The 110,655-nt window shown below is 66.6% G+C and carries 109 protein-coding genes, 7 tRNA genes and 1 pseudogene (2 of these 117 running past the window's edge); 40 read left to right on the forward strand and 77 right to left on the reverse strand.

Annotation, left to right across the window (positions count from 1 at the left end):
* Nucleotides 1–122, reverse strand: the 5' portion of a protein-coding gene (gene efp, locus ACZ75I_RS13240; protein WP_005410381.1) for an elongation factor P. The gene continues 445 nt to the left of window position 1, outside the view; 122 of the gene's 567 nt are visible here — the first part of the coding sequence; its start codon is at nt 120–122; its stop codon lies beyond the left edge, outside the window.
* A gap of 120 nt (nt 123–242) precedes the next feature.
* Between efp and epmB the strand changes: the two genes are divergently transcribed.
* A complete protein-coding gene (gene epmB / locus ACZ75I_RS13245; RefSeq protein ID WP_231352213.1) occupies nt 243–1,259 on the forward strand; it encodes an EF-P beta-lysylation protein EpmB in 1,017 nt (338 codons plus the stop codon).
* A 67-nt stretch (nt 1,260–1,326) separates the two neighbouring features.
* Here epmB and ACZ75I_RS13250 read toward each other — a convergent pair whose 3' ends face one another.
* The 3 genes from ACZ75I_RS13250 to ACZ75I_RS13260 all read right to left on the reverse strand — a co-directional run bounded on the left by ACZ75I_RS13250 (nt 1,327) and on the right by ACZ75I_RS13260 (nt 5,199).
* On the reverse strand, nt 1,327–3,453 hold the full coding sequence (locus ACZ75I_RS13250; protein ID WP_134969067.1) for a putative bifunctional diguanylate cyclase/phosphodiesterase: 2,127 nt from the start codon (nt 3,451–3,453) through the stop codon (nt 1,327–1,329).
* Nucleotides 3,450–4,325 carry a phosphate/phosphite/phosphonate ABC transporter substrate-binding protein gene (locus ACZ75I_RS13255; protein ID WP_229298570.1) on the reverse strand — a complete coding sequence of 292 codons (876 nt, stop codon included), beginning with the start codon at nt 4,323–4,325 and terminating at the stop codon, nt 3,450–3,452. The genes ACZ75I_RS13250 and ACZ75I_RS13255 overlap by 4 nt, the downstream gene beginning before the upstream one ends.
* Before the next feature lie 103 nt (nt 4,326–4,428).
* Nucleotides 4,429–5,199 carry an RNA methyltransferase gene (locus tag ACZ75I_RS13260; protein ID WP_061478056.1) on the reverse strand — a complete coding sequence of 257 codons (771 nt, stop codon included), beginning with the start codon at nt 5,197–5,199 and terminating at the stop codon, nt 4,429–4,431.
* A gap of 120 nt (nt 5,200–5,319) precedes the next feature.
* Here ACZ75I_RS13260 and ACZ75I_RS13265 point away from each other — a divergent pair, with 120 nt between their 5' ends.
* Nucleotides 5,320–6,147 (forward strand): inositol monophosphatase family protein, encoded by an 828-nt coding sequence (locus ACZ75I_RS13265; protein WP_005417749.1) that lies wholly within the window; start codon nt 5,320–5,322, stop codon nt 6,145–6,147.
* 669 nt (nt 6,148–6,816) lie between these two features.
* Here ACZ75I_RS13265 and htpX read toward each other — a convergent pair.
* Complete coding sequence (htpX, locus tag ACZ75I_RS13270; protein ID WP_061478057.1) at nt 6,817–7,683, reverse strand: protease HtpX; 867 nt, start codon at nt 7,681–7,683, stop codon at nt 6,817–6,819.
* A gap of 93 nt (nt 7,684–7,776) precedes the next feature.
* On the opposite strand from htpX, the gene gluQRS reads away from it, so the two are divergent.
* The 3 genes from gluQRS (at nt 7,777) to phaR (ending at nt 10,177) form a co-directional block, all read left to right on the forward strand.
* Nucleotides 7,777–8,697 (forward strand): tRNA glutamyl-Q(34) synthetase GluQRS, encoded by a 921-nt coding sequence (gene gluQRS, locus ACZ75I_RS13275; protein ID WP_472958070.1) that lies wholly within the window; start codon nt 7,777–7,779, stop codon nt 8,695–8,697.
* Nucleotides 8,698–8,714: 17 nt separating this feature from the next.
* Complete coding sequence (phbB, locus tag ACZ75I_RS13280) at nt 8,715–9,455, forward strand: acetoacetyl-CoA reductase (RefSeq protein WP_061478059.1); 741 nt, start codon at nt 8,715–8,717, stop codon at nt 9,453–9,455.
* A 182-nt stretch (nt 9,456–9,637) separates the two neighbouring features.
* Complete coding sequence (gene phaR / locus ACZ75I_RS13285; protein ID WP_154351745.1) at nt 9,638–10,177, forward strand: polyhydroxyalkanoate synthesis repressor PhaR; 540 nt, start codon at nt 9,638–9,640, stop codon at nt 10,175–10,177.
* A gap of 74 nt (nt 10,178–10,251) precedes the next feature.
* Here the strand turns inward: phaR and ACZ75I_RS13290 are convergent, their stop codons facing one another.
* The 6 genes from ACZ75I_RS13290 to ACZ75I_RS13315 form a co-directional block, all read right to left on the reverse strand.
* On the reverse strand, nt 10,252–11,214 hold the full coding sequence (locus ACZ75I_RS13290; protein ID WP_154351144.1) for a TraB/GumN family protein: 963 nt from the start codon (nt 11,212–11,214) through the stop codon (nt 10,252–10,254).
* Between the two features lie 2 nt (nt 11,215–11,216).
* Entirely contained in the window at nt 11,217–12,146 is a 930-nt protein-coding gene (locus tag ACZ75I_RS13295) for a DUF1684 domain-containing protein (protein WP_134969527.1), read from the reverse strand.
* Nucleotides 12,147–12,157: 11 nt separating this feature from the next.
* Nucleotides 12,158–14,059 (reverse strand): DNA mismatch repair endonuclease MutL, encoded by a 1,902-nt coding sequence (gene mutL, locus ACZ75I_RS13300; RefSeq protein WP_346476877.1) that lies wholly within the window; start codon nt 14,057–14,059, stop codon nt 12,158–12,160.
* A gap of 121 nt (nt 14,060–14,180) precedes the next feature.
* Nucleotides 14,181–15,749 (reverse strand): N-acetylmuramoyl-L-alanine amidase, encoded by a 1,569-nt coding sequence (locus tag ACZ75I_RS13305; RefSeq protein ID WP_180868295.1) that lies wholly within the window; start codon nt 15,747–15,749, stop codon nt 14,181–14,183.
* 82 nt (nt 15,750–15,831) lie between these two features.
* Complete coding sequence (tsaE, locus tag ACZ75I_RS13310) at nt 15,832–16,314, reverse strand: tRNA (adenosine(37)-N6)-threonylcarbamoyltransferase complex ATPase subunit type 1 TsaE (protein WP_180868293.1); 483 nt, start codon at nt 16,312–16,314, stop codon at nt 15,832–15,834.
* A complete protein-coding gene (locus ACZ75I_RS13315; RefSeq protein WP_154351148.1) occupies nt 16,311–17,795 on the reverse strand; it encodes an NAD(P)H-hydrate dehydratase in 1,485 nt (494 codons plus the stop codon). The genes tsaE and ACZ75I_RS13315 overlap by 4 nt, the downstream gene beginning before the upstream one ends.
* 23 nt (nt 17,796–17,818) lie before the next feature.
* On the opposite strand from ACZ75I_RS13315, the gene queG reads away from it, so the two are divergent.
* Nucleotides 17,819–18,889, forward strand: a complete 1,071-nt coding sequence (queG, locus tag ACZ75I_RS13320; protein WP_061478065.1) for a tRNA epoxyqueuosine(34) reductase QueG — start codon at nt 17,819–17,821, stop codon at nt 18,887–18,889.
* 44 nt (nt 18,890–18,933) lie between these two features.
* Nucleotides 18,934–20,265: an exodeoxyribonuclease VII large subunit gene (gene xseA / locus ACZ75I_RS13325; protein ID WP_180868283.1), complete on the forward strand. Its 1,332-nt coding sequence runs from the start codon at nt 18,934–18,936 to the stop codon at nt 20,263–20,265.
* A 525-nt stretch (nt 20,266–20,790) separates the two neighbouring features.
* Here xseA and ACZ75I_RS13330 read toward each other — a convergent pair.
* Both ACZ75I_RS13330 and ACZ75I_RS13335 read right to left on the reverse strand, forming a co-directional pair.
* Complete coding sequence (locus ACZ75I_RS13330) at nt 20,791–21,687, reverse strand: M48 family metallopeptidase (RefSeq protein ID WP_472958071.1); 897 nt, start codon at nt 21,685–21,687, stop codon at nt 20,791–20,793.
* 88 nt (nt 21,688–21,775) lie between these two features.
* Nucleotides 21,776–23,668: a formylglycine-generating enzyme family protein gene (locus ACZ75I_RS13335; protein WP_346476878.1), complete on the reverse strand. Its 1,893-nt coding sequence runs from the start codon at nt 23,666–23,668 to the stop codon at nt 21,776–21,778.
* A gap of 84 nt (nt 23,669–23,752) precedes the next feature.
* On the opposite strand from ACZ75I_RS13335, the gene rnd reads away from it, so the two are divergent.
* Entirely contained in the window at nt 23,753–24,832 is a 1,080-nt protein-coding gene (rnd, locus tag ACZ75I_RS13340; protein WP_346476879.1) for a ribonuclease D, read from the forward strand.
* A gap of 132 nt (nt 24,833–24,964) precedes the next feature.
* Here rnd and ACZ75I_RS13345 read toward each other — a convergent pair whose 3' ends face one another.
* A complete protein-coding gene (locus ACZ75I_RS13345; protein ID WP_061478069.1) occupies nt 24,965–27,295 on the reverse strand; it encodes a TonB-dependent receptor in 2,331 nt (776 codons plus the stop codon).
* A 497-nt stretch (nt 27,296–27,792) separates the two neighbouring features.
* Between ACZ75I_RS13345 and ACZ75I_RS13350 the strand changes: the two genes are divergently transcribed.
* Nucleotides 27,793–27,868, forward strand: a tRNA-Ala gene (locus ACZ75I_RS13350).
* 60 nt (nt 27,869–27,928) lie between these two features.
* Here ACZ75I_RS13350 and ACZ75I_RS13355 read toward each other — a convergent pair.
* Nucleotides 27,929–28,099, reverse strand: coding sequence for a hypothetical protein (locus ACZ75I_RS13355; RefSeq protein WP_472958073.1), 171 nt, complete (start codon nt 28,097–28,099; stop codon nt 27,929–27,931).
* Nucleotides 28,100–28,263: 164 nt separating this feature from the next.
* On the opposite strand from ACZ75I_RS13355, the gene ACZ75I_RS13360 reads away from it, so the two are divergent.
* Nucleotides 28,264–28,749 (forward strand): hypothetical protein, encoded by a 486-nt coding sequence (locus tag ACZ75I_RS13360; RefSeq protein WP_472958074.1) that lies wholly within the window; start codon nt 28,264–28,266, stop codon nt 28,747–28,749.
* Nucleotides 28,750–28,755: 6 nt separating this feature from the next.
* On the opposite strand, the gene ACZ75I_RS13365 is transcribed toward ACZ75I_RS13360, so the two are convergent.
* Nucleotides 28,756–29,517, reverse strand: a complete 762-nt coding sequence (locus ACZ75I_RS13365) for an SDR family oxidoreductase (RefSeq protein WP_072169139.1) — start codon at nt 29,515–29,517, stop codon at nt 28,756–28,758.
* A 132-nt stretch (nt 29,518–29,649) separates the two neighbouring features.
* On the opposite strand from ACZ75I_RS13365, the gene ACZ75I_RS13370 reads away from it, so the two are divergent.
* On the forward strand, nt 29,650–30,492 hold the full coding sequence (locus ACZ75I_RS13370) for a bifunctional transcriptional activator/DNA repair enzyme AdaA (protein ID WP_180868261.1): 843 nt from the start codon (nt 29,650–29,652) through the stop codon (nt 30,490–30,492).
* A gap of 44 nt (nt 30,493–30,536) precedes the next feature.
* Here the strand turns inward: ACZ75I_RS13370 and ACZ75I_RS13375 are convergent, their stop codons facing one another.
* Entirely contained in the window at nt 30,537–31,562 is a 1,026-nt protein-coding gene (locus tag ACZ75I_RS13375; RefSeq protein ID WP_472958075.1) for an NADP-dependent oxidoreductase, read from the reverse strand.
* Between the two features lie 364 nt (nt 31,563–31,926).
* Between ACZ75I_RS13375 and ACZ75I_RS13380 the strand changes: the two genes are divergently transcribed.
* The 7 genes from ACZ75I_RS13380 to dxs all read left to right on the forward strand — a co-directional run bounded on the left by ACZ75I_RS13380 (nt 31,927) and on the right by dxs (nt 38,408).
* Nucleotides 31,927–32,002, forward strand: a tRNA-Phe gene (locus tag ACZ75I_RS13380).
* Between the two features lie 71 nt (nt 32,003–32,073).
* Nucleotides 32,074–32,149 (forward strand) — tRNA-Phe (locus ACZ75I_RS13385).
* Between the two features lie 159 nt (nt 32,150–32,308).
* Entirely contained in the window at nt 32,309–32,860 is a 552-nt protein-coding gene (locus tag ACZ75I_RS13390; protein WP_005417806.1) for a lipocalin family protein, read from the forward strand.
* 142 nt (nt 32,861–33,002) lie between these two features.
* Entirely contained in the window at nt 33,003–33,479 is a 477-nt protein-coding gene (locus ACZ75I_RS13395; protein WP_061478074.1) for an LEA/WHy family protein, read from the forward strand.
* A 64-nt stretch (nt 33,480–33,543) separates the two neighbouring features.
* Nucleotides 33,544–35,334, forward strand: a complete 1,791-nt coding sequence (locus ACZ75I_RS13400) for an acyl-CoA dehydrogenase C-terminal domain-containing protein (RefSeq protein ID WP_061478075.1) — start codon at nt 33,544–33,546, stop codon at nt 35,332–35,334.
* A 395-nt stretch (nt 35,335–35,729) separates the two neighbouring features.
* On the forward strand, nt 35,730–36,395 hold the full coding sequence (locus ACZ75I_RS13405) for an HNH endonuclease (RefSeq protein WP_032954353.1): 666 nt from the start codon (nt 35,730–35,732) through the stop codon (nt 36,393–36,395).
* A 105-nt stretch (nt 36,396–36,500) separates the two neighbouring features.
* Nucleotides 36,501–38,408, forward strand: a complete 1,908-nt coding sequence (gene dxs / locus ACZ75I_RS13410) for a 1-deoxy-D-xylulose-5-phosphate synthase (protein ID WP_061478102.1) — start codon at nt 36,501–36,503, stop codon at nt 38,406–38,408.
* Between the two features lie 132 nt (nt 38,409–38,540).
* Here the strand turns inward: dxs and ACZ75I_RS13415 are convergent, their stop codons facing one another.
* The 3 genes from ACZ75I_RS13415 to ACZ75I_RS13425 all read right to left on the reverse strand — a co-directional run bounded on the left by ACZ75I_RS13415 (nt 38,541) and on the right by ACZ75I_RS13425 (nt 40,282).
* On the reverse strand, nt 38,541–38,744 hold the full coding sequence (locus tag ACZ75I_RS13415) for a hypothetical protein (protein ID WP_005417823.1): 204 nt from the start codon (nt 38,742–38,744) through the stop codon (nt 38,541–38,543).
* A gap of 174 nt (nt 38,745–38,918) precedes the next feature.
* Nucleotides 38,919–39,482: a DUF3011 domain-containing protein gene (locus ACZ75I_RS13420; RefSeq protein ID WP_099494817.1), complete on the reverse strand. Its 564-nt coding sequence runs from the start codon at nt 39,480–39,482 to the stop codon at nt 38,919–38,921.
* 128 nt (nt 39,483–39,610) lie between these two features.
* Nucleotides 39,611–40,282, reverse strand: a complete 672-nt coding sequence (locus ACZ75I_RS13425; RefSeq protein ID WP_049413639.1) for a response regulator — start codon at nt 40,280–40,282, stop codon at nt 39,611–39,613.
* A 250-nt stretch (nt 40,283–40,532) separates the two neighbouring features.
* On the opposite strand from ACZ75I_RS13425, the gene ACZ75I_RS13430 reads away from it, so the two are divergent.
* From ACZ75I_RS13430 to ACZ75I_RS13460, 7 genes are all read left to right on the forward strand, one after another.
* On the forward strand, nt 40,533–41,240 hold the full coding sequence (locus ACZ75I_RS13430; protein WP_472958076.1) for a hypothetical protein: 708 nt from the start codon (nt 40,533–40,535) through the stop codon (nt 41,238–41,240).
* Nucleotides 41,237–41,788 (forward strand): GTP-binding protein, encoded by a 552-nt coding sequence (locus ACZ75I_RS13435; protein ID WP_049413642.1) that lies wholly within the window; start codon nt 41,237–41,239, stop codon nt 41,786–41,788. Before ACZ75I_RS13430 ends, ACZ75I_RS13435 begins: the two co-directional genes overlap by 4 nt.
* A complete protein-coding gene (locus ACZ75I_RS13440) occupies nt 41,781–42,152 on the forward strand; it encodes a roadblock/LC7 domain-containing protein (RefSeq protein WP_472958077.1) in 372 nt (123 codons plus the stop codon). The genes ACZ75I_RS13435 and ACZ75I_RS13440 overlap by 8 nt, the downstream gene beginning before the upstream one ends.
* Before the next feature lie 62 nt (nt 42,153–42,214).
* On the forward strand, nt 42,215–42,577 hold the full coding sequence (locus ACZ75I_RS13445; RefSeq protein WP_049413645.1) for a hypothetical protein: 363 nt from the start codon (nt 42,215–42,217) through the stop codon (nt 42,575–42,577).
* A 109-nt stretch (nt 42,578–42,686) separates the two neighbouring features.
* Complete coding sequence (locus ACZ75I_RS13450; protein WP_061478079.1) at nt 42,687–43,133, forward strand: pilin; 447 nt, start codon at nt 42,687–42,689, stop codon at nt 43,131–43,133.
* 153 nt (nt 43,134–43,286) lie between these two features.
* Entirely contained in the window at nt 43,287–43,742 is a 456-nt protein-coding gene (locus ACZ75I_RS13455) for a pilin (RefSeq protein ID WP_472958078.1), read from the forward strand.
* A 66-nt stretch (nt 43,743–43,808) separates the two neighbouring features.
* Nucleotides 43,809–44,285, forward strand: a complete 477-nt coding sequence (locus tag ACZ75I_RS13460) for a type IV pilin protein (RefSeq protein ID WP_472958079.1) — start codon at nt 43,809–43,811, stop codon at nt 44,283–44,285.
* A 45-nt stretch (nt 44,286–44,330) separates the two neighbouring features.
* On the opposite strand, the gene ACZ75I_RS13465 is transcribed toward ACZ75I_RS13460, so the two are convergent.
* Together ACZ75I_RS13465 and ACZ75I_RS13470 are read right to left on the reverse strand one after the other, a co-directional pair.
* The gene (locus tag ACZ75I_RS13465) at nt 44,331–44,675 is read right to left on the reverse strand and encodes a hypothetical protein (protein ID WP_235643213.1); all 345 of its coding nucleotides are present in this window, start codon (nt 44,673–44,675) and stop codon (nt 44,331–44,333) included.
* Between the two features lie 76 nt (nt 44,676–44,751).
* Nucleotides 44,752–45,009, reverse strand: coding sequence for a hypothetical protein (locus ACZ75I_RS13470; protein ID WP_061478083.1), 258 nt, complete (start codon nt 45,007–45,009; stop codon nt 44,752–44,754).
* Nucleotides 45,010–45,403: 394 nt separating this feature from the next.
* On the opposite strand from ACZ75I_RS13470, the gene ACZ75I_RS13475 reads away from it, so the two are divergent.
* The 3 genes from ACZ75I_RS13475 to ACZ75I_RS13485 are packed head-to-tail and all read left to right on the forward strand — an operon-like array spanning nt 45,404 to nt 46,300.
* Nucleotides 45,404–45,688 (forward strand): hypothetical protein, encoded by a 285-nt coding sequence (locus ACZ75I_RS13475; RefSeq protein WP_134968473.1) that lies wholly within the window; start codon nt 45,404–45,406, stop codon nt 45,686–45,688.
* A gap of 12 nt (nt 45,689–45,700) precedes the next feature.
* Nucleotides 45,701–45,934 carry a DUF1653 domain-containing protein gene (locus ACZ75I_RS13480; protein WP_472958080.1) on the forward strand — a complete coding sequence of 78 codons (234 nt, stop codon included), beginning with the start codon at nt 45,701–45,703 and terminating at the stop codon, nt 45,932–45,934.
* Nucleotides 45,935–45,967: 33 nt separating this feature from the next.
* The gene (locus ACZ75I_RS13485) at nt 45,968–46,300 is read left to right on the forward strand and encodes an SMR family transporter (RefSeq protein ID WP_053499229.1); all 333 of its coding nucleotides are present in this window, start codon (nt 45,968–45,970) and stop codon (nt 46,298–46,300) included.
* A gap of 22 nt (nt 46,301–46,322) precedes the next feature.
* On the opposite strand, the gene ACZ75I_RS13490 is transcribed toward ACZ75I_RS13485, so the two are convergent.
* From ACZ75I_RS13490 to ACZ75I_RS13510, 5 genes are all read right to left on the reverse strand, one after another.
* Nucleotides 46,323–46,496 carry a DUF1328 domain-containing protein gene (locus ACZ75I_RS13490; RefSeq protein ID WP_005417836.1) on the reverse strand — a complete coding sequence of 58 codons (174 nt, stop codon included), beginning with the start codon at nt 46,494–46,496 and terminating at the stop codon, nt 46,323–46,325.
* Nucleotides 46,497–46,590: 94 nt separating this feature from the next.
* Entirely contained in the window at nt 46,591–47,232 is a 642-nt protein-coding gene (locus ACZ75I_RS13495) for a LysE family translocator (protein ID WP_472958082.1), read from the reverse strand.
* 99 nt (nt 47,233–47,331) lie between these two features.
* A complete protein-coding gene (locus ACZ75I_RS13500; RefSeq protein ID WP_053499231.1) occupies nt 47,332–47,940 on the reverse strand; it encodes an ATP-dependent Clp protease proteolytic subunit in 609 nt (202 codons plus the stop codon).
* A 37-nt stretch (nt 47,941–47,977) separates the two neighbouring features.
* Complete coding sequence (locus ACZ75I_RS13505) at nt 47,978–48,328, reverse strand: SRPBCC family protein (protein ID WP_472958083.1); 351 nt, start codon at nt 48,326–48,328, stop codon at nt 47,978–47,980.
* Nucleotides 48,328–48,639, reverse strand: coding sequence for an ArsR/SmtB family transcription factor (locus ACZ75I_RS13510; RefSeq protein WP_072169128.1), 312 nt, complete (start codon nt 48,637–48,639; stop codon nt 48,328–48,330). The genes ACZ75I_RS13505 and ACZ75I_RS13510 overlap by 1 nt, the downstream gene beginning before the upstream one ends.
* Nucleotides 48,640–48,725: 86 nt before the next feature.
* On the opposite strand from ACZ75I_RS13510, the gene ACZ75I_RS13515 reads away from it, so the two are divergent.
* Nucleotides 48,726–49,418 (forward strand): aspartate/glutamate racemase family protein, encoded by a 693-nt coding sequence (locus tag ACZ75I_RS13515; RefSeq protein ID WP_180868241.1) that lies wholly within the window; start codon nt 48,726–48,728, stop codon nt 49,416–49,418.
* A 12-nt stretch (nt 49,419–49,430) separates the two neighbouring features.
* Here ACZ75I_RS13515 and ACZ75I_RS13520 read toward each other — a convergent pair whose 3' ends face one another.
* A complete protein-coding gene (locus ACZ75I_RS13520; RefSeq protein ID WP_180868239.1) occupies nt 49,431–49,826 on the reverse strand; it encodes a hypothetical protein in 396 nt (131 codons plus the stop codon).
* 242 nt (nt 49,827–50,068) lie between these two features.
* Here ACZ75I_RS13520 and ACZ75I_RS13525 point away from each other — a divergent pair, with 242 nt between their 5' ends.
* Together ACZ75I_RS13525 and ACZ75I_RS13530 are read left to right on the forward strand one after the other, a co-directional pair.
* The gene (locus ACZ75I_RS13525) at nt 50,069–50,584 is read left to right on the forward strand and encodes a DUF3011 domain-containing protein (protein WP_005417847.1); all 516 of its coding nucleotides are present in this window, start codon (nt 50,069–50,071) and stop codon (nt 50,582–50,584) included.
* Between the two features lie 137 nt (nt 50,585–50,721).
* Nucleotides 50,722–50,808: pseudogene (locus ACZ75I_RS13530) on the forward strand (GNAT family N-acetyltransferase); the annotation flags it as partial.
* On the opposite strand, the gene ACZ75I_RS13535 reads toward ACZ75I_RS13530, so the two are convergent.
* Both ACZ75I_RS13535 and ACZ75I_RS13540 read right to left on the reverse strand, forming a co-directional pair.
* The gene (locus ACZ75I_RS13535; protein WP_005417852.1) at nt 50,787–51,128 is read right to left on the reverse strand and encodes a low molecular weight protein tyrosine phosphatase family protein; all 342 of its coding nucleotides are present in this window, start codon (nt 51,126–51,128) and stop codon (nt 50,787–50,789) included. The pseudogene ACZ75I_RS13530 and the gene ACZ75I_RS13535 overlap by 22 nt on opposite strands.
* Nucleotides 51,125–51,325, reverse strand: coding sequence for a hypothetical protein (locus tag ACZ75I_RS13540; protein WP_472958084.1), 201 nt, complete (start codon nt 51,323–51,325; stop codon nt 51,125–51,127). The genes ACZ75I_RS13535 and ACZ75I_RS13540 overlap by 4 nt, the downstream gene beginning before the upstream one ends.
* A gap of 556 nt (nt 51,326–51,881) precedes the next feature.
* Between ACZ75I_RS13540 and ACZ75I_RS13545 the strand changes: the two genes are divergently transcribed.
* Nucleotides 51,882–52,343 (forward strand): carboxymuconolactone decarboxylase family protein, encoded by a 462-nt coding sequence (locus tag ACZ75I_RS13545; RefSeq protein ID WP_069139815.1) that lies wholly within the window; start codon nt 51,882–51,884, stop codon nt 52,341–52,343.
* Nucleotides 52,344–52,458: 115 nt separating this feature from the next.
* Here ACZ75I_RS13545 and ACZ75I_RS13550 read toward each other — a convergent pair whose 3' ends face one another.
* Together ACZ75I_RS13550 and ACZ75I_RS13555 are read right to left on the reverse strand one after the other, a co-directional pair.
* Nucleotides 52,459–52,902 carry a RidA family protein gene (locus tag ACZ75I_RS13550; protein WP_005417857.1) on the reverse strand — a complete coding sequence of 148 codons (444 nt, stop codon included), beginning with the start codon at nt 52,900–52,902 and terminating at the stop codon, nt 52,459–52,461.
* A 70-nt stretch (nt 52,903–52,972) separates the two neighbouring features.
* On the reverse strand, nt 52,973–53,476 hold the full coding sequence (locus tag ACZ75I_RS13555; RefSeq protein WP_180868235.1) for a hypothetical protein: 504 nt from the start codon (nt 53,474–53,476) through the stop codon (nt 52,973–52,975).
* Nucleotides 53,477–53,495: 19 nt separating this feature from the next.
* Between ACZ75I_RS13555 and ACZ75I_RS13560 the strand changes: the two genes are divergently transcribed.
* On the forward strand, nt 53,496–53,969 hold the full coding sequence (locus ACZ75I_RS13560; protein WP_180868232.1) for a tyrosine-type recombinase/integrase: 474 nt from the start codon (nt 53,496–53,498) through the stop codon (nt 53,967–53,969).
* Nucleotides 53,970–54,051: 82 nt separating this feature from the next.
* Here ACZ75I_RS13560 and ACZ75I_RS13565 read toward each other — a convergent pair.
* The 9 genes from ACZ75I_RS13565 to thrS all read right to left on the reverse strand — a co-directional run bounded on the left by ACZ75I_RS13565 (nt 54,052) and on the right by thrS (nt 61,845).
* A tRNA-Pro gene (locus ACZ75I_RS13565) sits at nt 54,052–54,128 on the reverse strand.
* 68 nt (nt 54,129–54,196) lie between these two features.
* A complete protein-coding gene (locus ACZ75I_RS13570; RefSeq protein WP_053518690.1) occupies nt 54,197–54,553 on the reverse strand; it encodes a MerR family transcriptional regulator in 357 nt (118 codons plus the stop codon).
* Nucleotides 54,534–54,833: an integration host factor subunit alpha gene (locus ACZ75I_RS13575; RefSeq protein WP_005410432.1), complete on the reverse strand. Its 300-nt coding sequence runs from the start codon at nt 54,831–54,833 to the stop codon at nt 54,534–54,536. Before ACZ75I_RS13575 ends, ACZ75I_RS13570 begins: the two co-directional genes overlap by 20 nt.
* A 27-nt stretch (nt 54,834–54,860) precedes the next feature.
* Complete coding sequence (gene pheT / locus ACZ75I_RS13580; protein ID WP_472958087.1) at nt 54,861–57,242, reverse strand: phenylalanine--tRNA ligase subunit beta; 2,382 nt, start codon at nt 57,240–57,242, stop codon at nt 54,861–54,863.
* A gap of 87 nt (nt 57,243–57,329) precedes the next feature.
* Complete coding sequence (locus ACZ75I_RS13585; RefSeq protein WP_005417865.1) at nt 57,330–58,325, reverse strand: phenylalanine--tRNA ligase subunit alpha; 996 nt, start codon at nt 58,323–58,325, stop codon at nt 57,330–57,332.
* Nucleotides 58,326–58,518: 193 nt separating this feature from the next.
* Nucleotides 58,519–58,878: a 50S ribosomal protein L20 gene (gene rplT / locus ACZ75I_RS13590; RefSeq protein ID WP_005410435.1), complete on the reverse strand. Its 360-nt coding sequence runs from the start codon at nt 58,876–58,878 to the stop codon at nt 58,519–58,521.
* An 11-nt stretch (nt 58,879–58,889) separates the two neighbouring features.
* Nucleotides 58,890–59,087: a 50S ribosomal protein L35 gene (gene rpmI / locus ACZ75I_RS13595; protein WP_005410436.1), complete on the reverse strand. Its 198-nt coding sequence runs from the start codon at nt 59,085–59,087 to the stop codon at nt 58,890–58,892.
* Nucleotides 59,088–59,352: 265 nt separating this feature from the next.
* Entirely contained in the window at nt 59,353–59,895 is a 543-nt protein-coding gene (infC, locus tag ACZ75I_RS13600) for a translation initiation factor IF-3 (protein ID WP_080104334.1), read from the reverse strand.
* 48 nt (nt 59,896–59,943) lie between these two features.
* Entirely contained in the window at nt 59,944–61,845 is a 1,902-nt protein-coding gene (gene thrS, locus ACZ75I_RS13605; protein ID WP_053499247.1) for a threonine--tRNA ligase, read from the reverse strand.
* A 427-nt stretch (nt 61,846–62,272) separates the two neighbouring features.
* Between thrS and ACZ75I_RS13610 the strand changes: the two genes are divergently transcribed.
* Genes ACZ75I_RS13610 through ACZ75I_RS13620 form a run of 3 tightly spaced genes read left to right on the forward strand, consistent with a single transcriptional unit; the run spans nt 62,273 to nt 64,402 of the window.
* On the forward strand, nt 62,273–62,569 hold the full coding sequence (locus ACZ75I_RS13610) for a hypothetical protein (protein ID WP_005410439.1): 297 nt from the start codon (nt 62,273–62,275) through the stop codon (nt 62,567–62,569).
* Nucleotides 62,569–62,832, forward strand: coding sequence for a hypothetical protein (locus ACZ75I_RS13615; RefSeq protein ID WP_061478092.1), 264 nt, complete (start codon nt 62,569–62,571; stop codon nt 62,830–62,832). The genes ACZ75I_RS13610 and ACZ75I_RS13615 overlap by 1 nt, the downstream gene beginning before the upstream one ends.
* A gap of 10 nt (nt 62,833–62,842) precedes the next feature.
* Nucleotides 62,843–64,402 carry a PepSY-associated TM helix domain-containing protein gene (locus ACZ75I_RS13620; protein WP_472958088.1) on the forward strand — a complete coding sequence of 520 codons (1,560 nt, stop codon included), beginning with the start codon at nt 62,843–62,845 and terminating at the stop codon, nt 64,400–64,402.
* Nucleotides 64,403–64,438: 36 nt separating this feature from the next.
* On the opposite strand, the gene ACZ75I_RS13625 is transcribed toward ACZ75I_RS13620, so the two are convergent.
* The 28 genes from ACZ75I_RS13625 to ACZ75I_RS13760 all read right to left on the reverse strand — a co-directional run bounded on the left by ACZ75I_RS13625 (nt 64,439) and on the right by ACZ75I_RS13760 (nt 93,406).
* Nucleotides 64,439–65,629 carry a glycoside hydrolase family 18 protein gene (locus ACZ75I_RS13625; RefSeq protein ID WP_472958089.1) on the reverse strand — a complete coding sequence of 397 codons (1,191 nt, stop codon included), beginning with the start codon at nt 65,627–65,629 and terminating at the stop codon, nt 64,439–64,441.
* A gap of 280 nt (nt 65,630–65,909) precedes the next feature.
* Entirely contained in the window at nt 65,910–68,018 is a 2,109-nt protein-coding gene (gene pnp, locus ACZ75I_RS13630) for a polyribonucleotide nucleotidyltransferase (RefSeq protein WP_005417884.1), read from the reverse strand.
* Nucleotides 68,019–68,169: 151 nt separating this feature from the next.
* A complete protein-coding gene (gene rpsO / locus ACZ75I_RS13635) occupies nt 68,170–68,430 on the reverse strand; it encodes a 30S ribosomal protein S15 (protein WP_005417886.1) in 261 nt (86 codons plus the stop codon).
* Between the two features lie 173 nt (nt 68,431–68,603).
* The gene (gene truB, locus ACZ75I_RS13640; protein WP_134972535.1) at nt 68,604–69,512 is read right to left on the reverse strand and encodes a tRNA pseudouridine(55) synthase TruB; all 909 of its coding nucleotides are present in this window, start codon (nt 69,510–69,512) and stop codon (nt 68,604–68,606) included.
* A gap of 108 nt (nt 69,513–69,620) precedes the next feature.
* Nucleotides 69,621–70,004 carry a 30S ribosome-binding factor RbfA gene (gene rbfA, locus ACZ75I_RS13645; RefSeq protein ID WP_005410447.1) on the reverse strand — a complete coding sequence of 128 codons (384 nt, stop codon included), beginning with the start codon at nt 70,002–70,004 and terminating at the stop codon, nt 69,621–69,623.
* 92 nt (nt 70,005–70,096) lie between these two features.
* The gene (gene infB / locus ACZ75I_RS13650; RefSeq protein ID WP_472958091.1) at nt 70,097–72,745 is read right to left on the reverse strand and encodes a translation initiation factor IF-2; all 2,649 of its coding nucleotides are present in this window, start codon (nt 72,743–72,745) and stop codon (nt 70,097–70,099) included.
* A gap of 92 nt (nt 72,746–72,837) precedes the next feature.
* Nucleotides 72,838–74,349 (reverse strand): transcription termination factor NusA, encoded by a 1,512-nt coding sequence (gene nusA, locus ACZ75I_RS13655; RefSeq protein ID WP_005417911.1) that lies wholly within the window; start codon nt 74,347–74,349, stop codon nt 72,838–72,840.
* A gap of 4 nt (nt 74,350–74,353) precedes the next feature.
* Entirely contained in the window at nt 74,354–74,944 is a 591-nt protein-coding gene (rimP, locus tag ACZ75I_RS13660) for a ribosome maturation factor RimP (protein WP_049413675.1), read from the reverse strand.
* 380 nt (nt 74,945–75,324) lie between these two features.
* Nucleotides 75,325–75,401, reverse strand: a tRNA-Met gene (locus tag ACZ75I_RS13665).
* 82 nt (nt 75,402–75,483) lie between these two features.
* Nucleotides 75,484–75,560: transfer RNA gene (locus tag ACZ75I_RS13670), tRNA-Met, on the reverse strand.
* Between the two features lie 127 nt (nt 75,561–75,687).
* Nucleotides 75,688–77,148, reverse strand: coding sequence for an NADH-quinone oxidoreductase subunit NuoN (nuoN, locus tag ACZ75I_RS13675; protein WP_472958092.1), 1,461 nt, complete (start codon nt 77,146–77,148; stop codon nt 75,688–75,690).
* A gap of 15 nt (nt 77,149–77,163) precedes the next feature.
* Entirely contained in the window at nt 77,164–78,672 is a 1,509-nt protein-coding gene (locus ACZ75I_RS13680) for an NADH-quinone oxidoreductase subunit M (protein ID WP_005410452.1), read from the reverse strand.
* Nucleotides 78,673–78,695: 23 nt separating this feature from the next.
* Entirely contained in the window at nt 78,696–80,861 is a 2,166-nt protein-coding gene (gene nuoL / locus ACZ75I_RS13685) for an NADH-quinone oxidoreductase subunit L (protein ID WP_472958094.1), read from the reverse strand.
* 7 nt (nt 80,862–80,868) lie between these two features.
* Entirely contained in the window at nt 80,869–81,174 is a 306-nt protein-coding gene (gene nuoK, locus ACZ75I_RS13690; protein WP_005417921.1) for an NADH-quinone oxidoreductase subunit NuoK, read from the reverse strand.
* Nucleotides 81,171–81,827, reverse strand: coding sequence for an NADH-quinone oxidoreductase subunit J (locus ACZ75I_RS13695; protein ID WP_005417923.1), 657 nt, complete (start codon nt 81,825–81,827; stop codon nt 81,171–81,173). The genes nuoK and ACZ75I_RS13695 overlap by 4 nt, the downstream gene beginning before the upstream one ends.
* Nucleotides 81,828–81,836: 9 nt before the next feature.
* Nucleotides 81,837–82,325 carry an NADH-quinone oxidoreductase subunit NuoI gene (gene nuoI / locus ACZ75I_RS13700; protein WP_005417924.1) on the reverse strand — a complete coding sequence of 163 codons (489 nt, stop codon included), beginning with the start codon at nt 82,323–82,325 and terminating at the stop codon, nt 81,837–81,839.
* 3 nt (nt 82,326–82,328) lie between these two features.
* Complete coding sequence (nuoH, locus tag ACZ75I_RS13705) at nt 82,329–83,423, reverse strand: NADH-quinone oxidoreductase subunit NuoH (protein WP_061478097.1); 1,095 nt, start codon at nt 83,421–83,423, stop codon at nt 82,329–82,331.
* Nucleotides 83,420–85,654, reverse strand: coding sequence for an NADH-quinone oxidoreductase subunit NuoG (gene nuoG / locus ACZ75I_RS13710; RefSeq protein ID WP_346476780.1), 2,235 nt, complete (start codon nt 85,652–85,654; stop codon nt 83,420–83,422). The genes nuoH and nuoG overlap by 4 nt, the downstream gene beginning before the upstream one ends.
* On the reverse strand, nt 85,651–86,991 hold the full coding sequence (gene nuoF / locus ACZ75I_RS13715; protein WP_005417934.1) for an NADH-quinone oxidoreductase subunit NuoF: 1,341 nt from the start codon (nt 86,989–86,991) through the stop codon (nt 85,651–85,653). Before nuoF ends, nuoG begins: the two co-directional genes overlap by 4 nt.
* Before the next feature lie 4 nt (nt 86,992–86,995).
* Complete coding sequence (gene nuoE, locus ACZ75I_RS13720) at nt 86,996–87,523, reverse strand: NADH-quinone oxidoreductase subunit NuoE (RefSeq protein ID WP_005410460.1); 528 nt, start codon at nt 87,521–87,523, stop codon at nt 86,996–86,998.
* 97 nt (nt 87,524–87,620) lie between these two features.
* Nucleotides 87,621–88,928 carry an NADH-quinone oxidoreductase subunit D gene (locus tag ACZ75I_RS13725; protein ID WP_005417935.1) on the reverse strand — a complete coding sequence of 436 codons (1,308 nt, stop codon included), beginning with the start codon at nt 88,926–88,928 and terminating at the stop codon, nt 87,621–87,623.
* Nucleotides 88,925–89,674 (reverse strand): NADH-quinone oxidoreductase subunit C, encoded by a 750-nt coding sequence (locus ACZ75I_RS13730; RefSeq protein ID WP_010486428.1) that lies wholly within the window; start codon nt 89,672–89,674, stop codon nt 88,925–88,927. The genes ACZ75I_RS13725 and ACZ75I_RS13730 overlap by 4 nt, the downstream gene beginning before the upstream one ends.
* A 33-nt stretch (nt 89,675–89,707) precedes the next feature.
* On the reverse strand, nt 89,708–90,262 hold the full coding sequence (locus ACZ75I_RS13735; protein ID WP_005417936.1) for a NuoB/complex I 20 kDa subunit family protein: 555 nt from the start codon (nt 90,260–90,262) through the stop codon (nt 89,708–89,710).
* The gene (locus ACZ75I_RS13740) at nt 90,253–90,609 is read right to left on the reverse strand and encodes an NADH-quinone oxidoreductase subunit A (RefSeq protein ID WP_005417937.1); all 357 of its coding nucleotides are present in this window, start codon (nt 90,607–90,609) and stop codon (nt 90,253–90,255) included. Before ACZ75I_RS13740 ends, ACZ75I_RS13735 begins: the two co-directional genes overlap by 10 nt.
* Nucleotides 90,610–90,720: 111 nt before the next feature.
* Nucleotides 90,721–90,805 (reverse strand) — tRNA-Leu (locus ACZ75I_RS13745).
* A 51-nt stretch (nt 90,806–90,856) separates the two neighbouring features.
* Entirely contained in the window at nt 90,857–91,294 is a 438-nt protein-coding gene (gene secG, locus ACZ75I_RS13750; protein WP_049415231.1) for a preprotein translocase subunit SecG, read from the reverse strand.
* A gap of 31 nt (nt 91,295–91,325) precedes the next feature.
* Entirely contained in the window at nt 91,326–92,081 is a 756-nt protein-coding gene (gene tpiA / locus ACZ75I_RS13755) for a triose-phosphate isomerase (protein WP_180868208.1), read from the reverse strand.
* Between the two features lie 347 nt (nt 92,082–92,428).
* Nucleotides 92,429–93,406, reverse strand: coding sequence for an isopenicillin N synthase family dioxygenase (locus tag ACZ75I_RS13760; RefSeq protein WP_049414703.1), 978 nt, complete (start codon nt 93,404–93,406; stop codon nt 92,429–92,431).
* 150 nt (nt 93,407–93,556) lie between these two features.
* On the opposite strand from ACZ75I_RS13760, the gene ACZ75I_RS13765 reads away from it, so the two are divergent.
* Genes ACZ75I_RS13765 through ACZ75I_RS13775 form a run of 3 tightly spaced genes read left to right on the forward strand, consistent with a single transcriptional unit; the run spans nt 93,557 to nt 97,450 of the window.
* A complete protein-coding gene (locus ACZ75I_RS13765) occupies nt 93,557–95,434 on the forward strand; it encodes a sulfatase-like hydrolase/transferase (RefSeq protein WP_472958097.1) in 1,878 nt (625 codons plus the stop codon).
* Between the two features lie 20 nt (nt 95,435–95,454).
* A complete protein-coding gene (locus tag ACZ75I_RS13770; protein WP_346476784.1) occupies nt 95,455–96,600 on the forward strand; it encodes a glycosyltransferase family 4 protein in 1,146 nt (381 codons plus the stop codon).
* Nucleotides 96,593–97,450: a polysaccharide deacetylase family protein gene (locus ACZ75I_RS13775; RefSeq protein WP_061480014.1), complete on the forward strand. Its 858-nt coding sequence runs from the start codon at nt 96,593–96,595 to the stop codon at nt 97,448–97,450. Before ACZ75I_RS13770 ends, ACZ75I_RS13775 begins: the two co-directional genes overlap by 8 nt.
* Nucleotides 97,451–97,531: 81 nt before the next feature.
* Here ACZ75I_RS13775 and glmM read toward each other — a convergent pair whose 3' ends face one another.
* The 5 genes from glmM to trpB all read right to left on the reverse strand — a co-directional run bounded on the left by glmM (nt 97,532) and on the right by trpB (nt 102,698).
* Nucleotides 97,532–98,893, reverse strand: coding sequence for a phosphoglucosamine mutase (glmM, locus tag ACZ75I_RS13780; RefSeq protein ID WP_154351173.1), 1,362 nt, complete (start codon nt 98,891–98,893; stop codon nt 97,532–97,534).
* Nucleotides 98,893–99,768 carry an acetyl-CoA carboxylase, carboxyltransferase subunit beta gene (gene accD / locus ACZ75I_RS13785; protein WP_005417947.1) on the reverse strand — a complete coding sequence of 292 codons (876 nt, stop codon included), beginning with the start codon at nt 99,766–99,768 and terminating at the stop codon, nt 98,893–98,895. Before accD ends, glmM begins: the two co-directional genes overlap by 1 nt.
* A 215-nt stretch (nt 99,769–99,983) precedes the next feature.
* Nucleotides 99,984–100,793 (reverse strand): tryptophan synthase subunit alpha, encoded by an 810-nt coding sequence (trpA, locus tag ACZ75I_RS13790; RefSeq protein ID WP_242892468.1) that lies wholly within the window; start codon nt 100,791–100,793, stop codon nt 99,984–99,986.
* Nucleotide 100,794: 1 nt separating this feature from the next.
* The gene (locus tag ACZ75I_RS13795; RefSeq protein WP_346476786.1) at nt 100,795–101,484 is read right to left on the reverse strand and encodes a hypothetical protein; all 690 of its coding nucleotides are present in this window, start codon (nt 101,482–101,484) and stop codon (nt 100,795–100,797) included.
* Nucleotides 101,481–102,698 (reverse strand): tryptophan synthase subunit beta, encoded by a 1,218-nt coding sequence (gene trpB / locus ACZ75I_RS13800; RefSeq protein WP_005417953.1) that lies wholly within the window; start codon nt 102,696–102,698, stop codon nt 101,481–101,483. The genes ACZ75I_RS13795 and trpB overlap by 4 nt, the downstream gene beginning before the upstream one ends.
* Nucleotides 102,699–102,795: 97 nt before the next feature.
* Between trpB and ACZ75I_RS13805 the strand changes: the two genes are divergently transcribed.
* Nucleotides 102,796–103,683, forward strand: coding sequence for a LysR family transcriptional regulator (locus ACZ75I_RS13805; protein WP_065196988.1), 888 nt, complete (start codon nt 102,796–102,798; stop codon nt 103,681–103,683).
* Nucleotides 103,684–103,754: 71 nt separating this feature from the next.
* Here ACZ75I_RS13805 and ACZ75I_RS13810 read toward each other — a convergent pair whose 3' ends face one another.
* The 3 genes in view from ACZ75I_RS13810 to ACZ75I_RS13820 are tightly spaced (at most 44 nt apart) and all read right to left on the reverse strand, a layout consistent with a single transcriptional unit that may run on beyond the window.
* On the reverse strand, nt 103,755–104,864 hold the full coding sequence (locus tag ACZ75I_RS13810; RefSeq protein ID WP_472958098.1) for a toxic anion resistance protein: 1,110 nt from the start codon (nt 104,862–104,864) through the stop codon (nt 103,755–103,757).
* 44 nt (nt 104,865–104,908) lie between these two features.
* Entirely contained in the window at nt 104,909–105,616 is a 708-nt protein-coding gene (locus ACZ75I_RS13815) for a hypothetical protein (protein WP_164283099.1), read from the reverse strand.
* Nucleotides 105,613–110,655: the 3' portion of a DNA repair ATPase gene (locus ACZ75I_RS13820; RefSeq protein WP_346476788.1), read on the reverse strand. 345 nt of this gene lie beyond the right edge of the window; the window shows 5,043 of its 5,388 coding nt (coding positions 346–5,388); its start codon lies off the right edge, out of view — the gene reads right to left on this strand; its stop codon occupies nt 105,613–105,615. Before ACZ75I_RS13820 ends, ACZ75I_RS13815 begins: the two co-directional genes overlap by 4 nt.

A 110,655-nucleotide genomic window follows, 5' to 3' on the forward strand; every position in this document is an offset into this window, starting at 1 on the left:
ACGCGGGTGAAGGCCTGGCCCTTGCCCGGCTTGACGTATTCGGTGTCGATGATGACGGCCGGTTGGTTGTTGACCAGGATCTTCATCCCGTTCTTGACGTCGTTCATGCCGTAGCTGGCCATGCGTAAACTCCTGAGTGGCAGAAACGCCGCGGGTGCGGCGAGCCGTTAGAATGGAAAGCCCACCGGATGCCGGTGGGCGACTGTTTTTCTGCCCCCATGATAACCGCAGGCCCCCTCTCCATGCAGCTTTCCGCCTTCCCCCGGCCCCAGTCGCCAGGCGCGCCCGCGCGCTGGCAGCAGCTCTGGCGCCAGGCGCTGCGCGACCCGCACGCCCTGCTGGCCCGGCTGCAGCTGGACCCGGCGGCGCTGGGTGTCTCGGAGGCGGCCATGAACCAGTTCGCATTGCGCGTGCCCGAGGGCTTCGTGGCCCGCATGCGCGTGGGCGATGCGGCCGACCCGCTGCTGCGCCAGGTGCTGCCGATCGGCGAGGAAATGCGCCCGGCGCCCGGGTTCAGCTTCGACGCGGTGGGCGATGGTGCCGCCAGGAAGGCTACCGGGGTGATCCAGAAGTACCGTGGCCGTGCCCTGCTGGTCGCCACCGGCAGCTGCGCGATCAACTGCCGCTACTGCTTCCGCCGCCACTTCGACTATGCCGCGGAAAACGCTGCCAAGGGCGGCTGGCAGGAGGCCGTAGCCGCCATCGCGGCCGACCCGGACATCGACGAGGTGATCCTGTCCGGCGGTGACCCGTTGTCACTGGCCACGCACAAGCTGGTCGAGCTGACCGACGCCCTGCGCGCGATTCCGCATATCCGCCGCCTGCGCATCCATACCCGGCTGCCGATCGTGCTGCCGGAACGCGTGGACGATGAACTGGTGTGCTGGCTGGGCAGCCTGCCATGGCCGCTGGCGATCGTGGTCCACGCCAATCACGCCAATGAATTCGACGCCAGCGTGGACGCGGCGATGGCCCGCCTGCGCGGCGTCGGCGCCCAGCTGCTGAACCAGGCGGTACTGCTGCGCGGGGTCAACGACAGCGTGCAGGCCCTTCAGGACCTGAGCGAGCGCAGCTTCGCCGCCGGCGTGCTGCCCTACTACCTGCACCAGCTGGACCGGGTCGAAGGCGTGGCCCATTTCGAAGTGGATGATGCCCAGGCCAAGGCGCTGATTGCCGGCCTGACCGCACGCCTGTCCGGTTATCTGATCCCGAAACTGGTGCGCGAGCTGCCGGGCGACCCGAGCAAGCGCCCGCTGTAATCCGGGGGCGGGGTCAGATCCCTTTTCCTGCGGAAAAGGGATCTGACCCCAGGACAACGGCAGCAGGTCAGAGGCCCGATTCGATCATCCGCACCACTTCGGTGGCCGTCACCGGGTGGCTCAGCCAGTAGCCCTGGCCAAGATCGCAGCCGCGCTGCACCAGCAGTTCGAACTGCGCCTGCTGCTCGATGCCCTCGGCCACCACCGTGATGCCCAGTGCGTGGGCCATGGCGATGATCGCCGTGGTCAGCGCCAGATCGTCGGGATCGCGCTGCATGTCGGCCACGAAGCTCTTGTCGATCTTCACGCCGTCCACCGGCACTTGGCGCAGGTGGCTGAGCCCGGAGAAGCCGGTGCCGAAATCGTCCAGCCAGACCTTCACGCCGGTGCGGTGCAGCTTGTCCAGCAGCTGCGCGGCAACCATTTCGTCGCCGATCACCGCGGTTTCGGTCAACTCCAGGTGCAGGCGCGAAGCCGGCAGCCCGGACTCGTGCAGGCACTGCGCGACCAATGCCGGCAGTTCACCGCCGCGCAGCTGCCGCGGCGACACATTCACCGACACGAACAGATCATCGCCGCCCGCCCCGCGTGGCCACTGCGAGGCTTCCATGCAGGCCGCACGCAGCACCTTCGGGCCGATGAGCTCGATCAGCCCGCTCTGCTCGGCCACTTCGATGAACACCGACGGCGGAATCGTGCCCAGGGTCGGATGCTGCCAGCGCAGCAGCACTTCCACGCCGACCATGCGCCGGTCGCGCATGCGGAAGATCGGCTGGTAGGCCAGGCGCAGCTCGCCGCGCTCCCAGGCCCCGCGCAGCTCCTGCTCCATGTGCACGCGGCGCTCGACCGCGTGGTCCATCGCACGGCTGTAATAGCGGTAGCAGTTCTTGCCGGCCATCTTGGCCTGGTACATGGCGATGTCGCCGTTCTTCAGCAGCGTGGTCGCATCAGCGGCATCGTCCGGGAACAGGGTCACGCCGATCGAAGTGCCCAGGAACAGTTCCCGGCCCTGCACCACCAGCGGCTTGCCCAGCTCGCGCACCAGCACTTCGGCCAGCAGCCGTGCGTTGGCCGCCACGTCGCCATCACCGACCAGGATCACGAACTCGTCGCCGCCAAAGCGGGCCAGCAGGGCTTCATCGCCACCGGCCTCGGCAACCGCACTGCCGATGCGCTGCGCGAACTGCAACAGCGCTTCGTCACCGGCCTCATGGCCCAGGGTGTCGTTGACGCGCTTGAAATCGTCGATGTCGGCAAACAGCAGGCCCAGCCGATGATTGGATGCGCGCGCGGCCATCAGGCGATGGTCCAGCGCTTCCCGGAATGCCAGCCGGTTGGTCAGCCCGGTCAGCGCATCGGTATAGGCCATGCGCCGCACCTCGCGGTCATGCCGGGCGATGGCATCGCGCATTCGGGCGAAGCCGCGCACCAGCTCGCCGACCTCGTCGTCGCGGGTGTTCTCGGCCAGCGGCGCCTGGTAGTCGCCAGCCTCGATGCGGCGCGCCGCAGCGGCCAGGTCCCGGATCGGCGCCACCAGGGTGCGCTGCACGTACAGGATCACCACCACGCCGATCACCACCAGCAGGCCCAGCATCAGCAGCAGCCAGCCCAGGTGGCGGCTGCCGACCTGCTGCAGGCGCTCGCCGAGCGTGGCATTGGCGGCCTGTTCGCGCTGCTGCACCTCGTCCAGCGCCATGCCGACGCGGACGCCGCCGATGCGCTGGTTGCCGACCATGATCGGCATGGTGTTGTCGAGCACCTTGGGCGATTCCTGCACCACCAGTGCCTGCGCCACCGCGGCCTTGGGGGCCAGCGGGTCGGTCATCGGCTGGCCGAAGCCGGACACCTCGATCGAGCCGTCATGCACCAGCCGGCCGCGTTCGTCGAACACCAGCACATAGCGCACGACCGGTTGCCGTGCGGTGTTGCGCACCAGCGCACCGACCTGATCCAGGTCGCGGTAGTACAACGGGTTGGCCAGCGCGTCGGACAGCTCGCGCGCCATTGCTTCGCCGCGGCTGCGCACGCTGCGGTCGAACAGTTCATGGATGACGCCACCACTGAGGTTGCGCACCTCGCCCTGCATCGCCGCCTGCCGCCCCAGCAACACCGCCAGGATCGCCACCACCACGACCATCGCCCCGCCCATCGCCAGCAGGAACCGGGCCTGCATTCCCGAGCCGAGCCACTTCATTCCACTTCCATCCGCACGCGCGTCAATCCTTGTTTCAATTCATCCAGCCGCTGCTGCGCATGCGCATCGACGCGGTGGAAACCGGAAGTGCCGAAAAACCGATGCAGCGCCCCCTGTGCCTGCGGGTCGCTGGCCGCCTGCAGCAGGACGTCCTGCAGCCGGTCACGCACCCGCGGGTCAAGGTCGGCGCGAACCATTTCCACCGCCCGCGGGTAGGGTTCGGTGCGCAGCAGTTCGCGGAAGTCGCGCCGGAATGCCGCAGGCATCCGTCGCTCGTCATTCCAGTCCACGCTGCTCACCGCCCCCACTTCGACCATGCCCTTGTGCACGAACGTGGCGATGTTCAACTCGCTACGTGCGAACACGTACCCCACGCTGTCCCGGCCCGGCACGTCCCACACACCGGCCAGGATCTGCGGCGCCAGCCCTTCCTGCAGCAGCGTCATCACCGGCACCAGGTAGGCACTGGTGGACGCCGTGTTCTGCAGCGCCAGGCGATGCCCGCGCAGGTCCTGGATCCGCTGGATCGGACTGTCGCGACGCACGAAGAACACGGTCTGGTACTCACGCACGCCGTTGCGCTCGGTCAGCAGCAGCGGCCGCGCGCCACTGCGCTGGCCCAGTGCCACCGCCGTACCCGACGTTTCCGTGACCCAGTCGACCCGCCCCCGCCGCAGATAGCTGGCCATCTGCTGCGGGTCGCGTGCCATCAGGATCCGCCCTTCGGTGATGCCGACGTCGTGCATGCGTGCCACTACATAGTCCAGCAACGGTTGCAGCTGCTCGTAATGGGCCTTGGGATCATCGCTGATCCGGCCCAGCACCAGCACCGGGTCCGGTGCTGCATGCACCGTCCCGGCCAGCAGGATCATGACCAGGCTCAGCAGTCCCCTCTGCACTGCCCTTCGCAGACCCGACACAGGCTTCATCCCCCCTGGGTATCCGGACAGACTACCCGAAAAAATGAGAACGTCGTCAGCTGTCCTTGTTGCCCGCCTGTGCCAGCCGCGCCATCCGCTGGGTGTCGGCAAGGATGCCGCGCAACAGGCGCACTTCCTGCTCGCTCGGCTCGCTGCGCAGGAACAGCCGGCGCAGCTTGCGCATCGCCGATTCCGGGGCGCGGCCCTTGTGGAAATCGATCTCGTCCAGCGTGTCACCGAGCTGGGCGAAGAAGCTCTCCATCTGTTCATGGCTTGCTGCCTGTTCGCGGAAGCCGGGCTCGGCATTGGGGGCCGGCTGCGCGCCCAGCAGCTGCATGCGCGTTTCATAGGCCAGCACCTGTACGGCGGCCGCCAGGTTGAGCGAGCTGAACGCCGGGTCTGACGGGATGTGCACTGCGGCGTGGCAGAGCTGCAGCTCCTCGTTGGTCAGGCCAGTGCGCTCACGGCCGAACACCAGCGCCACCTCGGCGCCCTCGCCCGCCTTGGCCACCGCACGAGCGGCGGCATCGGCCGGCAGGTACTCCTCCAGCTGCACGCGGCGGGCACGCGCGGTGCAGCCCAGCACCAGGCGGCAATCGGCCACGGCCTCGGCCAGGGTGGCCACCACCGGGGCGTCCCCCAGCACATCTTCGGCACCGGCCGAGCGGCGGAAGGCCTCCTCGTCCAGCGGTTTCTCGGGGGCGACCAGCACCAGGCGGGCCAGGCCCATGGTCTTCAGGGCACGGGCGGCGGCCCCCATGTTGCCGGGGTGCTGGGTACCGACCAGGACGAATCGGAGGCGGGTGGCGGCGGGAAACTGGGACATGAACAGGGAAAAGGTCGAGCTGGACGATGACCAATGGTAAACTGTGCGGCCGGCCACTGCGCCGGACCCGCTCTTTTCCCCCGCCAGTCCATCTCTTCTGCCTTTCCGGGAGCCCACGCCATGCAGAAACCCGCCGTCACCGTCATGGTCAAGGCCGCCCGCCTCGCCGGCAACGTCCTGTTGCGCAACATCAACAAGCTCGAGGCACTGAACGTGGTGCAGAAGGGCCGGATGGACTACGCCAGCGAAGTGGATGCGGACGCGGAAAAGGTCATCGTCAAGGAACTCAAGCGCGCTTACCCGGACTACGGCATCTTCGGCGAAGAAGGTGGCGTGCAGGGCGAGCGCCGCCAGATGTGGGTCATCGACCCGCTGGACGGCACCAGCAACTACCTGCGTGGCGTGCCGCACTACTGCGTGTCGATCGCGCTGGTCGAGAACGGCGAGCCGACCGACGCGGTCATCTTCGACCCGCTGCGCAATGAACTGTTCACCGCCAGCCGGGGTGCCGGCGCCGTGCTGAACGACCGCCGCATCCGCGTGGCCGACCGCAAGGATCTGGAAGGCACGATGATCCACACCGGTTTCGCCCCGCGCGAGCGCAGCCGCGCCAGCGCCCAGCTGAAGGCGGTCGACGCCCTGCTGGTGCACGGTGAGGACATCCGCCGCACCGGTTCGGCGGCACTGGACCTGGCCTACGTGGCCTGCGGCCGTGCCGATGCCTACTTCGAAGCCGGCGTGAAGGCGTGGGACATCGCTGCCGGCCTGCTGCTGGTCCGCGAGGCGGGCGGCAAGGTCTGTGACTTCAAGGGCGCGACCCTGGGCCGCATGGACAACCGTGGCCCGGAGACCCACCAGATCGTGGCCGGCAACCTGAAGGTGGCCGAGTCGCTGCAGAAGGTGCTGGTGAACACCGGTTACGCGGCGGAGTTTGACGCGAAGTTCTGAGGTTCCGTGTAAAGCGGTTCATGGAGACGGCGCCTGCGAGGGTGCCGTTTTCGTTTGTGCGCACGGAGATTCGTTTCCGCGACCGCGGGGGGTGTCACTTTCTTTGCGCGCAAAGAAAGTAACCAAAGAAACGCTCCGCCAGCCGCGAGCCGTCGCTGCGCGCCGGTGCCCTGCGCTTCTCGGCGAATCAGGGGACGGCGCCGAACTCGCTGCGCTCAGACACCGGCGCCTCTTCGCCCCTGATTCGCCTGCGATGCTCGGCTCGCTCAAGGCGGACTGGAAGATCAAGATCAAGAACAACAGCATCCACCCGTCGCGAAGATGTACTGGGTGCAGCTGTGGCATTTGACCTTGGGTCCGCCTTGAGCGAGCCGAGCACCGCAGGTCCGGCGAGGGCGAAGAGGTGCGGGTGTCTGAGCGCAGCGAGTTCCCGCACCGTCCCTCGACGGGCCGAGGAGCACAGGGTACCGATGCGCAGCATCGGCTCGCGCCCCGGCGGCGTGTTTCTTTGGTTACTTTCTTTGCACGAGCAAAGAAAGTGACACCCCTCCGCGGTCGCGGAAACGACTCTCGCCAGGTCGTACCCGGCGCCACCAATGCATCGGCGCGCAAACAAAAACGCCCGGCGCGAGGCCAGGCGTTCCTGCACTACCGTGGAAACACGGAGGCTTACGCCACCGTCGACGCCCGCAGCGCGGCAATGCGCTCTTCCAGCGGCGGATGGCTCATGAACAGCTTCTTCGCCGTCGAACCGGCAATACCGAACGCGGCGATCTGGGTCGGCAGCGTGCTCTGGCCATGGTTGAGCTGCAGGCGCTCCAGCGCGGCGATCATCTTCTGGCGACCGGCCAGCGCGGCACCGCCGGCATCGGCGCGGAACTCGCGGTGGCGCGAGAACCACATCGAGATCATCGTGGCGAACAGACCGAACACCATCTCCAGCACGAACACGATGATGTAGTAGGCAAAGCCGCGGCCGCCGCCTTCGCGGTTGCCCGACAGCGCGCTGTCGATGATGCCGCCGACCACGCGGGCCAGCACGATCACGAAGGTGTTCAGCACGCCCTGCAGCAGCGCCATGGTGATCATGTCACCGTTGGCGACGTGAGCGATCTCGTGGCCCAGCACGGCTTCAGCCTCGTCTTCGCTCATGTTGTGCAGCAGGCCGGTGGACACCGCCACCAGCGCGTTGTTGCGGTTGGCACCGGTGGCGAAGGCGTTGATCTCCGGGCCGTCATAGACCGCCACTTCCGGCATGCCGATGCCGGCGGCCTTGGCCTGGCGCTCGACCGTGGCCAGCAGCCAGCGCTCGGTCTGGTTGCGCGGCTCGGTGATCACCACCGCACCGGTGGAGCGCTTGGCCATCCACTTGGACAGCAGCAGCGAGATGAAGGAGCCACCGAAACCGAAGATGCCGGCCATCACCAGCAGGCCGCTCATCGAACGCGCGTCCACGCCCAGGATCGACATGACGATGCCGGCCAGGATCAGGACCGCGAGGTTGGTCGCCAGGAACAGGGCAATACGGGTGAACATGGGAAAATCCGGCTCGGAAGGGGTCGATATCCGTCAATTTGCGGTGCGCTCAGCTTGAATTCAAGCGCCAACCTGACCGACGATTCAGCCTGCATGACCGCCATTGTTCCCTGCGGCCGCTTCGCGCCCTCGCCGACCGGCCTGCTCCACCCCGGATCCCTGCTTGCCGCCTTCGGCAGTTGGCTGCTGGCCCGCCACCACGGCGGCCTGTGGCGGCTGCGCATCGAAGACGTTGACCCGCCGCGTACCGTGCCCGGCGCCGCGCAGTCACAGCTGCAGGCACTGGCTGCGTTCGGCCTGGTCCACGACGGCCCGGTCCTGTGGCAGAGCGCTCGAGGCGAGGCCTACCAGGCCGCGCTGGACGTGCTGCTGGCCAGCGACCAGGCCTTCATCTGCCACTGCAGCCGCAGCGAACTGGCTGCCAGCGGCGGCATCCACCACCGCTGCGTTGCGCGGCAACCGCGACCGGACCCCGCCGTCCGCTTCCGCGTGCCACCGGGCAGCGCCGTGCACTTCGACGATGGCCTGCGTGGCCCGCAGCAGCAGGACGTGCATGCCGAAGTCGGCGACTTCGTGCTGCGCCGTGCCGACGGCTGCTGGGCCTACCAGCTGGCGGTGGTGGTCGATGACGCCGCGCAGGGGGTGACCGAAGTGGTGCGCGGCGCCGATCTGCTCGATTCCACCGCGCGGCAGATCCTGCTGCAGCAGGCGCTGGGCCTGGCCGTGCCGCGCTACTGGCACCTGCCGCTGCTGCTCGACGCCCCCGGCCACAAACTGTCCAAGTCGCTGGCGTCGCTGCCGGTGGACAGTACACGGCCGGTGCCGGTACTGCGCGCGCTCTGGCAGCTGCTGGGCCAGGCCCCTGCCGCACTGGGCGGCGCCGATGACCGGGATGCGCTGCTGCACGCTGCGCAACGGGCATTCGACCCGGCTCGACTGCCGCGGACCGACATCCTGTTGCCGGCCGGCGCACTTTCCGCGCCGATGTTGCAGAATCCCCCTTCCCCCATCTGATTCCCGGACAGCACTCCATGACATCTCGCGTCGCACTGGTCACCGGCGGAACCGGCGGCATCGGTACCGCCATCTGCCAACGCCTGGCCGACCAGGGCCACCGGGTCGCCACCAATTACCGCGACGAGGACAAGGCCCGCGCATGGCAGCAGGCGATGACCGAGCGCGGCTACAACGTGTCGATCTTCCCGGGCGATGTGTCCGATCCAGGCAGCGCCGAGGCGCTGGTGCGTGCGGTCGAGGCCGAGCTGGGCCCGGTCGAGATCCTGGTCAACAATGCCGGCATCACCCGCGACACGACGTTCCACCGCATGCGCGCGGACCAGTGGCACGATGTGATCAACACCAACCTCAATTCGGTGTTCAACGTCACCCGTCCGGTCATCGAAGGCATGCGGCGCCGCGGCTGGGGCCGGGTCATCCAGATCAGCTCGATCAACGGCCTGAAGGGCCAGTACGGCCAGGCCAACTACGCCGCGGCCAAGGCCGGCATGCACGGCTTCACCATTTCGCTGGCCCGCGAGAACGCCGGCTTCGGCATCACCGTGAACACCATTTCGCCCGGCTACGTCGCCACCGACATGGTGATGGCGGTTCCGGAGGACGTGCGCGCCAAGATCATCGCCGATATCCCCACCGGGCGCCTCGGCAAGCCGGAGGAAATCGCCTATGGCGTGGCCTTCCTGGTGGCCGAGGAAGCCTCATGGATCACCGGCAGCAACCTGGACATCAACGGCGGCCACCACATGGGCTGGTAAGCCGCGCAGGGGCCGCTGCGGCGTGCGCTGACGGCCCCTGCCGATGGTCATGCTGCGCAGCACGCAAACCCTTGCTGCGCAACATGATCGCTGCTGAAAGCCAAGCCTGGCGGGGGTTGGGGCGGTTGCAACCGCTGCTGCACTGCGCCATGCTGCGCGTCTACTGTGACGAGTACCGCTTCATGGCTGCGACCCGCATCATCAAGAAGTATCCGAACCGCCGTCTCTACGACACCGAGATCTCCAGCTACATCACCATCGAGGACGTGCGCCAGCTGATCCTGGACGGTGAAGACTTCGAAGTCCGCGACGCCAAGAGCGGCGACGACCTCACCCGTTCGGTCCTGCTGCAGATCATCGCCGACCAGGAACAGGACGGCGAACCGATGCTGTCCACCCAGCTGCTGAGCCAGCTGATCCGCTTCTACGGCGATTCCCTGCAGGGCTTCATGGGCAACTACCTGGAGCGCAGCATGCAGGTCTTCCTCGACCAGCAGCAGCAGTTCCGCCAGCAGATGGGCAACCTGCTGGGCCAGACCCCGTGGGCGATGATGAACCAGCTGACCGAGCGCAATCTGGAGCTGTGGCAGGAATTCCAGCGCAGCATGGGCAGCGGCTTCGGCGGCCCGCGCCCGGGCGGCACCGGAACGGGAACCGGCAACAAGCCCGGCGAACCCGGCACCGGTACCGGCACCGGCACCGGCGGCAAGACCCGCCGCTGAGCTGCAGCAACGGCTGATACGAAAACGGCGCGCCCCTGGCGCGCCGTCTTGTTTGGCATCGCGCCAACCGTGCGTCAGCGTTTGGCCTTGCACCCCGTGCACACGCGCTCGACCTTGTAGCCCTTCGCCCTCAGCTTCTCGACCACGCCATCACTGCCCAGCAGGTGCAGCGTGCCGACCACGACCAGCGTACCGCCCTGCCCGGCCTGCAGGTACGGCTGCAGCTTCGGCACCCAGGCATCGTTGCGACCGGTGTTGATGCGCTGGTACAGCTGCGGATACTGCTGGCGCATCTCTGCCGCCATCTTGGTCCACAGCAGGCGCTCGTCGCCGCGACGCCATGCATCATGCAGCAGCCGCGCCTGCTCATCGGCCTTGCCGGCCTGGTCCAGTGCTTCGGCCAGCATCTGCCGCTGTTCCTGCACCGTCATCCCGTCCAGCATGCCGATCTGGGTATCGATATCTTCCAGTCCCGCGGTCTTGCGGCCGGTCTTCTGCGCGCGCTCCATGAAGTGGCGGTCCAGGCCCAGCGCCGGGTCCAGGCCCAGCTTCTGCATCTGCCCGATCGAAATGCTCAGACCGACGAACCAGGGCTTCATGCCCTGCATCTGCGCCAGCGGCAACTGGTTCTGGGCAGCAAAGGCCTGCAGCTTCTGCCAGGTGGCCGCATCCAGATCACGCTTCAGCTCGCTGCCATCGGTGCGGGTCGCAGCCTGCACCATGCGGCTGGCCAGCTGGGGCGATTGCATGTCTTCCGGCGACAGTTCGAACACCACCCGCTGCGAGGCTTCGAACGCCTGCTCGACATCGGGCGACAGCGGGTAGTCCTGTGGCTTCAGCAGATGGAACGATCCCAGCAGGTACACGCGTGCATCGCCCGGGCCGGTGACTTTCCACAACAGGGGTACCGGCGGCTTGGCCGCCGTTGCGGCCGCGGCCGCGGCAGGGCTGGCCTGGCCATCGCGGGCCGTGGCCAGTGGCGCCACTGCGCAGGCCGCCAGCAGCAGCGCGGCACGGAACAGGTGTTTGATCGGCATGGTCAGCCTTCTCCTTCAGGCAGGTGGTAGGCCTTCTCGCCCGCTTCCACGCGCAGGTCCAACCGGTTTTCCGGCGGCGCCAGCGGGCAGGTCGCGTAGGCGGTGAACGCGCACGGTGGGTTGTAGGCATGGTTGAAATCGATGCGCACCGTGCCGTCTGCAGCGGGGGCCTCGGTATCCAGATAGCGCCCGGCCGGATAGCTGCCGCGGCCGCTGGTGCGGTCGGCGAAGATCAGGAACAGTGGCTGCCCGGCCGCACCGATGGCCTCCAGGCGCCAGCTGCGGCCATCACGTTCGAACTCCACCGCACCGGCATTGGGCATCTCGGTGGTCAGGCCAGTGATGTCGACGATCGGCAAGGTCTTCCCCGGCGGATGCGCGATGAAGCGCGCCTGCACCTGCCAGTCCGCGCCGCCAGGCCAGTACTGCAGGCCGGCGAAATCACGCCGCGCCGGTGCCTCGGCATGCTTGACCCGCAGCGCGTCCCGTGGCCCCCGGCGGATGATGCTGAGCTGGCCCTTGCCGCCATCGAAGGCCAGCAGCGTCGGCTGCGCGTCCTTGTCGGTGTCGACGCGGATGCGGCCACGCACCGGCTGGCCGTCGTGGCTGACATCGACACCGGCTTCAGGCGTGAACCACCACTGCGTCCCGTCGCGGCGCAGCAGGCCCAGCCTGTCCGGGCCAACCGTCAGGCGGATGCCGTTGGTGGCGCCGCTGCCAACGAAATGGGATTTGTTCTGCAGCCAGTGCAGGCCGACCAGGGCCGTCCAGCCATCGGGCCGGGTCAGGTCCTGGTAGCGCGCTACACGCCATTGCTGCTGCGCGGCCGCGTAGGCCGGATCTTCAGCGACCGTCGGCGCCGGCGGAGCTGCCGGGCTGCAGGCGGCCAACACCACGGCGGCCAGCAGGCCCGCCACTCCCCGATAACGCATCGATGCTCCCCTCAACGTCCGCGCAGGAACCAGCGGTCGATCTCCGCCAGCGAAAAACGGGCCCAGGTCGGTCGGCCGTGGTTGCACTGGCCGGACCGTTCGGTGATTTCCATGTCGCGCAGCAGCGCGTTCATTTCCGGCACGGTCAGGCGCCGGTTGGCACGCACCGCGCCATGGCAGGCCATGGTCGACAGCAGCTCGTCGCGTGCACTGGCCACGCGGCGGCTCTGGCCATGCTCGCGCAGGTCGGTCAGCACGTCGCGCAGCAGTCCTTCCGGTTCGGCATGCGCCAGCAGTGCCGGAATGCTGCGCACGTGCAGCGACCCGGGGCCGGCCCGGGTCACCTCGAAGCCGAGCGCCGCCAGTGTGTCGGCTTCGCTTTCGGCGGTGTCGGCCTCGCGCTCGCCCACCGCCAGCGTGATCGGCACCAGCAACGGCTGCGACTGCAGGCCGATGCCATCGTGCGCATTCTTCAGGCGCTCGTAGCCGATGCGTTCGTGGGCCGCATGCATGTCGACCACGATCAGGCCTTCAGCGTTCTCGGCCAGGATGTAGATGCCATGCAGCTGCGCGATCGCGTAGCCCAACGGCGGTACACCCGCGTCGGCACTGGTCACCGGCAACCCGTTCTCGCTCGGCATCGGCGGCAACGCCGCTGCGCGTTCGGCACCGGCCGGCGTGGCATACAGCGCGGCGTAGGCGGCCGGTGCATCGGCCACCTGCAGGCCCAGCGGCTGCTGCGGACGCCAGCCTGAAAATCCGCCACCACCACCTCCCGAGCCGGGCGCGGCCCCACGCACCAGCCCGAACCCCGACGCGCCGGCGCTCGATGCCGTCGGGACGGCGGCGGCGTCCGCCGGATGTGCGGGGCCGGCACCGATCTCCTGCGCCGATATGCCGGCACGGGTATCGGCCAGCGCATCCTTCAACGTGCGATAGACGAAATCGTGGACCAGCCGCGAATCGCGGAAGCGCACCTCGTGCTTGGCCGGATGCACGTTGACGTCGACGCGGGTCGGATCCAGTTCGAGGAACAGCACATAGGCCGGCTGGCGGCCGTGATACAGCACGTCGCCGTAGGCCATCTTCACTGCGTGGGCGACGCTGCGGTCACGCACTGAGCGACCGTTGACGTACAGGTACTGCTGGTCGGCGCTCGCGCGCGAATAATGCGGCTGCGCAATCCAGCCATGCAGGCGCAGGCCGGCGCCACTGTGGTCCACGCGCACGGCCTGGTTGGCGAAATCCTCGCCCAGCGTTTCGGCAAGGCGTGCATCGGAATACAGATCGCCTGGCTTGTAGCGCCGCGAGGCCTTGCCGTTGTGCGACACGCGCAGCTCGACATCCGGCCGTGCCAGCGCCAGCGAACGCAGCCACTCTTCGATATGGCCCAGTTCGGTACGCTCGGCGCGCAGGAACTTGCGCCGCGCCGGCACGTTGTAGAACAACTCACGCACTTCCACCGTGGTGCCCGGCGCATGCGCGCGCGGGGTCACCTCGCCGATCTTGCCGCCTTCGATCTGCAGTGCCGAACCGTGCTCGTCGTGCGCGCGCCGCGAGCACAGGGTGAAGCGGCTGACCGACGCGATCGACGGCAGCGCTTCTCCCCGGAAACCGAGCGTGGCCACCGATTCGAGATCGTCAAGATCGGCGATCTTGCTGGTGGCATGGCGCGACACTGCCAGTGGCAACTGCTCGGGCGCGATGCCACTGCCGTTGTCGCGGATGCGGATCAGGCGCACGCCGCCCTCTTCAAGATCGATATCAACTCGGCTGGCGCCGGCGTCGATCGCGTTCTCGACCAGCTCCTTGACCACCGACGCGGGTCGTTCGACCACTTCGCCGGCGGCGATCTGGTTGATCAGGATCTCCGGCAACGGCCGGATCGGGCGCGGATGGGTAGCAGACGTCATGCGGGGATGATAACGGAGCGGCCGAGGGTAGAGTCGAGCCATGCTCGACTGACGGGCTACCGGCAAGGCCCAGTCGAGCGCGGCTCGACTCTGCAGAAAGCAGAAACCCGCCTTCGGCGGGTTATTTGCTGCCGCCGGCCATGGTGGCTGCGGCGTCGATCTCGGCCTGCGCGCGGGCAGCATACAACGTGCCCGGCGGCGGTTGGCGGCTGAAGAAGGTGTGCACACCATCCAGCACAGCGCCAGCGACCTTGCGCTGGTAAGCCGGGTCCGTCAGGCGGCGCTCTTCATCCGGATTGGAGATGAACGCCGTTTCCACCAGCATCGCCGGCATGTCCGACGTGCGCAGCACCGCGAAATTGGCGCGCTCGATGTTCGGCTTGTGGTTGTTGCCGATCCGCTTCAGGCCGCCCAGCACGTGGCCGGCGGCGTCTTCGGACGCCTTCATGTAGCCGCTCTGCGCCAGGTCCAACAGCACATTGGCAAGCGTGCCCTCGGTCTGCTGCAGGCGAACGCCACCGACCAGATCGGCCGCGTTTTCCTTGTCTGCCAGCCAGCGGGCGCGCTGCGAAGAGGCACCCTTGGTCGACAGCACGTACACCGACGAACCCGTGGCCGAGCGGTTCTCGGCCGCGTCGGCATGGATCGAAATGAAGATGTCCGCCTTGTTCGCACGCGCCTTCTGCGCACGCATCGGCAGCGGGATGAACACGTCGCTGTCGCGCGTCAGGTAGGCCTTCAGGCCCGGCGTGGCGTTGACCTGGCGGGCCAGCTCACGCGCCACGGCCAGGGTGACATCCTTCTCGCGCTTGCCGGTCGGGCCGATCGCACCCGGGTCCTGGCCACCATGACCGGGATCGATCGCCACCACAAGATGGCGCATGCCGGGCTGCATGCGGATGCGCGATGCATCGCTGGGCATGGCCGGACGCGGCGGCTCGGCCGGCGTCGGTGCCGGTGTAGGGGCCGTTGCCGGCGGCGTGGTCACCACCGCAGCAGTGCGCTGGCCGGCGAGGATTGCAGCCGGCGAGGATGAAGGCGTGCTGCTGGCCGCGACGCCTGCCGCAGCAACCTGGGCCGGCGCGCTGGTCGGTGCGGGGGTCGGCGTGGCGGGTGCGGCGGCGCTGGCGCTGGCCTGCTGCTGCACCTGTGCGGTCAGCAGGGCGGTGGCCCGCGCAGCATCGGTGCGTGACTGCGCGTTCTCGGCCGGCGTGGGCGCGACTGAGCCCCCCACAGCGGCCGCCTGCGGCTGCACCGCCGGTGGCGTCGCCGGGCGGCTGGTGGCCATGGCAGGGCCATCACCCGGCCATTCGATCACCAGCTTGGATTCATTGCCCTCGCGCTGCATCTGCGGGCGGAACGGCGCCACCGATTCGGCAAGGTCGAACACGACACGGAAAGTGCCCGGGACCGGCTGTCCGGTACGCACCGCCGTGACCACGCCCTGCGCGGCCGGCATCTTCAGGTTGCGTACGGCGCTGGAGTCGGGGAAATCGACCACCAGGCGGTTCGGGCCGGCCAGCGACAGGGTCTTGTAGCCGCCACTGCCGACCAGTGAGATCTCGGCACGGGTGCCGGTCGCGCCGGTGTTCAGCAGCACCTGGCGGACTTCACCCGCCCACGCACTGACGCTCGCCAGACCCAGTCCGACGGAGGCACAGATGGCGATGAGACGGTTCCCCGGGCGCATGGCTCAGAATTCAATCACCGCGCTGAACGGAATGCAACACCTTTTTCCTTAATAATCCGTAACCTGCCGATCTTTGTTCTCGTCAGCCGACAGAAATGGCCTGCAAGTCGCCCCCTTGGGGCAGCCGTTTCAGCCATTCATGTCCAACGTCGCTGCCCGCGGTGAGACTGGCGCGGCGCCCATGTCCTTCGATCTCCAGTGCCACCACCAGGTCGGTCGGCGGCAGCGCGCCGGCGCCCCGTTCCGGCCATTCCACCAGCCACAGCACCGCGCTGCCCTCGTCCAGGCCGAGGAAATCCAGCTCACCGGCCTGGCCGATGCGGTACAGGTCCAGGTGCCACGCCTCACCGCCACTGGCCAGCGGATAGCGCTCGACCAGGGTGTAGGTGGGGCTGCGGATCGCGCCCTGCACGCCCAGCGCCCGCAGCAGCGCGCGGGCCGTGGTGGACTTGCCGGCGCCCAGGTCGCCGCGCAGTTCGATCAGCGCCTGCGGGGGCCGGGTGGCCGCCAGCCACTGCCCGAGCAGTTCGGTGGCGTCGCTGTCGGCAAGGAAGAAATCGGTCATGGGAAGCGTTCCGGGTTGGCCAGTCGCCGCAGCGGCGCCAGCAGATCAGTAGGAAGCAGGCCGCGTGCGCCGTCAGCGGCAGCCGCGTCGCCGGCCAGCGCATGCAGCAGCGCGCCCGCCGCTGCGGCATCGAAGGCGGCCAGGCCCTGCGCACGCAGGCCGGCGATGATGCCGGTGAGCAGGTCGCCCATGCCCCCCACGGCCATGCCGGGATTGCCGGCGGCGATCAACCGGGGCGTTTGCCCGGGCGCCGCCACGATGCTGCCGGCGCCCTTCAACACCACCACCGCATGGAAACGCTCGGCGAGCGTCTGCGCACAGGCGTAGCGATCGGCCTGGATGTCGCTGGTGCTGCAGCCGAGCAGGCGTGCGGCCTCGCCCGGGTGCGGTGTGAGGACGGCGCCGGGCAAGGCACGCGGATCCTGCGTCAGCAGGTTCAGCGCGTCGGCATCGACCACCAGTGGTCTGGCGCTGGCCAGCACCCGCGCAAACAGTGCGCGTGCCCATTCGTCCTGGCCCAGACCGGGCCCGATCGCCACCACCTTGGCCCTGTCAAGCAAGGCCGGCAGCGCTTCGCCGTCTTCCAACGCGTGGGTCATCGCCTCGGGCAGCCGAGCCAGCAGTGGACCGACGTGGTCGCGGCGGGTGCCCAGGCTCAACAGCCCCGCCCCTGCGCGCAAGGCGGCCTCGGCTGCCATGGCGATGGCACCGCCGCTGCCGTGGTTGCCGCCGACGCACAGCACGTGGCCGGATTCACCCTTGTGGGTATTGGCGCGGCGCGGCGGCAACAGGGCCGGCAACCGTGCCTGCGTCCAGTACTCCACGGCAGGCGACACGCTTTGCCATGCGGCCGCGGGCAACTGCAGGGGTGCCAGGGCCTTGTGCCCGCAATGATCCAGCGCGTCGCCGGTGTACAGCCCGCGATGGGCCACGATGAACTGCAGGGTCCGCGCAGCGCGTACTGCCGCGCCGGGTACCGCACCGCGGTCGGCATCGACGCCACTGGGCACATCCAGGGCCAGCACAGGTGCCGCCTGCGCATTGATCGCAACGATCAGCGCCTGCGCCGCGCCCTCCGGCGCGCGATCGAAACCCAGCCCGAACAGGGCATCGACCCAGAGGTCGGCCTCGGGCAGCGCGCCGTCGAACTCGGTGATGGCGCCGCCGTCGGACCTGAACTCCGATGTTGCACGCTGCGCCAGCGCGGTCGATGGCGCCCGGCCCGGCAGGGCGATCACCCTCACCTCGCGCCCGGCCTGCAACGCGTGGCGAGCCAGCACGAGGCCGTCGCCGCCATTGTTGCCCGCACCGACCACCACGCCGATCCGCTGCGCCTGCGGCCAATGCTGCAGCAGGCACTGCCAGGCGGCCTGGCCGGCCTGCGCCATCAGTCCCCAGCCAGCATCCCCCGCCAGGGTGGACGCCTGGGCATCCAGCGCACGCGCGGCAGCGGAATCGAACAGATCGGCGAGGTTGGCCATGCAGGGATTTTATACTGGTGCGCATGTCCCTCGCCCCCTCCCCCGTCGATCCAGCCCAGGCCGTGCAGCGCATCCGCGAACTGGCCCGCGCGCATGGCTTCCAGCGCTGCGGCATCGCCGGTATCGAGCTCGGCGAGGACGAGGCGCACCTGGCCGACTGGCTGGGCCAGGGCCTGTACGGCACGATGGACTGGATGGCGCGCCACGGCACCCTGCGCGCACGACCGGCCGAGCTGTTGCCCGGCACTGTGCGCGTGATCTCGGTGGGCATGGACTACAGCCACAAGGATGACACCGAAGCGTGGGCGACGCTGGCCGACCCGGGCCGCGCCTACGTGGCGCGCTATGCGCTGGGCCGCGACTACCACAAGCTGATGCGCAACCGCCTGCAGAAGCTGGCCACGCAGATCAACGACGAAGTCGCGCCACTGGGCTACCGCGTGTTCGTCGATTCCGCCCCCGTCCTGGAGCGCGCACTGGCCCGCAACGCCGGGCTCGGCTGGATCGGCAAGCACACCTGCCTGATCGACCGCCATGGCGGTTCCTGGTTCTTCATCGGCGAGATCTACATCGACATCCCACTGCCGATCGATACGCCGGCCACGGCGCACTGCGGCACCTGCACGCGCTGCATCGATGTCTGCCCGACCCAGGCCATCACCGGCCCGCAGCGGCTGGACGCGCGGCGCTGCATTTCCTACCTGACCATCGAACACGACGGCGCCATTCCCGAACAGATGCGCCCGCTGATCGGCAACCGCATCTATGGCTGCGACGACTGCCAGCTGGTCTGCCCCTGGAACAAGTTCGCCAAGCGCACCGACGAAGCCGATTTCCGTGCGCGCAACAACCTCGATACCGCGCGCCTGGACCAGCTGTTCGCCTGGGACGAAGCCGAGTTCCTGCGCCGCACTGAAGGCAGCCCGATCAGGCGCAGCGGCCATGAGCGCTGGCTACGCAACATCGCCGTGGCGCTGGGCAATGCGCCGTCCTCGGCCGAAGCGCTGGCTGCGCTGCAGACCCGCATCGACGATCCCTCGCCGCTGGTGCGTGAACACGTGCAGTGGGCACTGGGCCAGCACACAGCGCGCTGACGTGCGATCCTGAGCCCCCGTTCCGCCCGCAGCACGCCGTTTCCATGCAGCCACGCAACAACGACATCCTCACCCCCAGCCAGCTCAACACCCTGGCCCGCGACCTGCTGGAAGGCAGCTTCCCGGCGATCTGGGTCGAGGCCGAACTGGGCAGCGTGGCGCGTCCTGCCTCCGGACACCTCTACTTCACCCTGAAGGACGCGCGCGCGCAGCTGCGTGCGGCGATGTTCCGGATGAAGGCGCAGTACCTGAAGTTCGTGCCGCGCGAAGGCATGCGCGTGCTGGTGCGCGGCAAGGTGACCCTGTACGACGCCCGTGGCGAGTACCAGATGGTGCTGGACCACATGGAGGAAGCCGGCGAAGGCGCGCTGCGCCGCGCCTTCGAGGAGCTGAAGGCACGGCTGGAGGCCGAGGGCCTGTTCGACCCGGCACGCAAGCGGCCGCTGCCGGCGCACGTGCAGCGCCTGGCCGTGATCACCTCGCCCACCGGCGCCGCCGTGCGCGACGTGCTGAGCGTGCTCGGCCGGCGCTTCCCGCTGCTGGAAGTGGACCTGCTGCCAACCCTGGTACAGGGCAGCAGTGCCGCCGCGCAGATCACCCGGCTGCTGCAGGCCGCCGATGCCAGTGGCCGCTACGACGTGATCCTGCTGACCCGCGGTGGTGGTTCGCTGGAAGACCTGTGGGCCTTCAACGATGAAACACTGGCCCGTGCGATCGCCGCCAGCCGCACGCCGGTGGTCTCGGCGGTGGGCCACGAAACCGACTTCAGCCTGAGCGACTTCGCCGCCGACCTGCGTGCACCAACGCCCTCGGTGGCGGCCGAGCTGCTGGTACCCGACCAGCGCGAACTGGCCCTGCGCCTGCGCCGCACGGCCGCCCGCATGGTGCAGCTGCAACGGCATGCGATGCAGCAGGCGATGCAGCGCGCCGACCGCGCCCTGTTGCGCCTGAACGCCCAGAGCCCGCAGGCACGACTGGACCTGCTGCGTCGACGCCAGCTCGATCTGGGCCGGCGCCTGCATGCCGCGTTCAACCAGCAGCAGGAGCGCCGTGCTGCGCGCCTGCGTCACGCGTCTGCGGTACTGCGCGGGCATCATCCACAGCGCCAGCTCGACACGATGCAACGCCGCCTGGCCGCCCTGCGCGGACGACCGCAGGCAGCGATGCAGCGTCTGCTGGAGCGCGATGCACTGCGACTGCGCGGACTGGCGCGTTCACTTGAAGCAGTCAGCCCGCTGGCGACCGTGGCGCGTGGCTACAGCATCCTGACCCGCAGCGATGATGGCACCCTGGTGCGGAAGGTTGATCAGGTACAGCCCGGTGACGCCCTGCGGGCCCGCGTCGGCGACGGCGTGATCGACGTGCAGGTCAAGTAGAGGGGGGTTCGGCAGGGCTGCGCCCTGCACCCGCAGAGGCTTCAAGCAACGGCCGAAGCAACAGCAAAAGCTGGCATTCCGCGGGTTGGCGGGGCGGTGCCGGAGTGCGGGGACGCCGCAAGTACATCCCTGTAGGCTTGGCAGCCGCATCCATGCGGCTGACACCCCGCACTCCGACACCGCCCCACCTCTGACAGTTTTCCGCGATCGTGTAGATCCACGCCATGCTGGATGACTCTCCATCGGAATCGAATATTTCGAATCGAGATCGAAAAGCATCCACGCATCGCATGGATCTACCGTGTCGACCAAGGTCGACACCTACCAACAGCAGCAGAAATCTGTCGAAGGCGGGGTGGGTCCGGTTGCGGGGGCGTGAGCCGCATGGATGCGGCGACCGAGCTTACATGGACGTACTTGCAGCGCCCCCCGCAACCGGACCCACCCCGCCATCCCACGGAATGCACGCTGTTGCTGTTGCTCTGGCTTCGGCAGGTGCAGGGCGCAGCCCTGACGAACAACCCCCTACTTTGCCTGCTCGCAGAACTTCTGCCGGTACTCGAGCGCCTTCGGCATCAGTGCCTGCAGGTTCTGGATGCGGGTGCCCGGGTTCGGGTGGGTGGAGGCGAACTCCGGCGGCGCCTGGCCGCCACTGGCCTGGCCCATGCGCTGCCACAATGGCACTGCCTCGCGGGGATCGAAGCACGCCGCTGCGGCCAGCATCAGCCCCACTTCATCGGCCTGCGTCTCGTGGCTGCGTGCATAGGGCAGCAGATAGCCGTAGCCCATCGCCGACATCATCATCTGTTGCTGCTGCGCATCCATGCCGCTGGCGGCACCGGCCATCTGCCCGATCTGGGTCAGCTTCTGCTGCGCCATCCGCTGCGCACCATGGCGCAGCAGCGCGTGGGCGATCTCATGGCCCATCACCACCGCCATCGCATCACGCGTACGCGCCACCGGCACCAGGCCGGTGTAGACCGCCATCTTGCCGCCCGGCAGGCAGAACGCATTGGCCTGCTCGGACGGGATCACGTTCACTTCCCACTGGAAATCCTGCGCGAAATGCGCCGGCTGCACGCCGTGCTCCTGTGCCAGCGCGGTCTCCACCACATCCACCTTGGCGATCAGGCGCTGCGCGATGTCGCGCACATCGCGCGCGATCGGCGCATTCGGATCCATTGGCCGTTCCTGCGAGAGGATCTGCTGGTAGGCCTGCAGACCGAGCGCGGTCTCCTGGCGCGCATCCAGGCTGCTGTCGATCATCACCTTCTCGCCAGTGTAGGGATCGACGGTGCGATTGGAGAACCAGTAGAACACCGCATAGCCCGCCGCCAGCAGCAGCACCCACCAGCGGATGTTGCCGAACAGGCCGCGTCGCTGCGGGCCTTGGGGCGAGCGGGAAAAGGGATCGTTGCGCATCGGTGGTCTTCCAGCAGACCCCGCCGGCTGGCGGGCACGGCGCAATCTTAGTGCGCGGACGCCAGCAGCGGGTGAAGCCCGATGCCGCTCAGATGCCGCGCACCAGACGGAAGCCGATGCGCGCATTGGTGGTGTCCGAATCCTGCGATTGCCGCCAGGCCGCACGGGTCTGCTCGGGCGCATTGGCCCAATTGCCGCCCCGGATCACCCGTGACCGGCAGCCCGGGTTGAACCAGGCGACACCGTCGGACGGCGCACGCCGGTAGCTGGCGTGCCAGCAGTCGGCCACCCATTCGCTCAGATTCCCGGCCATGTCGTGCAGGCCGAAAGCATTGGCCTGGAAACTGGCCACCGGCGCCGGTCCCCACCAGCCATCGCCATAGCCGATGAAAGCGTTGTGCCAGTGCCGACCCGAAGGCGAGACGTCCTTGCTGCCGGTGAAGTTGCCGCTGCCCGGCGGCGGCGTACCCGCGTCTCCCCAGGGGTAGCGGCCACTGCTCCCGGCGCGCAGCGCATATTCGAATTCGGCCTCGCTCGGCAGCCGGTAGCTGCGTCCGGTCTGCTCGGACAGCCATGCCGCGTAGTTCTCGGCATCCCGCACGCTGACATGCATCACCGGCGAGTTGCCCAGTGCGCGCGCGCCATCGTAATCCGAACGCCAGTCGACGCCGCTGCGGCGGATGAAATTGCCGCTGCGCTCGTCATAGACCACCGAGTGGCCGCGCCGGGTCGCACGTGGTCGTGCATTGGTCGACTTCACATAGCGCTCGAAATCGCCGACGGTAACCTCGGTGATCGCCATCGCGAAGCCGCGGTCAAAGCGAACGTAATGGGAGGGGCGCTCGGCGTCGGTGGAGCCGGGCTCGGCATCACCCGCGCCCATCTGGAAGCCGCCATGCGGCACAACCACCATCTGCGGACCGCGCCCACCATCACGCATCGCGTCGCTGAACACCTGACCCGGGCGGAAGCTGCCGTAATGGGTGGCCAGATCGATGCGTTCGCGCAGCTGGGCCACCACCGCATCCCCCGGCAAGGCGATGCGCAGGGCCTCGGCCAGCTTTTCGCGCGCCGGCTTCAGCCCCTGCGGCGTCGCCAGCTCGCGCAGGCCCTCATCACGCAGCTGCAGCAGCGCGGCGGCGCGGATCTGCTCGATGCGCTCGAAGGCATCGGCAATGGTCGGTGACGAGTCACGGACCTTGCTGGCTTCGGCCAGCCAGGTGCCCGCACTGGCAAAGTCGCGCACGCGCGCGGCGTCCTCGGCCCGGCGGATCAGGCCACTTTCGGCCGCCGCCAGGCCCTGCCGCGCCCGGCTGTTGTGTTCGTCCAGAGCCAGCGCTTCACGGAAGTTGCCGATCGCACCGTCACCGTCCTCACCGATCCGCCCCGACCGCAGGTCTTCCTCGCCAGCACGGTTATAGGCCACCACGCGCTGGGCGAGCTCCACCCGGCCCTGCAGCGCGCGCACCTTCTCATCCTTCGGCGCCAGGGTCAGCAGCACCAGTGCCTGGCGACTCGCCTCGGCCAGCGCCTCGCGCTGCCGCAGTGGCCGAACCAGCAGGGCATCGGCCTGCTGCTGCAGGCGCTGGCGAGCACGCTGCAGGCCGCTGCGGGCGAGGCGGTCATCCGGGTCTTCCTCCTGCACCGCCAGCCACAGCGGAACCGCCGCGTCGGCGTCCTCGTACAGGTGCCCTTCGCTGAACGCCTTCTCGGCTGCGCGGCGCAGCTGGGCGACGCTGCGGCCCTGCCGGTCGACCCGTGGCGGTGTCCACCGCTGCACGTCCTCGGTGGCATCCTCACCGGCAATGGTGACGCTGCCCTGCCCGGCCCCCGGTGTCGGCTCCGCCAGTGAGCCTTCCTGCGGCCGCGCGTCTTCGCCAGCAGCCGGCCCCGGCTCCGGTGTCGCCGAGGGCGACGGTGTGCAACCGGCCGTGGCCACGGCCAGAGCGGTGCACAGCACGGACGACAGCGGAAAACGCAAGCAGGATCTCCTTCGGCACGGACGCGGACCGACGTTAGGCTATTCTCCCCTGCCTGAGCAAACCCGAGTAGTAGGCCCTGACCCGTGGCAACCTGGATCACCACCCCCGCCGAGCTGGATGCGTACTTCCAGCAGCGTCCGGCCCGCATCGGCCTGGACACCGAATTCATCCGTGAACGTACGTTCTGGCCGCAGCTCGCTCTGGTGCAGATGGCGGTCGGGCAGGACATCCTGCTGATCGATCCGCTGATTCCCGGCATGACCGAGGCACTGGCGCCCTGGCTGGCCGATGAATCGATCACCAAGGTGATGCACAGCGCCAGCGAAGACCTGGTTGCCTTCAAGTGGGCCTGCGGCGTGTTGCCGCGACCGCTGTTCGACACCCAGATCGGTGCCTCGCTGGCCGGTATCGGTGGCGGCATGGGTTACCAGAAGCTGGTTGCGGAGATCACCGGGGTGGCGCTGGCCAAGGGCGAAACCCGTTCGGACTGGATGCGCCGTCCGCTCTCGGAATCGCAGCTGCAGTACGCCGCCGACGACGTTGAGCACCTGTTCGCGCTGCATGACGCCATCGATGCCAAGTTGCAGGCGCTGGGCCGCCAGCAGTGGCTGCACGACGACGGCGAGCGCCTGCTGGCCAGCGTCGCCAATGACGAGGACCGCTGGCCGCATCTGGCGATGCGCTCAGCGCAGTTTCTCGATGCTCCCGCGCAGCGCCGCCTGCTGCGCCTGCTGCGCTGGCGTGATGTGCAGGCACGCAGCAGCGACCGCCCGCGAAGCTGGATCCTGGACAACGAACTGGCCGCCACGCTGGCACGCACGCCACCGGCCGATGCCGCCGCGCTGGCCACGCTGTTTGAACAGTTCCCGAAGGCACCGCGCAAACTCGCTGGCGCCGTGTGGCAGGCGCTGGACACACCGCTGGCCGATGAGGCCGAGGCACCGCTGGCATTGCCCGCCAACGACACCAACAAGCAGGCACTGAAGAAGCTGCAGGACGCGGTCGCCGAGCGCAGCCGCGAACTGGGCCTGCCGGATGGCGTGCTGGCCTCGCGCAAGCATCTGGAAAGCTACCTGGAGCGCCGCCAATGGCCGGCCGCACTGGCCGGCTGGCGCCAGCAGGAGCTGGAGTCGCGGCTGCAGGCGCTGCTGCCGGCACGTTGAAGCGCCGAGCACGGCGCCGGATTGCGATCCGGCTACCGTCGAAGGCCATGAAAAAGGGCGACCCGGATCACCGGGCCGCCCTTTGCATTCCAGCAGTTCGATGGCGGGAAGACCCGCCACCGTGGCAACGCCTTACCAGTTCATGTTCAGCGAGACACCGACGGTGCGCGGTTCGTTGTAGACCGCAGCCATGTAGTTCTCGATCACACCCTTGAGGTTCTTCTCGTTGGTGATGTTGCGCGCGAACAGCGCCACTTCGTAGGCACCGTAGTTGCCCGAGTAGCCGATCTTCAGGCCGCCTTCGAAATCACCCTTGGAGTTGAACTCCTTGCTGTCGTACAGCACGAAGCTGGTGTAGCCCTGCTTGTTCCAGTCGGTGGAGACGAACATGGTGCCCGCGTCGCTGACCGGGAAGTCGTAACGGGCGGCCAGGTTGACGTTGTACTTCGGCGCGTTCGGCAGCGGGTTGCCGTCGATCTGCGCGAAGGTGTTGGCACCGACCTTGATGGTCGGGTCATTCACCGTGCACACCACCTGGCCGTTGAGGCCGCAGACCTGCGCGTAGACGCGCTTGTCCTTGATCTCGCTGTGCAGCAGGCTCAGGCCGGCGCTAAGGGTCAGGTTCGGGATCGGGCGCAGCTCCATGTCCGCTTCGAAACCATAGGCCTTGGCCTTGTCGGCGTTGAACAGCACGCCGTTGCCGTCCGAATCGTTGCCGTTGAGCTGGATGTCGTTGACGGTGTAGGTGAACGCGGTGGCGTTCAAGCGCAGGCGGTTGTCCCACAGGCTGCTCTTCACGCCCGCTTCCCAGGACAGGATGGTCTCGGAATCGGCGGTGGTGAAGTCGGCATTGAACACGGCCGAGCGGCCCTGGATGGTCGGGCCGCGGAAGCCGCGGGCGACCTTGGCATAGACGCTCACGTCCGGCGTGATCTGATACATCGCGCTCAGATCCCAGCTCGGGGTGGTGTCGGACATCTTGACGTCGGTGCGGCCCTTGTAGGTGACCACGCCAGCGGCAGTGTCAGCCGTCTTCAGCAGGCGGGTGTGCTTCTCGTCCCGGGTCTGGCGCAGGCCGGCCGTGACGGTGAACTTGTCGGTGAAGGCATAGCTCAGCTGGCCGAAGCCGGCCCACGAGGTGTTCTTGTTGCGCAGGCGCACCCAGTTGTTCGGGTTGCGGGCCGCGCCCTGCAGGAACCAGGCGCGCTGGTAGAAGTCGGTGGTGTCGCTGCCGTTGAAGTAGAAGGCACCGGCCTGCCACTGCAACGCGCTGTCGTCATGGCTGGCCAGGCGGAATTCCTGGGTCCACTGGTCCAGGTCACGGATGCGGCCCATCGACTGGCCGTAGCCGTTCGGCACGCCGTTCACCGGGAAGTTCACCGCGGCGCCACCGTCGGTGTCGCCACGGCTGTAACCGGAGGTGGTCTCGTAGGCGGTGATCGAGGTGAAGTCGATCGCGCCGAAGTCGTAACGCGCCTTCACCGAGCCGCCGTAGGTCTTGTAGGCCTGCGGGTTGTTGTCGGCTTCGTCGTAGGCGACCTGGTCGCGCGGCACGTCGGTCTTGTTCGAACCCTTGGTCAGCGCACCGCGCAGGAACAAGGTCGAGGTGCCTTCGTAGTCACGGGCGTGGGCCGAGGCCAGGATCGAGAACTGGTCGCTCGGGGTCAGCAGCAGCTGCGCGCGTACGTTGCGGTCATCGAAGCCGCCCATCGCGTTCTTCTTCGGGCTGACCGTGCCGTCGGCGCTCGGGCCCTTGTAGGTGTTGTCGACGTAGTCATCGCGGTGCTGGTACAGCGCCGACACGCGGAACGAGGCGATGTCGTTGATCGGGCCGCCGAAGCCGCCGTCGATCGACACGCTGTTGTAGGTCGCGTAGCTGGCGCTGACCCGACCGGTGTAGTCCTGGGTCGGCTTCAGGGTGTCGAACTTGACGATGCCGGCGGTGGTGTTGCGGCCGAACAGCGAGCCCTGCGGGCCACGCAGCACTTCCACCTGGTCCACGTCATAGACCGGGTTGGACTTCAGCACCACGTGCTCCAGCACCACATCGTCCTGGATGATCGACACCGGCTGCGAGGCACCCAGGTAGAAGTCGATATTGCCCAGGCCACGGATATAGAAGCGCGGGAAGATGCGGCCGGTGGTGGTTTCCGCATACAGGCTCGGCACGCGGCCGGACAGTGCCAGCAGGGTGTCGTCGCCGCCGGCGGTGAAGTCGCGCATGCGCTCGCCCTGCACCACGCCCACCGAAACCGGCACTTCCTGCAGGTTCTGCTCACGGTGTTCGGCGGTCACGGTGATCGTGTCCAGGCCGGTCGGGGTCGGCGCGCTGTCCTGCGCGGCGGCACCGAAGCTGCCGACCAGGGCCAGGCCGGCACAGGCCAGAGCCAGCGGATGGCGGCGGAAGGAAGCGAAGGAAGAGGACAGACCCGACAGGCGGCGGGAATCGGAATGGGAGGGCATGGAATGCTCTGAGGAGGCGTCCGTGCGGCCTGCGCGAGCCGGGCGGCAAAAAGGGGGAAAACTGCGCAAGCGGCCATTATCCCCCAAATTGTTACGATTTCGTTGCGCGGCACCCGAACCCGGCGAAACAAGCGGTTTCGGCACAGTCCGCCGGCACCACCTTGGGGTCAGCTCCGTTCTCCCAAGGAAAACGGATCTGACCCCGAAGCTCCTGGCAGCCGGGTCAGCGCGACATCGACCCTCGCAAGTCGCCCGCATGCGCGCTGCGAAACCAGCTCTCGCTTTTACTTCTACGGCGCCACGGCTTCGCGGAACGACTGCTCATTGCTGCCGCCCCCGGCATTGCCTTGCGCAACGCCTGGTCTCTGTCGAATTCGCCCTGCTGCGCCAAGCACTGGCCCGAATCCGGCCGGCACGGCGGTGGATCCAGGCCTTGCGTCGTCCCTGCCCGGTGCTTGGCAAGCCCGGCAGGCAGCGCTACACTGCAGCCTTGCCGTGGGGCCATAGCTCAGCTGGGAGAGCGCGTCGTTCGCAATGACGAGGTCAGGAGTTCGATCCTCCTTGGCTCCACCACTATTCAGAAGAACCCGTAGATCCTGGCGATCTACGGGTTTTTTCTTGTCTGGAATCCGCCTAGCCGGGTTCCTGGCCGCCATCCTTGCGGCGCGGGCTGCGCGAATGCGCATCGCGCACCTGTTGATCGCGCTGCCCCGGCCGCTGCTTGGCCACATCGTCCTGCTTCCTGTCCTGGCGGCTTTCCTGGATACCCTGCTTCGGGTCCTGATCCTTGTCTGGCTCGTTCATCTGATTGCTCCCTCATCGGCATCAGGCCGACGTTCTGCCCCACGCTAGAGGCCGGCGGGTAATCCACAGGTCAGTCCCGCGCCAACAGCGTGTGCACGAACCCACTTGCTGCGACGGTGAACACACGCCCAGAATCCGATGCAGCACGAATTCCGCGGACACCCATGCCCCCGCCCGCCCAGCACGCGGCACCCACCGTGCCGATGAACTTCAATCCAACCGACGGCAGCATCCAGCTCGGCACGCTGCCGAACCTGATCTGTCCCAGCCTCTCACTGCAGGAGGCGCGCATCGCCTTCGCCACGCTGACGCATGGCGAGCGCGATGTCGGCACCGGCTATCACTGGCTCAGCCTGCAGCGGCTCAGCCTGGGCGGTGCGCCCGCTGGCATCAGCCTGGGCTTCCACGGGCAACAGCTCGACATGGTGACGATGGGTGTCGATCTGCCTGATGCGACACTGGAAGACGGCTGGCCGACCCAGGCCGCGATCGATGCCGAAGTCGCTTTCATGCGGCGCATCTTGGCCACGGCACTGGGGCGCAAACTGGCAGGCGGCCACGCCCGCTTCAGCTGGGGCGAGGCCTGGGCCCGGTTCGACCCGAAGGGATTCATGGCCAGCAGCGGCATCCGCTACTCGCCTCGCACGTGACGGCGCTCAGGTTCGGGTGATCGACACGCCGCCTTCAACGCGCATTGCGGTACCGGTAACGAAGCTGCTTTCATCGCTGGCCAGGAACAACGCCGCATTGGCGATCTCTTCCGGCTCGGCCATGCGCTTGAGTGCATGCAGCGAGCGCACGAAATCACGCGCATCACCGGTCGGTGCCGCCTGCCGGCCCATTTCGGTATCGGTGCCACCGGGCAGCAGCACGTTGCTGCGCACGCCGCGCGCGCCGTACTCGGCCGCGATCACCTGGCTCAGGCCGATCAGCCCCGCCTTGCTCGACGCATAGGCCGCCATGCCCGGGAAGCCGACGGTGTGGCCGACGAAGGTGCCGACAAACACCAGCGAGCCACCGCCGCGTGCCAGCAACGCCGGCAACTGGGCGCGTGCGGCGTGGAAGGCGGCATCGAGATTGGTGGCCATCACCTCGCGCCACGCATCCACCGGGAACTCTGCTGCCGGTGCACCGGGCCCGAGCATGCCGGCATTGTTGAGCGCGATGTCCAACCCACCGAATGACTGCTGGGCCAGTTCCACCAGCGCCGGTGCCGTGGCCGGATCAGCCACGTCCGCGGCATGCACCACCACCTCGCCACCGGCGGCGCGGATCTGCTCGGCCAGCACCAGCAGCGGCTGTGGGCGTCGTGCATTGAGCACCAGCTTTGCCCCTTCGGCAGCAAAGCGCAGCGCGCTGGCGCGGCCGATGCCAGCACTGGCACCGGTGATGAGGGCGATCTTGTTGTTCAGGCGCATGAGGGTGGTACCGGTTGTGGAGTGACCGCCACGATGCCGTGCCTCCGGCCCACCAACACTCCGTTTCCGGGCGTCCCGACCCGGTGCAGGAAACGGAGTTTCCGTAGAACCGGCACGTGCCAGAATCCATCCATGGACAGCACCGCCACCACCGCTCCCGATGCCCGCGTCGAACGGGTCTGCCGCCATCTGCAGGCCAGCCTCGACGAGCCCTCGCTGCAGGCGTTGGCCGCCATCGCCGGCTGCAGCCCGACCCGGCTGCATCGCCTGTTCAAGCAGGCGACCGGGTTGACCCCGAAGCAGTACGCTGCAGCGCTGCGCGCCGATCGCCTGCGCAGCGAACTTCAGCAGAAGGAACGCATCACCGACGCCTTCCACGATGCCGGCTTCGGCTCCAGTGGACGCTTCTACGAGAACGCGCCGAAGCTGCTGGGCATGACGCCGAAGCAATGGCGTGCCGGTGGTCGCGGCGAAGTCATCCACTTCGCGCTTGCCGAAAGTTCGTTGGGCAGCGTGCTGGTGGCCAGCAGTGCCACCGGCGTGGTCGCGATCCTGCTCGGCGACGATCCGGACGCGCTGCTGCAGTCACTGCAGCAGCGCTTCCGCCAGGCCGAACTGGTCGGGGCCGACAGCGGCTATGAGCAACTGGTGGCACAGGTGGTGGGCCTGGTCGAGGATCCCTCGCGAGGCGCCACGCTGCCGCTGGACATCCGCGGCACGGCTTTCCAGCAACGTGTATGGCAGGCGCTGCAGCAGATTCCGCGCGGACAGACGGCCTCATATGCCGAAATCGCCGCGCGTATCGGCGCGCCGCGATCAAGCCGCGCGGTGGCACGCGCCTGCGCAAGCAATCCGCTGGCCGTGGCGGTGCCCTGCCACCGGGTGGTGCGCCGCGACGGCGACCTGTCCGGCTATGCCTGGGGCGTGGCACGCAAGCGCGAACTGCTGCGCCGGGAAAAGGTCGCCAACGGCTGACGCGACCCGCAAGCCGCCGACCTTGTCCGGCACCGGCCAAGCCCTCAGTCCAGCTTCACCATCAGCTTGCCGAAGTTGTGCCCCTGCAGCAGCCCGAAGAACGCCTCCGGTGCATTTTCCAGCCCTTCCACCACGTCCTCGCGGTACTGGATGCGGCCCTCACGCAGCCACTGCGCCATCTCGCGCTCGAAGTCCGGCCACAGGTGCTTGAAGTCGTGCGCGATGAAACCGCGCACGGTCAGGCGCTGGCGCAGGATCTGGCTGAACAGCGCCGGCAGGCGGTCCGGGCCAGGCTGCGCGACACCACGATTGTTGTAGGTGGCGATGGTGCCGCACACCGGAATGCGGGCGAAGTCGTTGAGCAACGGCAGCACCGCGTCCAGTACATGGCCCCCGACGTTCTCGAAGTACACGTCGATACCCGCAGGTACCGCCGCGCGCAGCTGCTCGGCAAAATCAGCCGCGCGATGATCCAGCCCCACGTCCACGCCCAGCGTCTGCAGATAGGCACGCTTAGCCTCGCCACCGGCGATGGCTACTACGCGCGCGCCCTGCAGCTTGGCCAACTGCGCCACGGTCGCGCCGACCGGCCCCGTTGCGGCGGCCACCACCAGCGTCTCTCCCGGCTGCAGGCGGGCGATTTCATGAAGGCTGGAATAGGCGGTGAAGCCCGGCATGCCATACACCCCCAGCGCCGTACTCAACGGCAGCCCGGCCAGGTCCAGGCGGCGGCCCAGCGCCTTGGCCGGCAGCACGGCGTGGGTCTGCCACCCGCCCGGCGCCAGCACCCGTTCGCCCACTGCGACCCCCTCGGCCCTGGATTGCACCACCTCGGCCACGGTCTGGCCTTCCATCACAGCCCCCACTGCCACCGGCGCGGCATACGACGGTCCCTCATCCATGCGTCCACGCATGTACGGGTCCAGTGAGAGGTAGCGATTGCGCAGCAGCACCTCGCCGTCGCCCAAGGGCGGCAGCGCGGCCTGCTCCAGGCGGAAATTGGCTGCGGTGGGCGCCCCCTGCGGACGCGACGCCAGCACGATGCGGGTGGTGGTCGATGAGTCGGACATGACGACGGTCTCTGCTGTTGCCAGCATCAGGAAAGGAACGCCGACACTACGCTGCAGCGTTCCCCCATGGCGGTCACGAAAACAGCGTTCCATGTCCGGTATCGGTGCCGTCCACGCGCAGGCCGCGCCTCGCCGCGTTTGTCGATCACCGTGGCCCGCTGAATTCCGCCGCACGCGATGATCACCGCGCCGCCGCGCCCGGTTGAATCGGCATCCAGCGCGCCCCCGCTCCGGGACGGCGGATCAAGTACTTGCGCCTGCGCAGACGGCAATGTGAAGGTTTTTTGCCAAAATGCTTGCCGTAGGCGGCTGACCTCCGTAATATGCGCGTCCTTGGCAGCGACCTCGCTGCAATGAACTACGTGGCCGAGTAGCTCAGTTGGTAGAGCAGGGGATTGAAAATCCCCGTGTCGGCGGTTCGATTCCGTCCTCGGCCACCACGTTCGACAGCCTGCAGAAATGCAGGTCTTTTTTTCGGGAATCGCGGTTGATCGTGATTGCCACACCGTTTGGCCGAGTAGCTCAGTTGGTAGAGCAGGGGATTGAAAATCCCCGTGTCGGCGGTTCGATTCCGTCTTCGGCCACCATCTTTCGAGACCTGCAGAGATGCAGGTCTTTTTTTGTCCGTGCTTCGCGCACTGCACGAGTGGCGGATGCGGCGCCTGCGCACACCCCCGGTTGACGAAACATTTACACCGGCATGCGCGGCGGCACCTACGCTCCAGACTCCTGCCTGGAGCCTGACGATGCCTCTGCGCCCCGCCCTGTTCGCCTGCCTGCTGCTGGCCGCTTTCCCGGTGATCGCCACTGAACCTGTGCGCGCGGTCGAGCGCCTGGACATCGATCGCTACGCCGGCCAGTGGCACGAGATTGCGCATCTTCCGGTCTCGTTCCAGAAGCAGTGCGTGGGCGAGATCACCGCCAACTACGGACTGCGCAGCGATGGCCGCATCAGTGTCACCAACGCCTGCCGCAACGGCGACGGTGAGCGCGTGGTCGCCGAAGGCGTGGCACGCGCGGTGGCCGGCCATCCCGGCCAGTTGCAGGTGCGCTTCGCGCCGGACTGGCTGAGCTGGGTCCCGCTGGTCTGGGCCGACTACTGGGTGCTGGCGCTGGATCCGGACTATCAGTGGGCGCTGGTCGGTGAACCGGACCGGAAGTACCTGTGGATCCTCTCGCGCCTGCCGGAAATGGATCGCGCACGCTTCGAAGCGCTGAAAGAAAAAGCCGAGGCCATGGGCTACGACCTGCGCCCGCTGCGCCTGATGGCCCCGCTTCGCGATACGCCCGCCGATTGAACCGCGTCGCAACCGCGGCGCCGCGCACGCCCGGCCACCATCTTCACGCGCTACCCTCTGCGACGGGTCGCCACAGGCGATCCAAACGACCATACGCCGTAGTATGCTTATTCAAACGCACCCCTCCAGAGGACTTGCGCCCATGCTCCACCGTTTCCGTATCGCCTTGATTGTCCTGTGCACCCTCGCCCTTGTTGCCTGCAACAACGGCATCGTCAAGCGTGTTTCGGAACCGGCGGCCAGCCTGCAGCAGCTCACCGTGCGTGCCGACGGCAACTGGACCGTGGCCCTGCGCCTGCAGAACTTCAGCTCGATGCCGATGACCTTCGATGACGTCTCGCTGGCGCTGACCGTCGGCGACAACGAAGCGGGCACCCTGCAGGCCAAGCCCGGCATCTCCATCGGCGGCACCTCCGCCGACGTCATCAACATCGACCTCGTGCCCAGCTCGGCCGCGCGCCTGGTGGTGGCCGATGCGCTGGCCAGCAACCGCACCCTGGCCTATGGCCTTAAGGGAACGGTGGCGGCCACGCCGCAGGAAAAGAAGCAGCGCAGCTTCGACATCAGCAGCCGCAGCACCCTCAACCAGGCCCCCGGCCTGCCCGGCGTGCTGCGCTGAACCCGCCTTTCGTGGCGGCGCCCGGCGCCGCTCTCCCCTGCCCTGATCAAATCGAGACGTACCGATGAGCAGCTACACCGCCCCGCTTTCCGACCTCCGTTTCGCCCTGCACGACGTGCTCAAGGTCGAACCCCTGTTCGCCCGCCTGGGCTTCACCGACGCCACCGCCGACGTGGTCGATGCCGTGCTGGAGGAAGCCGGCCGCTTCAGCGCCACCGTGCTGGCCCCGCTCAACAGCGTCGGCGACGAGATCGGCTGCGTGCTCGACCAGGCCACCGGTGAAGTGACCACCCCGCCCGGCTTCAAGCAGGCCTACGACCAGTTCGTCGATGGTGGCTGGACCGGCCTGACCGCCTCGCCGGAGCTGGGCGGCCAGGGCCTGCCGCACACCCTGGGCGTGCCGCTGAACGAAATGATCAACGCCGCCAACCTGGCGTGGGGCAACTTCCCGCTGCTCTCGCACGGCGCGATCGAAGCATTGAAGCAGCACGGCGAGGCCTGGCAGCACGAGGCTTTCCTCAAGCCGCTGATCGAGGGCCGCTGGACCGGCACCATGTGCCTGACCGAACCGCACTGCGGTACCGACCTCGGCCTGCTCAAGACCAAGGCCGAGCCGAACGCCGATGGGAGCTATTCGATCACCGGCACCAAGATCTTCATCACCGCCGGCGAGCATGACCTGACCGGGAACATCGTGCACCTGGTGCTGGCCAAGCTGCCCGACGCTCCCCCGGGTGCCAAGGGCATCTCGCTGTTCGTCACCCCGAAGTTCAAGGTCGACCGCGACGGCAACGTCGGCGAGCGCAACGCACTGCGCTGCGGCTCGATCGAGCACAAGATGGGCATCAAGGGGTCGGTCACCTGCGTGATGAACTTCGATGGCGCGCAGGGCTACCTGGTCGGCCAGCCGCACAAGGGCCTGCAGGCGATGTTCACCATGATGAACACCGCGCGCCTGGGGGTCGGCCTGCAGGGCATCGGCCTGTCCGAGCGCGCCTACCAGAACGCGCTGAAGTACAGCCGTGAGCGCCTGCAGTCGCGCGCCCTGAGTGGTGCCAGGTTCCCGGACAAGCCGGCCGACCCGATCCTGGTCCACCCGGATGTGCGTCGCATGCTGCTGACGGTGAAGTCGCTGGTCGAAGGCAGCCGCCTGCTGGCGCTGCACGCCGCAACCCTGATCGACGTCGCCCACCATGCCGAAGATGCGGCCGAGCGCGAGCGCGCCGACACCCTGGTGAGCTTCCTGACCCCGATCTCCAAGGCCTGCCAGACCGAATGGGGCATCGAGAACACCTACAACGCCCTGCAGTGCTTCGGTGGCCACGGCTACATCCGCGAACACGGCATGGAACAGCTGGCCCGCGATGCCCGAATCACCACGCTGTATGAAGGCACCACCGGCATCCAGGCGCTGGACCTGATCGGCCGCAAGACCGCGTCCAGCCAGGGCGCCGGCCTGAAGCTGATGCTGGCCGAGATCGAAGCCTTCGCCAAGGAACACGAGGGCAACGAAGCGCTGGCCGAGTTCATTGGCCCGCTGCGCGCCAAGGCCGCCGAATGGGGCAAGCTGACGATGGACGTGCTCCAGCGCGCGGCCGGCAATCCGGACGAACTGGGCGCGGCCAGCTACGACTACCTGTTCTATTCGGGTTACGTGGTGCTGGCCTACTGGTGGGCCCGCAGCGTGGCCGCCGCCGATGCCAGCGCGCACGGCGCCGCCTTCGCCCAGGGCAAGCGCGAGACTGCGCGGTTCTACTTCGCCCGCGTGCTGCCGCGCACCCTCAGCCACGCCGCCGCGATCCAGTCCGGCGCCGCCCCGCTGATGGCGATGGACGACGAGCGATTCGGCGTCTGAGCCGGGCTGCCGCCCGGCACCCGCGGTAGTGCCGGCCGCTGGCCGGCAACCGCAACAGCAACAGCTGCATCCCGGTGGATGGCGGGGCGGTGTGGCCTGGCAGGACACACCGTAAACCCATCCATGGGGCTCGATGGCGCCATCCATGGCGCCAACGGTCCTGCCACCCCACACCGCCCCGCCTCTGACAGTCCCCCGCGATCTGCCGTAGATCCACGCCACGCGTGGATGAGAACCACCGGAATCCATCTGGAGAAAAGCCCCCCTTTGTTAAGGGGGGCGCACCGACAGGTGCGGGGGATAGGAGGAATGCGCGGACCTGAATGTTGACGATTTGTGTATCGCCTGTCGGCGATACACAAATCGTCAACATTCAGGTATAAGCTGTTCTCCCGATGGAGACAGACACTACACGCTTGGGTCTGATCGAAGCCGGAGCTCCGTTTTCTGCTCCGGGCGCCGAAGCATCGCCCAACGCCACGACGCTGCATCGCCCCGGTTCGGTCCGGCTGCTCTCGCTTGATGCCCACGGACGCGTACTGGACTGGATCACCTGGCAGGATGCGGCCTGCCTCTACGCCCGCGAGGCAGTGGCCTGGACGCTTGGCGATCCCTGCCTGCACATCCACGGTGGCACCAACCGCTTCAGCGGCCTGCAGAGCGGCATGGACCTGCACCCGATCATCGCTGCCCGCGGCCACGCCCGCTCCCGCGCGATCGACCCGACGCCGAACCTGACCAACCAGGCCCTGTTCGCCCGCGACGCCCATCTGTGCATGTACTGCGGCCAGCAGTTCACCCGCCCCACGCTCACCCGCGACCATGTCATGCCGCTGTCCAAAGGTGGCCTGGACTGCTGGGAAAACGTGGTCACCGCGTGCTTCCACTGCAATTCGCGCAAGAGCGACCGCACCCCGCAGCAGGCCGGCATGCCCCTGCTGGCAGTGCCCTACCGGCCCAGCTGGATCGAGCACCTGATCCTGTCCAACCGCAACATCCTGGCCGACCAGATGGCCTTCCTGAAGGCGCAGTTGCCCAAGCGCTCGAAACTGAGCACCTGAACGCCCGAACATGCAACCCTCACCGTCCTGTCACGGACGGCGGCGTTTGCTTGCCCCACCCCCGTTTGAGGGCGAAAATGGGCGTTCAGAAAAAGTGCGAACATGATGATCGACTCTGCCCGCTATCCCCGCCTCGCGCGCATCCAGACACCGGATGACCTGCGCACGTTCGACGAATCCGAATTGAGGGCGGTCGCCGACGAACTGCGCGCCTACCTCATCGAATCGGTGGGCAAGAGCGGAGGCCACTTCGCCGCCGGCCTGGGCGTCATCGAGCTCACCGTGGCCCTGCACTACCTGTACCAGACCCCGGTCGACCAGCTGGTGTGGGACGTCGGCCATCAGACCTACCCGCACAAGATCCTGACCGGCCGCCGCGACGAGATCCATACCGTCAAGCAGAAGGACGGTGTCGCGCCGTTCCCGAAGCGCGAGGAAAGCGAGTACGACACCTTCGGCGTCGGCCACTCCTCCACCTCGATCTCGGCCGCGCTCGGCATGGCCATCGCCCGCCAGTCCGAAGGCGACGACCGCAAGGTCGTGGCGGTGATCGGTGACGGCGCGATGACTGCCGGCATGGCGTTCGAGGCGCTGATGCACGCTGGTGGCATGGAGCCGGAGCCGAACCTGCTGGTGATCCTCAACGACAACAACATGTCGATCTCCGAGGCAGTGGGCGGCCTGACCAAGATGCTGGGCCGAGCGACCGGCAGCCGTACGCTCAACGCGCTGCGCGAAGGTGGCAAGAAGATCCTCGGTGACAAGAAGAACAACCCGGCGCGTTTCGTGAAGCGCTGGGAAGAACACTGGAAGGGCATGTTCGTGCCCTCCACGATGTTCGAGGAGATGGGCTTCCACTACACCGGCCCGATCGACGGCCACGACATGCCGGCGCTGTTGTCCACTCTGAAGACGCTGCGCGCCTCCAAGGGCCCGAAGCTGCTGCATGTGATGACCACCAAGGGCAAGGGCTACGAGCCGGCGGAAGGCGATCAGATCGGTTACCACGCCGTGGGCCCGTTCGATCCGGACAAGGGCCTGGTGGCCAAGGCCGGGGCCAAGAAGCCGACCTATACCGATGTATTCAGCGACTGGCTGTGCGATGCCGCCGCCGCCGAGCCGCGCCTCTACGGCATCACCCCGGCGATGCGCGAAGGCTCCGGCCTGGTGCGCTTCAGCAAGGAGTACCCCCAGCGCTATTTCGACGTGGCGATCGCCGAGCAGCACGCGGTCACCCTCGCCGCCGGCATGGCCACCCAGGGTGGCAAGCCGGTGGTGGCGATCTACTCCACTTTCCTGCAGCGTGCGTACGACCAGCTGGTGCACGACGTGGCGATCCAGGATCTGGACGTGCTGTTTGCGATCGACCGCGCTGGCGTGGTCGGTCCGGACGGCGCGACCCACGCCGGCAACCTCGACCTCAGCTTCCTGCGCTGCGTGCCGAACATGGTGGTGATGGCACCCTCCAATGAAGCCGAGTGCCGGCAGATGCTCAGCACCGGCCTGCAGCACCCGGGTCCGGCTGCCGTGCGCTACCCGCGCGGTACGGGTACCGGCGTTGCGGCCGGCACCGACCTGTCGACCCTGCCGATCGGCAAGGGCGAGCTGCGCCTGCAGGGCAACCGCATCGCCCTGCTTGCCTTCGGCAGCACCGTGCCCGCCGCCGAGCAGGTCGGCCGCGAACTGGGCCTGAGCGTGGTCAACATGCGCTTCATCAAGCCACTGGATCGCGAGCTGGTGCTGGCCATGGCCGCCCAGCACGAGGGCCTGGTCACGATCGAAGACAACGTCGTGGCCGGCGGTGCCGGTTCCGGTGTCGGTGAACTGCTCAATGCCGAAGGCGTGCTGCGTCCGATCCTGCACCTGGGCCTGCCCGACAGCTACCAGCACCACGCCAGCCGCGAGGACCTGCTGGCCGAAGCCGGTATCGATGCGGCCGGCATCCGCGCCGCCGTGCTCAAGCGTTGGCCACAGCTGGCCGCAGGCAGCCCGCCGCTGAGTGCCGCGGGCTGAGGCCGATCAGGAATCCACGCATCACGGGAAGGTGCAGCCGAAGGCTCGCACCTTCCACGGTGGAAGCAGGTGGTTCCACGCCATGCGTGGATGGCCGAACCCCGCAGGCCTGCCCCGGCAGGCGCCCCACGCTCAACCGTAACTGACCGCTTCCACGAACGCCCCGCTGGCCTCCACGCGCACGGCGGCGCGCTGCCCGGTGTCGACGAAGTGCAGGCGGGCCAGGGTCTCGGCAAAGTCATAGGCTCGTGCGCCATCACGGAACTCGATCGGCTCCGGCCTATCCGGGTGCAGCACGCGCCACTGGCGCTGTTCGCATTGCAGGCGGATCAACATGCAGCTCACTCCTTGAGGCAGCGTATCGACGGCGGCGCGATGCTGATGCCGGCTACGGCAATCGACATCACCGGGAATCAGGGCACGCAAGGCGCCCTGCTCACAGACGATACGGCGTTCAAAATGTGAGATGTATCAGATTATTCTGATTTTCACGGGTTGAACCCGTAAAGCTCAGTTCACCTGGAACTGCGCCCTGCAGCCATCGCTCACCCAGATGCCGCGGCGATCCCAGCCCCAGCTCTGGCCTTCGATGCAGGCACTGCGCGAGTCCTGGCGGATCAGGCGCACGCCCCGGCGGATGCGGGCATCGCAGTACTCCTGCCGGTGGCCATTGGAATGGCAGGTGACCACATCGCCACCACCCCATCCACTGCCGTTGCCCCAGCCGCCGCCATTGCCGCCCCAGCCGCCGCCGCGGCGGTATTCACCGACGAATTCGGCACGGCACCCCTGTGTGACCCAGACGCCGTTGCGCGACTGGCCCCAGGTCTCACCTTCCACACAGGGCGAACCGGACAATTGGCGGATCAACCGCGCGCGGCCATCCAGGCGGCACTCATTGCTGCGGTTCTTGACCGACTCGCAGCGCACGATGCCACTGCCATCGCGGCCGCCGTAGCGGTCGTCGTCGTAGCCGTAGCCGTAGCCATAGCTCTGCGCCTGGGCGCCGCCGGCGGCCGCCAGCATCGGCAACAGGGTGCAGGCCAGGGTGCGCCAGGTGAGTGCCTTGCCCATCGAGATCTCCAGATGAATACGATGGCGCAAGCATCCGGGATTCACGGCCCGGCGCACAGAGGGAGGCGCGATGGCAGTTGTTCCCCCATTCAAACAACTCAACCGGACCTGACTGGACCGCCGTGAACTCATGGGCCCCCGTTTGCTGCCCCACTGGCCATGCCACCGGCATTGCCCAGGCGTTCCTCGAACGCATAGGCGAACAGCTCGGCATCATTGCTGATGCCCAGTTTCCTCATCGCCGAAATGCGTTGCCGGCTGATGGTACTGACGGTGCGCCGCAGCTTCCCGGCGATCTCTGTGATCGAAGGTCCCGACACATACAGCCGCAGAACCTCCAGCTCCTTGGGCGACAACACCGAAAGCGATCGCTCACGCCCACCCTCCTGCAGGCAGTGCGCCAACTGGGGGTCCAGGTAGATCCCCCCGCTCAACACGGTATCGACCGCCTTGCGGGTGCCATCCACGCAACTGCACTTCCACACCAGTCCGCGCACACCGGTACGCATTGCCATGTTCAAGGTGGTGGCGTTGGTGACCATCGTGACCAGGATCACCGGCACCTTGGGGTAATTGCGACTCAGCGCCTGCAGCATCGCCTGACCGTCCGAGCGGCCGACATCCGGCATCGAAAAATCAGTCACCACCAGATCCACCGGCTCTTCGGCCAGGATGGCCAGCAGGCTTTCTGCACATCGCGCCTCCGCCACCACGCGATGCTGCCCACCGGCCTCGATCACGATGCGCGTGCCTAGCAAGACCAGTGGATGATCATCCGCAATGGCAATTCGAGTGAGCATGCTGATTACCCGTCAATAGTCACGCCGCAGTGCGCAGTGGAGACGCTAGTAATCATTCCAGGTTACGTCAACTTAATAATCGCTCACTGCAATTGATGTCATTGCAGCAGTAACTTCCGGCCAATTCCATTAATTGCAGAGAGCATCAAAAATACGAATGACACAGCAGTTTTCCCAATAGTTTCATTCCAGAAAGCCAGCGGGGCCGCTTACAAAGTCACCTCCGATCACTCGCCGCACTGGACACCCCATGGTCCGATTCCGTCGTCAATCGTTTGAGGATCTGCAAGAGCCCTTTGAAGCAGAGCCACTGGCGCCGGCCGCATTGCCAACTGCCGCATTGCCGTTCGTACAGCAGTTGCGACTGCATCTGGCGAGCGACAGCACGCCGTCGCGGCGGCCGGCCCATGCCGCGATCATTCACGACGGGGCCACCGTGTGCTGGCTGGACGCCAGGAACGACCGGATGATGACCACCGCACCCGCGCCGATCACGCTGACACTGCTGCAGAGACTACTGGGCGACGCAGACTCTCGACTGAGCCTAGTACCGGTGACACAGGAGGTCTTCGTGCAGCGTGCGACGGTGTGCAGCAATGTTCCGCTGCGCCTGACGCTGTGGAACGTTGCCCTGGTCACGGACGGGCACGGCGTGCCGATCCCGCCCCTGCAAGACTGCACGAAGTTGCGCCTGCGGCGTTGGCCAGACTTCCGCATCCTGGCCCATCGTCCCGATCACTTCCGACTGTGCGCGCTGCTGATCAAGCAGGGCGCGTCCGTGCGCGCATGCTGCGACATCCTGGATCTGCCACGCCAAACCGTGCAGTCGTTCTTCAACGCAGCGTTCCTCACCGCCTATGCCTTTCCCGTCGTGGGCGAGGACGCACCTGTGCGCCCCTCGCCCGCCGACGGCCTCGTCAATCTGTGGCGACAACTTCGCATCCGCTGGAGTGCATGACCGTGCGTGAGCACAAGATCGTAGTGATGGGCCCACTCGGCGCGGGCAAGTCCACCCTCGTGCAGACCCTGACCCAGGGCACGGCGGTGGTGACGGAAGCCCGCAATACCGACCCTTCCGTGGGCAAGCAATACACCACCGTGGCCATGGACTATGGCGACATCGACCTGCCAGGCGGCGACCGCCTGCGCCTGTACGGATCGCCGGGGCAGGAACGTTTCTCCTACATCTGGCCGATCCTGCTGGCCGGTGCAGAAGGTGCCATCGTTCTGATCGATGGCAGCGCCAGCGTGGGCGCCACGCTGGCCGGGCGGCATCTGCGAGCTATCGCCGAAAGCGCACCGGGGCTGCCCGTCGTCATCGGCTTCACCCGATGCGGTAGCACCGATGATCCGGTACAGCCGCACTGGCAGGACTGGTTGCAGGACCATGCGCCACACCTGCCGGCATTGCCGCTGGACCCACGCGACATGGCGCAGGCCATCATGGCGATGGACCTGCTGATGAGTCAGATCGAATGCAATGCCACGGCGGCCGCCCATGAATGACATCGACCGCACATCGGCACTCGACGCGCTGGTACACAATGTCACCGGCATCCAGGCGCTCGTCGTTGCCAGCACTGATGGTTTCGCACTGGCCCAGGCCGGCCCGAAGGGCCATGTCGCCGATCGCCTGGCCGCGATGACCAGCTCGATGCTCGGCCTGGCCAGTGCGCTGGGTCGCGAACTGCACTTTGGTGAACTCGACACACTCATCCTCGATGCCGCCAACGGCAAGGTTTTGATGCTTGCCATTCCCGGAACACAGCCCCGCCTATTGATGACCGCATGCGACCACAGCTGTGTCATCGGCAACGTGCTGTGGCATGCCAAGCAGTGCGTACGGGCCCTGACCGACAACCCGAACTGATGCATGCCCTCTCACTGATCAGACGGCTCTTCAACTCCTCACACCCGCAACGGACCACTGAAATGAACATCGCCATCAACAAATGCCTGGACACGCTCATGCAGATCAACGGCGCACAAGCCGTTGCCCTGGTCGACTACGAAAGCGGCATGCTGCTGGGTGAAGCCGGCTCAGGCGTGGACATGGAACTGGCGGCCGCAGGAAACACCGAGGTGCTGCGCGCCAAGATGAAAGCGGCTGAAGCGCTGAAGCTCAACGACAGCATCGAGGACGTGCTGATCACTCTGGGTCGCGCGTACCACGTGCTGCGCCCGGTGTCGGCCAAGAAGGGCCTGTTCTTCTATGTGGTACTGGATCGGCAGAAGGCCAATCTAGCTCTCGCCCGGCGCATGGTGCTGGACGTGGAAAGCTCGCTGGCGCTGTAGCGCACGACAACGATAGCCAGGGGATGCGAATGCCGGGGCTGCTCTGGGGAGAGCGGCCCCGGCCTGTGGTTGCACCGCGCGCCCTTCTCGACAACGGGAGCCGCCCTCCATGCGCCCTCGATCAACCACACAGGCGGCACCTCGCCGACGCCACTACCGGCCCTGGGCGTCGGTCTGCATCGTCGCCGGACTGACAGCCGTCTACGCGCTACTGTTGTGTGCGCCCTCGGCAGATGACGCTACCGGCCGCACCCGGCCGCGCGACGCGGCCAGCGTGCTGGGCGGCGCCATCGCCGCCGTGGAAAGCAGTTACGCCGAAGGTGATCTCACCGTGACCGACCAGCACCTGGGACTGCCTGCCAGCGCCGCGCATTGCGTGCACCTGCGCGCCTCGCTCCCCGACACCGGCCGCGCGGTGCTGACCTGCGATCTGCGCCAGGACGGCCGCCTGCAATGGTGGCGAACCCCTGCCGGAGAATGGCGATGCAATGCGGGCAAGGCCGATGTGCAGGCAGTGCCTGGGCCATGCCCAACGCAATTGCGGCGCACTTTCTGATTATTCGCAAAACAGTCGCGCGGCCATTCAACACGCTCGACTTTACCAGTTCTTGAATATACCCACTGCCGTGCACGTGATTTCCTATGACTGCGCCACGAATGCTTGTTTCCGGGCCAGACCAATGAAACCACCACGCCACAGAGGATTATCATGAACACCGCAATCGGCCGTACACGCCACGCAGGCAAAAGCGCATCCCGGCAGAAGGGCTTTTCCCTTATTGAACTCATGGTGGTGGTGGCGATCATCGGGATTCTGGGGATGATTGCCCTGCCGCAGTATCAGCGGTTCGCGGCCAAGGCAAAGTTGGCGGGCGCCCTCGCAGAAGTTGCCGGTGGAAAAGTTGGCGTTGAATCACTCCTCGCCGAGGGCAGCGAGGTCACCACGCCGGCATCGATTGGCCTGCCCGAGTCAAGCTCCCGCTGTACCTGGATTACGGTGACAAGCGATGTCACGAATGGAGCTACGAGCATCAACTGCGAGCTCAAGAACGACGCTGCAATCGGCAGTGGCAACCTGACCTTGAATCGCGACTCGCAGGGAGTCTGGCTCTGCAGGAGCGACATTTCAGACCAGAGCCTCCTTCCCCACGGTTGCCAGGGCTGATCGCACGCGCATGCCACTACACAGATTGCCAGGAACGTTGATTTCCTGACGAAGGAACCGATGAAAATGAAAATATCAAAGGCTGGCTGCGCATCGAACCACGCACACCACCAGCGCGGGTTCTCTCTGATCGAACTCATGGTGGTCCTGGCCATCATCATGATTCTCTCGCTGATCGCAGTCCCGCAATACAAGAAGTTCTCTACCAAAGCCAAGCTGGCGGCGGCCCTGGCCGAGCTGGCCAGCGGGAAGGCTGGAGTGGAGGCGTGGCTGGCCGAACGGGGGGATTTCTATGGCTCGGACAACCGCAAGCTGGGAGTACCGGAGAGCAGTGAGCGCTGTGAAACCATCACGGCAAAGTATCGTGCAGATGGCGGCTTCGAGATCGATTGCCTGCTGCGATTCGATGCTGGCTACAACGTGGGGACATGGCGGCGCAATCTGGTGCTGATCATGGACACGCGCAGCCGTGAATGGCGCTGCTGGACTGCCATCCCCTATTACGACCTCCTGCCCAAAGGCTGTGGCTCCGACAATCCATAGCCTGCTATGCAGATACTTCAAGCTGTTCACGCTTTGCCACTCCAGTCAGGCAGTGGCGCCTGCGAAAGCCGGCCGTCCCCCCTCCCCTCCCTCGTCATCGCCGATGCAAACCCCTGGATCCGACGCGAACTGATACGCAGACTCCAGCCCCATCTGGACGGCAGAACCCTCGGCGAAGCGCGTTCGCCCGCAGAGGTTCTGACCCAGATCGCCAGCCCGCGCTGCAACGCACTGATCATCGATCCCTGCATGCCGACTGTGGGCCAGGCTGACGGCATGCCACTGCTGCGCCGCATCTGCTGCCTGCGCAGGGATCTGCTCATCCTCGTGCTGGCCCAACAGCCCTTGCGCGTACTGCAGGATCGCGCCCTGCCGGCACAGATCGGTCATGTCTATGCCAAAACGGTGAATCCATCGTGGCTGTGCCATGTCGTAAGCCAGGCACTGCACGGGGAATCCTCCGGCGTTACGCCACCGGCGCAGGACGCAGGCCGGTAACCGGCCCCGAGGCGGTTGCCATCGCCTCGAAATGCACGGCATCCACGCTGCTACCCAGCGCCTCCACGCGCACCGTGCTGCCCTGGCCGGTCCGGCGATGGTGGGCGCTGGCCAGGCCAACCGCGGCATCGAACGCTGCGGCCCCGGAGTTGAATGCTTCGGCGACGCCTGCGGCCGGATCCAACAGGGACCACTGCGCGGCACTGCACTTGACGGTAATGACCATGGGACGCTCCTTCTGGGAAAGGCGCAGGGGGCACTAGACCCTCTGCTGATGCCGTCACCCTAGCCATGCCATCAGGGTGGTCCCATCAGAAAAGTACGAAAAGTCCGCGCCAGTGCGTCAGAACCCCACCCTCATCACATCCCTGAGTCCGTTTAGCCCGTTCATTCCGTGATCCTTGTCACGGAGTCAGGCTGGCTTCACACTACCGTCATCAACAGGGGCCCCTTCCACATGCGCACCTTCTTCTCGCACCAGCGTTCGACGTTGCTGAAGTTCTACTTCGTGGCCAGCTATCTGATCCTGATCGAAGAGTTGATCCGCGCCGCCGTGCATTGAGCGCTTGCTGACGGGCTATTTGCGACAGAAAATGTCGCTTTACGCACGGAGCTCGCGCATGAAGGTGCTTCTTCTGATTCCAGCGCTGCTGGTTCTGGCCGGCTGTGCCAGCCAGGACACGGCGACCGCGCGCGCTCATGCCGCTGAGGCGTCGCCAGCGACGCCGGTGGTGGGGGGCGACCGTGATGCGCACGGCTGTATCGGCTCGGCCGGCTATCAGTGGTGCGAACACAGCCAGCGCTGCGAGCGCCCTTGGGAGTTGGCACAGGCGCAGGGCCTGGCCAACACGGCCGAGGCCATCGACGCGTACTGCGCCAAGCCCGCCAGCCCGACGCGCAAGTGAGCACGCCCTGCCATGGCTGAGCTGACTCCCCTGCCCGATCTCGCCCGTGGCCGGTATCGCCACTTCAAGGGCGGCGAATACGAGGTGATCGATATCGTCCGCAGCAGCGAGACGTTGGAACCGATGGTGCTTTATCGCGCACGCTATGGCGAAGGCGGCCTGTGGGTACGCCCCTATGCGATGTTCATCGAGCAGGTTCCGGGCGAACACGGCCCGCAGGCGCGCTTCGCTCGCATCGACGATTGATCCGGTGCGACCCGCAGTGACCCGGAGCCCGCGATGAACCCCTATATCTACCTGGCCGCCGCCATCGTGCTGGAAGTGATAGCCACGTCACTGCTGAAAGCCTCGGACGGCATGAGCCGGCTGTGGCCGACAGTGGGCGCGCTGGTTGGCTATGGGCTGTGCTTCTACCTGCTGTCAGTCACCATGAAGTCGGTGCCGACCGGCATCGCCTATGCAATCTGGTCCGGCGTCGGCATCGTGCTGATCTCGCTGATCGGCCTGGTGGTGTTCAAGCAGCGGCTGGATGCACCGGCATTGATCGGGATCGGCCTGATCTGCGCCGGCGTACTGGTGATCAATCTGTTCTCGCGCAGCAGCGCGCACTGAAGACGCTGCTGCGCGACCGGCGCTAGCTGACCTTCTTCGCCACGCTCATGCCGATCAGGAACAGGACCACGGCGATGATGATGCCTGCCCAGAACAGGAACTTGGCGATGCCTACGGCGGCGCCAGCGATGCCGCCGAAGCCCAGCACGCCCGCGATGATGCCGATGATGGCGAAGATGATGGCCCACTTGATCATGTCAGTCCTTTCCCCGCAGGGAATGCAAACGGTGCGATCAGGCTAGGCCGCCACCGATGCGGCGCCCGTGAACGGGCCGCGTGTGCGGCGTGAATCAACGCGGCCGGAAGCGCAACAACGCCACTGCGAAAGCCAGGAACACGCTTCCCACCAGCCGCTCGAACCAGCGCCGTGCGAATGGCTTTGCAAGCCAACGGCGCAGGCCGTGGCCACCGGCCGCATACATCACGTACCAGAACAGTTCGCAGGCCGCGAAGGTCGCCACCAGCACGCTGTACTGCACGGCCTGGCTGCGCGACGGATCGACGAACTGTGGCAGGAACGCTGCGGCGAACAGCAGTAGTTTGGGATTGCTCAGGCCAACCCACAGGCCGCCGCGGAACACCGTTCCTGCGCCATGTACCGGCGCCAGTGTGACCTCTGCAGCATCGACCACTGCGGGTGCGGGCCGGCAACTGTCACGCCAGGCCTTGATGCCGAGCCAGGCCAGGTAGGCCACACCGAGATAGCGCAGCACCTCGAACAGCATCGGCGAGGAATGCAGCAGCGCACTCAGGCCCGCTGCGGAAGTCGCCAGCACCAGCAGCATCGCCAGCAGGCAGCCGGCCATGGCCGGCACACTGCCGCGAAATCCCAGCCCGACGCTGCGCCCAAGGATGTGCAGCATGTTCGGCCCAGGCGTCCCGCACAGCACGAAGACCGTGGCCAGGAACCACCACCAGGTATGCAGGGCCATATCGGGCGTCCACTTTCAGAACATCCAACCAGCATAGAGTGCGCCGGCCTGGCGCGGCACACACAGTGCAGCATGGATGCGGTGGTTACAGAGGCAGGCTCAGGCCGCGAGCGCGTCGCGCCGTACCAGTACCTGGTCGATCAGGCCCCATTCGCATGCCTGCTCGGCGCTCATGAACCGATCGCGGTCCAGGGTCTGTTCGACCTCCTCGAAACTGCGTCCGCAATGCCGCGCATACAGCTGGGTGATGCGATGCTTGGTGCGCTGCATCTCCTCGGCGTGGATGAAGATGTCCGAAGCCTGGCCCTGCACCCCGCCCAGCGGCTGGTGCACATGCAGGCTGGCATTGGCCAGCGCCGCGCGGTGACCCGGCTCGCCGGCCATCAGCAGGAACGAACCCATCGACCGCGCGGTGCCCATGCACAGCGTATGCACCGGGGCCGAGATGTATTGCATCGTGTCATACATCGCCAGGCCGCTGGAGATCACCCCGCCCGGCGAGTTGATGTACAGATGGATCGGCTTCTCCGGATTTTCAGATTCAAGGAACAGCAGTTGCGCGCAGACCAGCGCCGATACGGTGTCATCGACTTCGCCGTTGAGAAAGATGATGCGCTCGCGCAGGAGCCGCGAGTAGATGTCATAGGAGCGCTCACCGCGCTCGCTGCGTTCCACCACCATCGGTACCAGCTGCATTCTGTCCCGCATGTGCCTGCTCCCTGTAGCGTTCGATCCAGGCGCCGGCTCACGCCGCGCGCATCACCGTGCGATGGTCATCGTTGGACGCCGGCGGTATCAGCGCGCGCCGGTCGGTGAGCCGATGCACGATGGTCAGCACCGTTCCCCCATCCTCATCAGCGCGCAGCCGGAAACACACCAGGCTGTGCAGATGTGGGGGCTGTGCATCGCGCAAGCGGAATCCGAGCTCCCGCCCCTCCTCGAACAGGCAGGGCTGTGGATCGGCAAGATCGGCGGCAGGCAACCAGCGCTCACGCAGTGCCGGATCGAACAGTGCGCGCCAGACCCGTTCCGGTGGCGCAGGCAACCGCTGCTCCATCACCAGCGCGGGAGCCGCTTCCTTCAGAACATCGTCCATCAGTCCATCTCCTCCAGCAGGTTCTGCAGTGCGGACATCCGCGCCGGCCAGTAGGCCCGGTACCGCTGCAGCCAGCGACCGATGTGGGCCAGCCCGCGCGGATCGACTTCATAGTGGACGAAACGTCCCTGGCGCTGCTCACGCACCAGCCCTGCATCGCGCAGCACTGCCAGGTGCTGGGACATCGCAGACTGGCTGATCGCAATGCCCTCGCGTAGCGCGCTGGCATGTTGCCCGCCATCGGCCAGCTTTTCGAAGATATGGCGGCGGGTGGGGTCGGCCAGCGCCTTGAACAGGGCGTTCTCGATCATGGCCTACACATTAGCAATCACTAATGTGTCGTGCAAGTCCCGCATCGGTTGTGCTGCAATGACGGCTCCCTGGCATGGAGCTGAGCATGAAGACCCTTGGCCTGATCGGCGGCATGAGCTGGGAAAGCTCGGCGCAGTACTACCGTCTCATCAACGAGGCGGTGCGGAACCGCCTCGGTGGCGCCCATTCGGCGCAACTGCTGCTGTGGTCGGTGGATTTCGCCGGCATCAAGCAGTTGCAGCACGATGGTCGGTGGGATGTGCTGGGCAACCACATGCTCGATGCCGCGCGGCGACTGCAGGCCGGTGGCGCCGAGCTGCTGGTGATCTGCACCAACACCATGCACACGCTGGCCGACCGGATCGAAGCTGAGTGCCGGTTGCCCCTGCTGCATATCGCCGACCCGACCGCCACGGCGATCCTGCAGGCAGGCATCCGCAAGGTGGGACTGCTCGGCACCGCCTTCACCATGGAACAGGCGTTCTACCGCGACCGGCTGCAGGACCGCTTCGGGCTGCAGGTACTGGTTCCGGAGGCTGATGATCGCCGCTGCGTGCACGACATCATCTACCAGGAGCTGATCGCCGGCGTGGTCAGCGAGCACTCACGGCAGGCCTACACCGGCGTGATCGCGCGCCTGGTCGCGCGCGGCGCCGAAGCGATCATCCTCGGCTGCACCGAGATCATGCTGCTGGTGCGCCCCGAAGACAGTGCGGTGCCGTTGTTCGACACCACCACCCTGCACGCGCTTGCGGCGGTGGACGCGGCGCTGGCCTGACCGCGCGCGGCGTCAGCCTTCGCCCTGGACTTCCAGTGCGGTGATCAGCCAGTCGACCACAGCCTTCGAATCACACAGGAAGAAGATGGCATCGCCCGAACGCGCTTCGGTCAGCAGCCGATAGACGGTAATCGCCACCGCCGACTGGTTGGCGATGAACACCTCCGGGCTGCGCGGCCCTTCGCTGTGGCCGGCCACGGCGTGCAACGCCTTGCGCGCAGCCACGGTGGCGGGCGGGTCTGCGCTGCGGGTCAGTTCCGGCCCGCGCAGGCCCCACGCAATGAACACATGCTTGCCCTTGAACGTGGTGTCCAGGACACGCACCTGCCCGGCCTCTGCGCCAGCCGAGCGATGAATGACGGTACTGCTGATCAACGCAACCCCCTGTGGTCGTCGTGGTCCGCGCATCCTCCTCCGCAAGCCGGCTGCACGCCAGTGACGGCAGCCACAGGCTGCGCCGGCATGCGTGGGAGACATGTAAGAAGGTGTAAGCCGATGCGATCGGATGTGCCGCGATGATAAGGGATGTAAGGCCCTGCATGGGCCGGTGCGCACTACTAAATCCCCACTGAGCCAGCGCCGGAACGATCCGTTCCGACGGCCTCGGGCTGGTCCATTCTTGCGGCCCATTCCCCCTGCCGAGGCTCTCCATGACCCATCGCCTGTTGCCGCCCATTGCCACCTCCGCCCTGGCCCTGCTGCTGGTGGCCACCACGGTGGCCGCCCAGGACTACGACAGCGATCACATTCCGCCGCTGCGTTGCGAGTCGCAGTTCAACAAGACCCAGCAGTGCCCGATCGAAGGCCGCATGCGCATGGCCAGGCAGCTGTCGGTCACCCGCTGCGTCGAGGACCAGAACTGGGGCCAGAGCCGCCGCATGCTCTGGGTCACCGAAGGCTGCCGCGCTGAGTTCGTGGCAGACGAACAGGGACGCGGCCGCTGGCCGGGGCGCGGCCGGGATCGTGATCGGGATGACGACGGCGAGCGCCTGGTCTGCGAGTCCTACGAGCAGAAGGACAAGGAATGCCGCATCCGGGTGCGCCATGAAGTGCGCCTGGTCAAGCAGAAGTCGGTGACGCCGTGCGTCGAGGACCGCAACTGGGGCTGGGACCGCCGCGGGGTGTGGGTCAGCGACGGCTGCCGTGCCGAGTTCCGCGTGTATTGACTGCCGACCACACGCTGGCTTTGGCGGATACGCAGACACGGCCGACGTGATCGATGGACTGGGCGCATCCAGTCCAGGAGCCTGCGATGGCACCACCCGATCCTTCCTCGACGATGCTGCATATCCGCGAGGTGATGCCCGCCTCGGGTTTCATCGACAGCGGCATCGGGCATGGATTGGACGAAGGCGATCCGGAGCTGATCTACCGCTTTTCCGGCAGCTGATCGAGATACGTGGTCACCTTTGCGTCCAGCAGGTCCATCAACACCGGATCCATGCAGCGATAGTCGTCGGGGATGTCCAGGCAATGCAGGCGCTTGTGTTCCAGCAGGCGCGCGTATGCGGCCCGCAGGCGATGCTGGTGCTTGGCCTCCATCACGAAGATGACATCGGCCCAGCGGATATCCGCCGGGCCGATGGGGCGTCGTGCATGCGGGCTGGTGCCGGCCGACAGCGCGTTGAAGCCGGGCCGCCGTCGCCACATGGCTTCGGCGGTCGGGCTCCGCAGCTGGTTGCGGCTGCAGACGAACAGCAGGTTGATCATTCCTGTTCCTGCAGTTGCCGGGCGCTGAGGACCGGATAGGCGAAGCCCAGCTGGCGTGCACGCGCGAGCTTGGCATCGCGCGTATACAACAGCTTCCAGCTCTTCTCGGGCTTGTAGCGGTAGGCGGTCGTGGCGCGGTCGCCACCACGATTGCGGGCCTGGCTGCGACGCCAGGCACGGTTTCTTGCAGATTCCATGATGTGTTCTCGTGAGTACCGGGTTCAGCAGCCGCAGTAGTACGAGTGGCGCGCAGCATACACCGCACGCACAAAAAAGCCCACGCATCGCTGCGCGGGCTTCTTGATTCATCACAGTGGTCGGGACGGCCGGATTCGAACCGACGACCCTCTGCCCCCCAGGCATCGTTCCAGATAGGCCCATCCCGTTGATCTGTAAGGGTTTCAGGCCTTCGCAGGGCATCCCAAAAGTGCAAATTGCGCCCCAATCCGATCAATCACTTACGAGCCGATAGGGTGCATATGGCGGCTCTACCCGACGCCATCCGAACGGCGGCGATGCGATCCCCCCTTCAGCCAATCCCCTTCCCTGTCCCGCCAATCGAGGATCTTCTCCGGGTGCTCCCCGCCGCGCCCCGTATCTAGCGCCCCACGGCCAGCATCCCCTTCCTCGGCGAGCGTACATGCAGCGGATCGCGACGAGCCTAGGCAGGTGTCACGAACTGCTGCCCGTCGGCGTCCTTGCTTCGGGTGGGGCGATTCCGGCCCCACAGATACCCGAAAAGGACCCATTAAAATGAATCGAGCGAACTGGTTCGTAGTCTCTCCCGAGGGCGCCAAAGCCGTGGGGCAACTGCATCACTTTGTGACCGCGAACACATCTCTGCCGCCGAAACTGGTGCATCTGGTGTTTTTGCGTGTGTCGCAGCTAAACGGCTGCGCCCACTGCATCGACATTCATACCCGTGATCTGCTTAAGGAAGGCATGCCGTTCGACACAATCGCTCTCCTACCTGTTTGGCACGAGGCCGCCTATCTATTCTCCGAACAAGAGCGCGCCGCACTGGCATGGGCAGAGGAAGTGACGCTCGTGAGCGAAACCCATGCATCTGATGAGGCGTACGAAAAAGTAGCCGCAGTATTCGGCGAGAAAGACCTGGTCGACCTCACGCTCACCATTGCGGCCATGAACGCGATCAACCGGATGGGCGTGAGCTTCAGATTGAAGCCCCGCGCCAAGCCCGCTGCGGAGAAGTAGCGTACGGCACGCCGGAGATCGTCCTGGCTTTGTCCGGGCCGAGGCGCTCGTAGGAACCATCGGTGGCCTACTCACCGCAAGGAACGGGCGGAGCAAGCCCCGCCCACATAGTGCCTTAACCCTGGACTTCCGCCCGGAAGGCAATCTCAATCAGCTGCTCGGGGAAGGCCAACGCCGAGACCCCGATCAGGTTGCTGGCCACCTGCGGCACCGGCTGGCCATACACGGCCGGCCGGACTTTGCTACTGGCCGCGAAAGCGGCCGGAACGTCGATGACGAACAGCGTTTCCTCGACCACGTCCGCGATCGACCCACCCAGCTCTGCCAGCAGCACCTGCGCGTTCTCGTAGGTGCGCCTCATCTGGGCTTCCATGGTATCGAAGTTGGCGGGCTTGCCGTCGGCCCCCAGCTCCGCCGGCGCAACCAGCTCGCCCTGCGGCGTGTGCGAGAGCTGGCCGGACACGAAGATCGTGTTGTTGACGCGGACGGCCTGTACGTACCCGTAGGCCGATTCCCACGGCACTCCGAAGCTGGCGGTCTTTCGATTGGTAGCGTTCATCATTGCTCTCTCTGGTGAAAGGGCAAGTGTGGCAAGCATTTTGAGTCGACCGCCTCCCCTGAACGGGGGATCAGATTCGAGCGCGGGACAGCTGCTCTCTACCTGCCTTGACCCACGCCTTCATCGGATCCCTCGCCCTGGGCTTGGTCTCCTTCGGCGGTCGGCGCGGTTCGAGCGCTGCCTTGATCCGCTCGATTTCCCTCGCGCCGGCCTCGGCCAGACGCCGGGCCTGTTGCTGCTGCTCGCGCGTCGGCGGCAGGCCTGGCAGCGGCGGCTCGGGCTGGATCGGAGTGCTGTCGGTCAGCCGGGCGACCGCCTGGCGCAGGGGAAGATCGGGATACAGCCTGGCCGCGCACCAGCGCTCGGCGTACCGCTTCGCCTGCCGGACGTTGGCCGCGCGCACTTCCTTCACCTGCCACATCTTCTGGCCTTCCATCCATAGCCGGACCCCGGGACCGCCGTCGGGCGTGACGCTGGCCGTCTCCCGGCCGTTGTACCAAAGCGCCCAGCGCTCGCCGGTCTGGACCCAGCCAGAGGGGATTGGGGCGGTGCGGAAGCCGTGGGAAGAACGCATGGCCGGAAGGATACGGCTGGTGACGGTGAAGTTTGCCGACGTGCGCGACGGCCACCTGTGGGTAGTGCCGTCGAAAACCGAGGGCTCGACGAACGTTCGACTACAGATCGCCGTGGCCGGGCCGCTGCTCGACCTGCTGGCCAGGTGCCGCGATGACGTGGTTTCGCCGTTCGTGATCCACCGCCTGCCGGAAAAGGCCAGGCCCAGCGACAAGCGCGCGAAGGACCGAGCGCACCACACGCAGGTGCTGCCCGAGCAGCTGTCGCGTGCGTTCGCAAAGGCACGCGATGCTGCCGGCGTGGGTGGCGAAGCACCGCCAACATTCCATGAGATCCGCAGCCTGGGTGGCGCGCTGCTGCGCGATGCGGGCTGGACCACGGAACAGATTCAAGCGCTGATGGGGCACGGCAACGCATCGATGACCGAGCATTACCTGGGTGGCCACGAAGCGCCGTGGCAGTCCGTTACCACGGGTATCGCGCTGCCGCGATAGTGGTGGAATAGTGGACACGTAGTGACCACAACGAAAAAGGGCCTGCACCGTATGGCGCAAGCCCTTGTTCTATCGCTGCTTTTGGTCGGGACGGCCGGATTCGAACCGACGACCCTCTGCCCCCCAGGCAGATGCGCTACCAGGCTGCGCTACGCCCCGACTGATGCTGCGATGTGCCCGCCAGTGCGGCGGGCCGTGAAGTATAGCGGATTACGATGGAAATAGGATCAGCGGCGCAGCAACTGCAGCACTTCTTCCAGCTCCATGCGCACCTGCTTGATGATCTGGTTGCTCAGCGCCGATTCCTCGCGGGCATCGGGACCCTCCAGGCGCAGGCGTGCACCACCGATGGTGTAGCCCTGTTCGTACAGCAGGCTGCGGATCTGCCGCACCATCAGCACGTCATGGCGCTGGTAGTAGCGGCGGTTGCCTCGGCGCTTGGCCGGCTCAAGGCTGGGAAACTCGGTTTCCCAGTAGCGCAGGACGTGCGGCTTGACGTCGCACAGCTCGCTGACTTCACCGATGGTGAAGTAGCGCTTGGCCGGGATCGGCGGTAGTTCGCGATTACTGCCCGGATCCAGCATAAGCTTCCACCCTCTCCTTGAGCTTCTGGCCCGGACGGAAGGTGACCACCGTACGGGCGGAAATCGGAATTTCCTCGCCGGTCTTGGGGTTGCGACCCGGGCGCTGGTTCTTGCGCCGCAGATCGAAATTACCGAAGCCCGACAGCTTCACCTGACGTCCCTGTTCCAATGCTTCACGCAGCACATCGAAAAACGCGTCGACGAATTCCTTGGCTTCCCGCTTGTTCAGACCGACTTCGTCGAACAGCTTTTCCGCCATCTCCGCCTTGGTCAATGCCATTGCCTGCTACCCCCGAGTGCTGCCCGCTCAGCCGCGGATCCGGGCGTGGTGTTCACGCTCGATGGCAGTGACCGCCTCGGCCACCACCGCATCCACGTCGCGGTCCGTCAGAGTGCGCGACTTGTCCTGCAAAATCAAGCCCATAGCGAGACTCCTGAACCCCGGCTCGACGCCCTGGCCAACATAGCGATCGAACAGGTTCAGGTCGCGCAGCAGCGGGCCGGCGGCCTGGCGGACGGTCGCGGCCAGATCGGCCCAGGCGACCTGTTCAGGCACCAGGAACGCCAGGTCGCGACGCACCGCCGGGAAGCGCGACAGCTCGCCGGCACGGGGCAGGCGACGGGCGGTCAGCGGTTCCAGATCCAGCTCGAAGGCGTAGACATCGGCCTCGATATCCATCGCCTTGGCCAGGCGCGGGTGGATCTGGCCGATCCAGCCGATCGCCACGCCATCGCGGAACACCTCGGCCGACCGCGCCGGGTGGCCGTAGGCACGGGCCGACGGGCGGAACTCCAGTACCGCACCACTGGCAGCCGCCAGCGATTCCAGGTCGCCCTTCAGGTCATGGAAATCGACCTTGCGGGTCGGCAGGCCCCACTGCACCGCCTGCGCCTCACCGCAGACAGCTGCCGCCACGCGCAGGGTTTCCAGCGGTGCCGGTTGGCCATCTCCGGCCTGCTGGGCGAACACGCGGCCGAGCTCGAACAGGCGCACGCGGCCGAGCTGGCGGGCGGCGTTGCGGCCCAGCGTGGCGACCAGGCCCGGCAGCAGCGACGGACGCATCACCGCCAGTTCGGCCGACAGTGGGTTGGCCAGTGGCACCAGGCCGTCGCGCAGCTGCCACTGGGCCAGCAGTGCGTCGTCGACGAAGGCGAAATTGACGGTTTCCTGCAGGTCGCGGGCGATCAGCTGGCGGCGCACGCTCAGCGCGTCCAGCTGGGTCTCGCTCGGCATCGCCACGCGCGAGGCACCGCCCGGCAGCGTGGTCGGGATCTGCTCGTAACCGTGGATGCGGGCCAGCTCTTCGATCAGGTCTTCTTCAATGGCGATGTCGAAGCGGCGGCTCGGCGCGGCGACCTGCCAGCCCTCGGCCGTGGCAACCACGACCATGCCCAGCGCGCGCAGGATGCGCTCGATTTCGGCATCGTCGATGGTGATGCCGAGCACGCGGGCGATGCGTGCGCGGCGCAGCACGATCGTCGCCGGCTGCGGCAGGTCATCGGCGCGCACGGCCTCGGTGACCGGCGCCGGGGTACCGCCGGCCAGGTCCAGCACCAGGCGGGTGGCGTATTCGATGGCGGTGCGCGGCAGTGCCGGATCTACGCCACGCTCGAAGCGGTGGCCGGCATCGGTGTGCAGGCCCAGCTTGCGGCCACGGCCCATGATCGCAGCCGGCGCGAAGTGCGCGGCTTCCAGGAACACGGCGGTGGTTGCGTCGGTGACACGGGTGTCGAAGCCGCCCATCAGGCCAGCCAGGCCAATCGCACGATCGGCGTCGGTGACCACCAGGAAGCTGTCGTCCAGCGCAGCATCGCGGCCGTCCAGCAGCTTCAGCGTCTCGCCCGCGCGCGAACGGCGCACGGCAATGCTGCCCTGCAGGGTGCCGAGGTCGTAGGCATGCATCGGCTGGCCCAGCTCCAGCATCACATACTGGGTGATGTCGACCAGCAGCGAGACCGGACGCACGCCACTGCGGCGCAGGCGCTCGGCCATCCACAACGGGGTTTTGGCGGCAGCATTGACGCCCTCGATGACGCGGCCCAGGTAACGCGGCGCTTCGGCGTCAGCGTCGAGCTGGATGCTCAGCTCCCGGCTGCCGACCGCCGGAATGGCGTCAGCGGCAAAGTCCAGCACTTCGCTGCGGGTGGCGGCGGCGACGTCGTAGGCGATGCCGCGCAGGCTGAAGCAGTCGGCGCGGTTCGGGGTCAGCTTGATCTCGATGCTGGCGTCCGGCAGGCCCAGGTACTCGACCAGGGCCTGGCCGACCGGGGCGTCATCGGGCAGCTCCAGCAGGCCGGAGGCATCGTTGTCCAGGCCCAGCTCCTTGGCCGAGCACAGCATGCCGTTGGACTCCACGCCGCGCAGCTTGGCCGGCTTGATCTTCAGCTCGCCGATCTGCGCACCCACCATGGCCAGCGGCGCGACCAGGCCAGGGCGCGCGTTCGGTGCGCCGCAGACGATCTGCAGCAGTTCGCCCTGCCCGGCATCGACCCTGCACACCTGCAGGCGATCAGCTTCGGGATGGCGCACGGCCTCGACGATGCGCGCCACGACAACGTGATCGAGGCCTTCGCCCAGCGCGGTCACGTCTTCCACTTCCAGGCCGATGGCGGTCAGCACTGCACTCAGTTCATCGCGCGAGGCGCCGGTTGGGACATGGCTGCGCAGCCAGTTTTCGGAGAATTTCATGGTGTCACCCTGGTGGGCCCGGCGCATGCGCCTGGGCCTGCGAATTTAGGAGCAGCCGAGCATGGCTCGGCTCTACATGGTTGCGGCTTACGCGAACTGTTTCAGGAATCGCACGTCGTTCTCGAAGAACGCGCGCAGATCGTTGACGCCGTAACGAAGCATCGCGAAACGCTCCACGCCCATGCCGAACGCGAAGCCGGTGTAGCGCTCCGGATCGATGCCGACGTTGCGCAGCACGTTCGGATGGACCATGCCGCAGCCCAGCACTTCCAGCCAGCGGGTGCTGCCGTCGGGCTGCTGCCAGGCGATGTCCACTTCCGCGCCCGGCTCCACGAACGGGAAGTAGCTGGGGCGGAAACGCATCTCGAAATCGCGCTCGAAGAACGCGCGCACGAACTCGGCCAGCGTGCCCTTCAGGTCGGCGAAGGTCGAATGCTCGTCGACCAGCAGGCCTTCGACCTGGTGGAACATCGGCGAGTGGGTCTGGTCGCTGTCGCTTCGGTACACCTTGCCGGCGGCGATCATGCGCAGTGGCGGCGCGTGGTCGCCCATGTAGCGCACCTGCACGCCGGAGGTGTGCGTGCGCAGCAGGCGGCCGTCGCCGAAGTAGAAGGTGTCGTGCATGGCGCGCGCCGGATGGTGCGGCGGGAAGTTCAGCGCCTCGAAATTGTGCCAGTCGTCCTCGATCTCCGGCCCTTCCGACAGCTCGTAGCCCAGCCGGCCGAAGATGCCGGTGATGCGCTCCAGAGTGCGGGTGATCGGGTGCAGGCCGGCACGGTCGCCGTTGCGGCCCGGCAGGGTGATGTCGATGGCTTCGGCGGCCAGGCGCGCATCCAGCGCCGCGTCTTCCAGCAGCGCCTTGCGCTCACCCAGCGCGCGGGTCAGCGCGTCGCGGGCCTGGTTGATCGCTTCACCAGCGGCCTTGCGCTCGTCCGCCGGCAGGGCGCCGAGCTGCTTGAGCTGCGAGGTGATGCTGCCACTCTTGCCAAGCAGGGCAACGCGCAGCTGTTCCAGCACGTCGGGGCTCTGTGCGGCGGCCACATCGGCCAGCGCCTGGGTGGTGAGGGATTGAATGTCGCTCATGGGGGGCCGGAACTCCAGTCGATCTGCCATCGCGATGCGCGAAGGGCCGACCCCTGTCGCCACCGCCGTCCCCGCGCTGCCGCCATGGCCTCGCCGGAACCCAAAAAAGAATGGGGAAGGACTTGCGCCCTTCCCCATGCATTGCCTTGACCTGACACCGTTCCGAGTGAACGGTTACGGCATCGGGAAGGACTTATGCCGCCAGCGCGCCCTTGGCCTTTTCGGCCAGCGCAGCAAAACCGGCTGCGTCGTGCACGGCGATATCAGCCAGGACCTTGCGATCCAGGGTGATGCCAGCCTTCAGCAGGCCGTTCATGAAGCGGCTGTAGCTCAGGCCGTTGATGCGGGCAGCCGCATTGATACGGGTGATCCACAGCGAACGGAAGTTGCGCTTCTTCTGCTTACGGCCGATGTAGGCGTACTGCTGTGCCTTGATGACCGCCTGCTTGGCGACGCGGAAGACCTTGCGACGGGCGTTGTAATAGCCCTTGGCGAGATCCAGAATCTTCTTGTGGCGGCGACGCGCCTGTACGCCACGCTTAACTCGTGCCATTTTTCAGTTCCTCAGAGGTAAGGGAGCATGCGGTCCAGACGGCCTGCGTCTTCTGCACGGACATGGCCCGTCTGACGCAGATTACGCTTACGCTTGGTCGCTTTCTTCGTGAGGATGTGGCTACGGTTGGCGTGGCCGCACTTGTACTTGCCCGAGGCGGTCTTGCGGAAACGCTTGGCCGCTGCCCGGTTGGTCTTGATCTTGGGCATTGCAATGTCCTTGATGGGATATGACCCTGGTTTCTGACTGATCTGGCGGCGGCCTGGGCCGCTCTTTCCGTCCTGCCATGATCGGCGTACGACCCGTCCTGGGTGGGTCGAGCCGGGCATGATACAGGCAAAACCGCCCTGTCACCAGCCCCTGCAACCCTTTCGCCGGCACTTCACCGGCCTCCTGCAAAAGCAAAGGGACGCCAGCGGCGTCCCCTTACCCTGAACCATTCAGCCAGGCGCCCGGAAGGCGGCCGGTCAGGCCTCAGGTCTTCTTCTTCGGCGCGATCATCATGACCATCTGACGCCCTTCCAGGCGCGGACGGGATTCGATGACGATGTCCTCGCCCAGATCGGCCTCGATCCGGTTGGCCATTTCACGACCCAGTTCCTGGTGGCTCATTTCACGGCCACGGAAGCGGATGTTGACCTTGATCTTGTCGCCTTCTTCAAGGAACCCGCGCATCTTGCGCAGCTTGATCTGGTAGTCGCCCTCGTCCGTGACCGGACGGAACTTCACTTCCTTGATCTCGACCTGCTTGGTCTTCTTCTTGGCCTCGCTGGCCTTCTTCTGCGCTTCGAACTTGAACTTGCCGAAGTCCATGATCTTGCAGACCGGCGGATCGGCCTGCGGCTGGATCTCGACCAGGTCCAGGCCTTCATCTTCGGCCATGGACAGCGCTTCGTCGCGCGACAACACGCCGATCATTTCTCCGTCACTGCCGATCACGCGGACGCGCGGCACACGGATTTCCTGATTCTTGCGGTTCTGTTTGTTGTCAGGGGTGCTGATATTACGTTCTCCCAAGGGTATCGAACCGGTCCGGGTGCCTGTGCGCCCGGACCGGACCTTTGCTTACGCGCCCTCGGCCTGGAGCCGCTCGATGAAGGCCTGCAGGCTCATGCTGCCCAGGTCTTCGCCAGAACGCGTACGCACCGCTACAGCCCCATTCTCCTTCTCGCGGTCACCGATGACCAGCAGGTAGGGCACGCGCTGCAACGTATGCTCGCGGATTTTATAGCCGATCTTCTCGTTACGCAAATCCGAGCTGACGCGGAAGCCTTGCTCCGCAAGGGTTTTGGTCACGCCCGAGACGTAGTCGGCCTGGGCGTCGGTGATGTTGGCCACCACCACCTGGGTCGGCGCCAGCCAGGCCGGGAACTGGCCGGCATGGTGCTCGATCAGGATGCCCAGGAAGCGCTCCATCGAGCCGACGATGGCGCGATGCAGCATGACCGGGTGCTTCTTCTGGCTGTTCTCGTCCACGTACTCGGCGCCGAGGCGACCCGGCATCATGAAGTCGACCTGCATGGTGCCCAGCTGCCAGGTACGGCCGATCGCGTCCTTCAGGTGGTACTCGATCTTCGGGCCGTAGAAGGCACCCTCGCCCGGCAGCTCCTGCCACTCCACGCCACAGGCGGTCAGTGCCGAGCGCAGCGCGCCTTCGGCCTTGTCCCAGGTGGCGTCGTCACCCAGGCGCGATTCCGGACGCAGCGCGATCTTGATCTGGATCTCGTCGAAACCGAAGTGCCGGTATACCGCCAGCGCCTGCTGGTGGAAGGCCGTCACTTCCGACTCGATCTGGTTTTCCGTGCAGAACACGTGGCCGTCGTCCTGGGTGAAGCCACGCACGCGCAGGATGCCGTGCAGCGCGCCGGACGGCTCGTTGCGGTGGCAGGAACCGAACTCACCGTAGCGGATCGGCAGGTCGCGGTAGCTGTGCAGGCCCTGGTTGAACACCTGGATGTGGCCCGGGCAGTTCATCGGCTTGACCGCGTACGTGCGCTTCTCCGATTCGGTGAAGAACATGTTGTCCTGGTAGTTGTCCCAGTGGCCGGACTTCTTCCACAGGCTCACGTCCAGGATCTGCGGGCAGCGCACTTCGCCGTAGCCGCTGTTGCGGTAGACCTTGCGCATGTACTGCTCGACCACCTGCCACAGTGCCCAGCCCTTCGGGTGCCAGAACACCAGGCCCGGGGCTTCTTCCTGCAGGTGGAACAGGTCCTGCTGCTTGCCGATGCGGCGGTGGTCGCGCATCTCGGCTTCCTCGATGCGCTTGATGTACGCCTCGAGCTGCTTCTTGTCGGCCCAGGCGGTGCCGTAGATGCGCTGCAGCTGCTCGTTCTGCGCGTCGCCGCGCCAGTAGGCGCCGGAGATGCGGGTCAGCTTGAAGGCCTTCAGGAAGCGCGTGTTCGGCACGTGCGGGCCGCGGCACATGTCCACGTATTCCTGGTGGTAGTACATGCCCATCGCCTGGATGTCGTCGGACATGTCTTCGATCAGGCGCAGCTTGTAGTCCTCGCCACGGGCCTTGAAGATCTCGATCACCTCGGCGCGCGGCGTCATCTTCTTGATGACGTCGTAGTCCTGGGCGATCAGTTCACCCATGCGCTTCTCGATCGCGGCCATGTCGTCCGGCGTGAACGGGCGCTCGGAATAGATGTCGTAGTAGAAGCCCTCGGCGATCACCGGGCCGATCACCATCTTCACGTCCGGGTACAGCTGCTTGACGGCGTGGCCGACCAGGTGGGCGCAGGAGTGGCGGATGATCTCCACGCCCTCCTCGTCCTTGGCGGTGATGATGCGCAGGCTGGCATCGTGGTCGATGACGTCGCTGGCATCGACCAGCACGCCATCGACGGAACCGGCGATGGTGGCCTTGGCCAGGCCGGCACCGATCGACTGGGCGACGTCCATGACGCTGACGGGATTTTCGAACTCGCGGCGGCTGCCGTCGGGAAGGGTAATGTTGATCATCGCATTGGCTTCGTGCGGGCCCGCGGGGCGGGCTGGAAAGCGTTCCCGGGCCGCGGCCCGGGCAATAAAAAAGCGCCGCGAGGGCGCCTGGAACACAGGGCCTTCGGGGGCAGGTCAACAGTGGGCGGTGGTAGTGCTCATGTCGCACGCTCGGCCGGCGCTGGGCGCGGGCCACCTTGTTCCAGTCAGGAGTCTGCGACGATCTTAAACCAGCGCACCGGAAAGCCCAAGGGCTGCCGTACGGTCCGCTGAATGGCCGGCGCTGGCGGCGTGAAAACGCAATGATTACCATGTCCGCGCAGCCCGCCCCGTGCCAGCCTGCCCGCTTCCCCCAGGACCTCGTGATGCGCCACCCGCTCCGACCGGCTCCCGCCGGCCCCGCCCGTGCCCCGCGTTCGCCGGCCCACTGCCGCGGCGCCCGCCCGCAATGATCACCGTCGGCCTTTCCACTCTGGGCTTCTGCAGCCTGGGCATGCTGGCAGCGATGTTTTCGGCACTGGCCTTCTATGCCGCCTCGCCGCACTGCCGTTGGCCGCGCCTGCGCCGCGCCGGTCGCCTCGGCCGCCAGATCGGCCTGGTCGCCGCGGCTGCCGCATTGTGGCTGTGGATGGCCGAACTCGGCTTCGCTGCCGGTCTGGTGGCGATGCTGTGCACCTGGATGCTCGCCGCGATGCTGCTGCCGGCGCTGGCCGCCTGGCATCGCCCGGGCACGGAATCGCCGTGATGTGGTCGCGCGCCATCGCCGGCATCATCGCTGGCTTCCTGCTTGCGGCCGCCGCGACCGGCCTGCTGGCCTGGCTGCCGCCCGGCCCGTGGCAGCGCGCACTGGTGCCGACCCTGATCGCCTTCATCCCGTTATGGATGCTGGCCGCCCTGTGGGCGTTCAGCTTCCGCAGCGCACTGCGCGCCTGGCTGGTTCTGGGTGGCAGCGCCGCAGCCGGCTTCGCCGTGCTCGGGCTGCTGCGCCTGGCCGGCGCGGTGCAATGAGAGCTCCCCCATGAAGTTCAGTTCGCAGACGCTGCGCACATTCACCACCCTGCACACCTGGGTCGGCCTGGTCGCCGGCTTCGGCCTTTTCGTGGCCTTCTATGCGGGTGCGCTGACCCTGTTCCATCACGACCTGCCGCTGTGGCAGACCCCGGGCGCCGCCACCGCCTTGCCGGCGGGCCTGGACGATGCGCAGTATCTGCTGGAAGACGTACTGGCGACACACCCGGAGGCCCGCCGCCACGTTGGCATGACCTTCCCCGGTACCGAACACCCGCAGCCCCTGGCGTACTGGCAGGCCGACGACGGCAGCTGGCGCTACGCCTGGCCGGGCCAGATCGCCGGCAGCCCCGCGCCGCCGCAGACCGGACTGGCCGAACTGGTCAACGAATTGCACTACAGCCTCGGCCTGCCGGTGGCCGGCATCTATGTGATGGGCGTCGTCAGCCTGCTGTATGGCATGGCGCTGCTGAGCGGCCTGGTGATCCACCTGCCTAGGCTGTTCGGCGACCTGTTCGCGCTGCGCCCGGGTCGCAACCTGAAGCAGCTGTGGCAGGACGCGCACAACGTGATCGGCGTGCTCAGCCTGCCCTTCCACCTGATGTTCGCGGTCACGGGCGCCCTGCTGTGCCTGGCGTTCGTGCAGATGGCCCTGCTCAATCCGCTGATCTACGATGGCAAGGCGCTGCAGGCGGTACCGACCGCGATGGACACTGCGCCGGTGCGCGATGCCAGCGGAATTCCGGCGCCACCGGGCAGCCTGCGCGTGCTGCATGCGCGCGCACTTGAAGTGGCCCGCGCGCAGGGCGTGGCCAACTTTGAACCGGCCTACCTGAAGCTGGCCAATGGCGGCGATGCCAACGCCACGATCGAGATCACCGGCGAGGCCAGTGGCACCCTCGGCCCGCTTGGTGCCGTGGCATTGGACGTGGCCAGCGGCGACCTGCTGGCCTCCCAGCTGCCGGGCCAGCGCGATGCCAACCACGCCACGCTCAGCGCCGCCTACGCGCTGCACTTCGGTGAGTTCGGCAACGGCGTGGTGGTCTGGCTGTACTTCCTGCTCGGCCTCGGCGGTGCGTTCCTGTTCTACTCCGGCAACCTGTTGTGGATCGAGTCGCGGCGCAAGCGTCGCCAGCCGCAACAGCCACGTGCCGGTGTGAACATGGCGCGGGCCACGGTCGGCGTGTGCATCGGCCTGTGCGTGGCGATCTCGATCGCGTTCGTCACCGCACTGGTGCTGGAGCGGCTGGCACCGTCGGCGGTCGACCACGGCATCCGCTGGGCCTGCTTCGGCAGCTGGGCAGCCTGTGCGCTGTGGGCTGCACTGCGCCGTCCCGCGCAGGCCGCGCGCGAACTGCTGTGGGCCGCAGCGATCAGCACTGCACTGGTGCCGGTCCTGCACGGTGCACTCAATGGTGACTGGCTGTGGCGCGCCGCCGGGCGTGGCCAGTGGCCGCTGTTCTGGGTCGATGCCATCGCGCTGGCCATGGCCTTCGGCTTCGCCCGCCTGGCCGTCGCCAGCCAGCGCCGCGCCCGCAACGGCGATCCGAACAGCGTCTGGGCGAACTGAAGCGTCGCCGGGCATGGCCCGGCGCCAGCAGGCGACTCAATCGCCGATACGCGCCTTCTGCCACGGGCCGAGCATGGCGTTTAGCAGGCTGGCCTGCTCGTCGTCGCCGGTCAGCTCCCACATGAACACCCCGGCCAGGCCCTGCTCGCGGGCGAACTGCGCACGCAACCCGATCGAGCGCGGGTCTTCATAGCTGATGAAGACCTTCTGTTCGGCGTTGTACAGCCACGGGCTCTGCGCCTGCGGCTGCCAGTGCCTGGTCCAGCCCGGCTGGTCGAGATAGCGCGCCTTGATCACCCGCCAGTCGCCGGCGTCGGCCGGTGCGCTGTAAGGCTGATACAGGCCATCCGGTGCATCGCCGGTGACCTTGAAGCCGCGCCCGTAGAACGGCACGCCCAGCACCAGCTTGTCGGCCGGCACGCCATGTTCACGGTAGTACTGCACGGCGCCGGCCACGTTGTTCCAGCGGCGCAGCTCCGGCGCCAGCGGATCGGCCGGCACCTCATGCAAGGGAGCATTGAAGGTCGACACCGACGAGAAGCCGGTGCCCATGTCGTAGCTCATCAGGTTGATGAAATCGAACACCCTGGCCAGCGCCGGCAGGTCGTAGCTCGCCGCCGGATCATAGGGGCCATCGGTCTGCAGGCGACCGGCGGCCAACGCGGCGGTCAGCAGCATCGGCTGGCCAACCTTACGACCGCGCGCATCGAGTGCCTGGCGGAAGGCCTGCGCAAGCCGGGTCAGGTTGGCGCGATCCTGCGGGCGGTGTGCCAGCTCCTTCGGCCCACCACTGACCGGGAATTCCCAGTCGATGTCCACACCATCGAAGCTGCCTGCATGGCGCTCGAAGAACAGCGCCATGCATGAGTCGACCAGGCGCTTGCGGCTGGTTTCGGTCAGTGCCGCATCGGAGAAGCCGCCTGCGCCCCAGCCGCCAATGGAGATCAGCGTGCGCAGGTGCGGGTGCGCCTTCTTGAGTTCGGCCAGTGCGGCGAAATTCTTCGGCGCTTCCGCACCGACCGTGCAGCGGCCGTCCTCGATGGTGGAGAACGCGTAGAACAGGTGGGTCAGGCGCTCGGCCGGAATGCTCGACACCGGATAGCGCTCGGCCGATCCACCCGGGTAATAGGCGCCGAAGATCGGCGGCTGCGCGGGCGTTGCGTGCGCGGCAACGGGCACGGCACCGGCAATCAGCACGGCAAGGACGGCCACGGTCTGGCGGAACATGGGATCTCCCGGTTCAAAGGCGCCGCCACGTTAGCAAACCGATGGGGCTGCGGTACGGATGTCGCGGCATGTCGTCCCATGGACAGGCGCGATCCGTGCAACGGTGACAGAACGATGGCTGCGTGGCGGCGATCATGCACTGCAGCAGGACATGCAGCGACCTGGATGAGCGTCTCTTCACAACATCGAGGCAAAGAAAAAGCGGGCCGAAGCCCGCTTTTTCATTTGCGAAAGCGTGAGGACCAACGGTCCTCACCCACCGCACGATCAGCAGTACCGATTATTCGGCGCTGGCGCCTTCGCCTTCTTCGACGGCCTTCATCGACAGGCGGATACGGCCCTGCTTGTCGACTTCCAGCACCTTGACCTTGACCACATCGCCTTCCTTCAGCTTGTCGCCGACCTTCTCGACGCGCTCGCTGGAGATCTGCGACACGTGGACCAGGCCGTCCTTGCCCGGCAGGATGGTGACGAACGCACCGAAGTCCATGATCTTGGCGACCTTGCCTTCGTAGATGCGGCCCGGCTCGACGTCCGAGGTGATCTGCTCGATGCGGGCCTTGGCAGCCTGGGCAGCGATGGCGTTGACCGACGCGATGACGATGGTGCCATCGTCCTGGATGTCGATCTGGGTGCCGGTTTCCTTGGTGATGGCCTGGATGGTCGAGCCCCCCTTGCCGATCACTTCGCGGATCTTGTCCGGGTGGATCTTGATGGTCAGCAGGCGCGGCGCGTAGTCCGACAGCTCCTCACGCGGAGCGGTCAGGCCGTGGGCCATTTCACCCAGGATGTGCAGACGGCCAGCCTTGGCCTGCTGCAGGGCCTGCTTCATGATCTCTTCGGTGATGCCTTCGATCTTGATGTCCATCTGCAGGGCGGAAATGCCCTCAGCGGTGCCGGCCACCTTGAAGTCCATGTCGCCCAGGTGATCTTCGTCACCCAGGATGTCGGACAGGACCACGAAACGGTCGCCTTCCTTGACCAGACCCATGGCGATGCCGGCCACCGGGGCCTTCACCGGCACGCCGGCGTCCATCAGCGCCAGCGACGAGCCGCAGACCGAGGCCATCGACGAGGAACCGTTCGACTCGGTGATTTCCGAAACGACGCGGATGGTGTACGGGAAGGCTTCCAGCGACGGCATGACAGCCAGCACGCCGCGCTTGGCCAGACGACCGTGGCCGATTTCGCGGCGCTTCGGGCCCATCATGCGGCCGCACTCACCCACCGAGAACGGAGGGAAGTTGTAGTGGAACAGGAAGTTTTCCTTGTACTCACCGGCAACGGCGTCGATGACCTGGCCGTCACGGGCGGTGCCCAGCGTGATGGTCACGATGGCCTGGGTTTCGCCACGGGTGAACAGCGAGGAACCGTGGGTACGCGGCAGCACGCCGGTCTTCACGGTGATCGGGCGGACGGTGTCCAGCGCACGGCCGTCGATGCGGACCTTGGTGTCCAGCACCGAGTCACGCATGGTGCGGTATTCCAGTTCGCCGAATTCCTTCGACAGCTCGGCCGGGTTCCAGCCTTCGGCGGCCACACGGCCGGCCAGGGCTTCGAACACGTCCTTCTTGATCGCCGAGATGGCGTCACGGCGCTGCAGCTTGTCACGCACCTGGAAGGCTTCGCCCAGGCGCGGGCCGATGGCTTCCTTCAGGGCGGAGATCAGCGCGTCGTTCTTGGCCGGGGCTTCCCAGGTCGACGGCTTGGTGCCGGCTTCGACGGTCAGCTCGTTGATCGCGTTGATGACCTTCTGCATTTCGCGGTGACCGAAGGTCACGGCGCCCAGCATCACTTCTTCGGACAGCAGCGCGGCTTCGGATTCGACCATCAGCACGGCGTTGGAGGTACCGGCAACGACCAGTTCCAGCTGCGAGTCAGCCAGTTCGCTGACGGTCGGGTTCAGGATGTACTCGCCGTTCTTGTAGCCGACCTTGGCAGCGCCGATCGGGCCCATGAACGGGGTGCCGGCCAGGGCCAGCGCAGCCGAGGCGCCGATCAGGGCCGGGATGTCGCCGTCCACGTCCGGGTTCAGCGACATGACCGTGGCGATGATCTGCACTTCGTTCTTGTAGTCTTCCGGGAACAGCGGACGGATCGGACGGTCGATCAGACGCGAGATCAGCGTTTCCTTCTCGGTTGCACGGCCTTCACGCTTGAAGAAACCACCCGGGATGCGGCCGCCGGCGTAGAACTTTTCCTGATAATCGACGGTCAGCGGGAAGAAGTCCTGGCCTTCGCGCGCGCTCTTGGCGGCGACGGCGGTGACCAGCAGTACGGTGTCGTCCATCTTGACGATGACCGCACCGCTGGCCTGGCGGGCGACTTCGCCGGTCTCAAGCGTGACGGTGTGCTTGCCGTACTGGAAGGTTTTGGTGATTTTTGCCACGGAGGGTGTCCTTGGGGATGCTGTCTGCGAATTTGGACCGTCGGCGACCCTTGCCGCCAGCGGGTGGCCGGATCGTTCCGGCCTGAATCGGGGATTGCGGTGCTACAAAACAAAACCGCGGCGCATCGCTGCGCCGCGGGGGATTCGTTGCTTAGCGACGCAGGCCAAGCTTTTCGATCAGGGCCTTGTAACGCTCGACGTCCTTCTTCTTCAGGTAGTCGAGCAGGCTGCGACGGCGGTTGACCATCTGCAGCAGGCCGCGGCGGCTGTGGTGATCCTTCTTGTGGGTCTTGAAGTGGCCGGTCAGCAGTTCGATGCGGGCGGTCAGCAGGGCAACCTGGACTTCCGGGGAGCCGGTGTCAGCGGCGCTGCGCTTGTTGTCTTCAATGACCTTCTGGGTGTCGATCGACATTTCTTTTTTCTCTGTGATGCGTGGCCGGCAGGAACGCGCTTCGCGCACCGCCAGGCTCGCCGTGGACTACGAGGATGAAACCTGCGGGAGGCAGGTTGCCGGAAAACGGCCGCGAAATTGTAACGGCCAGGGGCTTCCGGGACAAGGACCGGGGCTGAACCACCCTGCCCCGGTCAGAGGTTGAAACGGCGCTGCGGGGCCAGCAGGCCACTGTCGTCGACCTGGCCCAGGCCCTGGACAGCATCGTCCGGACCGAACACGGCCACCAGGCCATGCGGCCAGGACATGTCACGCTGGCGCTGGCCGACGCAGAAACGGTGAGCCTGGGCGGCGTCGAGGTCGACCCGCGGATACTCGGCCAGGCCGGCCGCCAGCGGCAGCAGCAGCGCGTCCATGCCCGCCTCGTCGCCGGCCTCGGCCATCACCCGCAGCTGGTCCAGGGTGACCATCACCGGTTCACGGAACGGCTCGACCCATAGCCGGCGCAGCGCACTGATATGGGCGCCGCAGCCCAGGCGTTCGCCGAGGTCGCGTGCCAGGCTGCGGATGTAGGTGCCGGAGCCACAGGTCACGCGCAGCCGCAGCCGTTCCGGCTGCTGCTCGAGTACCTCGATGGCGTGCACCTGGACCTCGCGCTCCGGGGCCTCGATGGCCTCGCCGCGGCGGGCCTTCACATACAGCGGTTCACCGCCCTGCTTCAGCGCCGAATAGATCGGCGCCCGCTGGCGGATGTTCCCCGTCAGTGGTGCCAGCGCAGCCTGCAGGGCCTCGGCGCTGATCGCCGGCACCGGACGCTGCAGCAGCACCTGGCCCTCGGCATCATCGGTATCCGTGGTCTGGCCGAGCACGATCTCGGCATCGTACGCCTTGGCCGAACCCAGCAGCAGGCCGGCGATCTTGGTCGCCTCGCCGAAGCATAGCGGCAGCAGGCCGGTGGCCAACGGGTCGAGGCTGCCGGTGTGGCCACCCTTCTCGGCACGGAACAGGCGGCGCGCCACCTGCAGGGCGGCGTTGGAGCTCATGCCGGTCGACTTGTCGAGCAGCAGGATGCCATCCAGGCGGCGGAACTGAATTCGGGTCATGACAGATACGGGTAGCGCCGGGCCATGCCCGGCGAGCGCGAAGCGCGGCCAGCGTCCGGCCTCGCACGGTCAGAATGAAAAGACGCCGGGCATGGGCCCGGCGCTAGCTTATTCTTCGTCGCTCTCGCGACGCTTCTCCGCGGCCAGCGTATCGGGCAGGTCGCGCAGGATGTTGTCGATGTGCTCACCACGGTCGACCGAATCGTCGTAGTGGAAATGCAGCTCCGGCACGTGGCGCAGCTTCATCGCACGGGCCAGGTCCATGCGCAGGCGGTAGCCCAGCTCCTTCAGGCCGGCCACGGCTTCAGCCGAGCGTTCCGGCATCAGGGCGGTGACGAACACCTTGGCATGGGCCATGTCGCGGGTGATTTCCACGTCGGACACGCTCACCGAGGGCAACCCGTGCTCGCGCACGGCGTTGTGCACCAGGGTGCCGAGTTCACGGCGCAGCTGGGCGGAGACACGGTCGGTTCGATGGAAAGTCTTGGGCACGAGCAGCTCTTGGTTCAGTTGTCGCCCGACCAACGGTCGGGCACTACAGGTACATGGTAGGGCCCGACCGTTGGTCGGGCCACCTTGCAGCATTACAGGGTGCGCGGCACTTCGATACGCTCGAAGCACTCGATCTGGTCGCCTGGCTTGACGTCGTTGTAGGCCTTCACCGCGATACCGCATTCGGTACCGTTGCGGACTTCCTCGACGTTCTCCTTGAAGCGACGCAGCGATTCCAGCTCGCCCTCGAAGATCACCACGCTGTCGCGCAGCACGCGGATCGGCTTGTTGCGCTTGACCACGCCCTCGATGACCATCGAGCCGGCAACGGCGCCCAGCTTGGAGCTGCGGAAGACGTCGCGGACCTCGGCGATACCGATGATCTCTTCGCGGATCTCCACGCCCAGCAGACCGGATGCCACCTGCTTCACCTGATCGATCACGTCATAGATGATCGAGAAGTAACGCAGGTCGACGCCGTTGGATTCAATGATGCGACGGGCCGAAGCATCCGCACGCACGTTGAAGCCGATGACGGTGGCCTTCGAAGCAGCCGCCGAGTTGGCGTCCGACTCGGTGATGCCGCCGACGCCGGAGTGGATCACGTTGATGCGGATGTCTTCGTTGGACAGCGCGACCAGTGCCTGGCTCAGGGCCTGCACCGAACCCTGCACGTCGGCCTTGATGACCAGGTTGAGCACCTGCTGGCCCTCGCCCTTGCCCAGGGTCGCCATGATGTCTTCCATGCGGCTGCCAGCGGTGGCGACCAGGCGCGACTCACGGCGCTTGGTCTCACGCTGCTGGGCAACATCCTTGGCCAGGCGCTCGTCCTCGACCACCACGAAGTCGTCTCCGGCTTCCGGCACACCGGACAGGCCCAGGACCTGCACCGGGATCGACGGGCCGGCGAACTCCGGCTGCTTGCCGGTTTCGTCGAACAGCGCACGCACGCGGCCGTACTGGATACCGCACACCAGGTAGTCGCCCTTCTTCAGGCGGCCCTGCTGCACCAGCACCGTAGCGACCGGGCCGCGGCCCTTGTCCAGCGACGATTCGATCACCACGCCCGAGGCGCGGCCTTCGTCGACGGCCTTCAGTTCCAGCAGTTCGGCCTGCACCGACACCGCGTCCAGCAGGTCGTCGATGCCCAGGCCGGTCTTGGCCGAGATCTCCACCATCTGGATGTCACCACCGAACTCTTCGGCCACGACCTGCTCGGAGAGCAGCTCGTTCTTGACCCGCATCGGGTCGGCACCGGACTTGTCGATCTTGTTGATCGCCACGATCAGCGGCACACCCGCCGAACGGGCGTGCTGGATCGCTTCCTTGGTCTGCGGCATGACGCCGTCGTCGGCAGCAACCACCAGCACCACGATGTCGGTCAGCTTGGCACCGCGGGCACGCATCGAGGTGAACGCGGCGTGGCCCGGGGTATCCAGGAAGCTGATGACGCCCTTGGGCGTTTCGACGTGATAGGCACCGATATGCTGGGTGATGCCGCCGGCTTCGCCGTGGGCAACCTTGGTGCGGCGGATGTAGTCCAGCAGCGAGGTCTTGCCGTGGTCGACGTGACCCATGATGGTGACCACCGGCGGGCGCTGCACGGCTTCGCCCTGGTTTTCACCGGTCGAAGCAAGCAGCGCGTCTTCGGCATCGTTGTCGTTGGCACGGATCGCCTTGTGGCCGAGTTCTTCGGTCACCAGCGCAGCGGTGTCGTGGTCGATGGACTGGGTGATGGTCGCCATCACGCCCATCTTGAACAGCGCCTTCACCACCTCGCCGCCCTTCAGCGCGAGCTTCTGCGCCAGGTCGGCCACGGTGATGGTCTCGCCGATCGCGACTTCACGCACGACCGGGGCGGTCGGGCGTTCGAACGCGTGCGGACCGGCATTGTTGCCACCACGCGACATGTCGCGACGGCCACCGGACTGGTTGCGGCCACCCGGACGTCCACGCGAATTGCTGTTGTTGCTGCTGCCGCGACGCGCACGGTCGGCGGCCGACAGGTGCATCTGGCCGGCAAAGCGGTCGCCCGGGCCACGCTCGTTGCGCGGCGCGCTGCGGTTGTTGCGCTCGTCGTTGCGCGGCGGCGGCGGCGGAGCACCACGCGGCGCAGCCGGGGCGGCGGCCGGGGCGCGCGGCGGGCGCGGCGCGGTTTCGTCGATCGGAGCACGCTTGGGCTTGCTGGCGGCCAGTGCCTCGGCCGCCTTGGCCGCAGCCGCAGCTTCCTCGGCAGCCTTCTTCTCGGCTTCGGCGCGTTCCTTGGCGGCGGCCTCTTCCTCACGGGCACGGACGATGGCCTCGTCGCGCAGACGATCCTTCTCGGCCAGGGCCTGCTGTTCGGCGAGGTTGCGCGCACGCGACTCTTCCAGCTTGCGCAGGATGTCGGCGCGCTCTTCGTCCGGCGTCATGGCGCGAGCACCATCCTTGACGTAGGTACGCTTCTGGCGCACCTCGACATTCACGGTCGTCTTGCTGCGACCGGAATTGACCGTCACTTCCTGCTGCTTCCGGCGGTTGAGCGTGATCTTCTTCGCAGACTGATCGGTCTCTTCCGGGGCCTGCTCGGGCTTGCCGTGCGAACGACGAAGGAAGCCCAGGAGCTTTACCTTCTCGGAGCTGGTCACGACCTGGTCGGGACCGCTGAACTTCATGCCGGCACCGGCCAGCTGTTCCAGCAGTTTTTCGACCGGCGTGTTGACCAGTTCGGCAAGCTTGCGGATGGTGGTTTGCTGCGACATTCGGATCCTATGATCTTGTGGGCGCCCCCCCGCATCTGGAGGTGGCGCGGATTCTACGCCCTGAGCGGCTCAGGGCCCTGTTCATTGCCGGCTCATTCGCCGCGTTCCAGTCGGGCGATCTCCTCGGCACGGGCGGCCAGGATCAGCGCAGCGGCGCGCGCCTGATCCAGTCCTTCGATGCCGAAGTCCATGACCTCGTCGGCGGCCAGGTCGGACAGGTCCTCGCTGGTACGCACGCCGTGGCCGGCCAGCGCATATGCGGTGGCTTCGTCCATGCCCTTCAGGGACAGCAGGTCCTGCGCCGGCTGGCCGTCTTCAAGGCCTTCCTCGACTGCCAGGGCCTCATTGAGCAGCGCATCGCGGGCACGAGCGCGCAGCTCTTCGACGATGTCCTCGTCGAAACCTTCCACGGCCAGCAGTTCGCCGACCGGGACATATGCGATTTCCTCGACGGTGCCGAAGCCTTCGCTGACCAGGATGCCGGCGATTTCCTCGTCCACTTCCAGCTTGTCCATGAACAGCTGGCGGGCGGCAGCCTGCTCGGCCTCCGACTTGGCAGTGACCTGGTCCTGGGTCATCACGTTGAGCTGCCAGCCGGTCAGGCGGCTGGCCAGGCGCACGTTCTGGCCGCCCTTGCCGATCGCCTGGGCCAGGCGGTCTTCGGCAACGGCCAGGTCCATCGAGTGCTTGTCCTCATCGACGATGATCGACTGCACTTCGGCCGGCGCCATCGCGTTGATGACGAAGTTGGCCGGGTTGTCGTTCCACAGCACGATGTCCACGCGCTCGCCATTGAGCTCGTTGGACACGGCCTGCACGCGCGAACCGCGCATGCCGATGCAGGCACCGATCGGATCGGTGCGCTGGTCGTGGGCCAGCACGGCGATCTTGGCGCGGTCGCCCGGATCGCGGGCGCAGGCCTTGATTTCCACCAGACCCTGGCCGACTTCCGGCACTTCCAGCTTGAACAGCTCGATCATGAACTCCGGCGCGGCGCGGCTGATGAACAGCTGCGGGCCACGCGGCTCCGAGCGCACTTCGGCCAGGTAGCCGCGCACGCGGTCGCCGGCACGCAGCACGTCGCGCGGAATGCCCTTGTCCTTCGGAATGAAGCCTTCGGCATTGCCACCGAGGTCGACGTAGATGTTGCCGCGCTCGGCGCGCTTGACCACACCGGTGATCAGCTCACCCACGCGATCCTTCCATGCATCCACGACCTGCTGGCGCTCGGCTTCGCGCACGCGCTGGACGATGACCTGCTTGGCGGCCTGGGCAGCGATGCGGCCGAAGTCCGGGTTCTCGATCTGCTCTTCGATGTAGTCGCCGACCTCGACGCCTTCGGCCTCGTCGACGGCGTCCATCAGGCGGATCTGGCGATCCGGGGATTCCATGACCACGTCATCAGCCACCACTTCCCAGCGGCGGAAGGTTTCGTAGCTGCCATCCTTGTGGTCGATGACCACGCGGGTCAGCACTTCCTCCTCGGGATAGCGCTTCTTCGCTGCCGAGGCCAGGGCGGCCTCGATGGCATCGAAGATCACTTCGCGCGGCACGCCCTTCTCGTTGGCGACTGCGTCGACTACCAGCAACAGTTCCTTGCTCATTGGCTCACTCCGCGCGCGGCTTCTTTGCCGCCGGCTCGTTGGAAGAAGAATTCGTGTTCGGCTTCGGACGCTTCGGTGCCGGACCGGTCGGCTTGCTCGGGGCCAGCCCCAGCGCCACCCAGTCGGGCATGATCCGTGCCTTGTCGATGTTGTCGGCCGACACGACCACTTCAGCCTTGTCGACGATGAAGGTGACGGTGCCCGCGGCCTCGTCGATCGCTTCGATGCGGCCCTGCAGGCGACGACGGTTGTCCTGCGGCAGCTTCAGCGTGACCTTGGCCGATTCACCCTGGTGGCGGCCGAACTGCTCCAGGTTGAACAGCGGGCGGTCCACGCCCGGCGAGGACACTTCCAGCGTGTAATTGCCGCTGATCGGGTCTTCGACGTCCAGCTGCGCCGAGACTTCGCGGCTGACCCGCTCGCAGTCGTCGACATTGATGATGCGCTCAGGCTGTTCAGCCAGCGGCACGTCGATGTAAAGGCGCAGGGTCGCACCGCCGGGGGCCGGCAGATACTCAACGCCCAGCAGCTCCAGGCCCAGCGACACAACGGTCGGGGCGAGCAGATTCGCGATGTCGGTTGCCTTGTCGCTCACAGCCTGCCTTGATCTCTTTGGTTGGGTGCCGGCCTTGGCCGGCGTGGAAACATGACGCCCCGGAAACGACAAAGGGCCCGTTGGGCCCCTTTTCCGGAAAGACTCCGGTGACTGGATTCCGGTTGCAACCTGCATCGCCTGCCGGTTGCGGCCCTCCTTCCGGGTCCGGACTCCCGCTCGGAGGCCGCCTTCAGGGGTACTGCTAGGCCGCTGATGATAGCGGCTGCACCGCGCTGGTGCAAGGTGCGGGGCTACCCCGAAGCGTCCGCTGCGCTCGCCGGGCATGGCCCGGCGCTAACACCGTGCGGCGTACGGGTAGCGCCGGGCCAGCCCAAAGAAAAACGCCCTCGAAGCAGGACTTCGAAGGCGATCTTCTTACTTGGTAGCGGGGGCAGGATTTGAACCTGCGACCTTCGGGTTATGAGCCCGACGAGCTGCCAGACTGCTCCACCCCGCATCAGAAGCGGAATTATGAGCGATGGCTCCAAAAACTGCAAGCCTTCCCTCATTCATCAAACCGGTTGGCGCCGATCGGAAGTTGGTAGCGGGGGCAGGATTTGAACCTGCGACCTTCGGGTTATGAGCCCGACGAGCTGCCAGACTGCTCCACCCCGCACCGGAAGTGTTTGAACTGCTGCCCTGCTCTTTCGAGGAGGGCTACCGCAACGATGTTCTGGCTGAACCGCTGCAGTGACAACTCAGGCTGCGCATATTACACGAATCGCGCAGCTTTGTGTCAACTTTTATGCAAGATGCGCAAATGCCTGCTGGCACCAGACCATGATCGGGTTCCAGGCCAGGCCCAGGGCCAGCAGCGCCAGGGCATTGACGCCCAGCACCACACCCAGCACGCGGTCGTTGCTGCGCGGCATGGCCTCGCCCACCGGCTCATCGAAGTACATGACCTTGATGACGCGCAGGTAGTAGAAGCAGCCGACCACGGCGCACAGCACGCCCAGGATGGCCAGCCACAGCAGGCCGCCGTTGACGGCCGCGCCCAGCACCGCCAGCTTGGTCCAGAAGCCCAGGAACGGCGGGATGCCGGCCAGCGACGCCATGATGCACAGCACCAGGCCTGCCATCCACGGGTTGCGGGCATTGAGGCCCTTGAAGTCCTCGATGTTCTCGGCTTCAAAGCCGGCACGCGACAGCGCGATGATCGCGCCGAAGGCGGCGGTCGACATGATGGCGTAGGCCAGTGCGTAGAACAGCGCAGCGGCATAGCCCTGCGCGCCACCACCGGCGATGCCCATCAGCAGGAAGCCGATGTGCGAGACGGTGGAGAACGCCAGCATGCGCTTGAGATTGCTCTGCGCGATGGCCATCAGGTTGCCGATGACCAGCGAGACTGCGGCCAGGCCGGCGATCAGCAGCTGCAGTTCGGTCGACAGCGGATCCACGCCCATTTCCAGCAGGCGGTAGGCCATGCCGAAGGCGGCCAGCTTCGGCGCCGAGCTGATGAACAGCGCGATCGGTGCCGGGGCACCCTGGTACACGTCCGGCAGCCACATGTGGAACGGTGCCGCACCCAGCTTGAAGGCGACGCCGGCGATCATGAACACCGCACCGGTGATCAGCAGCACGCGCTCTTCCGAGTGCGGGATGGCGTCACGGATGACGTCCAGGTGCAGGCTGCCGGTCGCGCCGTAGATCAGCGACATGCCGTACAGCAGCAGGCCAGAGGCCAGCGAGCCGAGCACGATGTACTTCATCGCCGCTTCCGAGGCCAGGCCGTTTTCGCGGTTGCTGGCGACCAGGGCGTAGGAGCACAGCGCCAGCAGTTCCAGGCCCAGGTAGACCATCAGCAGGCTGCCGGCCGACACCAGGATCATCATGCCGGCGGTGCCGAACAGGATCAGCACCGGGATCTCGCCCTGGAACAGGTTGCGGTCACGCAGATAACGCCAGCCATAGACCAGGGTCAGGCCGCTGAGCAGCACGATCCCGGTCTTCATCACGTCCGCGGCGGTATCGCGCACGAACATGCCATGGAAGACCTCGCCCTGCCCGCCCACGCCGGTGGCCAGCATGAACAGCACCACGGCCAGCGCAGCGAGCGAGAACAGGTGGGTGACGATCTTGTTCCGGTTGCTGACGAACAGGTCGAGGATCATCAGGGCGAAGGCGCTGCCGATCAGCACCAGCTCGGGAGCGAGCGGTGGCAGGTCAGCGGCGGTCAATGGCAGCAGCGGCGAGGTGGTCATCATCAAATCCTGGAATTACAGCAGCTTGCTGGATGCGATCTGCATCGCCAGCTTCGCGATCGAGGGCTCCATCAGGTCGGTCAGCGGCTTGGGATAGATGCCCAGGGCCAGCACGCCGATGGCGAACACGCCCAGCACCAGCCATTCGCGGCCGTTGATGTCCTTCAGTTCGGCAACATGGCTGTTGGCCACTTCACCGAAGAAGATGCGCTTGTACAGCCACAGGGTGTAGGCGGCGCCGATGATCAGGGTGGTGGCCGCGCCCAGCGCGATCCACGGATTACGCTGGAAGGCCGAGAGGATGACCATGAACTCGCCGACGAAACCGCTGGTACCGGGCAGGCCCGCGTTGGCCATGAAGAACAGCATGGCGAAGGTGGCGAACCACGGCATCACGTTGACCACGCCGCCGTAATCGGCGATGCGGCGGCTGTGCATGCGGTCGTACAGCACGCCGACGCAGGAGAACATCGCGCCGGACACGAAGCCGTGCGAGATCATCTGCACCATGGCGCCCTGCAGGCCCAGGCGGGCGGCATCGGCGTTGCCGGCTTCACGCACCAGCCACAGGGCGATGAAGGTGCCCAGGGTGACGAAGCCCATGTGCGCGATCGACGAATAGGCGATCAGCTTCTTCATGTCGTCCTGCACCAGGGCGACCAGGCCAACGTAGATCACCGCGATCAACGACAGCGCGATCACCAGCCAGGCCCATTCCTGCGACGCGTCCGGGACGATCGGCAGGTTGAAGCGCAGGAAGCCATAGCCACCGATCTTCAGGGCGATGGCGGCCAGGATCACCGAACCGGCGGTCGGCGCTTCCACGTGGGCATCCGGCAGCCAGGTATGGACCGGGAACATCGGCACCTTGACCGCGAAGGCGATCAGGAACGCGAAGAAGATCCAGGTCTGTTCCTTGGCCGACAGCGGCAGTGCATACAGGTCGGCCAGCTGGAAGCTGCCGCCCTTCATGTACAGGTAGATCAGTGCCACCAGCATCAGCACCGAGCCGAGGAAGGTGTACAGGAAGAACTTCAGCGCAGCGTAGATGCGGCGCGGGCCGCCCCAGACACCGATGATCAGGAACATCGGGATCAGCATGGCTTCGAAGAACACGTAGAACAGCATCGCGTCCGTCGCCGCGAAGATACCGACCGTGACGCCTTCCAGGATCAGGAAGGCCGCCACGTACTGGTTCACGCGCTTGTCGATGGCGCTCCAGGCGCCGATCAGGGCAAGCACGCTGACCAGGGTGGTCAGCAGGATCAGCGCCACGGCAATGCCGTCCACGCCCAGGTTGTAGCCGATCTTGTACGCCGGGATCCACGCATGGGTCTCGACGAACTGCAGACCGTCGATGCCCGCGTTGTAGCCGCTCAGCAGCGAGAGGCTCGCCACGAACGTCAGCACCGCTACGCCCAGCGACGCCCAGCGGGCGGTCTGCGCATCACGGATCGCGAGGATCAGGGCGCCACCGATGATCGGCAGCCAGATGAGGACACTGAGTAGAGGCCAGTTCGACACGTCTTCTTATTCCGTACAGGTCATCAACGCAGGTAATGCATCAGCACGCCCAGCAGGGCAATCAGGCCGATGATCATCGCGAAGGCGTAGTGATAGAGGAAACCGGATTGGGTACGACGCAGCACGCCGGCTGCGACGTCCACAACACGTGCCGAGAGATTGACCACGCCGTCGACGATGTTGCTGTCGATCCAGCGCGAGACCTTGCCCAGCTTGACGCTGCCACCGGCAAAGCCATCGATCCACAGCTTGTCGAAGCCGTACTTGTTTTCCAGCACCGACACCAGCGGAGCGAAGGCCTTGCGCGCCTTGCCCGACAGGTCCGGCTTCCACAGGTAGAACAGTACGGCCAGCAGGAAGCCCGCGACGGTCAGCATGAACGCCGGAGCCATCATGCCGTGCAGCGCGAAGGCGACCGGGCCGTGGAACTCCTCACCCAGGAAGCCGATGGTGTTCTTGGCCGGATCGTAGAAGTCGACGATGCCGGTGAAGAACGTATGCGCCTGGCCCTTGATGGCATCGTGGGCATGGTGGCCGGCCCAGTCGGTGCCGTACAGCATCGGACCGATGCTGAAGAAACCGATGGCGATCGACGGGATGGCCAGCAGGATCAGCGGCAGGGTCACCACCCACGGGGTTTCGTGCGGCTCATGCGGACCGTGGCCATGGCCGTGGTCATCGTGATGCGCATCGCCGTGGTGGGCGTCAGCGGCGTGGTGATCGTCATGGCCGTGACCATGATCGTCATGATGCACGTCGCGGAAACGCTCCTTGCCGTGGAAGGTCAGGAACAGCAGGCGGAAGCTGTAGAAGCTGGTGACGATCACGCCACCCAGCACTGCCCAGTAGCCGTAGGTGGCCACCCAGTTGTTGGACAGGTGCGCGTGCAGCTCGGCGGCCTCGATGATGGTGTCCTTCGAGTAGAAGCCGGAGAAGAACGGCGTACCCACCAGTGCCAGCGTACCGATCCACATGGTGATGAAGGTGATCGGCATGTACTTGCGCAGGCCACCCATCTTGCGCATGTCCTGCTCGTGGTGCATGGCAATGATGACCGAGCCGGCACCCAGGAACAGCAGCGCCTTGAAGAAGGCGTGGGTCATCAGGTGGAACACGGCTGCCGAGTAGGCCGACACGCCCAGTGCAACCGTCATGTACCCCAGCTGCGACAGCGTGGAGTACGCGACGACGCGCTTGATGTCGTTCTGCACGATGCCGATCAGGCCGGTGAAGAACGCGGTGGTGGCACCGATGAACAGCACGAAGTTCAGCGCGGTCTGCGACAGCTCGAACAGCGGCGACATGCGGGTGACCATGAAGATACCGGCGGTCACCATCGTCGCGGCGTGGATCAGTGCCGAGATCGGGGTCGGGCCTTCCATCGAGTCGGGCAGCCACACGTGCAGCGGGACCTGGGCCGACTTGCCCATGGCACCGATGAACAGGCAGATGCAGATGACGGTGGCGATCGACCAGATCACCGGCTCGTTCAGCAGCTGCATGCCCAGGAGGGTGCCGTCCCAGATCTGCAGCTGGGCGCGCGGGTCGGACAGCATGCCGGCCTGCGAGAACACCTGCGAGTAGTCCAGGGTGCCGAACACCCAAAGCACGCCGGCGATGCCGAGCAGGAAGCCGAAGTCACCGACGCGGTTGACCAGGAACGCCTTCATGTTGGCGAAGATCGCGGTCGGGCGCTTGAACCAGAAGCCGATCAGCAGGTACGACACCAGGCCCACCGCTTCCCAGCCGAAGAACAGCTGCAGGAAGTTGTTGCTCATCACCAGGGTGAGCATCGAGAAGGTGAACAGCGAGATATAGCTGAAGAACCGCTGGTAACCCGGATCGTCCTGCATGTAGCCGATCGTGTAGATGTGGACCAGCAGCGACACGAAGGTCACCACCACCATCATCATCGCGGTCAGCTTGTCGACCATGAAGCCGACGTGGGCCGAGTACTGGCCGACTTCGAAGAACGTATAGATGTTCTGGTTGAACGGCTGCGCGCCGCCCCACATCAACTGGTAGAACGTGTACATCGACAGGCCGCAGGCCACCGCGACGCCGAGGATGGTGATGGTCTGCGCGCCGAAGCGCTTGACCTGGCGACCGAACAGGCCGGCGATGATGCTGCCGAACAGCGGTGCGAGCACCACTGCGATCAACAGACTCTTGGAGAGAGTGATTTCCATCTGTGGATCAGCCCTTCAACGAATCGACTTCGCCGACATTGATCGTGCGGCGGGTACGGAACAGGGTCACCAGGATCGCCAGGCCGATGGCGGCTTCCGCGGCGGCGACGGTCAGGATGAAGAACACGAACAGCTGGCCGGACGGATCGCCCAGCTGGCGCGAGAAGCCGACGAAGTTGATGTTCACCGACAGCAGCATCAGTTCGATCGACATCAGCAGGACGATGACGTTCTTCCGGTTGAGGAAGATGCCGGCCAGGCTGATGGCGAACAGCACCGCGCCAAGCGCAAGGATGTGGCCAAGGGTAATCACGGCTGGGTCTCCTCGCCGGTGGCCGGCTTGCTGTTGCTGTGCACGACCGGTGCTTCGGCACCCATCTTGACCATGCGCAGGCGCTGGCCGGCCTTGACCATGGTCTGCTCGCCCGGGTTCTGGCTCTTGACGCCGGTACGGCGGCGCAGGGTCAGCATCACGGCGGCAACCACGGCCACGGTCAGGATGACGGCGGCGAACTCGAACGGCAGCAGGTACTCGGTGAACAGCGTGCGTGCCAGCCAGGTGATGTTGGAACTGTCGGCGGCGACCGCAGCGGCGTTGTCGGCCGGGAACGGCGTGACCGAGCGTGCCTTGACGCCGATCAGGATCAGCATCTGCGCCAGCATCGCCACCGCGACGATGAGGCCGACCGGCAGGTAGCGCACCCAGCCCTCACGCAGCTTGGTGGGGTCGATGTCCAGCATCATCACCACGAACAGGAACAGCACCATCACCGCGCCGACATAGACCAGCACCAGGGCCACGCCGAGGAACTCGGCACCCACCAGCAGCCACACGCAGGCAATGGAGAAGAAGGTCAGCACCAGGCAGAGCACGGCGTGAACCGGGTTGCGCACGCTGATCACCGCACCGGCCGAAACCGTTGCCGCGATGGCGAACACCCAGAAAGCGATATTTACCCAATCCATCTCTCGACCTCAGCGGTAAGCGGCATCGGCGGCACGACGCTCGGCGATCTCGGACTCGAGACGGTCGCCAAGGGCGAGCAGCTGCGGCTTGGTAACGATGTTTTCGCCACGGTTCTCGAAGTGGTACTCGAGGATGTGGGTTTCGACGATCGAGTCCACCGGGCAGCTTTCTTCGCAGAAGCCGCAGAAGATGCACTTGAACAGGTCGATGTCGTAGCGGGTGGTGCGGCGGGTGCCGTCCTCGCGCTTGGCCGAGTCGATGGTGATGGCCAGCGCCGGGCACACCGCTTCACACAGCTTGCAGGCAATGCAGCGCTCTTCGCCGTTGGGATAACGGCGCAGGGCGTGCAGGCCACGGAAGCGCGGCGACTGCGGGAACTTCTCCATCGGGTACATCATCGTGTACTTCGGCTTGAAGCTGTACTTCAGCGTCAGCCAGAGGCCGGCCAGCAGTTCGAGCAGCAGCAGGCTCTTGAAGTAATGGGTAATCCTGTTCATCACTTAGACGCCCTTTTGAATCACGCCGAAGAACACCATGACGGCGGTAACCGCGATCCACAGAATGGCCAGCGGGATGAAGACCTTCCAGCCCAGGCGCATGATCTGGTCATAGCGGAAGCGCGGGAAGCTGGCACGGAACCAGATGTAGGCACTGGCGAAGAAGAACACCTTGACGAACAGCCACGGTGCACCGCCCTTCCAGATCCAGTCGACCAGCGGCGAGACGTTACCCAGATCAACCCAGCCCTGGACCGGGCTCAGCCAGCCGCCGAGGAAGAAGATCGAGATCAGGAAGCTGATCAGGATCATGTTCGCGTATTCGGCCAGGAAGAACAGGGCGAACGCACCGCCGGAGTACTCGACCATGTGGCCGGCAACGATTTCCGATTCGCCTTCCACCACGTCGAACGGCGCGCGGTTGGTTTCAGCCACGCCCGACACCCAGTAGATGACGAACAGCGGGAACAGCGGGAGCAGGAACCAGTCGAAGAAACCGGAGCTGCCGGCCTGCGCAGCGACGATGTTGCTCAGGTTCAGGCTGCCCGAGGCGATCATCACGCCGACCAGGGCGAAGCCCATGGCGATTTCGTAGCTGATCATCTGCGCCGAGGCGCGCATGGCACCCAGGAACGCGTACTTCGAGTTCGATGCCCAACCGGCCAGGATGATGCCGTAGATGCCCAGCGAGGTCATCGCCAGCAGGTACAGCAGGCCGGCGTTGGCATTGGACAGCACGATCTGCGAATCGAAGGGCACCACCGACCAGGCCGCGAAGGCCGGGGCCAGGGTGATCAGCGGGGCCAGCAGATAGATCGCCTTGTTGGCGCTGCTCGGCTGGACCACTTCCTTGAACAGCAGCTTGAAGACGTCGGCGAAGGCCTGGAAGATGCCCATGCCCACGTACATCGGGCCGTGGCGGACGTGCATCCAGCCGATCAGCTTGCGTTCCCAGACCACGTAGAAGGCCACCGAGATGATCACCGGCACGGTGATCACCAGGATCTTCAGGATGATCCAGATCAGTGCGCCGATGTCACCGAGGCCCAGCAGCCACTGGTGCAGCGGGTCGACCGCGTTCAACAGCAATTCGTTCATGCAGCCACCACCGATACGCGAGCGGCACCCAGCGGCGCGGTCGCGCCGTGGCCCGATTCAATCCAGACCGAACCCGCAGCGACGCGGGCGTCGACCACCACCGGCAGGGTGGCCTTGCCGGCATCGGTGCCGACCTTGGCCATCTGCCCTTCCTGCAGTTGCAGGCGAGCGGCATCTTCAGCGTTCAGCACGATGCGCGGGGCGTTGTTGAGCGGATGCGACTGCAGCGCCGGCGCGCGACGGACCACCGCATCGGTGCGGTAGATCGCGGCGGTCGAAGCCACTTCCAGGCCTTCGCCGGCAACCGCCGGCTGCGCCGAAGCAGCGACGGTGACCGACACCGGGGCCAGGCTGGCACGCAGGCCGGCCAGGTCGGTGAAGTCGAAGCCGGCCAGCGCCATGTCGCCGCCCAGTGCGCGCAGCACGCGCCAGCCTTCGCGGGCCTCGCCCGGCAGCTTGCCGCCGGCACGGGCCGACTGCTCGCGACCATCGAGGTTGGTCAGGGTGGCATCGATTTCCGGCAGCGCACCAATCGGCAGGATCACGTCGGCAACGTCGCGGGTCGAGGCGCAGGCGAACTGGCTGAAGGCCACCACCTGGGCACCGGCCAGCGCCTTGCGGGCGGCCGGGGCGTCGGCGAAGTCCAGGCCCGGCTCGAGGCCGTACACCACGTAGGCCTGGCGCGGCTGCGCCAGCATCGCGGCGACGTCCTTGCCGGCCGGCAGCACGCCGGCGCGGGTCAGGCCAACGGCGTTGGCGCCCTGCGGGATGCGGCACAGCTTGGCACCGGTAGCGGCAGCGAACTCACGCGCGGCAGCGCGGATCGCGGCAGCCTGCGGGTGGTTCTCGGCGATGCCACCAACGATCAGCACGGTGTTGTTGCCGCCCTGCACGGCCGAACGCAGCTCGGCGTTGGCCAGCGCGTCGACGAACTTCGACGGGGCAACGATCTGCTTGCCGGCGACACTGAAGGCGAAGTCGAAGTCCACCGGATTGACGACGTGGATCTTCGCGCCCTTGGTGGTCTGCGCCTTGCGCAGGCGAGCGTGCAGCAGCGGCAGTTCGTGGCGGATGTTGCTGCCCAGGACCACGATGCGGTCGGCGCCCTCGATCTCAGCCAGCGGCAGGCCGAACACTTCGGCGGTTGCGGCGTCGGAGAAATCGCGGTTGTTGATGCGGTGGTCGATGTTGCCCGAGCCCAGGCCCTTGGCCAGGCGGGCCAGCAGTGCGCCTTCCTCGTTCGAGGTCGACGGGTGCACCAGCACGCCCAGGTTGTCGCCCTGGTTGGCCTTGAGGATTTCGGCGGCCGCGGCCAGGCCTTCGGCCCAGCTCACTTCCTTCCACTCGCCGTTGACCTTGCGCAGCGGCTTGACCGCACGGTCTTCGCTGTACAGGCCCTGGTGCGAGTAGCGGTCACGGTCGGACAGCCAGCACTCGTTCACGGCTTCGTTGTCGCGCGGCACGGTGCGCAGCACTTCGCCGCGACGCACGTGCAGGAACAGGTTCGAACCCATCGCGTCGTGATAGCCCAGCGACTCGCGCGCGGTCAGTTCCCACGGGCGGGCGCGGAACTGGAACACCTTGTTGGTCAGCGCGCCGACCGGGCAGACGTCGACGACGTTGCCGGACAGCTCGGTGGTCAGCGGCTTGCCGTCGAAGGTACCGATCTGCAGGTTCTCACCGCGGTACATGCCACCCAGTTCGTAGGTACCGGCAACGTCGGCGGTGAAGCGGACGCAGCGGGTGCACTGGATGCAGCGGGTCATCTCGGTGGCAACCAGCGGACCCATGTCCTCGTCAGGCACCACACGCTTGCGCTCGTTGAAGCGGCTGACCGAACGGCCATAGCCCAGCGACACGTCCTGCAGCTCGCACTCGCCGCCCTGATCGCAGATCGGGCAGTCCAGCGGGTGGTTGATGAGCAGGAACTCCATCACCGAGCGCTGGAACTTCAGCGCCTTCTCGCTGCGGGTGGCGACCTTCATGCCGTCCATCACCGGGGTGGCACAGGCCGGCGCCGGCTTCGGCGACTTCTCCACGTCCACCAGGCACATGCGGCAGTTGGCGGCGATCGGCAGCTTCTCGTGATAGCAGAAGCGCGGAATCGGAATGCCGGCCTTGTCGGCCGCCTGGATGATCATCGAGCCCTTGGGCACGACCAGCGACTTGCCATCGATCTCGATGGTGACGTGATCGGGTGGGACGCTCGGATTTACGGGTTGCGCGCTCATGCAGCGGCTGCCTCCACCTTCTTGCCGTCAACCATCGAATGACCGTTGACGATGTAGTACTCGAACTCGTCCCAGAACTGGCGCAGGAAGCCCTGGATGGGCCATGCAGCCGCTTCGCCGAACGCACAGATGGTGTGGCCTTCGATCTGCCCGGCCACTGCCTTCAGCTGGTGCAGGTCTTCCATCGTGGCCTTGCCGGCGACGATGCGCTCCAGCACGCGGTGCATCCAGCCGGTGCCTTCACGGCACGGGGTGCACTGGCCGCAGGATTCCTTGTGGAAGAACTGGCTGATGCGGCAGGCGAACTTGACGCAGCAGACGCTGTCGTCGAGCACGACGATCGCACCCGAGCCCAGGCCGGAGCCCAGCGCACGGATGGTGTCGTAGTCCATCGGCAGGCCCTTCAGCTCGGCCGCGGTCAGCACCGGCATCGACACGCCGCCCGGGATCGCGCCCTTGAGCTTGCGGCCCGGACGCAGGCCACCGGCCATTTCCAGCAGGTCGTCGAAGGTGGTGCCCAGCGGTACTTCGAAGTTGCCGCCGTTCTGCACGCAGCCGGACACCGAGAAGCACTTCGGGCCGCCGTTGGCGGTCAGGCTCAGGCCCTTGAACCACTCCGGGCCGTTGCGGATGATCGCCGGCACCGAACCGTAGGTTTCGGTGTTGTTGATCGTCGACGGCTTGCCGTACAGGCCGAAGTTGGCCGGGAACGGCGGCTTGTAACGCGGCTGGCCCTTCTTGCCTTCCAGCGATTCCATCAGCGCGGTTTCTTCGCCGCAGATGTACGCGCCGGCGCCCAGCGCGCCGTAGATGTCGATGTCCACGCCGCTGCCGAGGATGTTTTTGCCCAGCCAGCCGTTCGCATAGGCGTCGGCCAGGGCCTGCTCGAAGTGCTCGAACGGCTCGTGGTGGAATTCACCGCGCAGGTAGTTGTAGCCCACGGTCGAACCGGTGGCGTAGCAGGCGATCGCCATGCCTTCCACCACCGAATGCGGGTTGTAGCGCAGGATGTCGCGATCCTTGCAGGTGCCCGGCTCGGATTCGTCCGAGTTGCAGAGGATGTACTTCTGCATGTTGCCCTTGGGCATGAAGGACCACTTCAGGCCGGTCGGGAAGCCTGCGCCACCGCGGCCGCGCAGGCCCGAGGCCTTGACCATCTCGATGACCTGCTCCGGCGGGATCTTCTCTTCGAGGATCTTGCGCAGGGCAGCGTAGCCACCGGTCTTCAGGTAGCTTTCGTACGACCACGGGGTGTCGTAATGCAAGGTGGTATAGACCACCTGGTGCGGCAGCGGCGCGGGGCCGACCGGACCCTTGGATTCGTGGTGATGTGCCATGCCCTTACTCCAGCCCGTCCAGCAGCTCGTCGACCTTTTCCAGGGTCAGACGCTCATGGTAGTGACCGTTGATGACCATCATCGGCGCGCCACCGCAGCCGGCCAGGCACTCTTCCTCGCGCTTGAGGTAGACGCGGCCGTCAGGGGTCGATTCACCGTGCTTGATGCCCAGCTTCTTCTCGCAATGGCGCACGATGTCCTCGGCGCCATTGAGCCAGCAGCTGATGTTGGTGCAGATGGCCACGTTGTTGCGGCCCACCTTCTCGGTCTCGAACATCGAGTAGAAGCTGGCGACCTCGTAGGCCCACACCGGCGGCAGGTCCAGGTACTTGGCCACGCCGGCGATCAGTTCGTCGGTCAGCCAGCCCTGGTTCTGCTCCTGGGCCGCATGCAGGCCCTGCAGCACGGCAGAGCGCTTGCGGTCCGGCGGGAACTTGGACAGCCAGTGATCGATGTGAGCGCGGGTCTTGTCGCTCAGCACCACCATCGGGTCGACGTCGCGCGCCGCCTCGAAATTACCTGTCGCCTTCATCGGCCGACCTCAGCGAAATGCATAACGTGAAATTCCAGAAACTGCGGCGCCGGCTTGCGCCGGCTGCCTGCAGCGGGCGTTGGCGTGGCGGACGGCATTACCGGTCAACCTCGCCGAACACCAGGTCGTAGGTGCCGATCATCGCCACCACGTCAGCCAGCATGTGGCCGCGCACGACCGAATCGATCGAGGACAGGTGGGCGAAGCCCGGCGCACGCAGGTGCACGCGGAACGGCTTGTTGGCGCCGTCGGAGACCAGGTAGCAGCCGAATTCGCCCTTCGGGGCTTCCACCGCCGAGTAGGTCTCGCCGGCCGGCACGCAGTAGCCTTCGCTGAACAGCTTGAAGTGGTGGATCAGCGCTTCCATGTCGTCCTTCATGTCCTCGCGCCTGGGCGGAGCGACCTTGAAGTTCTTCACCATCACCGGGCCCGGGTTGGCCTTCAGCCACGCCACGCACTGCTTGATGATGCGGTTGGATTCGCGCATTTCGGCAACGCGGACCAGATAGCGGTCATAGCAGTCGCCTTCCTTGCCCAGCGGGATGTCGAAATCGACGGCATCGTACTTGGCGTACGGACGCTTCTTGCGCAGGTCCCAGGCAATGCCCGAACCGCGCAGCATCACGCCGGTCATGCCCCACTGGTGGGCCAGTTCGGGCGTGACCACGCCGATGCCGACGGTACGCTGCTTCCAGATGCGGTTGTCGGTCAGCAGGGTTTCGTATTCGTCGATGCGCTTGGGGAACTCGACGGTGAAGTTCTCCAGGAAGTCCAGCAGCGAACCCTCGCGCGAAGCATTCAGCTGCTTCAGCGCCTTGCCCTTGTGCCAGCGCGATTCCTTGTACTTCGGCATGTGGTCCGGCAGGTCGCGGTAGACACCGCCCGGACGGTAGTACGCCGCGTGCATGCGCGCGCCGGAAACCGCTTCGTAGCAGTCCATCAGCTCTTCGCGTTCGCGGAAGGCGTACAGCATCACCGCCATCGCGCCCAGGTCGAGCGCGTTGGAGCCCAGCCACATCAGGTGGTTGAGGATGCGGGTGATTTCATCGTACATGGTGCGGATGTACTGGGCACGCTCCGGCGCCTCGATGCCCATCAGGGTCTCGATCGCGCGCACGTAGGCGTGCTCGTTGCACATCATCGACACGTAGTCCAGTCGATCCATGTAGCCGATCGACTGGTTGAACGGCTTGGACTCGGCCAGCTTTTCGGTACCACGGTGCAGCAGACCCACGTGCGGGTCGGCGCGCATGATGGTTTCACCGTCCATTTCCAGGATCAGGCGCAGCACACCGTGAGCGGCCGGATGCTGCGGGCCGAAGTTCATGGTGTAGTTGCGGATTTCCTGCCGGCTCTCGGCGGCGTTGCTGGCGAATGCTTCGCCGGCCTGGTGTACGTGGCTCACTTCACTGCCTCCTGCGCGCGCTCACCTTCTGCGGTCTGCAGACGGGCGTCGTCGCGGATCACGCGCGGCACGCCGACACGCGGCTCCACCGAGGTGACCGGTTCGTAGATCACGCGCTTCTTCTCTTCGTCGTAGCGGACTTCGACATTGCCGATCAGCGGGAAGTCCTTGCGGAACGGATGGCCGACGAAACCGTAGTCGGTCAGGATCCGGCGCAGGTCCGGGTGGCCTTCGAAGATCACGCCGTACAGGTCGAACGCCTCGCGCTCGAACCAGTTCAGACCCGGCCAGATACTGGTCAGCGAGGACACCACCGGCAGCGCTTCGTCAGGAGCGAAGCAGCGCAGGTGCATCATCAGGTTGTGCTGGTAGGAACGCAGCTGCGCGACCACGGCGAAGCGCTGGGTCGGCATGTGCTGCGGGCGGGCACCGTCGGCACCGTTTTCCTCGGTGGGGAACTCGCCCCACGCGAAGCGGCCCTGGGCCTTGCCTTCGACGCCTCGGCTGAACCCCTGCGAGGACACGTCAGCGGTGTCCCATTCGTCGGAGCCATAACCGAGGTAGTCGACGCCGCACAGATCCACGGCCTGCTCGAAACCAAACTCGTCACGCAGCGCCAGGGCGGTGGCGTGCCACTCGGCGGCAGGCACTTCCAGCGTCACTTCGCCGCGGGGTTCGACCACGATGACCTTCGCACCAGCGAAACGTGCGGAGAGTCGGTCGATGAAGGATGCTTGCTCTGCCATGGGGGCTTGGCGCGCTCTAGTCAGGTGAAGGGGTCAGCGGGCGATGGTCTGTGTACGCCAGATCTTCTTCTGCAGCTGCAGGATCCCGTACACCAGCGCCTCGGCAGTCGGCGGGCAGCCCGGGACGTAGACGTCCACCGGCACCACGCGATCACAGCCGCGCACCACAGAATAGGAGTAGTGGTAGTAGCCGCCACCGTTGGCGCAGCTACCCATCGAGATGACCCACTTCGGGTCCGGCATCTGGTCGTAGACCTTGCGCAGCGCCGGGGCCATCTTGTTGACCAGGGTACCGGCCACGATCATCACGTCGGACTGACGCGGCGAAGGGCGGAACACTACGCCGTAGCGATCCAGGTCCAGGCGCGCGGCGCCGGCGTGCATCATCTCGACGGCGCAGCAGGCCAGGCCGAAGGTCATCGGCCACATCGAGCCGGTACGCGCCCAGTTCAGCAGTGCGTCGACGCTGGTGGTGACGAAGCCCTTTTCCAGCAGCGGGTTGTCGCCTTCCGGCCGCAGGATGTCATCAACCCGGCCTTCCGGCGACGGATTGTTCATGAGGCCATCGAGAGTCTGAATCACTCCCATTCCAGCGCTCCCTTCTTCCAGACGTAAATGAAACCGAGGAACAGCATGCCGACGAACAGGCCCATGGTGACCAGCGAACGGGCGCCCAGTTCCATGAAGACCTGGGTCCACGGCACGATGAAGATGATTTCCAGGTCGAAGACGATGAACTGGATCGCGATCAGGTAATAGCGCACGTCGAACTTCATGCGCGCGTCTTCGAAGGCTTCGAAGCCGCACTCATACGGCGACAGCTTTTCCAGATCGGGGCGGCGGGGACCGAGGAATCGACCAACCAGCATCAGCGTAACGCCGATACCGGTGGCAACGATCAGAAACAGCAGAGACGGCAAATATTCGGCCAGCACAGCGATTCTCTCTTGCCTCTGCCGCTGCGCCTGCAGGCGCTTTGGCATGGGGGAGTGGACGGGAACCTGCCTGGCGCCTTGCGCGCCAGACGAACCCGCTTTACTTACAAATGGTGCCCAAGAGGGGACTCGAACCCCTACGACTTGCGTCGCTACCACCTCAAGGTAGTGCGTCTACCAATTCCGCCACCTGGGCAAACGATCACATCAGACTATCTTTCCGATGCGCCGCGTATTGTAACCGGCTTCAGTCTTTCTGGGAGCCTTCCGAAGGCTTTTCTTCACCAGAAACCGAAGATTCCGCCTGAGCCGGCACATTGGCGGCCGGAACCGGGGCTGCCGGGACCGCATCGGCCTTCGGGACGGCCGGCAGCTCGCCCGCCGGAGCCGCCGGAGCGGTCGCTGCCGGGGCGGACATCAGACCCAGGTCCTGGTCGGCCGCCGGACGGGTGCCGTGACCGGCATACCAGGCCATGAAGAGGCTGATGCCAAAGAACACGACAGCCAGCCACTTGGTCGACTTGGACAGGAAGTTCGAGGCACCACGCGCACCGAACACCGTGCCCGAGGCACCGGCACCAAAGCCCGAACCTGCCGCCGCACCCGAGCCACGCTGCATCAGGATCAGCGCGATCATGGCCACAGCGACCAGCACGTAGACGACATTGAGGATCAACATCAGCATTGGAAACCGCCCTCGGACAATACTTCTAGGATTAGTTCGCGGCCGCCGCCCGTGCGATGGCCAGGAAGTCCGCGGCCACCAGGGAGGCGCCGCCGACCAGCCCACCATCGACATCCGGCTGCGCGAACAGTTCCCCGGCATTGTCGGGCTTCACGCTACCGCCGTAAACAATGGGCAGTGAATCGGCGATTCTAGCATCGATACGCGCGACTTCGCCACGGATGAACGCGTGCACCTGCTGTGCCTGCTCCTTGCTGGCGGTACGGCCGGTGCCGATGGCCCAGACCGGCTCGTAGGCGACCACGGCGTTGGCGAAACCGGCCGCACCGACCAGTTCCAGCACCGGCGCCAGCTGGCTGGCGATGACCGCTTCGGTCTGCCCGGCCTCCCGCTGTTCCAGGGTCTCACCCACGCACAACACCGGGACCAGGCCGGCATGCTGGGCGGCGGCGAACTTGCGCGCGACCAGCTCGCTGCTTTCATGGTGATACTGGCGGCGCTCGGAGTGGCCGACCAGGCCATAGCGGGCCCCGACCTCGACCAGCATGGCTGCGCAGACCTCGCCGGTGTAGGCGCCCTTCTCGTTGCTGCTGACGTCCTGTGCACCAAAGGCCAGGCCGGTCGCGCCGAAGTCCTCGACCAGCTCGCCCAGGTACGGCAGCGGCGGCAGGATCACCACGTCCACGCCCTCCGGCGGCAGCCCGGCGACCACCTGCCCCAGCAGTTCATTGGCGAATTGACGGCTGCCGTGCAGCTTCCAGTTTCCGGCGACGATCTTGCGGCGCATGAGCGGGTGGCTCCTGTGTGAAGTCAGCCGGTCATGATACCCGTTACGGCAAAAATCCGTTTCCGTGTAAGCGGTTACATGGATTTTCAGCCAACGGCGCAGCCCCTCGTGGCGGGAGTTTGGTTGGGTTGGTCGCGGAAAGCCCGGTTGGATTGGCGGGCTTGGCCGGGCGGGTGGGGATGGCGGGGGACGCCTCATGGATGGGTCCACGGCGTCCCCGCCATCCGACACCTCCCCGCCTCCCCACGGAACACCCCAGAGCCGCTTTGGCTTTGGCTTTGGCCTCTGCGGGTGCAGGGTGCAGCCCTGCAAAGAAAAAGGCCGCCTTTCGGCGGCCTCACTTCTCTTTACTTCAGCTTGATCTCGCGCAGGCGTTCCTCGAGGAAGCCGTGGGCGGTGATCGGCTCCGGGTACCGGCTCGGGTTCTCCGGGGTGATGCACGAGGGCAGCACGTCGATCAGGAAGTCCGGGTTCGGGTGCAGGAAGAACGGTACCGAGTAGCGCGGCTGGCGCGCCAGTTCGCCCGGAGGATTGACCACGCGGTGGATGGTCGACGGATACACATGGTTGGTCAGGCGCTGCAGCATGTCGCCGATGTTGACCACGATGGTGTCCGCGTCCGAGGTGAACGGCACCCATTCGCCGTCGTGCGACTGCACTTCCAGCCCTGCGGCACTGGCACCCACCAGCAGGGTGATGAAGTTGATGTCGCCATGAGCACCGGCACGCACGTTCGGGATGTCGTCGGTGGTGATCGGCGGGTAGTGGATCGGGCGCAGGATCGAATTGCCGAAGTTGGTCTTGTCGGCGAAGAAATTCTCCGGCAGGCCGATGTGCAGGGCGAGCGCCGACAGCACGCGCGACCCCAGGTTGTCCAGCGCCTGGTACAGGCCGTACCCCCGCTCGCGGAAGCCCTCGACTTCGGTCGGCCACAGGTTCGGCGCCATCACGTCACGGTACTTGGAGTCGTCGGCGATCTCGCGGCCGATGTGCCAGAACTCCTTCAGGTCGAAGTGCTTGGAGCCCTTGGCGGTCTCCACGCCGAAGGGGGTATAGCCGCGGGCCCCGCCGCTGCCAGGCACGTGGTACTTGCGCTTGACCTCTTCCGGCAGGGCGAAGAAGGCCTTGAAGGCATCGTAGGCCGCGTCGATGTCGGCCTGCGGGATGCCGTGGTTGCGGATGCCCGCGAATCCCCATTGGCGATAGGCCGCGCCCAGCTCGGCCACGAAGGCCTCGCGGTCGCTGTCGAAACGGGTGATGTCGAGGGTGGGGATCTGGCTCACAGCGGTTCCTGGCTTGTCATTGGGTCTGGGGGGCCAGCGCATTCATGGCCCGCCTGAACATTGTGACAGATCGCCCGGGGGACGCCACTCGATACGAAGAAACAAACCGATACAATGCGCGACCCGCGCGCGGATTAACGCTTCCGTCACGTGGGGCCCGACCTTTTCCCCGCTCCCTGAATCCGCTTCGCCATGTCTGCAGCCGCCCCTGCCGCACTCGCCCTTGAAGGCTTCACCCGGCGTTGGCGCCGGCTGGCCTGGTGGTCGCTGTTCGTCGCCGGCAATGCGGTCCTGGCTGCGGCGATCGCACTGGGCAACGTGCCGCTGCGGGACAATCCAGGCGGCAGCGCGGGCCTGGCCTACCTCGCGATCGCCCTGCCCGGCCACCTGCTCGCGTTCGGCGCGCTGGCCGGCCTGCTGCCGTTGCTGCTGGGGCTGTGGCCACGCACTGCCCGTACGCTGAGCATCAGCGCCGTTCTCCTGCAGGGCCTGTGGCTGTGCCTGCTGCTCGTCGACGCCAAGGTGTTCACCCTGTATCGCTTCCACCTCAACGCCATGGTCGTGAACATGGTGTTCGGCGGCGCCCTGCAGGACCAGGTCGCCCTGTCCTGGAAGACCTGGCTGCAGGTCGCGCTGCTGGTCGCCGCGGTCTTCGCCGCCGAAGGCCTGCTGGCCTGGGCGTGCTGGAAGCTGCTGCCGGCAGTGCCGCGCCGGCGACGGGTGCTGCAGACGTGGGCAGCGGTCGCGCTTCTGATGGCCGGCGGCCAGGTGGCCACCGCCTACTACGACGCCCGCGGCGACCGCGATGTGATCGCGCAGTGGAACTACCTGCCGTGGGCGCAACCGATCACCGCCAAGAGCTTCATGCGGCGCCTGGGCGTGGTCAGCCAGCAGCAGGCCGGCCTGCCCGACCCGCGCCATGCGCAGCTGCAGTACCCACTGCACCCGCTGCGGTGCCAGAACCCGCATCGTCCCAATGTGCTGATGGTGGTGCTGGAATCGCTGCGCCAGGACGTGCTGACACCGCAGCTGATGCCCAACACGTCGGCGCTGGCGCAGGACGCGCGCGTGTTCGACCAGCACTTCAGCACCGGCAATGCCACCCGCTACGGCCTGTTCGGGCTGCTGTACGGCCTGCCCGGTGGTTACTGGCCAAGCATGCTCGACGAGCAGCGCGGCTCGCAGCTGTTCCAGGTGCTGGGCCAGCAGGGCTACGACCTGCACCTGTACGGCAGTGCGCCGTTGTACAGCCCGGAATTCGATCGCACGGCATTCGCCGATGTGCGCGACCAGCTGCACCAGGGGCCATCGGCACTGAAGTCCGACGGCCGCGACCGCGCGATCATCAGTGCACTGCAGCAGGACATCCGCGCCAGCCAGGCGGCGCAGCGCCCGTGGTTTGGCTTCGTGTTCCTCGACTCCACCCACGCGCCGTACCACATGCCCGATGGTTACCCGCCCGTGGCGACGCCGATGGCTGCGGACATCGACTTCCTCAAATTCGGCCCGGAGCATGACCCGACGCCGGAACTCAACCGCTACCGCACCGCCGTGCACTACGCAGACAGCCTGATCGGCTCGCTGCTGGACGACCTGCGCGCACAGGGCCTGGCCGAGGACACCATCGTGCTGGTCACCGGCGACCATGCCGAAGAGTTCAACGACCTCAAGCTGAACTATTGGGGCCACAACGGCAACTTCTCCGACTACCAGCTGCAGGTCCCGTTCGTGCTGCATTGGCCAGGCAGGGCCGCTGGCCGCGACGCCCGCACCAGCTCGCACGAAGACTGGGTACCGACACTGATGCGCCATGCGCTGGGCTGCGAGAACGCGCTGAGCGATTACAGCACCGGCCAGGACCTGCTGGCCGAACCGCAGGGCCCGCGTGCCCTGGTGGTCGAAAGCTGGTCGCAGCGCGCGATACGCCATGGCGACGCGATCTACGTGTTCGACAAGTTCGGCAACGCCACAGCGCTGGACCGGCACTACCTCCCGCTGCCCCAGCAGTCCCCTGATGCGGCTGCCGTACGCACTGCATGGGAAGCGTTGACCCGCTTCCGCAATCGTTGACCTTCAAGGATCGATCCCGCATGAACCGTCCGCTGCGCATCCTGCACACCGAAGCCGCCAAGGGAATGGGCGGACAGGAGATCTACATCTTCCGCCACATGCAGGTGATGCGCGCGCGTGGCCATGAGGTGGCGCTGCTGTGCCAGCCCGAAGCGCGACTGGCCAAGCTGGCACGCGACGACGGTTTCACCGTGCACACCCTGCGCATGGGGGGCCTGCTGCGCCTGCTGCGCGGCATCTGGTCGGTCTCGCGCCTGGTGCGTCGCGAGCGCTACGACGTGGTCAACACCACCAGCCGCCGTGACGCGCTGATCGCCGCCGCCGGTGCACGCCTGGGCGGCACACCGCTGGTAATACGCTCGCGCCACCTGATGAGCCCGGTCAACTCGCTGCTGACCTATACCGGCCTGCCGCACCGGGTGATGACCGTCAGCAGCTTCGTCAAGCAGCTGCTGACCGAGCGCGGCATTCCGGCCGAGCACATCGGTATCGTGCCGCCAATTGCAGTCCCGCCGCGCTGGAGCGAGATCCGCAAGGCCGATCCCTGGCAATGCCTGCAGGAGGTGCGCGCGGAGGTGCGCGCCGAGCTCGGTTTCGGCGAGCAGGACATCGTGGTCGGTTGCGTGGCGGTGCTGCGCGGCCCCAAGGGCCATGCCGACCTCCTGCAGGCGATGGTGCCGCTGTGCAGGACGCATCCGAACCTGCACCTGGTGGTGATCGGCGATGGCCAGCCGGTCATGGATCGGCTGCAGGCGCTGCGCGACGAGCATGGGCTGCAGCAACAGGTCCACCTGCTCGGCTATCGTGACGGCGCGTGCCGGCTGATGGCCGGCTTCGACATCTTCGCGCTGGCTTCGCACAAGGAAGCGGCCGGTACCGTGTTCCTGGAGGCCGCCTATGTCGGGGTACCGATCGTGGCCACGCGCGTAGGTGGCGTGCCGGAGATGGTGGTCGAGGGCAGCAATGCGATCCTCACCCGATTGGGCGACAATGCAGCCCTGACAGGCGCACTGCGCCTGCTGGTGGAAGATCCGGAACGGCGGCGGCAGATGGGCCGCGCCGGGTGGGACTGGATGCACGGCGCGCACCGGTTCACCCCCGATGGCCACGGTGAGACCACCGAACACTACTACCGCCAGTGGCTGAAGGAGCTGGGACATGGCTGATGCCCGAACCGTACCGGTGCTCATGCACCACCACGTCAGTCCGTCGCCGGGCATGATCACCGTGTCACCGGAGAATTTCGAAAGCCAGATCGCCTGGTTGGCCGGCAACGGCTGGACTTCGCTGACACTGGACCAGTACGCCGGCTTCCTGGCCGGCAAGCCGGTGCCGCGCAAGTCGATCGTGATCACCTTCGACGATGGCTACCTGGACAACTGGGTGTATGCGCACCCGATCCTGCAGAAGTACGGCATGCACGCAGTGGTGTTCGTGGTCACCGGCTGGATGGGTGAAGGCCCGGAGCGGCCCCACGCGGGGCTTGCCGGGGCAGTGCTGCCTGCCACGCCGGACCACCGCGGTTGCGAAGCGGCGATCTACGAGCAGAACCGCAGCGACGACGTGATGATGCGCTGGAGCGAAGCGCGCGCAGCCATCGCCGCCGGCACCTTCGAAGTGCATTGCCACACCCATACCCACACCCGCTGGCTGCGCCGCGACGACCTGGACCGCGCACAGCGCCGTGCGGGCCTGAGCCACGACTTGGCAGTCTCGCGCGAAGTCCTGCGGGACAAGCTCGGCGAGGTGTCCGATACGCTGTGCTGGCCTTACGGCGATTTCGACCAGGACCACATCGAGGTGGCACGCGAGCACGGCTTCCGCTACCTGCACACCACCCACCCGTTCGGCCGTAATGTGGTCGGCGGCGATCCGGAACGCATCTACCGCTTCGCGATCCGCAACCGCCCGGCGAGCTGGTTGCGCAAGCGCATCGCCCAGAGCTACACCCCCCTGATCGCGCCGCTGTTCAATGGCTTCAAGGCGCGGCAGAAGAAGATGGTGCCGGGGCCGTGAGCCTCGCGCAGCCTTGCCGCCTGAACGAAAAAACGCCCCGGCATTGCGGGGCGTTTCTGTTTGGGCAAATGCACAGCTGCCTCAGGCGGCGGCTTCACGGACCGCTGCAGACAGGCGCTCCAGCGTGTCCTGCATCAGCGTTGCATCATCGGCCTCGACCGTGACACGCACCACCGGCTCGGTACCGGACGGGCGCAGGAACGCACGGCCACGGCCGGCCACTGACTGCTGCGCGACGGCCAGCGCGGCCTGCACGCTGTCGGCCTGCACGGTGGCCTTGGCCGAGACATTGCCCAGCCGCACGTTGACCGTCTTCTGCGGCACCCGCAGCAGCCCCTTCAATGCCTGGCGCAGGGTCTGCCCGCTGTTGCGCAACGCCACCAGCACCTGCAGCGCACTGACGATGCCGTCACCGGTGGTGGCCCGATCCAGGCACAGCAGGTGGCCGGAGGCTTCGCCGCCGAGCACCCCACCGCCTTCGATCAGCGCCTGGTGCACATAGCGATCACCCACATTGCTGCGCACGAACGGAATCTGCAGATCGGCGAAGGCCTTCTCCACGCCGTAGTTGCTCATCAGCGTGCCGACCACCGGGCCGCGCAGGCGGCCTTCGGCTTTCCATGCCCGGGCCAGAATGTAAAGCAGGTCGTCGCCGTCGACCGGGTTGCCCTGGTCGTCGGCCATCAGCACGCGGTCGCCGTCGCCGTCGAAGGCAATGCCGAGATCGGCGCGGGTTTCGCGGACCTTGGCCGCGAGATTGTCGATATGGGTGGAGCCCACGCCGGCGTTGATGTTGACGCCGTTGGGCTCGGCGCCAATGCCGATCACCTCGGCACCCAGCTCGCGGAACAGCAGCGGTGCGATCTGGTAGGTGGCGCCGTGCGCGCAGTCCAGCACCAGGCGTACGCCACGCAGGTCGAACGCGCGCGGCACGCTGGCCTTGCAGAACTCGATGTAGCGGCCGACCGCCTCGCGGCCACGCGACGCCTTGCCCAGCTTCTCCGATTCGACGGTGGTGAAAGGAACGTCCAGCGCCGCTTCGAGGGCAAGCTCGGTGGCATCGTCGAGCTTCTCGCCCTGGGCGGAGAAGAACTTGATGCCGTTGTCGTAGTGCGGGTTGTGCGAGGCACTGATGACGATGCCGGCATCCACGCCCAGCGTACGGGTCAGGAACGCCACCGCCGGCGTCGGCATCGGCCCCAGCAGCTGCACGTCGGCACCGGCGGCCACCAGGCCGGCTTCCAGCGCCGCCTCGAACATGTAGCCGGAAATGCGGGTGTCCTTGCCGATCACCACGATCGGCCGGCGCCCGTCCTGGCCGCGCTGGGCGACCAGGACACGGCCCAGCGCGTTGCCCAGGCGCAGCACGAAGTCGGCCGAGATCACGCCCTGGCCGACCCGGCCACGGATGCCATCAGTACCGAAGTACTTGCGGCCTCCCATCAAGCCACCTCCGGCGCCGGCTGACGGCCCAGCATCGCCAGCAGGTCGGACAGGCGGTCGCGCAGCTCGCGGCGATCGCAGATCTGGTCGATGGCACCATGTTCGAGCAGGAACTCCGAGCGCTGGAAGCCTTCCGGCAGTTTCTCGCGCACCGTCTGCTCGATCACGCGCGGGCCGGCGAAGCCGATCAGCGCCTGCGGTTCGGCGATGTTGATGTCGCCCAGCATCGCAAAGGAGGCCGAGACACCACCGGTGGTCGGATGGGTCAGCACCGAGATGTACGGCAGCCCGGCTTCACGCAGCTTGCCCAGCGCGGCCGAGGTCTTGGCCATCTGCATCAGCGAGAACAGGCCTTCCTGCATGCGGGCGCCACCGCTCTGCGAGAAGCACACGTAGGGCGCACCGATCTCGACCGCGGTTTCTGCGGCCAGTGCGAAACGCTCGCCGACCACCGAGCCCATCGAGCCGCCCATGAAGGCGAAGTCGAAGGACGATGCCACCAGCGCACGGCCCTTGAGCAGGCCGCGCATGGCGATCAGCGCGTCGTACTCGCCGGTATTCTTCTGCGCGATCTTGATGCGCTCGCTGTACTTCTTCTGGTCCTTGAACTTGAGCAGGTCGGTCGGCCCCAGGCGCGCACCGATCTCGGTGGTGCTGTCGGCGTCGAACAGGGCGGCCAGGCGCGCGCGCGCGCGGATCGCCATGTGATGGCCGCACTTCGGGCAGACTTCCAGGTTCTCTTCCAGTTCCGGACGGTACAACGCGCTGCCGCAGTTGCTGCACTTTTCCCACAGGCCCTCGGGGACACTGCGCTTCTTGCTGGGGGTGTTGTCGGTGCGGATGCCGGACGGCATCAACTTGCTGAGCCAACTCATGCGGGAGGACACTTCCGTTCAGGGCGGCCCGGGGGCCGCAAAGGCGGACAGTCTAGCTCCGCTTTCCCCGCCCGTGCACCCCCTTGCCAGCCGCGGGGAAGCCGGAAAAAACCATGCTGGGACGTACGTTTAGGTGCTGGGCGGTGCCCGCCGCCGGCCGGCAGCCTTTGCACGCCAGCCATCAGGAGGACGCCGGCCAGCGGCCGGCAGTCCTGTTACGCGTCCAGCGCCTGCCGCAGCGGGGCGAGGAAGGCCCGGGCGCGCTGCACCGCGTCTTCCGCCGAGCCCGCTTCCGCCAGCGCCGCCACCAGCGCGCTTCCGACCACCACGCCATCGGCCTGGCGGGCCATGGCCGCGGCACTGGCAGCATCCTTGATGCCGAAGCCCGCCACCACCGGCACCGACGCGCGCGCGCGCAACGCCTGCAGGCGGGTACTGGCGGCATCGCTGTCCAGGCGCTCGGACGCGCCGGTGACACCGGCAAAGCTGACGTAGTAGAGATAGCCACGGGCCAGCGCCAGCAGCTTGCCGGCTCGCGCCTCGCTGGTGGTCGGCGACGCCAGCAGGACCAGCGCAAGGCCGGCTGCGTCGAACGCCTGCTGGGCATCGCCCGCTTCTTCCGGCGGCAGGTCGACCAGCAGCACGCCGTCCACGCCGGCGTCGACGGCGGCCTTGGCGAAGGCCGCGTAGCCATGGATCTCCACCGGGTTGAGGTAGCCCATCAGCACCACGGGGGTCTGCGCATCGCGTTCGCGGAACTGCGCCACGGCCTGCAGGACGTAGCGGCTGCCGGCGCCGCGTGCCAGCGCGCGCTCGGAGCTGCGCTGGATGGTCGGGCCATCGGCCATCGGGTCGGAAAACGGCACGCCCAGTTCGATCACGTCGGCGCCGGCCTCGACCAGTGCGTGCATGACCGGAACGGTCGCCTCCAGCGAGGGATCACCGGCGGTGACGAAAGGAATCAGCGCCTTGCGCTGCTGTTCGCGCAGACGCAGGAAGCAGGCATCGAGTCGGGATACGGACATGTCAGGTACATCCTTCGATCAGGTCAACGGCGCCGCTGGCGCCCCAGTACATTCGGGAGATGGTGCCGTCGACGATCTCCACGCGGATCGCCAGGTCGGAACCGGGGTCCTGCCAGAGCAGGCTCTCACCGGCCTCCGCATCATCGTCATAGGGTTGCGTGGAAACGCCCTTGGGCAACTGCTGGAGTGCCTGCGCGCGTGGCATGCCCAGATGAAGGCCAAACGGCCCCGGCTGCAGCACCACCTGGCCGGAATCGTCAATGGGGGCCAGGTCGAAGCGCACCACGTCGCCGTCCTGCACCATCATCGCCACGCCCTCGGGCAGCGTGCCGCGCTCGTAGTACTCGCAACGCCCAGCGGTCGACTCGCCCAGCCCGGCCGAGTGCCACTGCGCCTCGCCCTGCAGTTCGCTGAAGGGCTGGCCGATCAGCACCTCACCGGCATGGTCCAGGGCCACCGACACCACCGCCCGGGCCGCCTGGTCCTCGCCGCCATCGCCTGCCGTGGACATCGCCGCGTCCTCGATCGGGCGATATGCGACCTCATCGTCGTTGCTGGCCGGTTCGCGTGCCGGGGCGATCGCCGCAGGGGTGGCCGGGGCCGGGGCAAGCACCGGTGGATCGGGCGGCGTGCAGCCGCCCATGCCGATCACCAGCACCAGCGCCCCGCCGTGGCGCAGCACGTGATTCACAGCACCAGCCCTTCGCGCGCGGCGATGGTGTGCACGTCCTTGTCGCCACGGCCGGACAGGTTGCACAGCACGATCTGGTCACGCGGACGCTCACGCGCCAGCTTGATCGCCTGTGCAAGTGCGTGGCTGGACTCCAGTGCCGGCAGGATGCCCTCGGTATGCGCCAGCAGGTGGAAGGCCTGCAGCGCTTCTTCATCAGTGATGCCGAGGTAGCGCGCACGGCCGGTATCGGCCAGGAAAGCATGCTCCGGGCCGACGCCCGGATAGTCCAGGCCGGCCGACACCGAGTGGGTCTCGATGATCTGGCCGTCGTCGTCGCACAGCACATAGGTGCGGTTGCCATGCAGCACGCCCGGCCGACCGGCGGCGATCGATGCGGCGTGGCGGCCGGTACCGATGCCGTCGCCGGCGGCTTCGGCGCCGACGATCTCGACCTGGCGATCGTTGAGGAAGGCGTGGAACAGGCCGATGGCGTTGCTGCCGCCGCCGACGCACGCGGTGATCGCATCGGGCAGGCGGCCGTACTCGGCCAGCATCTGCTCGCGCGCCTCGCGGCCAACGATGGCATTGAAGTCACGGACCATGCGCGGATACGGATCCGGGCCGGCCACGGTGCCGATGATGTAGAAGGTGTCCTGCACATTGGTCACCCAGTCGCGCATCGCTTCGTTGAGCGCGTCCTTCAGGGTGGCCGAGCCGGAGGTGACCGGCACCACCGTCGCGCCAAGCAGCTTCATGCGGTAGACGTTGATCTTCTGCCGCTCGATATCGGTGGCGCCCATGTACACCACGCATTCCAGGCCCAGGCGGGCGGCAACGGTGGCACTGGCAACGCCGTGCTGGCCGGCACCGGTCTCGGCGATGATGCGCTTCTTGCCCATCCGCGCGGCCAGCAGCGCCTGGCCGATGGTGTTGTTGATCTTGTGCGCGCCGGTGTGGTTCAGGTCTTCGCGCTTGAGCAGGATCTGCGCGCCGCCGACATGGTCGCTCAGGCGCTGGGCGTGGTAGATCGGGCTCGGCCGGCCCACGTAGTGGGCCAGGTCGCGGTCGTAGGCCGCCTGGAATGCCGGATCCTGACGGGCCTGGTCATAGGCCTGGGCCAGTTCCTGCAACGGACCCACCAGGGTTTCGGCAACGAAGCTGCCGCCGTAGCGGCCGAAATGGCCCTGGGCATCCGGGAAGGCGTGGTAGTCGGCAATGGGGGAGGCAGACATGGAGGCGACCGCTGGTTCGAGACAGGTGGATACTCTAGCGCACGGGTCTTGACCGGAAAATGGATATTATCTGGCGCATATCGTCAGGAAATCTCACATGAGCCGTTCCCTTCTGCCGCCACTCAATGCGCTGCGTGCGTTCGAAGCCACCGCCCGTCTCGGCGGCGTCGGCCGCGCCGCACACGACCTGCATGTCACCCACGGTGCGGTCAGCCGGCAGCTGAAGCTGCTGGAAGACCATCTCGGCCTGGCGCTGTTCCAGCGTGCCGGTCGCGGACTGCGCCTGACCGCTGCGGGCACGCGGCTGCAGGCAGCGTGCAGCGAGGCCTTCGGCGGCATCGAACACTGCGTGCGCGAACTGCGGCGGCCGGCAGCGGCCCCGGCGCTGGTACTGGGCTGCAGCGGCAGCGTGCTGGCGCGCTGGATGATCCCGCGCCTGCCTGCGCTGCAGGCCGCCCTGCCCGGCGTGCGCCTGCAGTGGTCAGCGCTGGATGGCAGCTTCACCGAGGCACAGGCGGCACTGGATGCGGTATTGCTGCTGGCGCAGGGGCCGTGGCCCCGCGGCTGGCAGGTGCGTGAGCTGGCGCCGGAACGGGTCGGCGTGGTGGTGGCGCCCTCGCATCCGGCAGCGCAGCGGCTGCGGCATGTACCGCCCTCGGCGCTGCTGCAGGAGACGCTGCTGCACACCAGCTCACGGCCGCAGGCGTGGCCGGCGTGGGCGCAGGCGCACGCTCTGGACCCCGCGAAGCTGCAGCTGGGCACGGCCTTCGAGCATCTGTATTACCTGCTGGAGGCAGCGGTGGCCGGGCTGGGCCCGGCGATCGCACCCGAGCCACTGGTGGCCGAGGATCTGGCAGCGGGCCGGCTGGTCGCACCGTGGGGGTTTGCCGCCACTGGCGGCTTCTGGGTGCTGGCGCGACCGGACGGACCACCTGATGCGCGCGTGGATGCGCTCGCCGACTGGCTGGGCCAGCAACTCCGCTGACAACAAAAAGGGGACGGAGGGAATTAAGTCGCAAGTGGCACAAACGACTTGATTCCCTCCGTCCCCTTTTTTCAGCTGGCGGTCGGTGTGGCCAGGCGCTGCTGCAGGTCTTCGCGCAGGCGCGACAGCTCCGCTTCCGCCTGCTGCCGCTGCTGCATCCCTTCGCGATGGATGCTGCGCACTTCTTCCACCGTGGCGATCAGCTGGTCGTGCACATGGCGCAGCGTGGCCACGTCGATCACGCCACGCTGGTTGCTGCGCGCGGTATCCACCGAGGCCTGGCGCAGCAGGTCGGCATTGCGGCGCATCAGTTCGTTGGTGGCGTCATCGATGGCCGTGGACAGTTCGACCGCAGCCTTCTGTTCGCCCAGCGAGAGCTGGATGGCGAACTGGCGCTTCCACGACGGAATGGTGATGTCGCGGACGGTGTTGAACTTCTCGATCAGCTGCAGCGCGTTGGCCTGGATCAGGCGGATCATCGGCAGCGACTGATCGGCCGCATGCTGCATCAGCTGCAGGTCGGACACGCGCTTTTCGAGGAGGCGGATCGCGTTGTCGACTTCGCTCTGGCGGATGCGCTGCTGCGGATCCTCACTGCCCTGCCCGGCCAGCTGTTCGGCCTGCAGTTCGGCCAGCCGCTGCTTGCCGGCTGCCGCATACAGTCCAAGCGCACGACGCTCTTCGCGGACGATATCGTGCATGCGGTCGAACTCGCCCACGCGCTTGCCCATCAACGCCTGCTGCACGCCAACGTCGGCCAGCAGCTGTTCGATCTGCGCGTTGGTGTCGCTGAACTTCTGCACCAGCTCGTCCTTGGAGGCGCGCATGCGGTCGATCAGGCCACCGATCACCGGCACCTTCGAACGCTGGGCGAAGCCATCCAGCTTCAGGCTGCGCGCGATGCGCACCACCTCGCCCAGCTTCTCGCCACTGGCATCCAGGTCACGATTGCGGACCTGGTCCAGCAACTGGCTGGAGAACGCGGCGGTGCGCGTGGCCGCCTCGCGGCCGAACACCTGCAGGTTGCCCGGGCGCAGATCGTCCAGTTCCAGACGGATCTCGGCGATGCGCGGCAGATCCTCGCGTACCAGTCCCAGCGCCTGCAGCGCACCTTCATCGAGCGCAGTGGCGGTGGTCGTGCCGGGTACGAGGGCACCGGGGGTCTGGCTGTCCTGGGTCATCGGGCAGTCTCCTTGCAGTTGGGTAAGCGGCAGCGGCGGCCGGCTCAAGGCAGTCTAGCCTGAGCCGCGGCCACCTCGTCATCGATCTGTGCGTGCAACGTGGCAGCCTTGCCGGCCAACGCAGCGCCCGCAGCGGCCTGGCCCGCCAGTGCAGCCTGCCGCCAGGCTGGCAGCAGCACGTCATGGATGCGCGCGAAGCGTTGCAGCAGCATGTTGTCCTGGTCCTGCAGCAGCTGCCATTGGCCGGCTTCCAGGCGGCGCAGCGAGGCCAGCCGGCGAAGATGGTCCAGCCGGTGCGACAGCGCGGCCTGACCGGCGATATCCAGCGTCGTCAGCCGCGACGCAGCCAGTTCGGCCCAGCCGTCCAGCGCCGCGGCCGCCGCGGAATGCTCAACGATGGCCATGGCCCGCAGCTGCATGTGCTGCTGCAGGTGCTGGGCCTGCTCACGCGCCTGCAGGGCCAGTACGCCCAGCTGCGACTGCAGCGCGTGCCCTTCTGCTTCGCGAGCGACATCGCGCCCCAGCAGACGCCCCCACCAGCCTTCCTGCTGCCGGATCTGCGCCGGGTTGCCGGCCTGCAGGGCCAGCGCGATGCGCGCAAGCGCGGCCACCAGGCGCTCGCCCGCATCCGGTGGCAACGGCGTTTCGCGCCGCGCCAGCGCCTGCAGCAACGGCGCACCATAGTCGGCCAGCGCAGCGACATCGACCGTATCCGGCAGCATCGGTGGCGGCAGTGGCACGCGCGTGGTCACGGCAGCGGCGGCGGCTTCGGCGTGGATGCCGGCATGCCATCGCCGTCTTCCGGTGGCAATGACTCGCCGTAGAAGTGGCGCATCAGCGCCTCATCCAGCGCCCGCTCCTCCGGCGTCGCGGCGCGGCGCACGCGCGCGCGCTGCGCCACCACAGCGCTCGGCGTGCCCCGCTCGACCTGCTGTCGCGCCCAGCCGGCGAACGCGGCCAGGGTCTGCGACACCTGCACCTGCTGCGCCTGCGATGCCGCCAGCAGCTCCACCAGCGGCGCCAGGCCCGCCTGCAGGTCTTCGGCCAAGGCCGTGGCCGGCACGCCGGGGGCTGCCGCGACCGGCGCCGGCGCAGCGGCCGGACGCGCCTCTGAAAGGCGATGCAGGGCCTCCAGCAGCGCCGGCCACGGCGCCGGGTCCGCAACGGCGATCGCTTCCGGCGCGGGCGGTGGCAGCTGCAGCGCGGTGGCGATATCGGCCAGCTGCGCCACCACGCGCCCGCCGACATCGCTGTCGTCGGCCCCCATGGCCTTGTTGCGCAGGAAGTCGCGCTTGATCTGTGCCCAGCGCTGCGCCTGCGTGTCATCCAGTACGCCGCGCAGTTCGGCCAGCTTCAACAGGTTCTCTTCGGCACCGGTGGTCAGCAGCTGCGCCTCGCCCAGGTAGTGGTCGGAGATCAACTGCTGCAGTTCGTCCTCGTTCATCACCGGGGAGATCTTCTCGGCCAGCTTGTTCATGTTGCGGTAGCTGCCTTGCAGGCGGAACGGCGGCTCGGTGCGGTAGCGGTCGTCCTGTGCGGCGCTGGCGATGTACTGCTGGTTGACCCGGTAGACCACGTCACGCACACGCAGCATGCGCTGCAGGGTGGCGGTGATCTCGTTGATCTCCGCGCTGCTGTAGGCGTGGCTGAGGCCGTTGGTCGAGACCTCCTTGCCCATCGCGCGGTCGACCAGTACATACAGGTCGGCCATGTCGCGCGTGGCCAGCTGCGCCAGCACCGGATTGGAGGTCAGGCTGTTCTCGATGTAGCTGAGGGTGAAGGCGGCCTCCATGCCACCGAGCACGTCACCGAGGTTGTAGATGTCGGCACGGTTGGCCAGCATGTCCGGAATCTTGAACACCTCGCCGGACTCGGTGTACGGGTTGCCGGCCATCACCACGCAGAACTTCTTGCCGCGCATGTCGTAGGTGCGGGTGCGACCGCGCCACACGCCCTCGATACGGCGGGTGCCATCGCACAGCGAGATGAACTTCTGCAGGAACTCGGGATGGGTGTGCTGGATGTCGTCCACATACAGCATGGTGTTGTTGCCCATTTCCAGCGCCAGGTTGAGCTTCTCCAGCTCCTGCCGCGACGTCGCGTCCGGTGCCTGGGCCGGGTCCAGCGAGCGCACCTCGTGGCCCAGCGCCGGGCCGTTGATCTTCATGAAGACCAGGCCCAAGCGGTGCGCCACGTATTCCATCAGCGTGGTCTTGCCATAGCCCGGGGGCGAAATCATCATCAGCAGGCCCATCAGGTCGCTGCGCTTGTTCTCGCCGACCGTGCCCATCTGCTTGGCCAGGTTGTCACCGATCACGCCCAGGTAGACATCGTTGATCAGCTTGTTGCGTACGAACGAGGACAGCGGCCGCGCCTTAAACTCGGAAAGCCGCAGGGTCTCGCGCTCGCGACCGATGATGCCCTGGCGCAGCGCCTGGTAGGCATGGAACGCTGGCACGAAATGACGCAGGTGCTGCTGCAGGCGCGCGAGGAAATCATCCAGCGATACCACCAGCGCGCCATTGCTGATGCGTGCGTGTTCACCCAGCAGGCCATTGACCTCCGCCTGCAGTGCGGCATCGCTGGCACGGGTGCGCAACTGGCGCTGCACCAGCAGCAACGCGGCGGCTTCGTCGACATAGCCGGCATGCTGGGCATGCGCCGGCATCCGCGCCACTGCGCGCAGCCACTGCCCAGCCAATGACCAACGCGTAGCCAGTGGATCCTGGCCGCGCTGCATGGCACGCTCGACCGCCTCACGCTGCCCCGCCTGTTCCAGCTGCTGGGCCAATGCCTCCAGCAGCGCCACCGCGTGGCGGCTGCTGCTGAACACCGGATCGCCCGCCGCCAGTTCTTCGCCCAGATAGGCGGCTGCAGCCTCCGCGGCATCGGCATCGAAGGGCAACGCGTGGGACTGCGCATACCCCAGCAGCGCCTCGGCCATTTCTGTGCGCAACGCCAGACGCCCTTCGTCGGACCCCAGCAGGCGTGCCAGCGCCTCGGCGCCCACCTGCCGCGCCGGCCATTGCGCCACCGCCTCGCGCCGCTGCTCGGCGGCCCAGAACAGCAACGCCAGCGCACGTATCCGTGGTGCATGGCGCAGGCTGCCAGCGGCCTGCTGCAAGGGCAGCAACGCACGCAGGATCAGCGCGGCATCATGGTCATGGATGCCACGCTCATAGCCTTCGCGATAGCGCGGCGCGGCGAACGCACGCACACGCTGATCCAGTGCTTCCGGGTTGGCCACGTCGTGCTGCAGCGCAGCCAGATCGAGGCCATCGCGCCCCTCCTGCGCGGCCAGCAGCAGGCTGCCGGCCAGATACTCGCCGCGATACAGCGTGGGCGATTCCGAGTCGAGGGTGACCGGCCAGAACGGCTTGAGTGCGTCCAGCTCCGGATCGTGCAGGGTCTCCAGGAAGTCGGTGCCGGTCAGATGGATGGCCAACGTATCGCCACGCGGCAACAGGGTCAGGTCCAGTGCCTGCGTATTGACGCTGAAGCGATGACGCGGGCCCAGCCGTACCACGTTGCCGCCGGCTTCGTACAGGTCACTGCGGTCGCGCAGCTGGCGCACCGCCTGGTCACGCACGCCCTTCAGCCGCGCCTCGATGTCGTCGGCCTTGACGTTGTCGTGCAGCGTACGCAGGCGCTCGGCCAGCTCACGCAGCTTGAGGATCAGCGGATCACCGGCAAAGAACGCGTTGAGCTCATCGGCGGTGGCGAAGCGCTCGGTGCGCCTGGCCAGGCCGTCGAGGATCCGATTGGCCGCATCCAGTACCGAACGCGCCTTGCGCTGGCGGTCATCCAGCAACGCCTGCTTGTGCGTTTCGAAGGCCTCGACCAGCTCTTCGCGCTTGCTCAAGATGTCGCCGAGGAACTGCTCGTGTTCGCCGAACTGGCTCTCCAGTTCCTCCAGCTGCACCAGCAGGCGTGACAACTGCTCGTCGGCACGTTCGGGGTCGGTGGACAGCGCCAGCGCGCTGGTGATCGACTGCGAGAACAGCGCGAACTGGGCGGCGAACTGCGCCACGGCCTCGGCCGAACCGAGTGACCTGCGGCGCTGGTCAGCACGCGCGCGCGCCTGGTTGAGGCGACCGTACAGCACCGAGATCGACTCGACCACGCGGGTGCGGGCAGTGGCATCGTCCACCTTCAGGCCGGCCATCAGCTCGGACAGCATGTCCAGGTCGGACGCCATGCCACGCAGGCCTTCCAACTGCTCGTCCAGCTGGCGCGCCGTCTGTGCCTGCTGCGCGGCATCATCCAGCGCCTGCAGGCGCGTGGCCAGCGGCGCCAGCGCTTCCTCGCCGGCGAGGAAGTCTCCGGTGGCGGCGCCAACACGGTCCTGTGCCTCCACCAGTTCGACGGTCATCGCCTCGATGCGCGCGGTGTCGATGTAGCGCAGCTCGCGGAGGGTCAGCAGCCGCCCGCGCAATGCGGTGATCGCGTTGAGGGCCTCGACGAAGGCCTGCACCTCGCTCCAGTTCTGCGGTTGCAGCCGGCCCAGCAGCGCCTTGTGCGCGGCCTCGGCCTCCCCCATCGCCTGCGCCGATTGCTGACGGATCGACTGCACCTTCTCGTACTCGTCCAGCACTGATTCGCCGGTCGCGCTGATCTGCCGCAGCAGCGCCTCGGCGCCATCGCAGGCCGCGTCACCCAGCCAGTGGTGCGCATCGAACAGGCGCCGCGTATCGGCCACCAGGCGCTGGTAGCGCTGTACCGACACGTCCTGGCCATCGATCTCGCGCGCCAGGTTGAACAGGTTGGAAATGCCGCGCACCAGCTCGGCGTTGCCGATGCGGCCCATGAACGTGTTGCCGGGCGGCCGGTTGGCGGCGAACTCGTCACTGCTGAACGGCGTCTGCCAGACCTGCATCGGATGGATGCGGGTCGGTTCGCTGCCCTCGGCATGGAACAGCACCATGCGACCGTCCTGCATCAAGGCGTAGCCATGGCCGAACACCGGGTTCTGCAGCACGCGCTGGATGGTGTTGTAGACGAACAGCGCCGAGCGCCCGCCTTCGCGCTCGTAGAAGATGTACAGCACGTCCTCGCCGTTTGGCGAACGGATGCTGCGCTTGAACTGCATGCCGGCCATCGAGGCATCAAACGCCTTGTGCTCGCCGCCCTGCAGGTAATAGCCACCCGGGAAGATCACGCCATGGTCTTCGGGCAGCTGCACGCAGGCCTGCACGATCGCATCATTGCGCACGATGCTGCCGGTCAGCGTGTTGTAGATCAGGCCGCGCCATTCGGTCTCGCGGTACGGCAGCACCTTCAGCAATACCAGCGAGCCGACCCGGGCGAACTCGAACTGGGCGTCGTCCAGCGACTGCGTGCTGTCCTCCACGGGTTCGCTGTAGATGCCCTGCCCGGTTTCGGTGTTGTTTTCGACCTTGATGGTGAGGTCGCCGCCGGTGGTCTCCACGAACAGGGTGTCGAGGATGTTCAGGTGCGAATGGCGGCCGTTGACCGCCAGGTCGCGGGTCGCCCGGGTCCATTCGAAGTCGAACGGCGGCGGCAGTGCGATATCGCGCTCACCGCGCGCATCCAGGTAGGTCAGCTCGCCGTCGCGCGACAGCGCCCAGCGGAACACGCGCACGTCGCTGCTGCGCTCGCCGATCTGGAACGAGGCCAGCAGCTTGTCGCCGACCACGATCAGCTGCAGGAGGCGCGCGTGCTTGTAGTAGGCATACAGCTCGTTGAAATCGTGCACGAAGCCGGGCTGGTCGAGGAAGCTGCCCTTCAGTTCCAGCGCAGCGACGTCGTAGCCGTCGCTGCCCTGCACCAG

The organism is Stenotrophomonas sp. X (genome assembly GCF_055721025.1).

Coding starts and splice junctions, on each gene's coding strand:
- nuoL (WP_472958094.1), bottom strand. CDS start 80,861: ATGGAAATCACTCTCTCCAAGAGTCTGTTGATCGCAGTGGTGCTCGCA.
- dxs (WP_061478102.1), top strand. CDS start 36,501: ATGATCGACTCTGCCCGCTATCCCCGCCTCGCGCGCATCCAGACACCG.
- ACZ75I_RS13770 (WP_346476784.1), top strand. CDS start 95,455: ATGAACCGTCCGCTGCGCATCCTGCACACCGAAGCCGCCAAGGGAATG.
- ACZ75I_RS13420 (WP_099494817.1), bottom strand. CDS start 39,482: ATGGGCAAGGCACTCACCTGGCGCACCCTGGCCTGCACCCTGTTGCCG.
- rpsO (WP_005417886.1), bottom strand. CDS start 68,430: ATGTCGATCGACACCCAGAAGGTCATTGAAGACAACAAGCGCAGCGCC.
- nuoN (WP_472958092.1), bottom strand. CDS start 77,148: ATGACCACCTCGCCGCTGCTGCCATTGACCGCCGCTGACCTGCCACCG.
- ACZ75I_RS13510 (WP_072169128.1), bottom strand. CDS start 48,639: ATGATCGAGAACGCCCTGTTCAAGGCGCTGGCCGACCCCACCCGCCGC.
- ACZ75I_RS13360 (WP_472958074.1), top strand. CDS start 28,264: ATGCCCCCGCCCGCCCAGCACGCGGCACCCACCGTGCCGATGAACTTC.
- ACZ75I_RS13805 (WP_065196988.1), top strand. CDS start 102,796: ATGAGCCGTTCCCTTCTGCCGCCACTCAATGCGCTGCGTGCGTTCGAA.
- ACZ75I_RS13430 (WP_472958076.1), top strand. CDS start 40,533: ATGGTCCGATTCCGTCGTCAATCGTTTGAGGATCTGCAAGAGCCCTTT.
- ACZ75I_RS13735 (WP_005417936.1), bottom strand. CDS start 90,262: ATGGGAGTGATTCAGACTCTCGATGGCCTCATGAACAATCCGTCGCCG.
- ACZ75I_RS13555 (WP_180868235.1), bottom strand. CDS start 53,476: ATGCGTTCTTCCCACGGCTTCCGCACCGCCCCAATCCCCTCTGGCTGG.
- ACZ75I_RS13260 (WP_061478056.1), bottom strand. CDS start 5,199: ATGTCCCAGTTTCCCGCCGCCACCCGCCTCCGATTCGTCCTGGTCGGT.
- ACZ75I_RS13810 (WP_472958098.1), bottom strand. CDS start 104,864: ATGACCCAGGACAGCCAGACCCCCGGTGCCCTCGTACCCGGCACGACC.
- tsaE (WP_180868293.1), bottom strand. CDS start 16,314: ATGACCGATTTCTTCCTTGCCGACAGCGACGCCACCGAACTGCTCGGG.
- ACZ75I_RS13265 (WP_005417749.1), top strand. CDS start 5,320: ATGCAGAAACCCGCCGTCACCGTCATGGTCAAGGCCGCCCGCCTCGCC.
- ACZ75I_RS13500 (WP_053499231.1), bottom strand. CDS start 47,940: ATGCGGGACAGAATGCAGCTGGTACCGATGGTGGTGGAACGCAGCGAG.
- ACZ75I_RS13450 (WP_061478079.1), top strand. CDS start 42,687: ATGCGCCCTCGATCAACCACACAGGCGGCACCTCGCCGACGCCACTAC.
- ACZ75I_RS13440 (WP_472958077.1), top strand. CDS start 41,781: ATGAATGACATCGACCGCACATCGGCACTCGACGCGCTGGTACACAAT.
- ACZ75I_RS13295 (WP_134969527.1), bottom strand. CDS start 12,146: ATGCGTTATCGGGGAGTGGCGGGCCTGCTGGCCGCCGTGGTGTTGGCC.
- ACZ75I_RS13405 (WP_032954353.1), top strand. CDS start 35,730: ATGGAGACAGACACTACACGCTTGGGTCTGATCGAAGCCGGAGCTCCG.
- trpA (WP_242892468.1), bottom strand. CDS start 100,793: ATGTCCGTATCCCGACTCGATGCCTGCTTCCTGCGTCTGCGCGAACAG.
- ACZ75I_RS13250 (WP_134969067.1), bottom strand. CDS start 3,453: ATGAAGTGGCTCGGCTCGGGAATGCAGGCCCGGTTCCTGCTGGCGATG.
- thrS (WP_053499247.1), bottom strand. CDS start 61,845: ATGATCAACATTACCCTTCCCGACGGCAGCCGCCGCGAGTTCGAAAAT.
- ACZ75I_RS13460 (WP_472958079.1), top strand. CDS start 43,809: ATGAAAATATCAAAGGCTGGCTGCGCATCGAACCACGCACACCACCAG.
- ACZ75I_RS13585 (WP_005417865.1), bottom strand. CDS start 58,325: ATGAGCGACATTCAATCCCTCACCACCCAGGCGCTGGCCGATGTGGCC.
- ACZ75I_RS13425 (WP_049413639.1), bottom strand. CDS start 40,282: ATGCTCACTCGAATTGCCATTGCGGATGATCATCCACTGGTCTTGCTA.
- ACZ75I_RS13620 (WP_472958088.1), top strand. CDS start 62,843: ATGAAGTTCAGTTCGCAGACGCTGCGCACATTCACCACCCTGCACACC.
- ACZ75I_RS13465 (WP_235643213.1), bottom strand. CDS start 44,675: ATGACCGATCTGTGCCGGCAGGGCGCGATCCTGCAGTACGCGCAAGGG.
- ACZ75I_RS13390 (WP_005417806.1), top strand. CDS start 32,309: ATGCCTCTGCGCCCCGCCCTGTTCGCCTGCCTGCTGCTGGCCGCTTTC.
- ACZ75I_RS13625 (WP_472958089.1), bottom strand. CDS start 65,629: ATGTTCCGCCAGACCGTGGCCGTCCTTGCCGTGCTGATTGCCGGTGCC.
- ACZ75I_RS13445 (WP_049413645.1), top strand. CDS start 42,215: ATGAACATCGCCATCAACAAATGCCTGGACACGCTCATGCAGATCAAC.
- nuoF (WP_005417934.1), bottom strand. CDS start 86,991: ATGGCACATCACCACGAATCCAAGGGTCCGGTCGGCCCCGCGCCGCTG.
- ACZ75I_RS13535 (WP_005417852.1), bottom strand. CDS start 51,128: ATGATCAACCTGCTGTTCGTCTGCAGCCGCAACCAGCTGCGGAGCCCG.
- ACZ75I_RS13570 (WP_053518690.1), bottom strand. CDS start 54,553: ATGCTGGATCCGGGCAGTAATCGCGAACTACCGCCGATCCCGGCCAAG.
- ACZ75I_RS13365 (WP_072169139.1), bottom strand. CDS start 29,517: ATGCGCCTGAACAACAAGATCGCCCTCATCACCGGTGCCAGTGCTGGC.
- phbB (WP_061478059.1), top strand. CDS start 8,715: ATGACATCTCGCGTCGCACTGGTCACCGGCGGAACCGGCGGCATCGGT.
- accD (WP_005417947.1), bottom strand. CDS start 99,768: ATGAGTTGGCTCAGCAAGTTGATGCCGTCCGGCATCCGCACCGACAAC.
- ACZ75I_RS13395 (WP_061478074.1), top strand. CDS start 33,003: ATGCTCCACCGTTTCCGTATCGCCTTGATTGTCCTGTGCACCCTCGCC.
- ACZ75I_RS13730 (WP_010486428.1), bottom strand. CDS start 89,674: ATGGCAGAGCAAGCATCCTTCATCGACCGACTCTCCGCACGTTTCGCT.
- infB (WP_472958091.1), bottom strand. CDS start 72,745: ATGTCGCAGCAAACCACCATCCGCAAGCTTGCCGAACTGGTCAACACG.
- ACZ75I_RS13415 (WP_005417823.1), bottom strand. CDS start 38,744: ATGTTGATCCGCCTGCAATGCGAACAGCGCCAGTGGCGCGTGCTGCAC.
- nuoH (WP_061478097.1), bottom strand. CDS start 83,423: ATGAACGAATTGCTGTTGAACGCGGTCGACCCGCTGCACCAGTGGCTG.
- tpiA (WP_180868208.1), bottom strand. CDS start 92,081: ATGCGCCGCAAGATCGTCGCCGGAAACTGGAAGCTGCACGGCAGCCGT.
- nuoG (WP_346476780.1), bottom strand. CDS start 85,654: ATGAGCGCGCAACCCGTAAATCCGAGCGTCCCACCCGATCACGTCACC.
- ACZ75I_RS13485 (WP_053499229.1), top strand. CDS start 45,968: ATGAACCCCTATATCTACCTGGCCGCCGCCATCGTGCTGGAAGTGATA.
- secG (WP_049415231.1), bottom strand. CDS start 91,294: ATGCTGATGTTGATCCTCAATGTCGTCTACGTGCTGGTCGCTGTGGCC.
- ACZ75I_RS13505 (WP_472958083.1), bottom strand. CDS start 48,328: ATGGACGATGTTCTGAAGGAAGCGGCTCCCGCGCTGGTGATGGAGCAG.
- ACZ75I_RS13545 (WP_069139815.1), top strand. CDS start 51,882: ATGAATCGAGCGAACTGGTTCGTAGTCTCTCCCGAGGGCGCCAAAGCC.
- ACZ75I_RS13305 (WP_180868295.1), bottom strand. CDS start 15,749: ATGCGCCCGGGGAACCGTCTCATCGCCATCTGTGCCTCCGTCGGACTG.
- ACZ75I_RS13480 (WP_472958080.1), top strand. CDS start 45,701: ATGGCTGAGCTGACTCCCCTGCCCGATCTCGCCCGTGGCCGGTATCGC.
- ACZ75I_RS13490 (WP_005417836.1), bottom strand. CDS start 46,496: ATGATCAAGTGGGCCATCATCTTCGCCATCATCGGCATCATCGCGGGC.
- ACZ75I_RS13370 (WP_180868261.1), top strand. CDS start 29,650: ATGGACAGCACCGCCACCACCGCTCCCGATGCCCGCGTCGAACGGGTC.
- ACZ75I_RS13550 (WP_005417857.1), bottom strand. CDS start 52,902: ATGAACGCTACCAATCGAAAGACCGCCAGCTTCGGAGTGCCGTGGGAA.
- ACZ75I_RS13400 (WP_061478075.1), top strand. CDS start 33,544: ATGAGCAGCTACACCGCCCCGCTTTCCGACCTCCGTTTCGCCCTGCAC.
- pheT (WP_472958087.1), bottom strand. CDS start 57,242: ATGAAATTCTCCGAAAACTGGCTGCGCAGCCATGTCCCAACCGGCGCC.
- ACZ75I_RS13515 (WP_180868241.1), top strand. CDS start 48,726: ATGAAGACCCTTGGCCTGATCGGCGGCATGAGCTGGGAAAGCTCGGCG.
- ACZ75I_RS13525 (WP_005417847.1), top strand. CDS start 50,069: ATGACCCATCGCCTGTTGCCGCCCATTGCCACCTCCGCCCTGGCCCTG.
- ACZ75I_RS13495 (WP_472958082.1), bottom strand. CDS start 47,232: ATGGCCCTGCATACCTGGTGGTGGTTCCTGGCCACGGTCTTCGTGCTG.
- nuoE (WP_005410460.1), bottom strand. CDS start 87,523: ATGAAGGCGACAGGTAATTTCGAGGCGGCGCGCGACGTCGACCCGATG.
- rplT (WP_005410435.1), bottom strand. CDS start 58,878: ATGGCACGAGTTAAGCGTGGCGTACAGGCGCGTCGCCGCCACAAGAAG.
- ACZ75I_RS13375 (WP_472958075.1), bottom strand. CDS start 31,562: ATGTCCGACTCATCGACCACCACCCGCATCGTGCTGGCGTCGCGTCCG.
- ACZ75I_RS13615 (WP_061478092.1), top strand. CDS start 62,569: ATGTGGTCGCGCGCCATCGCCGGCATCATCGCTGGCTTCCTGCTTGCG.
- epmB (WP_231352213.1), top strand. CDS start 243: ATGCAGCTTTCCGCCTTCCCCCGGCCCCAGTCGCCAGGCGCGCCCGCG.
- ACZ75I_RS13435 (WP_049413642.1), top strand. CDS start 41,237: ATGACCGTGCGTGAGCACAAGATCGTAGTGATGGGCCCACTCGGCGCG.
- phaR (WP_154351745.1), top strand. CDS start 9,638: ATGGCTGCGACCCGCATCATCAAGAAGTATCCGAACCGCCGTCTCTAC.
- ACZ75I_RS13775 (WP_061480014.1), top strand. CDS start 96,593: ATGGCTGATGCCCGAACCGTACCGGTGCTCATGCACCACCACGTCAGT.
- ACZ75I_RS13475 (WP_134968473.1), top strand. CDS start 45,404: ATGAAGGTGCTTCTTCTGATTCCAGCGCTGCTGGTTCTGGCCGGCTGT.
- trpB (WP_005417953.1), bottom strand. CDS start 102,698: ATGTCTGCCTCCCCCATTGCCGACTACCACGCCTTCCCGGATGCCCAG.
- nusA (WP_005417911.1), bottom strand. CDS start 74,349: ATGAGCAAGGAACTGTTGCTGGTAGTCGACGCAGTCGCCAACGAGAAG.
- ACZ75I_RS13330 (WP_472958071.1), bottom strand. CDS start 21,687: ATGCGCAACGATCCCTTTTCCCGCTCGCCCCAAGGCCCGCAGCGACGC.
- ACZ75I_RS13540 (WP_472958084.1), bottom strand. CDS start 51,325: ATGGAATCTGCAAGAAACCGTGCCTGGCGTCGCAGCCAGGCCCGCAAT.
- ACZ75I_RS13470 (WP_061478083.1), bottom strand. CDS start 45,009: ATGGTCATTACCGTCAAGTGCAGTGCCGCGCAGTGGTCCCTGTTGGAT.
- gluQRS (WP_472958070.1), top strand. CDS start 7,777: ATGACCGCCATTGTTCCCTGCGGCCGCTTCGCGCCCTCGCCGACCGGC.
- xseA (WP_180868283.1), top strand. CDS start 18,934: ATGCAGCCACGCAACAACGACATCCTCACCCCCAGCCAGCTCAACACC.
- ACZ75I_RS13765 (WP_472958097.1), top strand. CDS start 93,557: ATGTCTGCAGCCGCCCCTGCCGCACTCGCCCTTGAAGGCTTCACCCGG.
- ACZ75I_RS13255 (WP_229298570.1), bottom strand. CDS start 4,325: ATGATCCTGCTGGCCGGGACGGTGCATGCAGCACCGGACCCGGTGCTG.
- ACZ75I_RS13355 (WP_472958073.1), bottom strand. CDS start 28,099: ATGAACGAGCCAGACAAGGATCAGGACCCGAAGCAGGGTATCCAGGAA.
- nuoI (WP_005417924.1), bottom strand. CDS start 82,325: ATGAACAGGATTACCCATTACTTCAAGAGCCTGCTGCTGCTCGAACTG.
- ACZ75I_RS13520 (WP_180868239.1), bottom strand. CDS start 49,826: ATGCGCGGACCACGACGACCACAGGGGGTTGCGTTGATCAGCAGTACC.
- ACZ75I_RS13290 (WP_154351144.1), bottom strand. CDS start 11,214: ATGCCGATCAAACACCTGTTCCGTGCCGCGCTGCTGCTGGCGGCCTGC.
- htpX (WP_061478057.1), bottom strand. CDS start 7,683: ATGTTCACCCGTATTGCCCTGTTCCTGGCGACCAACCTCGCGGTCCTG.
- rpmI (WP_005410436.1), bottom strand. CDS start 59,087: ATGCCCAAGATCAAGACCAACCGGGCAGCGGCCAAGCGTTTCCGCAAG.
- queG (WP_061478065.1), top strand. CDS start 17,819: ATGTCCCTCGCCCCCTCCCCCGTCGATCCAGCCCAGGCCGTGCAGCGC.
- truB (WP_134972535.1), bottom strand. CDS start 69,512: ATGACCCGAATTCAGTTCCGCCGCCTGGATGGCATCCTGCTGCTCGAC.
- ACZ75I_RS13455 (WP_472958078.1), top strand. CDS start 43,287: ATGAACACCGCAATCGGCCGTACACGCCACGCAGGCAAAAGCGCATCC.
- ACZ75I_RS13695 (WP_005417923.1), bottom strand. CDS start 81,827: ATGGATTGGGTAAATATCGCTTTCTGGGTGTTCGCCATCGCGGCAACG.
- ACZ75I_RS13610 (WP_005410439.1), top strand. CDS start 62,273: ATGATCACCGTCGGCCTTTCCACTCTGGGCTTCTGCAGCCTGGGCATG.
- ACZ75I_RS13315 (WP_154351148.1), bottom strand. CDS start 17,795: ATGGCCAACCTCGCCGATCTGTTCGATTCCGCTGCCGCGCGTGCGCTG.
- ACZ75I_RS13575 (WP_005410432.1), bottom strand. CDS start 54,833: ATGGCATTGACCAAGGCGGAGATGGCGGAAAAGCTGTTCGACGAAGTC.
- glmM (WP_154351173.1), bottom strand. CDS start 98,893: ATGGGAGGCCGCAAGTACTTCGGTACTGATGGCATCCGTGGCCGGGTC.
- mutL (WP_346476877.1), bottom strand. CDS start 14,059: ATGACGTCTGCTACCCATCCGCGCCCGATCCGGCCGTTGCCGGAGATC.
- ACZ75I_RS13345 (WP_061478069.1), bottom strand. CDS start 27,295: ATGCCCTCCCATTCCGATTCCCGCCGCCTGTCGGGTCTGTCCTCTTCC.
- ACZ75I_RS13760 (WP_049414703.1), bottom strand. CDS start 93,406: ATGCGCTGGCCCCCCAGACCCAATGACAAGCCAGGAACCGCTGTGAGC.